This is a genomic window from Nostoc sp. FACHB-133 (assembly GCF_014698055.1).
Lineage (GTDB): Bacteria > Cyanobacteriota > Cyanobacteriia > Cyanobacteriales > Nostocaceae > Nostoc.
Genome location: NZ_JACJSH010000025.1, coordinates 1 through 113583, shown reverse-complemented (window position 1 = coordinate 113583; position 113583 = coordinate 1). Strand labels below are relative to the sequence as shown.

98 protein-coding genes and 1 riboswitch are annotated in these 113583 nt (G+C 40.6%); of the genes, 37 read left to right on the top strand and 61 right to left on the bottom strand.

Annotated features, from left to right (window positions below):
• Positions 1 to 933 precede the first annotated feature (933 nt).
• From H6G86_RS20875 to H6G86_RS20865, 3 genes are all read right to left on the bottom strand, one after another.
• Complete coding sequence (locus H6G86_RS20875; protein WP_190935915.1) at positions 934 to 1386, bottom strand: acyl-CoA thioesterase; 453 nt, start codon at positions 1384 to 1386, stop codon at positions 934 to 936.
• Positions 1387 to 1494: 108 nt separating this feature from the next.
• Positions 1495 to 1884: a tautomerase family protein gene (locus tag H6G86_RS20870; protein WP_190935914.1), complete on the bottom strand. Its 390-nt coding sequence runs from the start codon at positions 1882 to 1884 to the stop codon at positions 1495 to 1497.
• Between the two features lie 4 nt (positions 1885 to 1888).
• Entirely contained in the window at positions 1889 to 2476 is a 588-nt protein-coding gene (locus H6G86_RS20865; protein WP_190935913.1) for a TetR family transcriptional regulator C-terminal domain-containing protein, read from the bottom strand.
• A 1046-nt stretch (positions 2477 to 3522) separates the two neighbouring features.
• Here H6G86_RS20865 and H6G86_RS20860 point away from each other — a divergent pair.
• Entirely contained in the window at positions 3523 to 4320 is a 798-nt protein-coding gene (locus H6G86_RS20860; RefSeq protein ID WP_190935912.1) for a sulfite exporter TauE/SafE family protein, read from the top strand.
• A 58-nt stretch (positions 4321 to 4378) separates the two neighbouring features.
• On the opposite strand, the gene H6G86_RS20855 is transcribed toward H6G86_RS20860, so the two are convergent.
• A complete protein-coding gene (locus tag H6G86_RS20855; protein ID WP_190935911.1) occupies positions 4379 to 5032 on the bottom strand; it encodes a cadmium resistance transporter in 654 nt (217 codons plus the stop codon).
• A gap of 126 nt (positions 5033 to 5158) precedes the next feature.
• Here H6G86_RS20855 and H6G86_RS20850 point away from each other — a divergent pair, with 126 nt between their 5' ends.
• Positions 5159 to 5866 carry a cadmium resistance transporter gene (locus H6G86_RS20850; protein WP_190935910.1) on the top strand — a complete coding sequence of 236 codons (708 nt, stop codon included), beginning with the start codon at positions 5159 to 5161 and terminating at the stop codon, positions 5864 to 5866.
• A gap of 191 nt (positions 5867 to 6057) precedes the next feature.
• On the opposite strand, the gene cysK is transcribed toward H6G86_RS20850, so the two are convergent.
• Together cysK and H6G86_RS20840 are read right to left on the bottom strand one after the other, a co-directional pair.
• Entirely contained in the window at positions 6058 to 7020 is a 963-nt protein-coding gene (gene cysK, locus H6G86_RS20845; protein WP_190935909.1) for a cysteine synthase A, read from the bottom strand.
• An 18-nt stretch (positions 7021 to 7038) separates the two neighbouring features.
• A complete protein-coding gene (locus tag H6G86_RS20840; protein ID WP_190935908.1) occupies positions 7039 to 7509 on the bottom strand; it encodes an RrF2 family transcriptional regulator in 471 nt (156 codons plus the stop codon).
• A 225-nt stretch (positions 7510 to 7734) separates the two neighbouring features.
• On the opposite strand from H6G86_RS20840, the gene cysE reads away from it, so the two are divergent.
• Both cysE and H6G86_RS20830 read left to right on the top strand, forming a co-directional pair.
• The gene (cysE, locus tag H6G86_RS20835; protein WP_242064895.1) at positions 7735 to 8463 is read left to right on the top strand and encodes a serine O-acetyltransferase; all 729 of its coding nucleotides are present in this window, start codon (positions 7735 to 7737) and stop codon (positions 8461 to 8463) included.
• A gap of 278 nt (positions 8464 to 8741) precedes the next feature.
• Entirely contained in the window at positions 8742 to 9332 is a 591-nt protein-coding gene (locus H6G86_RS20830) for a Crp/Fnr family transcriptional regulator (RefSeq protein ID WP_190935906.1), read from the top strand.
• A 1-nt stretch (position 9333) separates the two neighbouring features.
• Here the strand turns inward: H6G86_RS20830 and H6G86_RS20825 are convergent, their stop codons facing one another.
• Entirely contained in the window at positions 9334 to 9672 is a 339-nt protein-coding gene (locus H6G86_RS20825) for an NIL domain-containing protein (protein WP_190935905.1), read from the bottom strand.
• 22 nt (positions 9673 to 9694) lie between these two features.
• Positions 9695 to 10360, bottom strand: a complete 666-nt coding sequence (locus H6G86_RS20820) for an NIL domain-containing protein (protein WP_190935904.1) — start codon at positions 10358 to 10360, stop codon at positions 9695 to 9697.
• Between the two features lie 20 nt (positions 10361 to 10380).
• Between H6G86_RS20820 and H6G86_RS39605 the strand changes: the two genes are divergently transcribed.
• Positions 10381 to 10509, top strand: a complete 129-nt coding sequence (locus tag H6G86_RS39605; RefSeq protein ID WP_277883652.1) for a hypothetical protein — start codon at positions 10381 to 10383, stop codon at positions 10507 to 10509.
• Between the two features lie 311 nt (positions 10510 to 10820).
• Complete coding sequence (locus H6G86_RS20815) at positions 10821 to 11072, top strand: hypothetical protein (RefSeq protein WP_190935903.1); 252 nt, start codon at positions 10821 to 10823, stop codon at positions 11070 to 11072.
• A gap of 131 nt (positions 11073 to 11203) precedes the next feature.
• On the opposite strand, the gene H6G86_RS20810 is transcribed toward H6G86_RS20815, so the two are convergent.
• The 4 genes from H6G86_RS20810 to H6G86_RS20795 form a co-directional block, all read right to left on the bottom strand.
• The gene (locus tag H6G86_RS20810; protein ID WP_185586513.1) at positions 11204 to 11470 is read right to left on the bottom strand and encodes an NIL domain-containing protein; all 267 of its coding nucleotides are present in this window, start codon (positions 11468 to 11470) and stop codon (positions 11204 to 11206) included.
• A gap of 92 nt (positions 11471 to 11562) precedes the next feature.
• Positions 11563 to 12438: a sulfate ABC transporter permease subunit CysW gene (gene cysW / locus H6G86_RS20805; RefSeq protein ID WP_190935902.1), complete on the bottom strand. Its 876-nt coding sequence runs from the start codon at positions 12436 to 12438 to the stop codon at positions 11563 to 11565.
• Positions 12425 to 13285 (bottom strand): sulfate ABC transporter permease subunit CysT, encoded by an 861-nt coding sequence (gene cysT, locus H6G86_RS20800; protein ID WP_190935901.1) that lies wholly within the window; start codon positions 13283 to 13285, stop codon positions 12425 to 12427. Before cysT ends, cysW begins: the two co-directional genes overlap by 14 nt.
• Before the next feature lie 166 nt (positions 13286 to 13451).
• Positions 13452 to 14597, bottom strand: coding sequence for a sulfate ABC transporter substrate-binding protein (locus H6G86_RS20795; RefSeq protein WP_190935900.1), 1146 nt, complete (start codon positions 14595 to 14597; stop codon positions 13452 to 13454).
• Positions 14598 to 15047: 450 nt separating this feature from the next.
• Here H6G86_RS20795 and H6G86_RS20790 point away from each other — a divergent pair, with 450 nt between their 5' ends.
• Complete coding sequence (locus H6G86_RS20790; protein ID WP_179075549.1) at positions 15048 to 16187, top strand: sulfate ABC transporter substrate-binding protein; 1140 nt, start codon at positions 15048 to 15050, stop codon at positions 16185 to 16187.
• Positions 16188 to 16351: 164 nt separating this feature from the next.
• Here H6G86_RS20790 and apcB read toward each other — a convergent pair whose 3' ends face one another.
• Complete coding sequence (apcB, locus tag H6G86_RS20785) at positions 16352 to 16861, bottom strand: allophycocyanin subunit beta (RefSeq protein ID WP_012411651.1); 510 nt, start codon at positions 16859 to 16861, stop codon at positions 16352 to 16354.
• Positions 16862 to 17218: 357 nt separating this feature from the next.
• Between apcB and glnA the strand changes: the two genes are divergently transcribed.
• On the top strand, positions 17219 to 18640 hold the full coding sequence (glnA, locus tag H6G86_RS20780) for a type I glutamate--ammonia ligase (protein ID WP_190935899.1): 1422 nt from the start codon (positions 17219 to 17221) through the stop codon (positions 18638 to 18640).
• A 131-nt stretch (positions 18641 to 18771) separates the two neighbouring features.
• Here the strand turns inward: glnA and gifA are convergent, their stop codons facing one another.
• Positions 18772 to 18972, bottom strand: coding sequence for a glutamine synthetase inactivation factor IF7A (gene gifA / locus H6G86_RS20775; RefSeq protein ID WP_012411649.1), 201 nt, complete (start codon positions 18970 to 18972; stop codon positions 18772 to 18774).
• A 290-nt stretch (positions 18973 to 19262) separates the two neighbouring features.
• Here gifA and H6G86_RS20770 point away from each other — a divergent pair, with 290 nt between their 5' ends.
• On the top strand, positions 19263 to 20321 hold the full coding sequence (locus tag H6G86_RS20770; RefSeq protein ID WP_190935898.1) for a class I SAM-dependent methyltransferase: 1059 nt from the start codon (positions 19263 to 19265) through the stop codon (positions 20319 to 20321).
• Positions 20322 to 21114: 793 nt separating this feature from the next.
• Here H6G86_RS20770 and patX read toward each other — a convergent pair.
• The 3 genes from patX to H6G86_RS20755 form a co-directional block, all read right to left on the bottom strand.
• Positions 21115 to 21342 (bottom strand): heterocyst-inhibiting protein PatX, encoded by a 228-nt coding sequence (patX, locus tag H6G86_RS20765; RefSeq protein ID WP_179073657.1) that lies wholly within the window; start codon positions 21340 to 21342, stop codon positions 21115 to 21117.
• Between the two features lie 107 nt (positions 21343 to 21449).
• A complete protein-coding gene (locus tag H6G86_RS20760) occupies positions 21450 to 23219 on the bottom strand; it encodes an FAD-dependent oxidoreductase (protein WP_190935897.1) in 1770 nt (589 codons plus the stop codon).
• Positions 23220 to 23522: 303 nt separating this feature from the next.
• A complete protein-coding gene (locus H6G86_RS20755) occupies positions 23523 to 24968 on the bottom strand; it encodes a sensor histidine kinase (RefSeq protein WP_190935896.1) in 1446 nt (481 codons plus the stop codon).
• A gap of 922 nt (positions 24969 to 25890) precedes the next feature.
• On the opposite strand from H6G86_RS20755, the gene H6G86_RS20750 reads away from it, so the two are divergent.
• Positions 25891 to 26847, top strand: coding sequence for a hypothetical protein (locus tag H6G86_RS20750; protein ID WP_190935895.1), 957 nt, complete (start codon positions 25891 to 25893; stop codon positions 26845 to 26847).
• 71 nt (positions 26848 to 26918) lie between these two features.
• On the opposite strand, the gene H6G86_RS20745 is transcribed toward H6G86_RS20750, so the two are convergent.
• Both H6G86_RS20745 and H6G86_RS20740 read right to left on the bottom strand, forming a co-directional pair.
• Complete coding sequence (locus H6G86_RS20745; RefSeq protein ID WP_190935894.1) at positions 26919 to 28589, bottom strand: dipeptide ABC transporter ATP-binding protein; 1671 nt, start codon at positions 28587 to 28589, stop codon at positions 26919 to 26921.
• Positions 28590 to 28774: 185 nt separating this feature from the next.
• Positions 28775 to 29068, bottom strand: a complete 294-nt coding sequence (locus H6G86_RS20740; RefSeq protein ID WP_190935893.1) for a hypothetical protein — start codon at positions 29066 to 29068, stop codon at positions 28775 to 28777.
• Positions 29069 to 29712: 644 nt separating this feature from the next.
• Between H6G86_RS20740 and H6G86_RS20735 the strand changes: the two genes are divergently transcribed.
• Positions 29713 to 30021, top strand: a complete 309-nt coding sequence (locus H6G86_RS20735) for a hypothetical protein (RefSeq protein WP_190935892.1) — start codon at positions 29713 to 29715, stop codon at positions 30019 to 30021.
• Between the two features lie 285 nt (positions 30022 to 30306).
• Here H6G86_RS20735 and H6G86_RS20730 read toward each other — a convergent pair whose 3' ends face one another.
• The gene (locus tag H6G86_RS20730) at positions 30307 to 30516 is read right to left on the bottom strand and encodes a hypothetical protein (protein ID WP_114080571.1); all 210 of its coding nucleotides are present in this window, start codon (positions 30514 to 30516) and stop codon (positions 30307 to 30309) included.
• Positions 30517 to 30971: 455 nt separating this feature from the next.
• Between H6G86_RS20730 and H6G86_RS20725 the strand changes: the two genes are divergently transcribed.
• A complete protein-coding gene (locus H6G86_RS20725) occupies positions 30972 to 31298 on the top strand; it encodes a hypothetical protein (protein WP_190935891.1) in 327 nt (108 codons plus the stop codon).
• 361 nt (positions 31299 to 31659) lie between these two features.
• A complete protein-coding gene (gene trxA / locus H6G86_RS20720) occupies positions 31660 to 32007 on the top strand; it encodes a thioredoxin (protein WP_012411639.1) in 348 nt (115 codons plus the stop codon).
• 137 nt (positions 32008 to 32144) lie between these two features.
• On the opposite strand, the gene H6G86_RS20715 is transcribed toward trxA, so the two are convergent.
• The 4 genes from H6G86_RS20715 to H6G86_RS20700 form a co-directional block, all read right to left on the bottom strand.
• The gene (locus tag H6G86_RS20715) at positions 32145 to 32678 is read right to left on the bottom strand and encodes a dihydrofolate reductase family protein (RefSeq protein WP_190935890.1); all 534 of its coding nucleotides are present in this window, start codon (positions 32676 to 32678) and stop codon (positions 32145 to 32147) included.
• A gap of 163 nt (positions 32679 to 32841) precedes the next feature.
• Positions 32842 to 34212 (bottom strand): DUF3370 domain-containing protein, encoded by a 1371-nt coding sequence (locus H6G86_RS20710; protein ID WP_190935889.1) that lies wholly within the window; start codon positions 34210 to 34212, stop codon positions 32842 to 32844.
• 241 nt (positions 34213 to 34453) lie between these two features.
• Positions 34454 to 34888 carry an HmpF-related protein gene (locus H6G86_RS20705; protein ID WP_012410997.1) on the bottom strand — a complete coding sequence of 145 codons (435 nt, stop codon included), beginning with the start codon at positions 34886 to 34888 and terminating at the stop codon, positions 34454 to 34456.
• Between the two features lie 186 nt (positions 34889 to 35074).
• Positions 35075 to 38059 carry a valine--tRNA ligase gene (locus H6G86_RS20700; protein WP_190935888.1) on the bottom strand — a complete coding sequence of 995 codons (2985 nt, stop codon included), beginning with the start codon at positions 38057 to 38059 and terminating at the stop codon, positions 35075 to 35077.
• 112 nt (positions 38060 to 38171) lie between these two features.
• On the opposite strand from H6G86_RS20700, the gene H6G86_RS20695 reads away from it, so the two are divergent.
• From H6G86_RS20695 to H6G86_RS20685, 3 genes are all read left to right on the top strand, one after another.
• Positions 38172 to 38561: a GxxExxY protein gene (locus tag H6G86_RS20695; protein ID WP_190935887.1), complete on the top strand. Its 390-nt coding sequence runs from the start codon at positions 38172 to 38174 to the stop codon at positions 38559 to 38561.
• 55 nt (positions 38562 to 38616) lie between these two features.
• Positions 38617 to 39888 carry an MFS transporter gene (locus H6G86_RS20690; protein ID WP_190935886.1) on the top strand — a complete coding sequence of 424 codons (1272 nt, stop codon included), beginning with the start codon at positions 38617 to 38619 and terminating at the stop codon, positions 39886 to 39888.
• A gap of 99 nt (positions 39889 to 39987) precedes the next feature.
• On the top strand, positions 39988 to 40944 hold the full coding sequence (locus H6G86_RS20685; RefSeq protein WP_190935885.1) for an N-acetylglucosamine kinase: 957 nt from the start codon (positions 39988 to 39990) through the stop codon (positions 40942 to 40944).
• A 26-nt stretch (positions 40945 to 40970) separates the two neighbouring features.
• Here the strand turns inward: H6G86_RS20685 and H6G86_RS20680 are convergent, their stop codons facing one another.
• From H6G86_RS20680 to H6G86_RS20600, 18 genes are all read right to left on the bottom strand, one after another.
• Complete coding sequence (locus H6G86_RS20680; RefSeq protein ID WP_190935884.1) at positions 40971 to 41711, bottom strand: dienelactone hydrolase family protein; 741 nt, start codon at positions 41709 to 41711, stop codon at positions 40971 to 40973.
• Positions 41712 to 42066: 355 nt separating this feature from the next.
• Positions 42067 to 43581, bottom strand: coding sequence for a GH3 family acyl-acid amido synthetase (locus H6G86_RS20675; protein ID WP_190935883.1), 1515 nt, complete (start codon positions 43579 to 43581; stop codon positions 42067 to 42069).
• Positions 43581 to 44189, bottom strand: a complete 609-nt coding sequence (locus tag H6G86_RS20670) for an acyl transferase (RefSeq protein ID WP_190935882.1) — start codon at positions 44187 to 44189, stop codon at positions 43581 to 43583. The genes H6G86_RS20675 and H6G86_RS20670 overlap by 1 nt, the downstream gene beginning before the upstream one ends.
• Positions 44189 to 44938 carry a sterol desaturase family protein gene (locus H6G86_RS20665; RefSeq protein ID WP_190935881.1) on the bottom strand — a complete coding sequence of 250 codons (750 nt, stop codon included), beginning with the start codon at positions 44936 to 44938 and terminating at the stop codon, positions 44189 to 44191. Before H6G86_RS20665 ends, H6G86_RS20670 begins: the two co-directional genes overlap by 1 nt.
• A 135-nt stretch (positions 44939 to 45073) precedes the next feature.
• Positions 45074 to 46108, bottom strand: coding sequence for an aromatic ring-hydroxylating dioxygenase subunit alpha (locus tag H6G86_RS20660; protein ID WP_190935880.1), 1035 nt, complete (start codon positions 46106 to 46108; stop codon positions 45074 to 45076).
• A 279-nt stretch (positions 46109 to 46387) separates the two neighbouring features.
• Positions 46388 to 47083, bottom strand: coding sequence for a pentapeptide repeat-containing protein (locus tag H6G86_RS20655; RefSeq protein ID WP_190935879.1), 696 nt, complete (start codon positions 47081 to 47083; stop codon positions 46388 to 46390).
• A 145-nt stretch (positions 47084 to 47228) separates the two neighbouring features.
• Positions 47229 to 47444 (bottom strand): hypervirulence associated TUDOR domain-containing protein, encoded by a 216-nt coding sequence (locus H6G86_RS20650; RefSeq protein WP_190935878.1) that lies wholly within the window; start codon positions 47442 to 47444, stop codon positions 47229 to 47231.
• A gap of 326 nt (positions 47445 to 47770) precedes the next feature.
• Positions 47771 to 48055, bottom strand: coding sequence for a 2Fe-2S iron-sulfur cluster-binding protein (locus H6G86_RS20645; protein ID WP_190935877.1), 285 nt, complete (start codon positions 48053 to 48055; stop codon positions 47771 to 47773).
• Positions 48056 to 48073: 18 nt separating this feature from the next.
• On the bottom strand, positions 48074 to 49279 hold the full coding sequence (locus H6G86_RS20640; protein WP_190935876.1) for a P-aminobenzoate N-oxygenase AurF: 1206 nt from the start codon (positions 49277 to 49279) through the stop codon (positions 48074 to 48076).
• A gap of 38 nt (positions 49280 to 49317) precedes the next feature.
• Entirely contained in the window at positions 49318 to 50223 is a 906-nt protein-coding gene (locus tag H6G86_RS20635) for a ferritin-like domain-containing protein (RefSeq protein WP_190935875.1), read from the bottom strand.
• Entirely contained in the window at positions 50207 to 51268 is a 1062-nt protein-coding gene (locus H6G86_RS20630) for an aromatic ring-hydroxylating dioxygenase subunit alpha (protein ID WP_190935874.1), read from the bottom strand. Before H6G86_RS20630 ends, H6G86_RS20635 begins: the two co-directional genes overlap by 17 nt.
• A 5-nt stretch (positions 51269 to 51273) precedes the next feature.
• Positions 51274 to 52014, bottom strand: a complete 741-nt coding sequence (locus tag H6G86_RS20625; RefSeq protein ID WP_190935873.1) for a hypothetical protein — start codon at positions 52012 to 52014, stop codon at positions 51274 to 51276.
• A 240-nt stretch (positions 52015 to 52254) separates the two neighbouring features.
• The gene (locus H6G86_RS20620) at positions 52255 to 53259 is read right to left on the bottom strand and encodes a Rieske 2Fe-2S domain-containing protein (RefSeq protein ID WP_190935872.1); all 1005 of its coding nucleotides are present in this window, start codon (positions 53257 to 53259) and stop codon (positions 52255 to 52257) included.
• Positions 53243 to 53656, bottom strand: a complete 414-nt coding sequence (locus tag H6G86_RS20615) for an Mpo1-like protein (protein ID WP_190935871.1) — start codon at positions 53654 to 53656, stop codon at positions 53243 to 53245. Before H6G86_RS20615 ends, H6G86_RS20620 begins: the two co-directional genes overlap by 17 nt.
• A 41-nt stretch (positions 53657 to 53697) precedes the next feature.
• Complete coding sequence (locus tag H6G86_RS20610) at positions 53698 to 53925, bottom strand: ribbon-helix-helix domain-containing protein (protein WP_190935870.1); 228 nt, start codon at positions 53923 to 53925, stop codon at positions 53698 to 53700.
• Between the two features lie 84 nt (positions 53926 to 54009).
• Entirely contained in the window at positions 54010 to 54174 is a 165-nt protein-coding gene (locus tag H6G86_RS40190; RefSeq protein WP_520449445.1) for a DUF8639 family protein, read from the bottom strand.
• Between the two features lie 138 nt (positions 54175 to 54312).
• Positions 54313 to 55980, bottom strand: a complete 1668-nt coding sequence (locus H6G86_RS20605) for a DUF262 domain-containing protein (RefSeq protein ID WP_190935869.1) — start codon at positions 55978 to 55980, stop codon at positions 54313 to 54315.
• 18 nt (positions 55981 to 55998) lie between these two features.
• Entirely contained in the window at positions 55999 to 56145 is a 147-nt protein-coding gene (locus H6G86_RS20600; RefSeq protein WP_190935868.1) for a hypothetical protein, read from the bottom strand.
• A gap of 100 nt (positions 56146 to 56245) precedes the next feature.
• On the opposite strand from H6G86_RS20600, the gene H6G86_RS20595 reads away from it, so the two are divergent.
• Positions 56246 to 56587 (top strand): type II toxin-antitoxin system RelE/ParE family toxin, encoded by a 342-nt coding sequence (locus H6G86_RS20595; RefSeq protein ID WP_190935867.1) that lies wholly within the window; start codon positions 56246 to 56248, stop codon positions 56585 to 56587.
• Positions 56588 to 56591: 4 nt separating this feature from the next.
• A complete protein-coding gene (locus H6G86_RS20590) occupies positions 56592 to 56906 on the top strand; it encodes a helix-turn-helix domain-containing protein (protein WP_190935866.1) in 315 nt (104 codons plus the stop codon).
• A gap of 55 nt (positions 56907 to 56961) precedes the next feature.
• Here the strand turns inward: H6G86_RS20590 and H6G86_RS20585 are convergent, their stop codons facing one another.
• Genes H6G86_RS20585 through H6G86_RS20570 form a run of 4 tightly spaced genes read right to left on the bottom strand, consistent with a single transcriptional unit; the run spans position 56962 to position 61569 of the window.
• Positions 56962 to 58668 (bottom strand): N-acyl-D-amino-acid deacylase family protein, encoded by a 1707-nt coding sequence (locus H6G86_RS20585; RefSeq protein ID WP_190935865.1) that lies wholly within the window; start codon positions 58666 to 58668, stop codon positions 56962 to 56964.
• A 20-nt stretch (positions 58669 to 58688) separates the two neighbouring features.
• Entirely contained in the window at positions 58689 to 59618 is a 930-nt protein-coding gene (locus H6G86_RS20580; RefSeq protein WP_190935864.1) for an OST-HTH/LOTUS domain-containing protein, read from the bottom strand.
• Complete coding sequence (locus tag H6G86_RS20575) at positions 59611 to 60900, bottom strand: glycosyltransferase family 2 protein (RefSeq protein WP_190935863.1); 1290 nt, start codon at positions 60898 to 60900, stop codon at positions 59611 to 59613. Before H6G86_RS20575 ends, H6G86_RS20580 begins: the two co-directional genes overlap by 8 nt.
• 30 nt (positions 60901 to 60930) lie before the next feature.
• A complete protein-coding gene (locus tag H6G86_RS20570) occupies positions 60931 to 61569 on the bottom strand; it encodes a YybH family protein (protein ID WP_199338366.1) in 639 nt (212 codons plus the stop codon).
• Between the two features lie 838 nt (positions 61570 to 62407).
• Here H6G86_RS20570 and H6G86_RS20565 point away from each other — a divergent pair.
• Together H6G86_RS20565 and H6G86_RS20560 are read left to right on the top strand one after the other, a co-directional pair.
• Positions 62408 to 64597 (top strand): galactose oxidase early set domain-containing protein, encoded by a 2190-nt coding sequence (locus H6G86_RS20565; RefSeq protein ID WP_190935862.1) that lies wholly within the window; start codon positions 62408 to 62410, stop codon positions 64595 to 64597.
• A 130-nt stretch (positions 64598 to 64727) separates the two neighbouring features.
• A complete protein-coding gene (locus H6G86_RS20560; RefSeq protein WP_199338365.1) occupies positions 64728 to 66743 on the top strand; it encodes a Dyp-type peroxidase in 2016 nt (671 codons plus the stop codon).
• Positions 66744 to 66880: 137 nt separating this feature from the next.
• Here H6G86_RS20560 and glgX read toward each other — a convergent pair whose 3' ends face one another.
• A complete protein-coding gene (glgX, locus tag H6G86_RS20555) occupies positions 66881 to 69010 on the bottom strand; it encodes a glycogen debranching protein GlgX (RefSeq protein ID WP_190935861.1) in 2130 nt (709 codons plus the stop codon).
• 897 nt (positions 69011 to 69907) lie between these two features.
• Between glgX and H6G86_RS20550 the strand changes: the two genes are divergently transcribed.
• Complete coding sequence (locus tag H6G86_RS20550) at positions 69908 to 71440, top strand: glycosyltransferase (protein ID WP_190935860.1); 1533 nt, start codon at positions 69908 to 69910, stop codon at positions 71438 to 71440.
• Between the two features lie 171 nt (positions 71441 to 71611).
• Here H6G86_RS20550 and H6G86_RS20545 read toward each other — a convergent pair whose 3' ends face one another.
• The 3 genes from H6G86_RS20545 to H6G86_RS20535 all read right to left on the bottom strand — a co-directional run bounded on the left by H6G86_RS20545 (position 71612) and on the right by H6G86_RS20535 (position 79923).
• Positions 71612 to 77029, bottom strand: a complete 5418-nt coding sequence (locus H6G86_RS20545) for a trifunctional serine/threonine-protein kinase/ATP-binding protein/sensor histidine kinase (RefSeq protein ID WP_190935859.1) — start codon at positions 77027 to 77029, stop codon at positions 71612 to 71614.
• A gap of 148 nt (positions 77030 to 77177) precedes the next feature.
• Positions 77178 to 78392, bottom strand: a complete 1215-nt coding sequence (locus tag H6G86_RS20540; protein WP_190935858.1) for a DUF790 family protein — start codon at positions 78390 to 78392, stop codon at positions 77178 to 77180.
• The gene (locus tag H6G86_RS20535; protein WP_190935857.1) at positions 78322 to 79923 is read right to left on the bottom strand and encodes a DEAD/DEAH box helicase; all 1602 of its coding nucleotides are present in this window, start codon (positions 79921 to 79923) and stop codon (positions 78322 to 78324) included. The genes H6G86_RS20540 and H6G86_RS20535 overlap by 71 nt, the downstream gene beginning before the upstream one ends.
• A 150-nt stretch (positions 79924 to 80073) precedes the next feature.
• On the opposite strand from H6G86_RS20535, the gene H6G86_RS20530 reads away from it, so the two are divergent.
• Together H6G86_RS20530 and H6G86_RS20525 are read left to right on the top strand one after the other, a co-directional pair.
• Complete coding sequence (locus H6G86_RS20530; protein ID WP_190935856.1) at positions 80074 to 81354, top strand: adenylate/guanylate cyclase domain-containing protein; 1281 nt, start codon at positions 80074 to 80076, stop codon at positions 81352 to 81354.
• 314 nt (positions 81355 to 81668) lie between these two features.
• Complete coding sequence (locus H6G86_RS20525; protein WP_190935855.1) at positions 81669 to 84788, top strand: hybrid sensor histidine kinase/response regulator; 3120 nt, start codon at positions 81669 to 81671, stop codon at positions 84786 to 84788.
• 536 nt (positions 84789 to 85324) lie between these two features.
• On the opposite strand, the gene H6G86_RS20520 is transcribed toward H6G86_RS20525, so the two are convergent.
• The 3 genes from H6G86_RS20520 to H6G86_RS20510 form a co-directional block, all read right to left on the bottom strand.
• Positions 85325 to 86143, bottom strand: a complete 819-nt coding sequence (locus H6G86_RS20520) for a type 1 glutamine amidotransferase (protein WP_190935854.1) — start codon at positions 86141 to 86143, stop codon at positions 85325 to 85327.
• A gap of 60 nt (positions 86144 to 86203) precedes the next feature.
• Complete coding sequence (locus H6G86_RS20515) at positions 86204 to 87541, bottom strand: MurT ligase domain-containing protein (protein WP_190935853.1); 1338 nt, start codon at positions 87539 to 87541, stop codon at positions 86204 to 86206.
• 144 nt (positions 87542 to 87685) lie between these two features.
• Positions 87686 to 87991 (bottom strand): hypothetical protein, encoded by a 306-nt coding sequence (locus H6G86_RS20510; RefSeq protein WP_190935852.1) that lies wholly within the window; start codon positions 87989 to 87991, stop codon positions 87686 to 87688.
• A 191-nt stretch (positions 87992 to 88182) separates the two neighbouring features.
• Here H6G86_RS20510 and H6G86_RS20505 point away from each other — a divergent pair, with 191 nt between their 5' ends.
• A complete protein-coding gene (locus tag H6G86_RS20505) occupies positions 88183 to 88461 on the top strand; it encodes a hypothetical protein (RefSeq protein ID WP_012411093.1) in 279 nt (92 codons plus the stop codon).
• 366 nt (positions 88462 to 88827) lie between these two features.
• On the opposite strand, the gene H6G86_RS20500 is transcribed toward H6G86_RS20505, so the two are convergent.
• Positions 88828 to 89289 carry a hypothetical protein gene (locus H6G86_RS20500; protein WP_190935851.1) on the bottom strand — a complete coding sequence of 154 codons (462 nt, stop codon included), beginning with the start codon at positions 89287 to 89289 and terminating at the stop codon, positions 88828 to 88830.
• 581 nt (positions 89290 to 89870) lie between these two features.
• Here H6G86_RS20500 and H6G86_RS20495 point away from each other — a divergent pair.
• The gene (locus H6G86_RS20495; RefSeq protein WP_190935850.1) at positions 89871 to 93500 is read left to right on the top strand and encodes a WD40 domain-containing protein; all 3630 of its coding nucleotides are present in this window, start codon (positions 89871 to 89873) and stop codon (positions 93498 to 93500) included.
• A 389-nt stretch (positions 93501 to 93889) separates the two neighbouring features.
• Here the strand turns inward: H6G86_RS20495 and H6G86_RS20490 are convergent, their stop codons facing one another.
• The 3 genes from H6G86_RS20490 to H6G86_RS38785 form a co-directional block, all read right to left on the bottom strand.
• Positions 93890 to 94633: a cobalt-precorrin-6A reductase gene (locus tag H6G86_RS20490; RefSeq protein ID WP_190935849.1), complete on the bottom strand. Its 744-nt coding sequence runs from the start codon at positions 94631 to 94633 to the stop codon at positions 93890 to 93892.
• The gene (locus H6G86_RS20485; RefSeq protein WP_190935848.1) at positions 94633 to 95052 is read right to left on the bottom strand and encodes a DUF1636 family protein; all 420 of its coding nucleotides are present in this window, start codon (positions 95050 to 95052) and stop codon (positions 94633 to 94635) included. Before H6G86_RS20485 ends, H6G86_RS20490 begins: the two co-directional genes overlap by 1 nt.
• Before the next feature lie 22 nt (positions 95053 to 95074).
• Positions 95075 to 95238, bottom strand: a riboswitch (cobalamin riboswitch).
• 266 nt (positions 95239 to 95504) lie between these two features.
• Positions 95505 to 95696, bottom strand: a complete 192-nt coding sequence (locus tag H6G86_RS38785) for a hypothetical protein (RefSeq protein WP_242064897.1) — start codon at positions 95694 to 95696, stop codon at positions 95505 to 95507.
• On the opposite strand from H6G86_RS38785, the gene H6G86_RS20480 reads away from it, so the two are divergent.
• The 4 genes from H6G86_RS20480 to H6G86_RS20465 all read left to right on the top strand — a co-directional run bounded on the left by H6G86_RS20480 (position 95623) and on the right by H6G86_RS20465 (position 98353).
• Positions 95623 to 95820 (top strand): SemiSWEET transporter, encoded by a 198-nt coding sequence (locus H6G86_RS20480; RefSeq protein WP_228038468.1) that lies wholly within the window; start codon positions 95623 to 95625, stop codon positions 95818 to 95820. The two genes, H6G86_RS38785 and H6G86_RS20480, sit on opposite strands and share 74 nt — an antisense overlap.
• A 143-nt stretch (positions 95821 to 95963) precedes the next feature.
• A complete protein-coding gene (locus H6G86_RS20475) occupies positions 95964 to 97619 on the top strand; it encodes a B12-binding domain-containing radical SAM protein (protein ID WP_190935847.1) in 1656 nt (551 codons plus the stop codon).
• Between the two features lie 76 nt (positions 97620 to 97695).
• Positions 97696 to 97884 (top strand): CPXCG motif-containing cysteine-rich protein, encoded by a 189-nt coding sequence (locus H6G86_RS20470; protein ID WP_012411100.1) that lies wholly within the window; start codon positions 97696 to 97698, stop codon positions 97882 to 97884.
• Between the two features lie 19 nt (positions 97885 to 97903).
• A complete protein-coding gene (locus H6G86_RS20465) occupies positions 97904 to 98353 on the top strand; it encodes an SRPBCC family protein (protein WP_190935846.1) in 450 nt (149 codons plus the stop codon).
• 6 nt (positions 98354 to 98359) lie between these two features.
• Here H6G86_RS20465 and H6G86_RS20460 read toward each other — a convergent pair whose 3' ends face one another.
• A complete protein-coding gene (locus H6G86_RS20460) occupies positions 98360 to 99178 on the bottom strand; it encodes an SDR family NAD(P)-dependent oxidoreductase (RefSeq protein ID WP_190935845.1) in 819 nt (272 codons plus the stop codon).
• 329 nt (positions 99179 to 99507) lie between these two features.
• Here H6G86_RS20460 and H6G86_RS20455 point away from each other — a divergent pair, with 329 nt between their 5' ends.
• From H6G86_RS20455 to gshB, 7 genes are all read left to right on the top strand, one after another.
• Entirely contained in the window at positions 99508 to 99711 is a 204-nt protein-coding gene (locus tag H6G86_RS20455) for a hypothetical protein (RefSeq protein ID WP_199338364.1), read from the top strand.
• A 301-nt stretch (positions 99712 to 100012) separates the two neighbouring features.
• Positions 100013 to 100774: a beta-carotene ketolase CrtW gene (gene crtW / locus H6G86_RS20450; protein WP_190935844.1), complete on the top strand. Its 762-nt coding sequence runs from the start codon at positions 100013 to 100015 to the stop codon at positions 100772 to 100774.
• A gap of 199 nt (positions 100775 to 100973) precedes the next feature.
• Positions 100974 to 101945, top strand: a complete 972-nt coding sequence (cofG, locus tag H6G86_RS20445) for a 7,8-didemethyl-8-hydroxy-5-deazariboflavin synthase subunit CofG (RefSeq protein WP_190935843.1) — start codon at positions 100974 to 100976, stop codon at positions 101943 to 101945.
• A 156-nt stretch (positions 101946 to 102101) separates the two neighbouring features.
• Positions 102102 to 103847, top strand: a complete 1746-nt coding sequence (gene hflX, locus H6G86_RS20440; RefSeq protein ID WP_190935917.1) for a GTPase HflX — start codon at positions 102102 to 102104, stop codon at positions 103845 to 103847.
• A 1004-nt stretch (positions 103848 to 104851) separates the two neighbouring features.
• Complete coding sequence (locus tag H6G86_RS20435; protein ID WP_313931254.1) at positions 104852 to 105670, top strand: XDD4 family exosortase-dependent surface protein; 819 nt, start codon at positions 104852 to 104854, stop codon at positions 105668 to 105670.
• Between the two features lie 373 nt (positions 105671 to 106043).
• Entirely contained in the window at positions 106044 to 106307 is a 264-nt protein-coding gene (gene grxC / locus H6G86_RS20430) for a glutaredoxin 3 (protein WP_114086110.1), read from the top strand.
• A 211-nt stretch (positions 106308 to 106518) separates the two neighbouring features.
• A complete protein-coding gene (gene gshB / locus H6G86_RS20425) occupies positions 106519 to 107484 on the top strand; it encodes a glutathione synthase (protein WP_190935842.1) in 966 nt (321 codons plus the stop codon).
• A 717-nt stretch (positions 107485 to 108201) separates the two neighbouring features.
• On the opposite strand, the gene ftsZ is transcribed toward gshB, so the two are convergent.
• From ftsZ to H6G86_RS20410, 3 genes are all read right to left on the bottom strand, one after another.
• Entirely contained in the window at positions 108202 to 109518 is a 1317-nt protein-coding gene (ftsZ, locus tag H6G86_RS20420; RefSeq protein ID WP_163934380.1) for a cell division protein FtsZ, read from the bottom strand.
• A gap of 54 nt (positions 109519 to 109572) precedes the next feature.
• Positions 109573 to 109863: a hypothetical protein gene (locus H6G86_RS20415; RefSeq protein ID WP_242064894.1), complete on the bottom strand. Its 291-nt coding sequence runs from the start codon at positions 109861 to 109863 to the stop codon at positions 109573 to 109575.
• A gap of 553 nt (positions 109864 to 110416) precedes the next feature.
• Positions 110417 to 111271, bottom strand: coding sequence for a cell division protein FtsQ/DivIB (locus H6G86_RS20410; RefSeq protein ID WP_190935841.1), 855 nt, complete (start codon positions 111269 to 111271; stop codon positions 110417 to 110419).
• 702 nt (positions 111272 to 111973) lie between these two features.
• Between H6G86_RS20410 and H6G86_RS20405 the strand changes: the two genes are divergently transcribed.
• A complete protein-coding gene (locus H6G86_RS20405) occupies positions 111974 to 113305 on the top strand; it encodes a P-loop NTPase fold protein (RefSeq protein ID WP_114086114.1) in 1332 nt (443 codons plus the stop codon).
• Positions 113306 to 113583: the final 278 nt, after the last annotated feature.

Sequence of the window (113583 nt, the reverse complement as noted above, 5' to 3'; positions counted from 1 at the left end):
CGAGTTCTGTCAAAGAGATTGTTGTAGTGACCCATGCTACGAAGCGGTCTTTCTTGACCAAGGTTGGGACGGTCTACTACTATTTCTAAGATACAAGGTTGGGTGAAGCGGAGCGCAACCCAACATATATCAGAATGTTGGGTTACGCAAAGCCTCCACCCAACCTACAATTTTTTGCAACTAAGTAAATGAGTTTGTTTGAAAATAACCTGTCACTGTTTAAGTAACTAAGTTACGACTTACGCAAAACTACACACAGTAGGGGCAATTCATGAATTGCCCCTACCTGAGAATCAGGGTTTTGACTATTGTGTCCTAATAAGTGTAAATAAATTCAAGTTTGTAGTAATGGCTGTAGTCCTGATAAACCTTTCTATGAATGATTCATTGCTTACTACAAACTAGGATTTTATTATATTTTTAATTATGATGCTGATAAATATCAATAAGCTTGATCAAGATATAAGACTCATATTTGATTTTTGAAAAAACCCCGTACAACTCAAAAAGCCTTCTTTCCTCTTGCCTCTTGCCTCTTGCCTATTGCCTACCCACGTAAATATGGCTACGCCACGCTGTGCGAACAAAAATCAAAGCAGATTAATATATACTGTGTAAGGATTGTATCTCCATAGTATTTGTTTAGATAGATACTTTTTTATTTAACAATAAAGTGCATCTTTAGTTAGAGGTTTCATACAACAGTTTAGTGATGTACTTGAGGCAAGTGTAAGGAGTAGCTGATGAGGAGTGATGAGAAGAAATTTTCTTCACTCCTCATGTTCTTAAATATATGGTAACTTAAAGCTTCCTTTAAGATTAGGCAAGTCAGAAAACCTGCTGCGCCTAGACTCACCTTAAAAAGGCTTCCTCTAGTTCCTTTCTTTTTAAGGAAGGTTAGGGAGAATAAAGTCTTAACCCAAGGATATTACTTTATGATGAATAGTCTTTCAGATTTCCTTTTTGATGCTCTAAATATTTATTCTTTAATTCCTCTGGAATAGGAATAGGACGACTATTTTGTAAACTGACAAAAGCACCCTTTTGACTAGCTACTGCTGCTAACTCATTATTAGATAAAATTTCAGCTTGTACAGTCCACTTCAATCGTCCTAAATTACTTAGCCATAAACGTCCAATTACTTGGTCAATAATTTTTATCGGACGTTTATATTCAATTTCAGTTCCAGCTAGAACAGGTGCATATCCTCGATCAATTTGTTGATTGAGGTGCCAATGTTCATCTAAAAACTTTAAACGTAAATCCTCTAACCATCTGATATATACAATATTGCTTACGATTCCCATAAAGTCAATGTCGTATGTTCTTACAGGAATTTCTAATACTACTTCTAATGGTCTGGGCAAACTGTTATTTACTAGCATTATTTCTCTTGATATTTTAAAACCGATCGGTCTGTAAAATTAGAAAAAATTTTACTTTTTTCAAGTAGTGGGTAATTATTGCCTAATAACCCATTACTCACAATAATTTCAAACTTCTACTTTGTAGTTTAAGGTTAACTCGTCGCCAGGTAAACCTCTAATACCCCAGTTCGATTTGGGCGTTTCAAAAATTGTGATTTCAATATCGTATATAGGAATATTGAATTTTTCATTGATATTTTTAATTAGCAGGCGAATCAACTCTTTTTTTGTTTCCACTGAGCGTCCCTCAAACATACTAATTTCGATAACCAGATAATTGTTTGTTCTATCAGATGGATAGTAAAAATCTGATTTATCCAGTGGGAAAAATCGGTGAAATCTTTTTTCAGGGGTAATCTGTAAAACCTCTATGAGGGAGGTATGGATTACATTTGATAGCTCCGTTTTAATAGGATTTAATTTGTCTGCTAAAGAATATACTTTGATTTGTACCATACATTTAAAGGTGAGTTTCTAAGTATTGATTCAAGTAATTAATTACCCTGTGCATGTGAATTGAATCTCCATAAAGCTTACTCATCATTATGGCCCCTTCCAACGTTGCAATCATAACGGTGGCAATTTCATCAGCACTTACTTCAGAGCGAATTTCACCCTTGGCAATTCCCGTTTCAATAATTCGACGAATTAGATGCAGCCAAGAATTCATCGCTTCTTGAGCGCGTTCCCGCAACGCCGGATGAGCATCATCGCTTTCCACAGCAGTATTCAGCAGTGGACATCCTCCTTTGATAGGTGGATTTTCTGCGAAGCTACTAAATACCCCAATGATTGCTTGCAGACGTTCTACTGCATGGCGTTTGCTTCGCAATGCAAATCTAGTATGCTGTTTAATGCGAGCGATCGCAAAATCAAAAGCCTGTAATGCGAGATCGTCTTTGCCTTGAAAGTGGTTGTAAATTCCTCCTTTTTGCAATCCAGTAACACGCATAATGTCTGACATTGATGAGCCTGCATACCCCTGTTGGTTAAACAGTTCGGCTGCTTGATGGAGAATTCTACTTTTTGTTTCTTCGCCTTTGGACATTACAGCGATTTATTAGAGTAGGGAGTCGTATAGTTTATTGAATTAAAAATTACAGACCATTTGGTCTGTTTATTTTTATCATTATACATGCTTGTGAGTCAAGTGTTTTTTGTAGTCCAGACAACGCAGACTTCATTCGGTTATAAACGCCCTTAGTTTTGATGCTACCTCTACTCTAGGTAATGATATGTTTTGGCATCAACACGCGATACTTATTCTTAAAACCCCACTTCCATTCCTCTCCCCGAAACGGAGAGAGGCTTTGATTATTGCTCCCCTTCCCTTGTAGGGCTATCCATTAGTCACATCTTTCTTTACAATCTTGAAACGCTTATTTTGTAGGCATCTTAAACACTGAGGTGTAAGGCATACTTGACAAGTTACCTTCTAATCTTCTCGCTAAAAGTAGGTTTTTATTGAGAATTGATGACGAACGAATCAGGGTTGTAAAAAACGTGAGTGAATACTCTCGCAAATGTTGAGAAAGATCCGGGTAATGGATAGTGTAGGGAAGGGGTTGGGGGTTAGGTCGTTATCAACAGAAATTTCAGCAGCAATATTGGCGATTTGAGCTTTGCCAAACAGGATTTTGACGGGGTTGTGAAAAACAAAATTTCCATGAGTCATTAGACTTGCGGTGTATTATCCAGAGAATATAGCGATATACAAAACGAATACGCTGGACGTTTGATCGTGTTTACAAGTAAAATACGGTAAGTACATAGCTTTACCGGCTTTTACATGTAAAACCGCAGAAAAACCAGTAAGAAGTTGATTTAGTAAAACAACTGACCCATAAGCAGTTATAACAGTCTGTTTCAGCTAAATGTCAGTTGTCATACTTCTAAAAACTTTCAGACAGGTTTTTAAGTTGTCTAGTAATCCTCTGCCCTAATTTTTAGCTAGATAAACCTTTCTTTGTGTCACTCATCCTTTGAGAAACACAATAATTTGCCATGACTAGCTCTATCACTGGGCTGTAATTCGGCTGAGTTATTGCTCTCTAGTAGTGAAGTTCTAGCTGACTTTCTCAAACCCCCAAAGGTATGCACTATTTATCACTACCATTCTTAAGCTTCTTCGTTGGCATCATAGTTGGTTTGACGGGAATTGGCGGAGCCTCTCTCATTACCCCAATGTTGATTTTTGTTTTTCAGGTTCCGCCTTCCATCGCAGTGAGTTCTGATGTTGTAGCTGCCACATTGATGAAGATTGTTGGTAGCGTCAAGCATTGGGAACAGAAAACTCTGGATACAGAAGTTGTCAAATGGCTGGCATTCGGAAGTGTTCCAGGCTCACTGTTTGGGGTGGGAATTTTGCACATTCTTAAACGTACAGGTGAGTATAATCTGGATAACATCTTGCTCCGTTTGCTTGGTGTGATGATTTTGCTCGTCACAGCATTAGCACTAGTGCAATTGTTGTTATTGACTTTTTTACCCAAATTCAATTTACCCGAACTACCAAAGTTAGACTTAGAAACTAACTTTGGCCGCTTCCTAACCATCACTTTAGGGGCCATTTTAGGCTGTTTGGTTGGTCTAACTAGCGTCTCATCAGGTTCAATGTTTGCCCTAGTGCTGATTGGGTTTTTCCGTTTAGATGCACGGAAGCTAGTGGGTACTGATATCTCACACGCAGCAATTTTACTGCTGTTTACAGCCCTTGGTCATCTCAGCCTGGGAACGGTTGATTGGAATTTGGTAATACCTATCTGGCTAGGCTCTGTACCAGGAGTTCTACTAGGTGCTAAAATCTGCCAAGTAGCTCCCCAGCGTCCACTACGGTTTATTATTTACGCCATTTTGATGATGGTAAGTTGGAAATTAGTTCATCAAGTCTAACCAAATTGAGATTTTAGATTCCAAATCCAGCATTCAACATCCAACATTGATTAACTTCTTACCCAAAGAGTAGAGTGAAGGTACCGCGCTCATACATAATGAACAGACCCAAGCCGATTAACACAAAAGGTACAGCAGCTTTACCGTAGCGACTTAAAATATAAGCAATGGTAGGTTGACGACTTAAAAAATAAGCGATCGCACACCAAACCCCTACCATGATAAAAAATATACCTAAAATTACTCCCAAACTGGCAAGATCCTGACCAGCGAACAAAGGGATATATATACTAATATTGTCACCACCATTAGCGATCGTTACTGCTGCCACTTTATAGGTTTGGGGGTGCAAAACACTCAAAATAAAAGACAATACCGGGTTAGTAGGCGTAGGTTGATTAAAATCACTACTGACTGTCTGAACTGTTATAGTTTCTTCTTTTCTATATATTAATTGTTGAATACCAATAGCAATTGGTAGCAGTCCTAGCAATCCTATCCATTCTCGCTGTACGACCAATCCCCCAAAAAATCCTGGTAAACTAGCGATGATAATGGCTGAAAAACCCAGATATTGACCGAGTAAGATATGCCGCCGCCGAAAATTAACATCTATCTGTGAAAAAAATATTAACAAGATAATGATGTCATCTATGTTAGTGGCGATGAAGGCAATTATCCCTTCACTGAAGACTGTCCCTAACTTACTCATGCTGGATTTTTAGAACCTACGATTTTTCACCACACCAAATTAACATTTCAAGTAATTGAACTACACTACTTTTTAATACCCATTCCCTATCTTATCAGTCTCAAGACCTGAAAACTGCTGTAAAATATGAACGAATTAGTTACTGCAATTACTACAGGGGCAATTGCGTTCATTGCCACTAATATTGATGATATTGTCATTTTATTATTGTTTTTTTCTCAAATAAATACTAGCCTTCGTCCTCGGCATATAGTTGCTGGTCAATTTCTAGGTTTTACAGTTCTGCTAATCCTTAGTCTTCCTGGTTTATTTGGTGGGTTAGTATTATCCAAAAACTGGATTGGATTACTTGGTTTATTACCAATGTCCATAGGTATCAGTAGTTTGGTGAATCGGGAAGAAGATTCATCAAAAGAAGTTGCTGCTACGACAGAAGAGGCTGAAGCATCAACAATTACAAGTTTTTTTTCTCCTCAAGCTTATAGTGTGGCAGCCGTTACACTTGCCAATGGTAGCGATAACATTAGTGTCTACGTGCCTTTATTTGCTAGCAGCAACCTAGAGAGTTTTGTGGTAATTATTGGATTATTTTTTATATTGTTAGGAATTTGGTGCTATGGGGCATACAAATTAACTCACTACAGAGTAATAGCTGATATATTGACTCGCTATATTAATAATTTTGTGCCTTTTATTCTTATAGGATTAGGCGCTTTTATTGTAATAAAAAGTGAAGCTTTGAGCTTAATAAAGCTAGCTGCTAGTTGTTTCTGTTTGATTATTTTGGTTAAAAATAATGAAAGTGTAGATGAAATTGGCGAAAATTCTAAGTAAGTGGGCGTGAATAATAAAAGGTTTGTAGTGAGGGCTTTAGCCCTATTTTAAGGGCTGTTCGCGTTGGCGTAGCCTCTCGTAGAGAAGCGTTCCCACAGGGTAGCCCTCACTACGAGCCAATTTAATTAATTTTCTATTAGTAAGATAGTTTGACTTATTCTTTCCTACTTACTTAAAATTGTTATACAGAATCAAACTTTACTCAACCACTCATTCTCTTCTGGATCTTTGAATAGTGAGGTGCTGAGGTAGCGTTCGCCAAAGCTAGGCTGGATCATCACGATTAGACGACCTGCATTTTCTGGACGTTGTGCTACTTGAATAGCCGCATATAAAGCAGCGCCAGTAGAAATGCCCGATAACAATCCTTCTTCTTTTGCTAGGCGACGGCTGTAAGCGATCGCTTGCTCATCCGCTACCTGAATCACTTCATCCACTAATTCTGGACGGTAAATTGCTGGGACAAATCCCGCGCCGATACCCTGGATTTTGTGAGGCCCTGATTTCCCACCCGTTAATACCGGACTGCTGCTTGGTTCAACCGCGATCGCTTGAAAACTTGGCTTCCGTCCTTTAATAACTTCTGCAACTCCTGTAATCGTCCCACCAGTACCCACTCCCGCCACTAGAATATCCACCTCTCCATCAGTATCATTCCAGATTTCTTCTGCTGTGGTTTCGGCGTGAACTTTCGGGTTGGCGGGGTTGCGGAACTGCTGCAACATATAAGCATTGGGCGTTTGAGCTAAAATCTGCTCTGCACGACTGATCGCTCCTCGCATCCCTTCTATACCTGGCGTTAACTCTAATTGAGCGCCATAAGCTTTGAGCATTGATCGTCTTTCGTGGCTCATTGTGTCAGGCATCGTTAGAATGAGATGGTACCCCTTAGCGGCCGCCACCATCGCTAGCGCAATTCCTGTATTCCCAGAAGTCGGCTCTACTAAAATAGTTTTTCCGGGGTGAATCAAGCCTGCTTCTTCCGCCGTTTCCACCATACTCGCGCCAATCCGATCTTTCACAGAAGATGCTGGATTCATGCTTTCTAGCTTCACCACAATCCGAGCAACCGCTCCTGAAGCTTGGGGAATTTTGTTTAATTGAACTAGAGGAGTTCGTCCGATTAACTCTGTGATATCTTTCGCTATTCGCATGTCAATACTCCGTCGTGTCTAAATATAATACATCGGGCTTTGCTGGGCGCGAGTCTCTCTTTCCTCGCACAAGTCTTGGAGTGTATAGCGACCCAATACTTCAATTGCGGCAGCGTTAGCTTGCTCCCAAACTTCATAAACCAGAGTCTTTTCTAGAGTCGGAGAGTCAGATGTATCTTTCTCTTTCCGATCACCTTCGACTAAAGTCACAATTTCCAGCAGTGTAATCTGCCAAGGTTCACGAGCTAAAACAAAACCTCCTTTAGAGCCGCGTTGACTCTGCACCACACCAGAACGCCGGAGGTTGGTCAAAATTTGTTCCAAATAGCGTTCAGGTATAGGTTGTTTGGTAGTGATCTCGCTCATGGTTAGAGGAAGTTTTTTTCCATGGTGGCTTGCCAGTTCTAAGAGTGCTAGCAATGCATATTCCACTTTGGAAGACAGATCCAAGAGAGCGTAGTTTTGGCTATTCAAGACTGTACTCAACATACTACGGTGAATTGGGGGACTTATCGCAGTTTATCCGAAATTAATTTTTTCAAAGTGTGGAATGTGATAGTATCCCACTTACTAACCATAAAAACACTATATTCTATCGACTTACCGTAGATTATTATCTTACATAATTCCCATAAATGACTCGATCTTTTTGTGGGAATTATCCTGAGTTTCTGTTTTCAGAGCCTCACTTACCAACGAAAATCTCAACAGAGTATGCTAATAACTGATTTGCGAACCATTTTTGAGCGTGACCCAGCAGCCCGTAACTGGCTAGAAGTATTGTTCTGTTATCCTGGACTCCAAGCCCTAATATTCCATCGATTGGCACACTGGCTCTATAAAATTGGAATTCCCTTCATACCTCGGTTTATCTCTCATATTAGTCGGTTTTTAACCGGGATTGAAATCCATCCTGGGGCATTTATTGGACAGGGAGTGTTTATTGACCACGGTATGGGAGTTGTGATTGGTGAAACTGCGATCGTGGGCGACTATGCCCTGATTTATCAAGGTGTGACTTTAGGCGGGACTGGGAAACAAACCGGCAAACGTCATCCAACTTTAGGCTCCCATGTGGTTGTGGGAGCCGGTGCAAAGGTATTGGGAAATATTCAAATTGGCGATCGCGTCCGTATTGGAGCTGGTTCTGTGGTGCTGCGAGATGTACCCAGTAACACAACTGTAGTTGGGATTCCAGGGCGCGTAACTCGTCAGAACAACTTGTCTACCAATGTTTTGGATCATGATAAAGTCCGCGACGTAGAAGCTGAAGTTATCCGCGCTTTATTTGAACGTGTCAAAGCTCTAGAGAAACAGTTCGAGGAGTTGCAAGATCAATCAAATTTGTCCCCAAATGAGCTTGGCGACGAACAAACATACAACCCTAAGAACAATAAGTCTGATGGGATGATTGAAGATTTTCTTGATGGTGCAGGAATTTAGGGAATGGAGGGGAGAGGTGACAGGTGATAGGGAATTATCTGTACCCTGTAACCTGTACGAATACTTCTCGCTTTGTGCATTTTTAATTCGGAATCGGATTTTGGGTAAAGGGAAAAGGGTAAGGGTTAAAGGTTTTTTCTTTCCCCTTCCCCTTTTCCCCTTAACCGAGAAGTATTGTAACCTGTACCCTATTCCCTTTTTTAAAATACCCATAGGTTCTTATAACCTGATATAAATATAATACTACGGTTAATTTATCGGAGAATAGTGTTATAGTCATGGTATCTTTATATGCAAATTTAACTAACTTAAACAGTAATAATACTAAAGAAATTTTTGCCCGGAGGTCATTTTTACCAGAGCATCCAAACGGACTTTGGAAGATTGAAACGGGTTTTGTCAGGACTTTTACCTATTTGGAAGATGGTACAACCGTCGCTCTGGGATTGTGGGGCCCTGGAGATATTGTTGGTAAGTCTTTGTCAAAATTAGAACCTTATCAGATGGAATGCCTAACTAAAGTAGAGGCGACAGTCTTACCTGTTGAGGAATGGACTCAACTAACAGAAACTCTACTTGCCCATATCCAACAGGCTCAAGAATTGATGGTTATTCGTAGCCATAAAAAAGTTGATACCATGCTAATCAAGCTGCTGGCATGGTTATCTAAAAAGTTTGGTTCGGAAGTTGAGAAGGGACGTTTAATAGATATGCGTCTGACTCACGAAGACTTGGCGGAAATGCTAGGTTCAACTCGTGTGACTATCACTCGTGTTCTTGGACAGTTTGAGCATGAGGGCTTGATTGATCGTCTTTCTCTGCATCGAATTGTAGTCCGAGAAGAAGAGATTTGGTACTACGAAATTTAGCTCAACAAAACCAGCTATCGCCATCTGCATTCGGCTTGCCCACAATTCTAAGATTCAGGGATTCCAAATAAGCCAAACCGTTAGAGATTTGTGGTACTGTTCCTCTTAGTTCAATATCAAAGCACCCTTCTTCGTCTGTATTTGGTTGTAGCATAGCCTTAGTAATATTAACTACCAAGCCGTAAGCAGAAATTAACTGTGAAATCACAGGCGCTTGCAGATAGGATTTGGGAATATATATCCGCAGGCGAATCTGAGTGACTTGGCTTTTGTTAGAAACTGAAGAAACCAGTGATAAGCTGGTTTGGGAATTGGTTTGACGTTTATTTAATGCTGCCATTGGATAGTGACGATTTTATTACTTAGCGTAGGCGTAGCCCGTCGTAGAAATCGCTATAAACGCTAGATAAATCCAGCCAAATAGGTAGCCCCAGTTTTTCTAAATAACTCAGGCTAGAGTAAAGTTGTTTGGTTCTCCCCCACAAATCTAAGTCAAACCAGCCGTCATCTTCTGTATCGGGTTGAAGTGTAGCGCTGGTAATATTTACAGTTAATCCATAACGAGAAACTAACTCAGAAATCACCGGCTCTTTGTAATAAGATTTTAAGACACACAATTGCAAGCGCAATCGATTAGTTTGACCCAGAGAAATCCATTGCTGGAATTGCTCTTGCCATTGATTTGTCAGGAATGCAGAGTCTTTGAGACTCAGTTTGCTAGCTAGATTTGGGAAAGGTAAAAAGTGCTGGTTAGATTGAATGTGGTTAGCGATCGCTAATTCCAGTAGATTCACTCCCAATCCTTGCAAGTAAGATAGGCTATTTGTCAGTTTTTGGGGATTTCCCGAAAGTTCCAAATCAAACCAGCCATCGCTGTCACTATCGGATGTCAGGGATGCTGCTTTGATGTTGACAGTTAAACCATAACGAGACACCAGCCGGGAAATTACAGGTTGCCTGTTATACCTCTGAGGTACGAGAATGCGGCTGTGGACTGAAGCAGGTTCTACAGATTTACACTGAGACATCAAATTAATTCCCAATAGCGATGCCTAGGCAATTTTTTGGTTCGACAGAGAGTCTTGCTGATGCCGCGCCCCTAGAACTCAACTTTGCCTGGTTGAATGTCAGCCTTATAAAAATTTTCATCTTTTTGGCTCTTATTAAACTACGGTAGTCCTATCGATTTAACGCATTTTTGTTATGTAAAGGAGAATCCCACGAAGAATGTAAAAAAGCAATGGGTAAATTCACGTAAAATATGCTGGATTGATGTTAAGCGCGTTGTCTGGCGATCGCATCTTAATAAGGCAACTGCTAGTTTTGGCTTGATGAGGATCGGTGCGATCGCATACGCCTAAAATGTCGATCTGATGGTGCGAGCGATCGCCTTAATCAATATCGTTAATGGTCAATTGCCGAATCAGTCAATACTGTTACAAATACTATGTCTAATGGTTTGAATAGAATTAAATCCCTCTTTGGCTGGTGGGTAAATTCAAATATAGGAGGTTTTTATCTGTAGTGCCGTTCCCCAACATCCTGGAACAAAGCGCCAACGAAATTGCCCCTTATTTAGTTATTCAGCATTTAGAGACTATTAGTGCAACCTGTCATCAATGGTTAGACTCTCTGAGCCTAATACCGCCAGATTATGCTCTGTTATTAGCTACTAAGCAAACTATTTTTGACCTGCTGGTTAATATTCTGAATGTAACAGCACCAGAACCTAGTAATTAAAGTGCGATCGCACTTTTTCAGAGGTGGTTTTTTAGAGCGATCGCTTATGTGGATGTCTGCCACTCAACTCCAGAGATATTGCCAACTCTAGGTTATAGGTTGAAAAATTAGGGAATAGCAATCAAACTACTTTACCAATCGGTTGCTTTAGTATCATCCCAGACTTCTAATTCTAAATCATGGAGATAGGTTAGTCCGCTCTGAATTTGTGCATCTGTTCCTTGTAATTCAAGGTCAAACCAACCATCCCCGACAGCATTAGCTCCCAGAATGGCTGCTGTGATATTCACAGTCAGATTGTAGTCAGACACCAGGCGAGAAATCACAGGTTCCTGGTGATAGTCCTTGGGAATTCTGAGTCGAATCCGTTTATTGGTAGGTGTGTTATTAGACATAATTAGTTAATAGCCGTAGAGGGAAGTGGGGGCAGAGGGGTGGAGGGAAACAAGGATGAATAACCAATGCCCAATGCCCCATGCCCAAAACCTAACTATTCAACATCTTTGATGCGGGTTTTCCGTTCTAAAATCTCTTTCAGCACCAAAGTTACTACTGCTAGCAATGCTAACAATACAGCCGCAGAGAAGGCAGCTTCGGTTTCATACTGTTTGTAAGCATCTTCTACAAACAGTGGTAAGCTCTGGGTTTGGTCAGCAATGTTGCCAGATACCACCGAAACTGCCCCGAATTCGCCCATTGCTCTGGCATTGGTTAAAATTAAACCATAGAGCAAGCCCCAACGGATGCTAGGTAAGGTGACACGCCAAAATATTTGCCAATCTTTCGCACCGAGAGTTCTAGCAGCTTCTTCTTGATCCTTACCAAATTCCTCTAAAACGGGAATCACTTCCCGCGCCACAAAGGGCATACTCACGAAGGCTGTAGCCAGCACCATACCTGGAAAGGCAAAGATTATTTTGATATCATGTGCCTGGAGCCAAGGGCCAAACCACCCATTGCGTCCGTAAAGTAGCACAATCATCAATCCTGCAACTACGGGCGAGATGGAAAAGGGCAGGTCAATAATGCTTAAAACTATGGCGCGTCCAGGAAATTTATGACGAGCGATCGCCCAAGCTGCACATAACCCAAATATTGTATTCAAGGGCAGAGAAATTACAGCCAGCAACAGTGTCAGCCAAGCTGCATGGAGAAAAGCTGGTCGTGTCAGGTTGGATAGAAATGGCCCAACTCCCTTGCTGAAGGCTTGAACAAAAACGTTGATTGCAGGGATGTATTGAACTAAAGCTAAATAAGCGATCGCTATACCAATTAAAACTATTGGCACCCAACTCTTCTGTTCTTTCGGCTTGGCTGTATGTGTATCAGATACAGATGAATGAAAACTTGGCTTATCTAGTGTCATATCTCCTTGCCCATGCTTGTAAGAAATTAATTGCCAATAGCAATACCAACGAAATTGATAGTAAAACTATGCCAATTACTGTTGCACCAGAATAGTCATACTGCTCTAACCGTTGGAAAATCAGTACAGGTGCGATCAAATCTTGATAGGGCGTATTAGAAGAGATAATTACAGTTGACCCATATTCGCCAACCGCACGGGAGAAACCCAAGGCAACACCAGTTAAAATCGTCGGAAATAAAGGTGGCAAAATTACTTTCCAGAAGGTCTGCCATTGAGAAGCGCCCAAACACCAAGAAGCTTCTTCAATTTCATGTTCCATTTCCTGAAGTACGGGTTGCACAGTTCTCACAATAAATGGTAGTGAGATAAATATCATTGCCACCGCTACTCCTGTGCGAGTAAAAGCTACCTTAATTCCCAGTGGTGCTAGTAGCGAACCTATCCAGCCATTATCACTGTAAACAGTTGCTAGGGTTAACCCTGCTACCGAAGTTGGCAGGGCAAAGGGTAAATCTACTGTGGCATCAATCAAGCGTTTGAAGGGAAAGTCGTAGCGCACCAGAACCCAAGCAATTAGGGTACCAAATACGCCATTGAGTAAGGCAGCAAAGAGCGCTGTCACAAAAGTAACGTTGTATGTAGCTAATGCGATGTCACTGGTGGCGATCGCCCAAAATCTCGCCGGAGGTTCCGTACTCGCTTTCAGGAACATGGCAATTATGGGGATAAACAACATCACTGTCAGGTATGCTATGGTGATTCGCCAAGTCCAGGGAACCCGCCGCAATTTCTTCCAGAATGGTGTTTTGCGCTCAACTTCCAAAGAAGAAGATACAGTCGTCATAGTCAAGAATTCAAAATTTAAATTTCACAAGAAGCTTTTTGCCAGTATTCGTAACTGCTAATTCGTAATTCAAAGACATTCCAACAAATTTTAATTTTCGATAAAAAAGTTGCATGGTCATCACTACGAATTACGAATTACGAATTACGAATTACTTAATTACCGTTTATTTTTGGGATTGAATCTTATCAAACACGCCCCCATCTGCAAAGAACTTCTTATCGATTGCTTCCCAACCGCCCAAGTCTGCAACTGTACCCAAAGTTTTCACCTTGGGAAATTTGTCTTTGACTTCCTTCGTTTGAGCTAAACTCTCATCCACAGGACGGAATCCTAATTTGACAAACTCTTGCTGTGCTTCTGGAGTATAGAGGTATTTCACAAAACCTTCAGCAACTTCGCGGTTTCCATGCTTATCGACATTCTTATCTACCACTGCGATCGGATTGTCGATGGATATGTTTACATCGGGAATGACATAATCAACTTTTTCGCCCTTTTGCTGTGCCAAAATCACTTCGTTTTCGTAGTTGATTAAGACATCTCCCTGCCCTTGCTTGGCAAATGTATCAGTAGCTTCCCGTGCATCTTTAGGCAATATTGGTACATTTTTGTACACTTTAGTCACAAATTCAGTAGCTTTAGCCTCATCGCCACCTGTTTTAATCACAGAATCCCATAGCGCTAAGAAATTCCACTTAGCAACACCTGAAGTTTTGGGGTTAGCAGTAATTAGTTTTACACCGTCTTTAGCTAAATCTTGCCAGTTTTTGATGTCTTTAGGATTGCCGGAACGAGTTACTAATGCTGCAACTGATTTGGAGACAATACCGTTGTTGGGAACTTCTTTCTCCCATCCTGGCTGAATCAATCCAGCCTTCTCAATCTTTGAAGTGTCTCCAGCTAGTGCCAAGTGGACGACATCTGCTTCCAAGCCATCGATAACAGCGCGAGTTTGAGAACCAGAGCCGCCATAGCTTTGCTTGAAGACGACAGTTTGGTTATGATCTTTCTTCCACTGTTCTACAAATTTAGGAATAATTGCTTCGTGAGCCGCTTTGGTGACAGCAAAGGAAACCAGAGTTAGTTCAACACTATCTTTGTTTGCAGCCACAGGAGTAGCGCTAGCATTAGGGGTTTCAGAAGAAGTATTCCCAGTTCCTCCACCAGAGCAGGCGGCAAGCGCCACACTCAATACAGTCCCTACTAAAAAGAGTGATACAAAACCTTTAAGCGAATTTAGTCTGAACCGATATGTTCCATGTTCAGCGAGCGCTTGTAATCTTTTCAGTGGGTGTTGCCACAAACTCATTCCATTTCCTCCGCTAAATCTACAGATAACTGATGGGAATACAGTTATATAGTGTTTATCATACCGGATGATTACATCTAACTAGTTGCAAACACCAATAAACCTCACATTCTTCATCAAGAATATGGTGATTCTACCAATTATGTAAGGAATTACAATACTTTTATTTTCAAGTATCAAGTTGCGATTGCAATTCGCTAGCCGATGTATCAAGCAATTTGCTTGGGAATTGAGAATTAGGCATTAATTATTTTTCTCCCTCATTTGAAATAGTAGTCGGATATTTTACGTATCTTCACTACGAGTTTCCCCAGGAAAAATCAAAATTTTTAGTATAAAAAATAGTTGAATTTTGAGAATTAATCTGATAATCTCTTCCTAAAGACAAACAACGGTAATCCGGTCAAATTACCGTTGTTTGATCAAGCAACTACACAACATCCAGCTTCTATGACACATCTGCAAGCCAAAAAGTTACAAGTTTTCCGCCCAGCCAGACAACTATTTCTGCAATTAAAGCCTGCCTCAACTAAAACCTCTGCATTCTTATTAGCAACTGGCTTGAGCTTAAGTGTCCTTATTCCTGCTTATGCTGCGGGGACTGCTAATAAAACTATTTCTATTAACCAGAAGCCTCAATTGATTAGTCAAGGTGGTAAGACAGTTGAAATAACTTTGGTTTCCTACGCAGTCACCAAAGCCGCTTACCAGAAAATCATTCCTGAATTTGTAGCGAAATGGAAACGCGAAAAAGGTCAAGATGTAGTGATTCGGGAAAGCTATGGTGGCTCTGGCTCTCAAACCCGTGCAGTAATTGACGGATTAGAAGCAGATGTTGTAGCCTTGGCGCTGGCATTAGATACCAAAAAAATTGAAAAAGCCGGACTGATTCAACCAGGTTGGGAGAAGGAAGCATCAAATAACTCAATTGTTACCCACTCAGTAGTCGCTCTAGAAACTCGTGAAGGTAATCCGAAAAAGATCCAGAATTGGAGTGATTTAACTAAACCAGGGGTCAAGGTGATTACAGCAAACCCCAAAACTTCAGGAGGTGCGCGGTGGAATTTCCTGGCTTTGTGGGGTGCAATCACCAAAAATGGTGGAAGTGAAGCTCAAGCTCTTAACTATGTTACCCAAGTCTTTCGCAATGTCCCTGTGTTACCTAAAGATGCGCGCGAATCGAGCGATGTCTTTTACAAGAAAGGTCAAGGGGATGTTCTGCTTAACTACGAAAACGAGATTATCTTAGCAGCACAACAAGGAAAAACTTCACCTTCTTATGTGGTTCCGCAGGTGAACATTTCTATAGATGGGCCAGTAGCAGTTGTGGATAAGAATGTTGACAAGCACGGTACCCGCAAGGTTTCAGAAGGTTTCGTAAAGTTTCTTTTTACCCCGGAAGCTCAACGTGAATTTGCCAAAGTTGGTTTTCGACCTGTTAACTCCACTGTAATCAAGGAAGTACAGAATAAATTTCCCAAGATTTCTAAGCTTTACAACGTTCAGAGTTTGGGAGGCTGGGATACTGTTCAGAAGAAGTTTTTCGATGACGGCGCAATCTTCGACAAAATACAAAGTGGACAACGCTAACATAGTCTTTTTGAACTAGATTTAGAGAGGCGTGATATTGCCCTTTAGCGGCAAAAACTTGGATTAAAAAAGCGATCGCTCTTTCCCAACAAAGACAAAAGTGCGATCGCTATTTATATTTATGTCGTAATTATGTCGTGGCAGACATCCCGCCCACCTAAAATCTAAATATCCTGTTCGCTCAATTCGCGTGTGATGTGATCAAATGGTTCATCCACAAAAGCAGTATTAACCACACCTGCTGCTGCTACTTGCTCCTTAATCAGATCCTTGAGAATCTGGATACCGCGAACCGTAGGCCCAATAGGCACGCCTAGAGAATTGTAAGTTTCCCGTAGCCCTTGTAGCACTCGTTCATCCAATACATTTGTGTTCCCAGCAACTAGCGCATAGGTAGCGTAGCGCAAGTAGTAATCAAGGTCGCGCAGACAAGCTGCATAACGACGAGTTGTATAGGAATTTCCACCGGGACGAATCAATTCTGGCAGTTCTTCATATAACTTCAAACCCGCCTGCTTGACAAGTGCAGCCGCATTAGAATTAATCGCTGCCGCCGCTTGGACTCGCACTGTACCACTGTCAAAGTAAGACTTTAGGCTATCGATCGCATTCCGGTCAAAATACCGACCAGCTAAGTCATAATTCTTAATTAAACTTGTTACCGCATCGCGCATTCTTTTTTCTCCCAATCCTTGCTATTTATGGTTTGATATTTATTTGGCTGCACTTACGCACCAGTAAATTTTTGTGCTATTTAAAATAGATTCGGCACAAAAACAATCTATCCACTATTTAAGGATTCTATGCCAAAGTTGACCCCTATATGATGAACTTTCCAGTTTTGTACAGATGAGCGCTGAAAGGTTAATATAACCTGATAATCCAGATATCTGTAACATAAACTACAAAATCAGCTAATGTCTACTATTTAAGATATTTCTGGTGTGTCACGGTCTGATTGAGATCAGCAGGGTTAGGATGCAATGTAAGATTCTGGTTGACTTTAGGAAATTGGTAGAGAAGGAGTAACAATGACTACACCACAAGAACTCTTGAAGAGAATTCAAGATGAAAAAATTCAACTGATTGATCTCAAATTCATCGACACAGTAGGGACTTGGCAGCACCTCACACTGTACCAAAACCAAATCGATGAGACTGCGTTCACTGATGGCGTAGCCTTTGACGGTTCCAGCATTCGGGGTTGGAAAGCGATCAACGAATCGGACATGACGATGGTACTCGACCCCAACACTGCTTGGATCGACCCATTCATGGAAGTGCCAACACTAAGTATAATTTGTAGTATTAAAGACCCCCGCACGGGTGAACCATACAACCGTTGCCCACGGGTTATTGCCCAAAAAGCAATAGATTACTTGGTTGCCAGTGGCATTGGTGATACAGCCTTCTTTGGCCCTGAAGCTGAGTTCTTTATCTTTGATAGTGCTAGGTTTGCCCAAACTGCTAACGAAGGCTATTACTTCTTAGACTCCGAAGAAGGTGCTTGGAATTCTGGTAAAGCCGGTACAGATGCAAAACCCAACTTGGGTTACAAACCACGCTTCAAAGAAGGTTACTTCCCAGTCGCACCGACGGATTCTTTCCAAGACATCCGTACAGAGATGCTGTTGACAATGGCAGAATTAGGTGTGCCCATTGAAAAGCATCACCACGAAGTTGCTACTGGTGGTCAGTGCGAACTAGGTTTCAAGTTTGGGAAGTTGATCGAAGCGGCTGACTGGTTGATGATTTACAAATATGTCATCAAGAACGTTGCCAATAAATACGGCAAAACTGTCACCTTCATGCCAAAACCGATTTTTGGCGATAACGGTTCGGGAATGCACTGTCACCAGTCTATCTGGAGAGACGGCCAACCTCTGTTTGCAGGTGATAAGTATGCTGGTTTGAGTGATATGGCGTTGTACTACATTGGTGGTCTTCTCAAACACGCACCAGCGCTGTTAGCAATTACCAACCCCAGTACCAACTCATACAAGCGCCTAGTACCTGGTTATGAAGCTCCTGTAAACTTGGCTTATTCTGAAGGGAACCGTTCTGCTTCTATCCGTATTCCTCTATCTGGTAAAAACCCCAAAGCCAAGCGTTTAGAATTCCGTTGTCCAGATGCTACATCTAACCCCTACTTGGCATTTGCTGCAATGCTTTGTGCTGGTATCGACGGCATCAAGAACAAAATACATCCTGGTGAACCCTTAGATAAGAATATCTATGAACTCTCTCCAGAAGAGCTTGCAAAGGTTCCCTCAACTCCAAGTTCTTTAGAACTGGCATTGCAAGCACTAGAAAACGACCACGCTTTCTTGACAGAATCAGGCGTATTCACGGAAGACTTTATCGAAAATTGGATTGACTACAAGCTTAACGAAGCCAAGCAGTTACAGCTACGTCCTCATCCCTATGAGTTTTACCTCTACTACGATGCTTAATTAATTAAATTAAGAATCGTATCTAACTAAAATTAATAAGTTTAGCCACCCTAGAGTACAGGGTGGCTTTTTTTTCCAGAATTGCCAGTTGAGATATTCACTCAAAAAATCTAGCTTCAAACTCTTGAAACTTAACTCATGGAAGCGTGGCTTGGGCCATAAATCATCCGACTACTAGCATCTACCTTGCCTTGAATTGGGTTCCAGTAGTGAGATACTTCTTCAGGAAGACCAAGTTCTTGTGCAGCCCGCATCAGCATTGATTGTTGGCGATTCTTGACTTGCTGATGTTCACGCACCATCAACGCACGAGATTTATCTGCGATAGACATAACCATAGTCCTCTCTATTTTGTGAATATATAATTTTTGTTTTCCTACAAGACTAATATAACAAAAATTCTGTAACATAAGCTACTTTTTACATAACTTTATGTTTTGTTTTGCTGACAATCTTAGCCATTTGTCCCCAAAGCTGGAAAAATCTTCCTAAATCTATCTCTGATGGCTAAAATCATCTGGCTTCAGGTTTGTCTTGCCTGGGAGCTTTTACTTTTCCAACAGTAGGTAATTTTTTCGTTACAATTATTTACATAGAAGCAATCAAAACTTAAGCTATTTTTATGCCTGAGAGTTTAACTAAGCTGACTTATCAGACCTTTCAGCAGGGTAAAAATTACTTTGGTCTGGCTCACAAGATATTAAGTTCACAGTTGAGGAACTTGGTGTATCCGACACTTCAACAAAAGACCAAACCCATCCCAAATGAGCTTTTAGTCAAGCTTCAACAGAGATTGAACCAGCTGCTCGAAACAGACTGGCAAGATGCCCAAAAAGGTGTCTATCCGGAAAGTTTATTGTTTGATAACCCCTGGCAAGACTTTTTTTCCTACTATCCTCTAGTGTGGCTAGATTCTCCTCAAATCTGGAAGCGGGTTAAACAACAAAATTATCAAGATTTTTCGCCCGAAATTGACACAGATGGTTATCCCAGCTACTACGTGCAGAACTTCCATCACCAAAGCAATGGCTATTTAAGTGACTTGTCAGCCAATTTATATGACTTACAAGTAGAAATTCTTTTTGGTGGGGCAGCTGATGCGATGCGGCGGCGAATTCTTGCTCCTCTCAAGCAAGGGCTGAAAGCTTTTGATTCGTTTACACCAAAGCAAGTCCGTATTTTGGATGTAGCTTGTGGAACTGGGCGGACTTTAAAGTTAATTCGGGCAGCCTTGCCTCAAGCATCTCTGTTTGGCACAGATTTGTCACCAGCTTATTTGCGGAAAGCAAATGAACTACTATCGCAAATCCCAGGAGAACTACCGCAACTTTTGCAAGGGAATGCCGAAGAGTTACCTTATGTAGATGATTATTTTCATGCTGTAACTTCTGTTTTTCTCTTTCATGAGTTACCAGCATCTGTACGTCAGACAGTTATTGAGCAATGCTTCCGGGTGACAAAACCAGGCGGAGTCTTTATTCTCTGTGACTCCATTCAGTTGAGTGATTCACCTGAGTTGGAACATATAATGGATTCTTTTCCCGAAACTTTCCATGAACCCTATTACAGGCATTACACCACTGATAACTTGCTAGAACGTTTACAGAGAGTAGGCTTTGAGAATATTGAGATACAAGACCATTTTATGAGCAAGTATTTAATTGCTCATAAGCCAGCTTGAAACAATACCTTTTCATTGCCTTTTCTTTAAGGAAACTTTACCTAAAAAGGACAGATGCAAAATTTTGCATCTGTCATTGGGTGTAGAATAATTAAGATGAGTGAGATTATCTAGCAAATTCTTCTTAATATTTATTTCGTTGAACACCATCTACGAGGAGAACGAACCAGGGTGCAAGAGTAGCTCATAAATAGTAATATTTATTGCCAAATGCAATAAATCTATACTACTTGTGCGAATCCATGTCCTAGATAAGCTCAAATGGAACGAAAGGGATTTTATGCTTAGGTAAAGGACGCTAAACACGCGTCGAAGTGAAGATCCATTAGTTGCTCATATAGAAACCAGCTACTCAATGTATGAGAAGAAAAGATATTGGGGAATAAAGTGAATGAAGTTGCCTTAAGACTATTTCCTTAACAAGCAAAATGTTTGAATTAGACGTGCTTTAGATTAACTGATAGTCTAAATAACATCTATTTCTAGAGCCGTTAAGGATTAAGACGCAGAGCTTCCCACCGAATATAAGCAACAGTTATGTAGCTTTTGGGAGTTGTTAATGCTGCTGATCAAGACACTTAATTTTATTTGCGTTTTGATCGCCAGGATTAAAAGACCAACTAATGATATACAAAGCTTGCAGTTGAAATACTAAGCGATTGCTGAAGATTTTCGTGTGTCAACTGTATATATCTCTGTCACAAAAGCTGTGTCAAATATGTTGGCACAACATCGTGTTTTCTGGAACTTTAGTTTTGGTTCTTTTGGAAGAACAGGCATTATCCTACGGTGGTTAAACCACAACATAGGTATTTTTGAATTTTTGTGTAACTTCCCTACGCCCACTACCGCGATGACGTGGCGCATCATCTGGATTTTGTTCAGATGCTGCCGAGAGCCACTGTTCCGAAGTAGGCGTGGAAAGTAGCCCAGTTGATAAGTGATTGACCATTGCTTGGCAGTTAGAAGCTAAGGGGCCGAACACCAGACTCGATACTAAAAGTGAAATGGCAGCACGCATAGCAAATGTCTATTTTGGAACTCTCCACTTCACTGATACTTAGCTTTTTGATTAATATCCGGACAATTAATCAAAAAGTATTCTGTTTTACTGAAAATAAACTCTTCTTATCCTCCGTTTAAATGTTCGACTAATAACCAATTACCAAAGTGATTATGACGACCCCACAATGTAACTAATTGTTCGTGGGGGTAAGCGCGTAATTGCTCGTCGATATGCGATCGCAAAGTCACAAGCTGCCAATTTTGCCCTTGATATGCGGCTGGCGCTGTGACAGCAAATCTGTATTCCTGCTGTTCCAAGCGGGAGAAAATGCCTTTGAAACAGTTACTTTCCCCAATTAATGCCTTATCAAAAGCAGAGTCAGGGTACTCATTCTCCGATGGGCAAGGGCAATAACCACTAACTGGATAGGCTTGTGGGTTATTTAAGTAATACAGTTGCCAGTACAGCCAATCCGAACGATTGGGTGGAAGATTAAATAAAGGAATAATTGCTGTTTTTGAACGATTATCCTCTAATAAAGCTGTTTGCAGTGATCTAACAGGTAAATGCCTCGGCTGACAGTTTAACTCAACACACATCGCCGCCGCCATACCTGCTGCTTGACCGATGCCCATAACCACAGGTTGTAATCTGGTAGCGCCATTGGCAATGTGAGAAACAGAAATGTTCTTTTCACAAACCAAGAAACCATCTGTTGTGGCTGGAATTAGGGAACTGTAGGGAATTGTAAAGGGTGTCCCAGTCCAACGCCCGCCCCAACGGATAGATTTTGGTTGCAGTGAGAATTGAACACCAGGATAATGATGGTCATTGGCGTAGTTACCAACTGCGATTGCATCATTAAATATAGATGCAACTCTTCCCCCGGCAATCGGCAAAATATCCTGTTCTCGGACAGTAGTTAGTCCCAATAAGCGGCGGCTTTCCCGATAATAGGGATGCAGTGCAAAAGCTGTAGAGGCGTGAGGAAATACTTTTTCTGCTAAACCATAGCGACGACCAAGCTGATTTTGGATAAAATGGGCAAAATTTTGGCTATGCCAGCGAGATTCTTGGATGAATTCACCTCTGGACACATCTGACTCTATCAGCCGCCCTACTCCTTGGCCGTAGTCATTGCCACAGATTGGCCAATTAATCATGAATCGATTACCAGGCAAACGCCCATAATTCAAAAATGTCTCTGCTCCATAGCCATCCCAAGCATCTGCAAACTGGGATGGATTATAGTTAGGGACAGCCGGAATTTCTGGTGCAATTGCATCACCAAAGTCTTGCATAATCACTACATAAGTAGGTGCTTGCACAGGATATTTCTGGGTGAAAGAGTTAAAATCCACTGGGGCGCTTGGTTCTCCCCACTCAGATTGCAATTCCCAACCCCAACGGTAAGGTATCTCAGCTAAAGCTAATAAATCTCCTAATTCTGTACCATCGAGAATAATTTTGGCTGTGACAGCAAAATCACCAAAGCGCACACCAGTAATAGAATCACCTTGGCGAAATACCTCTATTGGTACTTGTCCAGAAATCCAGTGCAGATTTGGCAATTCCTGCACCCAGTTTGCAAAAATCTCTGCCCCAATTTGAGGATCGTAACTAAAAAAGCTTACCCAGCTGTTATCTAATCCTCCGGGCTGCCGTTGCCGCAATTCCTGCAAAAACGCACCCCATAAACCCGTTTGAAAGGCTTCTAATTCGTTGCCATCGGGTACAGACACCCCAGCCGAAGTTAGCATTCCCCCTAACCAAGAAAATTCACTCACCAGAATCGTTTTAGCTCCCCGTCGCGCCGCTTGGATAGCAGCCGCAGTACCTCCGGTTCCTCCACCGACAACTAAGACATCAACTGTGTATGTCTGATTAACCATTGCTTAACCTCACTGGAGTTTCGTTATATTCCCCCAGATAGCTTGGCATCAAATAGATAAATTATTTTATTTTTCAGATACTGAGCATTAAAGGTTTTCAGGCGAAACTTGGTTCTAACTAAAACAGAATAAATTCTTATTCCTGATTCGATTTATCAACTTTATATTTTTTTAACTGCAAATTGCGATCTTCGCAGCGTTAGCGACGAAAGAGCGTCATTGCAAATTGTGAATTGTAGTTGACCAATCCCCCAAATCCTCGCTATGTTCCAGATACCTGCAATCACACATTTTGAATCCAAATTACTGTTTGGGTTGTGCAACTGGAATTGTAATAATAAGTTCTGCTCCCCCTTCAAGAGAAGAAACACACTCTAACGAACCACCATGCCGCTCGGTAATAATCTGATAGCTAATTGATAAACCTAAACCAGTACCTTTCCCTACATCTTTGGTAGTAAAAAAAGGATCAAATAACTTTTGTCTAACTTGTTCGGGAATACCAGGGCCATTATCGATGATCCGAATAACTATTTTTTGAGGATTCAGTTGTTGAGTACAAATGCGAATTTGTGGCTGGTTATGCGAGAGTTTACCTTGAATTAATGGCTCTTCTAAAGCATCGATTGCATTGGACAAAATATTCATAAATACTTGATTTAGCTGGCCAGCATAGCACTCAACTAAAGGTAAATTGTCATAATCTTTAAGAACCTGAATTTGGACATGATTGGCTCTAGTTTTCAAACGATGCTCCAAAATACTCAGTGTACTGTCAATACCCTGATGAATATCCACTGCTTTTAACTCGGCTTCATCTAGCCGCGAAAAGGTACGAAGAGAAACCACAATTTGCTGTATGCGTTCAGCACCGACTTCCATTGAAGAGAGTAATTTCAGCAAATCTTCGACTAAAAAATCTAATTCCATCTCTTGAATTGTCGTTTGAATTTCAAGAGCAGGATTGGGATAGTTGATGCGGTAAAGATAAAGTAGATTCAGTAGTTGTTGGATATATTGGTTAGCATAAGTTAAATTGCCATAGATAAAATTTACTGGATTATTGATTTCATGGGCAACTCCAGCAACTAATTGACCCAGAGACGACATTTTCTCACTTTGGATAAGTTGAGCTTGAGTACTTTGTAATTCTTTGAGAGTTTGCTCTAGTTCTATTGCTTGCTGTTTGAGTTGAGCTTCTGCTTGTTTATCTTCTGTAATGTCGTCTCGAACCACTAGTAAATATTTAGGCTGACCTTGAGAATCAAGAATCGGAGCTTTTTTAATCTGTAAAATACGGGTTTCGCCGCTTTTTTTCCGAATTATTTCTTCAGGAATCTCTAATAATGTTTTGCTATTAAGTGCTTCGTGATCTCGCTGGGTAAAAAAATCGGCCTCTTCTTTGGGAAATAGGTCGTAGTCGTTCTTCCCTAGAATTTCATCAGCACTGACACCAGCTAACTTTTCTGCGGCTTGATTACATAAGACAATTCGCAGATCAGCCGCATCTTTGACAAAAACTGCTACAGGCATGGTTTGAATCACAGAATACAGAAACTGTTGAGCAGTTTGCAGTTGTTCTTCTATCCGTTGGCGCTCATGCAGTGCAGCTTGCTGTTCGCTCTTGTGTTGCTTTAATTGAGTAGTATATTCTAGAACTGCATGGCGTAGTTCAGCATTATCTGTTGTTAGTTGCTGAAGGCATTGACGTAATCTGGTTAACTCTTGATTTAACTCTTCAATAGACATACTGATTCACTATTTTTTAGTTTTAAACATTGAGAAAACTATCCATATCTCAATGCAGTGAATTGATTTGTCTATTACCAGAGTAAAGTAACTTGAAAATGCGATAGCCATGCAGAGATTTTGTTTTGATACAGTTGCTCATATCTATGAATTTACTGGTGAAGAAGTTATCATTAGAGAATTTGGCCAAATCTACTGTCATAGAAAGAGCCTGAGATCATTTTGCCCAAATCAATATCAAATATTAACTACTAGTTACATTTAAATCCCCTGGCTTTTCATAACAGCAAGAGCTTTATATCACCGCGGTTCTGCCGTTCTGACTTTTCACGCTAAGTCCTCAAGTCCCGAAAAACCCTGAAAATGACCTTTTTCACATTCAGATCCACAGTTCTGGGCTTTTACATAATTTTGTCTTTCTGACTAGTTAGAAATACTCTTTTGATATACAAGCACCTATATCTCTGTTACCTCAATAGATAGAGCAATCCTATTTATTTATATTTAAATAGGTTGATTTTTTAACACCGCACTACTTAGATAAGTTTCTTATGTCAGGAAAAATAAACTTTTTATCTATATACCACTTTGGTAAAAGTGAGATAGTTTAATGTTTTGTACTCAGCTAGTAGAAAGATTTTAGCAAATTTGTTCCTTTTAATTTATACATAAATCCGAGAATACAAGATTAAATGCTTTAAGAGCAAGACTTACAAGGAATTTAGATATGCGTAGAATTTAGTATTACATCTAATCAGGGATCGAATTTTTAGCCATACTCATAAGAACTTTTTTTAAATAGATAGAAATAAATACAACTTGTATATACAGCTAAAGATAGAGGTTATGGCTGTAGATTGGTATTTAAGATTAATATAAATAGATTTTATAGATTACTAAAACTACGTGTATTAGAAATATTATGTTTGGTAATTGTCTAAAAAATGATGATAAATTAAGTGTAAATCAAGTAAGTGTAAATCAAGGTAAAAATGTCTCAAATGTTGAAATAGCACTTTTTATAGATCAACTTAAAAGTAATATCTGGATATTTGGTATTCCATCTTGGCTTTTCGGTATAACCGATAGAAGTATAGCTGCATTTGCTGATGGCTATTTATCTTATATAGAAATATTCCAGCTATTTACAGCTTCTTTCTTTTTTGTGAGTTGGCTATATCTCAAGCCTAACGAAAGCTTTAACAGTAATGATTTAGGTGCCAGCCAATATCAAGAATATCTCGCTCGTACTCAAGCTAATAAGCTTCAAGTAAAAAAGCTCCACATGATTAGCCAGGAGTATATTTTACCGTTTCCTTATCTTTGCCAAATTTATCATCTATTGAACTTAAAGCATTTAGAAACAGTTCATAATTTTAGCCTTAATAACCTGAAAATTTTCCAAATTAGCCACTTTCAGCCCACTAACACTGGTGGAATAATCAAATTCCAAACAATATTAGACTCGCCAGCTAATCCGTTGAGAATTTGGCGGCAACCGATTGTGGAGGTAGATTTAATATTACATACTCCATATACTGTTGAATTGAGTATTCCCGTTTACAATAACAAAAGGATAATTGTTTTATTTAATGCTTTTCCGTTAAATGACTCAGAACATCAGTTCTTTATAGATATATATAGTGACCTAGAGTGGCCAAAACCATTATTACAAATAATATTGCATTTTGCTTCTTGTTTGACACTATTTGAAGATTTACCCTATTTAAGAGCTTTAGCGGATAAAAATATAGGGCGTTTATTCAAATTAAGCAGAGCTTCAAATCACGAGACTGCATTGCTATTTAAAAGGTTCGTTGAACTATATGCTTCGAGTGGAGAAGCAACTAAATTACTTAAGGGGAGGGAAGAGAATTAGGAGTTAGAGACGCGATTAATCGCGTCTGTACAGGAGTTAGTAATTCATAACTCCTCACTCACTTTGTTGAGTTAGGCGCGTGCTAGTAAAGGGGCAGCAGCTAGTAGTGTTTTGGTATAAGGGTGCTGAGGATTGGCAAAAATAGTTTTTGTCAGACCGAGTTCGACAATTTTGCCACCATTCATCACGGCAATACGATCGCACAAAAATCTAGCTAACCAGAGATCGTGAGTGATGAACAGATAAGTTAACTCAAATTCTTCTTTTAATTGCAACATCAAATCTAGCACTTGCGACTGCACACTAGCGTCTAACATACTCACAGGTTCATCGCAAATCAAAAGTTTAGGGTGAGTAATCAAAGCACGAGCGATCGCAACTCTTTGCTGTTGCCCTCCAGATAAATCTGATGGATAACGCTCATAATATACTTCTGAGGGTGTTAACCCAACTTTCTCTAGCATCCACAAAACCTGTTCTTTTGCCTTAACAGGAGCGGCTAAATTGTGGATAAATAAAGGATCGGCGATACTTTGTCCCACAGTCATCGCTGGATTGAGACAAGCATGGGGATCTTGAAAAACCATTTGGATTTGTCGCCGTGAGGAGCGAATTTCTTGAGGTGACAGTGTAGTTAAATCTTGTCCTAAAAATTTAACTTTGCCACTGGTGGGACGAATTAGTTGCAGGATTGTTCGTGATAGTGTGCTTTTACCGCAACCTGATTCACCGACTAAGCCGAGAATTTCTCCTGGATAAATATCCAGGTTGATACCATCTACTGCTTTAATTGTCTGCGCTTGTGTGTTAAACAGTCGTTCGATAAAGTTAGGTTCTATGGTGTAGTATTGCTTGAGTTCTGTAATACTCAAAATTGGAGATTGCTTATTAATAATCGGTAATTGCTTTTCTGAGTCGTTGGCAATTATCAATTCTCCATCATCATTTACTGCTTGAATGTGTAAAGCTGCTTTTAAGAGCGATCGCGTGTATTCATGTTGAGGTTGTCTAAAGACGGTTTCTGTAGAACCCATTTCGACCATTTTGCCCTGGTACATCACACCAATGCGATCGCAATACTCAGCCACCATTGCTAAATCGTGAGAAATCAGCAACAATCCCATGTTTTCTTCACCGCACAGGCGAGTTAATTCTTGCAATATCTGCGCGGAGACGGTGACATCTAAACTAGTGGTGGGTTCATCGGCAACAATTAACTTGGGGTTGAGGAGTAAAGCTAAAGCGATCGCAACCCGTTGGCGCATTCCACCGCTAAATTCGTGGGGATACTGATTCCAGCGACTAGCGGGGATATTCACCTTCGCCAAAGTAGCAAGTGCTTTTTCTTTGGCTTCCCGCGTTGATAATTCTGGTGAGTGCGCCTGAAGGGTTTCGATACAATGCTTACCAATCGTCATCAACGGATCGAGGCGTGTCATGGGATCTTGAAAAATTAAGGCGATCGCCTCTCCTCGAAATTTCCGCAACTGGTTAGGCATCAAGTCAAGCACCGACTGTCCTTGAAATGTCACTTTTCCCTCAACGCAACTAGAGGCTGGTAGTAAACGCATTACTGCCCGCCCGATAGTTGACTTACCACAACCTGACTCTCCTACCAATCCCATTCTTTCACCTGGTTGCAAGGTGAAAGATACATCATCAACCGCCCAGCTTGCCTCTTCTCCACTCCGTTGAGGATAGGCAACTCGCAGATTTTCGATACAGAATAAGGCTTCACTCATAATTTAGTTATCAGCCCTGGGCTACCAGCTTTTATAATTTCAAATTTAAGATAGTCTATCAGATTATTATTAAACCTCCGTTGTGCGAATATCTTTATTCTCTTAGCTTACTGATTTATACCGCTTGTCTCAAGTTTTATCAGTTAATGTTAGGAGACAAGCAAGTATTTTTACTATTAAGCTAATTAATGTTCATGATCTTGATGATGATCGTTTATGCCTTGCTCAGTTTCTAGTAGCCGTGAAATCAGCACGTCTGGTTTTCTACTAATAACAGACCTAACTTTATCAATAGCAACTACTTCACTTATTTTTACAACCATTTCCCAGAGAGTATCCTCTTCTGTATCTTTGTTGTAAGTTCTATGTTTAAACCACAACAAATCATCCCAAACTCCAATAATTGTGGCGAAATACCACTTCTCTCGTACTAATATCCAAATTTCTTGTTCTAAGTAAGTCTGTAGAAGAGATTTCACAATGACTAAGATAAAGAGAAAGATTGTGCTACATATTAAGTAAGTATTAACAGGTAAGACAACAGTTAAAATACTGATATATTTTAGTGTAAATTAAATTTATATATTTAACGATTAGCAAGCATAAAACCTAGAATAACTATGTTTCAGGCAATATCTCAGTTGATATTGTCTAAATTTGACCAACAATACCTGTATAAAATACAATTTCATGATTTAGTATTAGCTGTTACAGACAAGAAGTATATAATACAGCACTATCACTGAGGTATATCGAGACTATTGCCCAAGTAGTATTATTCCCAAGAGTGCGACCCAATCTAACATAACTGTTTCCTATTTAGAACCTTGGATGATATAAAACTCATATTTGATTTTTGAAAAAACTCCGTACAACTCAAAAAGCCTTCTTTCCTATTGCCTCTTACCTACCCACGCAAGTAAGTATAGCTACACCACGCTGCGCGAATAAAAATTAAAGTATATTCCTATATCAGCTAGTTCCAGATATTTAATAAGGTAGTTTAACTGATTAATTCACCCATTTGCGGGAGGTAATTCACAAGCCAATAAGTGTAGCTTGCTTATAGTAAGACCAACAGAAGATGGTTTGAAGCAGCAGTTACACAACAGATGTATCAATCATGGTAAACCTAATATTAACCACATGTATAAAAAGCCAACTCTTGCTGATTTCAGCAGCTTTTTTGCTGGCTGTGCAAACTTCTGCCAATGCCGAACAACCCCTTCCTAGTTTGACTCCTGCACAAGCTCAAAGTTTGTCCCGTGACTTAGTTCCATATAATTCTCAAGACTTTTTTAGACAAGGAAAAGATTCGATTGAGAGAGAAATTCAAATTCTTAGGCAAAGGCAGCTGCGCTCAATTAAACCTGTTCTAAAGATTGAGTCAGTACAGCAGATTAAAAGACCACCTACGCAGCAAAAACCCTAATATAGCAGTCAGCTTTGATTTCTATTTGCACGGTGTGGATAGGCAAGAGGCAATAGGCAACAGAAAAAAAGCTTCTTTGAGTTCTACCTAGCTTCGTAAAAATCAAATCTGAGTTCTGTATGTTATCTAAGTCGGAAGTATTGTGATTTTATGATACTGATACCTTAGATAGCTTTGAGCTATAGCACATAAATCGCACTTTCAGGCATCACAATAACAAGGCTCTGCTTTCCATAAACAGAGTTTTTGTGTTTTAAATAACCTTTGTAACAAAAAGGTACAATTTTAATCGTCTAGCAAACTCATCAATGCTTGAACTTCAACGTCTTGCGGCTCTGATAATTGACACTGCAACTTTAATAACTGACTCTGTAGTGCTTCTACTACATGGATCATATTAGATTCTTGGGCAATTCTTAACTGATTTTCTTTAATTTGGATTTGTTGAAGCAAGTCGTTTTCAACGTGAATTGAGTTGTAATGTTGAGCAATCATAGGTTTACATTTTTTATCAATATCTAGAGGGGGATTGAAGAAGAATTCAGAAGTCAAGGCGGAGACGTTTAGCCTATTCTGGCTCCTGACTTATGACTCTTATTGCGACTAAATTTATTACCAATGCATTATTCCACACTTTTATCATTTTTTAAATGTCTGGTAAATTAATTTTCATTACTCATAGTGTTTATTGGTATGGCAGACTTAATACACCATGTCCATTTTTTTAGGGGCTTTTACAAAAATGTAAATCATGATATAAGATTGGTTGACTTAAGGTGAATTTTAGATGACACACATAAGATTTACCCATTGGTAACAGAAAAGCTAGGCACAGAAAACACCGAGAAATAAGAGTTTGAGATATTTTTTGCGTAGATTATCACAGATAAACTTATCTGTTACTTCATCGAGTATTGTAGAGAATTTTCAACTATTGTTTTGTGAATGGCATGAACTTAAAACTTATAAAGAGAAAAGTTTTTACACTGGTAAAAATTATATCTACGCTTCTTATATCCAGCGCAATTGGATTAGAATCATGGAATATTTATGCATTAATAACTAATAGTAATATTCCCAGCAGCTTTAATCCAATTTTTTGGATTGAGCGTTTTGCCATGACGTGCCATTTTATAGAAGCTATTATAGCAGCTTTTTATGCACCTTCAAGAAAAAAGATGCCAATACAATATGCCACTTATACTTTTTTTGTAGGCACCATTGGGTTGTTAGAACTGTTTGATCGAGATGATGCTTCTACATCTTCTACATCCTGAAGGTGTGAGGTTTTTGGATTAGGTAGGTTGGTAGGTGCGATGTCAATACTTCTCGGTTAAAGGTTAAAGGGGAAGGGGCAAAGGGAAAGAAAAAACCTTTAACCCTTCCCCTTTAACCTTTTCCCAAAACCTGATTCTGAATTAAAAATGCTTAACCGAGAAGTATTGGGTGCGATGTCTACGACGGGCTACACCTACGCACCAGATGTAAGATTATTAAATCCCTGCTACTGACTTTTGCTCAGTAGCGGGGATTTGCCAATACAGGTGGCTGGTGAACCTGACGGACAGAAGAAGGTATAGTTTGTATAGTGAGTGAGATTTTTGCTGCAATTTTAGTTTGATACTAAGGAATTAAAAAATGTCTGCTGATACTCAGATAGTTGCTTATCTTGAAGAAAGTGAATTTGATGTTGTTTTAAATGGAAGTGAAGAGAAAGTTGTTGTTGTTGATTTTACTGCTACTTGGTGTGGCCCCTGTCGGCTGGTCAGTCCTTTGATGGAGCAACTTGCTGAAGAATACAAAGGCCGTGCCAAAGTTGTTAAGGTAGACGTTGATAGGAATAAGCCGATTTTCAAAAAATTCGGTCTTCGCAGTATTCCAGCAGTTTTAATTTTCAAAGATGGCATTTTAGCAGAAACCATTGTGGGAGTTTCTCCTTACGAGCAGTTTAGCGAAGCTGTTCAGAAGCTTCTTGAGGTTGTTTAAATCTTAATTCGTAATTAACAAGGCTTTTTACTGGATATCTAATAACGGCATTGACGTTTCAGGTGGTGTTTAAATTTCCCGAAGTTTTGAGTATCGGCCTTATCACCACTTGAAGCATAATTATGAATTGTACATTTTTAAAGCTTCCCTTTTCGCCTATAATGTGATTGCAGTAAACCACTAGAATATTGTTTTGAGTTAATCAGTTCCAATTTTTCTTCAGGGGTAGGTGGTGGGAAAAGGTATATACCGCTACCTAAGATAGTTGGAATAGTTGAAATAATATATTCATCAATCAAGCTGTGCTGAAGAAATGAATTGATTAATGCTCCGCCACCAACTAGCCAGATATTTTTAAAACCTTGAGCCTCTATATTTGCCAAGGCGTTTTTGACTGTATCAGAAACAAATACAACGTCCTCGCGGTCAGATTGGAGATGGCGTTTGGTGAAAACAAATGATTTCTTCCCCGGATAAGGCCATTCATCAAAACCCAGCCCTACTTCATAAGTATTGCTGCCCAAAACAATAGCATCAATGGATTTGTAGAAAGCACCATAACCGTAGTCTTCTCCCTCTATATCAAGGATTGATAGCCAATCAATTCCGCCATCGTTGCGAGCAATATAACCATCCAAACTAGCTGCAATATAGAGTGTAACTTTCGTCATTTGCCTCTCCAAAATTTCACTGCTAATTAAAGTCTTAATCGCAAATTGGTAAATCTCTGATTGTATCACAAAAAACTTTTGCAAGAGTTCTAAAGCACGAGCAACTTATACTTTGATAAAGATGGATTGGAAGGAATGCAAGTCCTGCCTTCTTTGCTTTGCCTTATTTTTGGTCTAAAGTTTGAATTGTCAGCATTTGAGGGGGCGTAGCATCTGGTGGGTAGAGAAAATCTACTTTTACCATTCGCAGCTGACCTGGAGACATTTTTAATTGAGCAAGCGGTTCTCCCATCTGTCCCCGTTGTTGAACTAAATGCCAATATTGGGTTCTGGGTAAGCCATTATCGTCATTGTAGCGAATACGAACTGTGCCTCGAAAAAAGACGGATGGTTGGGGTGGTGAAAAAAAGCGAAGCCCAGGTTTACTTAAGTCGTCTTCTTTAATAGGTGTTTGAAAAAGCACATTTACAGTTTGTGGTTTGGCGGTATTGTTGATTAATGGTAGCGAGATGTTATATTCAATACCGTAGTTGCCGTGAGCCTCGTAAGCAGTACCAGGATAACGCACCGCAAGTTTGGCAGTTTGGTTTTGTCCAGTACCCATTTTGCCTGCTAAAAGGGTACTTAAACCGTATGAAAAAGCTTGTCCTGAAGCAGGAATTGTCAGGTATGAACTATTGGAGTCGGTAACTTGTGCTTGCCAACGAGAGCCGACAGCTACCGCCGCTACCCGACCGTAAATTTCTGCTGTCGCTGTCAGATTATTTGGAGGACTAGGGGCAGGTTCACGCGGCCCCGCAAAATCACCATTTTCTAACAAGTTTTCCCATTCTTTTAAAGTGGGCGCTCGTTCAGTAGCATCTGGATTGGGTTTGGCAAACATAGCTAGGTTCGCCATATAAACTGGACTATCACTGTACAAACGCAACAAAGTAGAACGTCCATTTAATGGCGGTTTTAAAGGACGCACTGGAATTGGATGATTCATTAACATCCGGCTTTGTTTTGGTGGAATTACCAACTGGGCTGGCCATCCTGACTGCCGTTTTCCTCGTAGCACATCATTCATGACGCGATCGCCAGGTCCAGCATAAATTTTTCCCGAATTATTTGACTGTATGGGGGGAAGTTTGAGAAAAGGTGCATCAGGTTGACTAACATAACTGGCTGCTTGCAATATGTTTATAGTTGCAGGGCGATCGCTTGGATTGTAAACAATTACCCCCAAATAAAGAGTCTGCAAATCATTTGGAGTCTCAATGGCTCGAGCAATATGATGAGAAAACAAATCAAAGCGTCCCTTCCATAGAAAGTTCAGGTGTGCGCTTGGCACTTTTTTGCCTTGAGGAGGAAATGTAGACAGGAGAATACCTTCACTCTGAACTACTTCTGGGTTATTACTGTTAAATACTGGTATTGCATCAAGATGCCCAGGTAAAGGTCTTGTTTGTTGCGGAATTAAGATTTCCTGGGGTTCAGATGCTGGAGAAGGTGCTGCTTGAGCCAAAAGCAAATAGGAAATAAAATTAAGCATTTATTCGAAAAGCAATTTATCAGTGAAGTTAAGAATACAGCATACTTGTACTAATTCTGTATGATTTGCGCTTTATTCACTTATGCCGTATAGGTGAAAATTTTTATGTTGATATTCACTTAAATCCAATACCCGTGAATGAAATTCTCAAGTTGTCTTTAAGGAAAGAATTTCTAATTTTTCTTGAATGTTACCCGGAGGATAATTTGTCCGGGTCTGGAGGCTCTCAAAAGGATTGCTTTTAACTTTCCTGTTGGGGATAACCATTTTTCTCGCGTTTGAGGCTTTCTTCTAAGGCTTGAATTTGTTCACGACGAGCTTCCAATTCTAAGGAACGCCTCGCTAAATCTTGGTTTTGCAACGTCAAGGATTGTCGCCAATGTTCTGCTCGCTCGGCTTCGTGCTGCAAAAACTCTGGGGTAATGCCGATAGTGAGGTAGTTTTGTACCAAATGGAGTACCCAGTTGGTAGCGTCTTCTATTCTTTCAATGTCGCCTGTTGAGGAAAGTTCTACTAAAACAAGCAAGTTTTCACTCATGTTCTTTCCCTTTCCTAGCAGAATGAAAGCCTCTTCTGGAATTATCGCCCACAAGTTATCAGCTTCTTGACGCGCCAACAAGCGTAACTGGTGCTGGTCTAAAAAATCGTTTTTACGCACCTGGGCTAGATATAGCATGAGGGTCGCTTCGCTCCAATTAAAAATTAAAAATTAAAAAAATTCAATAAAATAATAAGTCCCAGAATTGATATTTGGATCTTGTTAATTGGTAATGGGTAATTGGAATTATTAACACTCCCATTACCCATTACAGTTATCCTAGGCCACGCAGGCTATGCCTACATTAACCCCTTAAGGCGATGCCTACGGCAACGCCTTAAGGCGTACGCGCAAAATCTCAGCTTGTTTTTGTGCTTCTGCTAAGGCATCCCGCGCTCCCTGTACCACGTCGGCTCTGGCTCTATCCACAAAACTAGGATTGTTTAATCTGGTACTGAGGGATTGAACTTCGGCTTCAGCTTTACTTAGGCTTTTCTCTAGTTTGGCACGCACAGCTTCAATATCTACTACCCCATTAAGAGGAATTAGCACTTGTATTGTACCAATTACACCAGCGATCGCATTTTCTGGTTCTTGTGGTTGCTCTAATTCTGTCTGCGGGAAAAATCGGCTCCATAACCTAAGTCTCGCTTGAGCAGTTAGCAAATTTTGGCTAACAAACCACGCTGTGTAACTAAAACCAACTAATTCAAAGAAAGTTCCGACGATGGGAATGTCATCAATGGCATTTCCCGCAGCTAAACCCAATCGACCAAAGACAATGGCCACAAGAGTTAAGCCAATTATCTTCAAACCCCTCTGAGGTTTATTAGCAGTAACAGTTTGGCTTTTTTCTTTGTCAGTAATGGTTAAAATCTCAACTTTCGCCAAATCTTTAATATAAGACTGTCCAGCAGTGAGAATTTCCCGCTCCTTTTCACTTTCAGTTTGCAAATTCGCTGTCACTTTTACCCCTGGCTTAATATCCGCTTCTGCGCGCAAATTCCGAATTGTGCGGATAGTAGCAATCAGTAATTCAAACTGTTCTTCTAAAGCTGGATCAATTAGGTTTGCATCTACCTGGGGATATATTTGCAATGGTAAAGTTTGCGGGGAATCTGCTGGTTGTTGGGTGAGAGTTTGCCAAATTTCTTCGGTAATATGAGGCATCAAAGGATGAAGCAGTTTTAAAATTCCTTCCAATATGTAGCCGAGGGTTTGCTGTGCTACTCGCCGCGATACTGGATCGGCATCTGCTTGTAATCTGGATTTCACCAGTTCAATATACTGATCGCAGAAATCACCCCAAATAAACTCATAGAGTCCTTTTGCTGCTTCCCCTAAACCGTAATTATCGATGTAATTGGTGGTTTGTTTGATAACTTGATGATACCGCGATATAATCCAGCGATCGCTCAATTCTGTAGCGACTGGATTCCCCAGTTGTTGCGGCGTTTGTCCATCCAAATTCATCATCACAAACCGGGCAGCATTCCACAACTTATTTGCAAAGTTGCGGGATGCCTCAACTGATGCCGATTCATCCTTTTTGCGATCGTATTCCAAGCGGATATCTTGACCCGCGCCAGCCACTTCTCTAATTAGGGTATAGCGCAGGGCATCAGTACCATATTTGTCAATTAATAACAATGGGTCAATACCATTACCTTTGGTCTTTGACATCTTCTGACCTTTTTCATCCAGCACCAAGCCGTGGATGTAAACCGTTTGGAAAGGCATTTGACCAGTAAAATGCCCAGCCATCATTGTCATTCTGGCTACCCAGAAAAAGATGATGTCAAAGCCTGTCACCAAAGTGGTAGTCGGGTAGTAAGTCGCCAAATCCTGAGTTTGTTCCGGCCAGCCTAAAGTCGAAAATGGCCAAAGTCCAGAAGAAAACCAAGTATCTAGCACATCTGGGTCTTGTTCTAGCTTGACATTTTCACCAAATTGTGATTTTGCTTTTTCCCAAGCTTCAGTTTCCGATTTCGCTACTACAAAGGGCGTGTTATCGGTAATTTGCCCATCAGTTTCACTGACAGCGTACCAAGCCGGAATTTGGTGTCCCCACCATAATTGGCGAGAAATACACCAATCTTTGAGTTTTACTAGCCAATCACGATAGACCTTAGTCCAGCGTTGGGGGACAAACTCTGGGGAAGTTTGCTGGTCGAGGAATTCGAGAGTGTTGTCAGCTAGGGGGCGAATTTTGACGAACCACTGAGTCGAGAGTAGGGGTTCAATGGGTACTTTACCGCGATCGCTGTAGGGAACGGTATGCTTATAATCTTCTATCTTCACCAAAAAGCCATCTGCTTCTAGGCGAGAAACCACATTTTTTCTAGCAACAAAGCGGTCTTGTCCTTGAAACTCCCCAGCATTGGCGTTGAGAGTGCCGTCTTTATTCATAATGTTGATTAACGGCAGATTGTGACGCTTACCCATGTCAAAATCGTTCGGGTCATGGGCGGGAGTCACCTTTACGCAGCCTGTGCCGAAGGTAGGATCAACAAATTCATCGCCAATGATGGGAATTTCTCGTTGTAGAATTGGCAGAGTTAAAGTTTTGCCAATGAGATGTTTGTAGCGATCGTCATTGGGATTAACTGCTACTGCCGTATCACCCAGCATCGTTTCTGGTCGAGTTGTCGCCACCTCTACAAAACCAGAACCATCGGTGAGAGGATAGCGGAAGTGCCAGAGATTTCCATTCACCTCTTGATTTTCTACTTCCACATCAGACACAGCCGACTGAGAAGCTGGACACCAGTTAACTAAATATTCACCACGATAAATTAAGCCTTCCTCGTAGAGGCGATTAAACGCCTCGACAACAGCTTTGGATAAACCCTCATCCAGGGTAAACCTTTCCCGTGACCAGTCCACCGAGACACCCAAGCGTCGTAGCTGATTCAGAATCGTTCCCTCAGACTCCGCTTTCCATTGCCAAGCGCGTTCTAGGAATTTTTCGCGCCCCAATTCGTAGCGAGTCTTACCCTCTGTCTTGAGTTGCTTTTCCAGCATACTATGCACAGCGATACTGGCGTGGTCAGTTCCGGGTAGCCATAGGGTATTGCGTCCCTGCATCCGGTGGTAGCGCACGAGGGTATCAATCAACGCACTTTCAAAGGCGTGACCCATGTGTAAGCTGCCGGTGACATTGGGGGGGGGAATGACGATGCAGTAGGGTTCGCCGCCTTTGTTGTGGTCAGCTTTGTAGACTTGGTTGTCTTCCCAGAATTTTTGCCACTTGGCTTCAGTGGAAAAGGGGTCGTAGAGACTGGGGAGATTGGGAATGGTTGCGGTCATGCGGGAAAACTAAGGAAGGACTCTAATAAATTTTGCCACAGGGTTGGAGAGGGATTGATGGAAACGAACCGCAAAGGACGCAAAGGACACAAAGGAAGAGGAGGAAGGTAAGATGAGGCAACCAAGTGTTCAGTTAGAAAATCTAGCTTATAGGGTGATTGGAGCGGCGATTGAGGTACATCAGGTATTAGGAGCGGGGTTTTTAGAGGAGGTTTATCACAAGGCGTTGAGAGAAGAATTTCTGATTCGCGGAATACCTTATGAGTTTGAGCATCCAGTAAAAGTACACTACAAAGGTCGTTCAGTAGGCGAGGGCAAATTAGATTTTTTGGTTGGAGGCTCTCTAATTATTGAATTGAAAGCTGTCCAAAACTTAATCCCCATTCATGAAGCCCAAGTCCTCTCCTACCTTAAAATGACTCATTATCCTCTAGCCCTTCTCATCAACTTTAACGTTCCTCTCCTCAAAGACGGCATCAAACGCATCATACTCTCTTCTTAATTTTCTTTATCTTCTTTGCACTCTTTGCGTCCTTCGCGGTTCGTCCCCTAAACCCATGAAACACCAAACAACCTCCCCTTGGAAATTCATCCCTACCCTCTATTTCACCTCCGGCATCCCTTACATTATCATCAACACAGTTTCTGTAATCTTTTACAAAAAACTCGGAATCGATAACGCCCAAATCGCCCTTTGGACAAGCTTCCTCTATCTACCTTGGGTCATCAAAATGTTTTGGGGCCCAATTGTTGATACTTACTCTACCAAACGTAAATGGATACTTTATACTCAATTTGCCATGTTCTGCTGCTTGGGTTTGATAGCCTTCTCCTTACAACTGCCAAATTTCTTTTTCATCTCCCTCACAACATTAACAATAGGAGCATTTATTTCTGCAACTTATGACATTGCCACAGATGGTTTCTACCTCCTCGCTTTATCTCCAGAACAACAAGCCTTCTTTGTCGGCATTCGCTCACTATTTTATAGAATGGCTGTTATCTTCGGTTCTGGAATATTAGTAGTCTTAGCGGGTCAGCTTGAAGTATCTCTCAACAACATTCCTTTAAGCTGGACTATTGCTATTGGGTTCTCAGCTTTAATTTTAGCAATCCTATTTATTTCCCATCGCCTAATTTTACCATTACCGGAATCAGATAACCAACGGCAAATACAAGTTAGAGAAAAGATCCCTTTTTGGTCAATTATTAGCTCATATTTTGCTCAAGATAAAATTATCAGTATTTTAGCCTTTATCTTGCTCTACAGATTTGGCGAAGCGATGCTTGTCAAGATAGCCTCTTTGTTTTTATTGGATAAATCAGAAGTAGGTGGCTTAGGGCTATCAACGTCAGATGTCGGGCTAGTATATGGTACTTTTGGGGTAATATCACTGATTTGTGGAGGAATTTTAGGAGGCTTGCTAATTTCAAAATATGGATTAAAAAAGTGTCTCTTTCCTATGGCTTTGGCATTAAACTTGCCTGATATATTTTATGTATATATGGCTTATGCTAAACCTTCGTTAAAATTAATATATCCTTTGGTTTCATTAGAGCAATTTGGCTATGGTTTTGGATTTACGGCTTTTAGTGTTTATCTAATGTATATTTCCCAAGGTGAATATAAAACTTCTCATTTTGCCATATCCACTGGCATTATGGCTTTAGGAATGATGCTACCTGGATTAGTTAGCGGTTATCTTCAAAAATCTTTTGGCTATCCATTATTTTTTGTCTTGGTCTGTTTGTTTACTATTCCTGGGATGATTGCTATCTTTTTTATTCCTTTGAAGGAAGAATTGAAGCGTCAAAATCAGCAATCCTAAATGAGTTATGAAAAATAGAATTTTAATCGAACCACAGAGGCACAGAGAACACGGAGAGATAAGAAATGGGGATTTTACAAGATGATTTAGGACTGCTATATGACTTATGTTTTGGGGGTAGATGGCGGTGGTAGCAAGACTGTTTGTGTCTTGATGGATGATTTGCGTCAAGTGCTAGGTTACGGTGAAGCAGGTCCATCTAATTATCAAAGTATAGGTCTAGAAGCAACTTTACAATCTATTCAATCTGCAATTAAAAATGCGGTTGAGGCAGCAATAATTACAAATTCTGTGAATATTGATGCGATATGTTTAGGTTTAGCAGGTGTAGGTCGTGCAACAGATATCGAAGTAGTGAAAGGTTTAGTTAAAGAGTTACTGAATAATAAATTGCCTATTACTTGGGCATTACAGCCAACTAATATTGTAATTTGTAATGATGCTTTAATTGCTTTAGTTGGTGGAATTGGTCAGCCTGTAGGAATTGTAGTTGCAGCAGGTACTGGTTCGATAGTTTTTGGTCGAAATCATGAAGGACATACTAAGCGAGTCGGCGGCTGGGGGTATATTTTAGGAGATGAAGGTAGCGCCTATAAAATTGCGATCGCAGGCATGAATGCAGCATTAAAATCTTATGATGGACGGGAAAGCTCAACGAGTTTGGTAGAGGGTTTCAAACAGCATCTTGATTTGGAAAGTATAGAAGATTTAATAGATGTAGTATATCGGCGAGAATGGGGAGTTAAACAGATTGCGGCTTTAGCACCAGTTGTAGATTTGGCAGCAGCTTCAGGTGATATTGTAGCGAATATCATAATTGATGATGCTGTAAAAGAGTTAGTGAAAGCTACATCTACAGTAATTGATGCAATTTTTAGTGCTGACTCAATTTTAGAAGTAGTCACAACAGGAAGTGTGTGGCGCGGTAGATGCAAGATCCATGAAAGATTTGCAGCGTCTCTTGTTAAGAAGTTTCCTAATGTAAACGTGATTTTTCCGAGGTACGAACCTGCTTATGGTGCTGGGTTATTAGCTTTGCAGACAACTCAAATTTGATGCGAAGAAAGCAATAATAGAAGTTTTCAGTTTGCAAATATGCGTCCCAAAAAAGTTATTATTTCAGACCAAGCTGCGGTGGTAGCACTAGAATCATAACGATAACCGTCGTCGCGCATGAATGTATGTTCTGCTTCATACAAGAAAACTTGGTGAGGTATGTTAGCATTCTCAATTGCTTTGATTATGGTTTGGCGATCGCTATCTGGTATATGAGGGTCAAGAGTACCAAACACCATTAGCATCTCGCCTTTGATTTCACTTACTCTCTGGATTGTATCGGCTACCTCTTTACCCAGTTTACCACTGGGAATACCAGTAGGGTAACAGCAAACGGCAGCCCGAATTTCGCTTTGAAATGCTGCGCGGAATGCTAAATGTCCACCAATACAAAAGCCTAAAGTGCCTATTTGATTTGGAGAAACTGCACTCTCTCCTTTTAGAAATTCAATCACAGCAAGGCAATCGGCATCATAATCAGCTACGGAGGTTCGACGCGCATCGTCATTTCCCCGCATCCTTCCTAGATCATCCGGCTCTATTACTAAACCAACTGGCTCTATTCGATGAAAAATTTCTGGTGCTGCTACTACATAGCCATATCCTGCTAAGTAGTTAGCTAGACGAATCATTGGATCGCCTAGCTGATAAATATCACTGTAGAAGACAATACCAGGGTATTTTCCTGCTGCTTTAGGAGCCGCAACATAAACACGCATTAAACTGCCATCGACTCTTAACTCAATGTTGCGCTTAGTAATTTGCACTTTTTTGTCTCCGTGTATATCAATATGGCATCTAGCGATCGCCTTATCGCAATAATCTGCTTAGAGATGCGTTATCGCTGCGAGGCCAGTGCCATTTTGCATCTCTAATATTGAACTGCTTGTAGTATTCTTCTACATTTTTCAAAATTTACAGAACGAAATTACATTAATTTATTGATAATAAAAAATATTCTATCTCCGGTATGCACATCTGTGTGTCCATATAAATGTACTTTTTAAGACTTAAGTATTTCCAGTAAATCAACTTACCACAGAGGCGATCGCAGATGATGACTATTGGGAAATTACTAAATAAACAAGGACAGCAAGGAAATCATCAAAATCCAGAGGTTAGCTATTTCTGGCCAATTTCCAACTTCAACTCTTGTAGAAATTCAGTGCTAATGGGTGATGTTGCCAGAATTGGATGTTTAATACCTCCCCAAATACTTCCAGTGCGGATACGATGGGAAACTAATATTTCAGGAATTTGACTAGAGATTAAGACGTTTGCTGGTGCAAGTTGACCGATGGCTCTAGCTCTCTTGTAATGATATGATTCTGATAAAGCTAGATCCAATTGTTCGGCAATAATTTCTGGGCTTTCTTCTGCTGAATCTAGTAATAAAATATAGTGTGGAGGATCGGCAGTGGGCATCAAACTTTTAAAATTAGTTTCTTGCAAGTTCAACATAGTCAGAGCATTATTTACAAAGGTTTCTTGCAACTTTTCGCCCACCAAATCACTAACAGCTTGATGTCGTCCGAGAAACTCTAAACAGGGAGTGTGGCGATAGTAATGAGTTACCCGGATGCGATCGCCAATTCGATAACGATACAAACCTCCTTTCTGGGATAAAATAATCGTGTATTCCTTGCCAATCTCGAGTTCGTGTAAACCATGCAAGGAACCAGTCTCATCCTCGAACTCGAAAAAAACTTCATCGAGAACCGGCACATATCCCCCAGCTACAATCAAGGGAATCGTTATTGGGGCTTCCGTTGCTAGTAGTCCTTTACCTTGAATTAATACACCTGGAAATTGCAATCTTAATCCCTGAGCTTGATCTGCTGCATTGGCACTATCCCAGCAGGAAATCAGCTTCAAATGTGGCCAGAGTTGCATCCAGGGAATATTACTTTCGCTAAGGAGTTGCAAGCGATGATGTGAAATACGGTTGTGTAATTCTTCTCGCAATAAATCCTGATTTTTTTGAATATATTTTAAATGTACTTGTAGAAAACTAGGACTCCAAATAGAGATAATTTCTAGTTTTTTAGCCTCTAATAATGCTAAAGCCAGTTGATGCTTAAATAAGTTCGCGTCATGCAGCCGATTAAGTTTATTTGGCATGACCAACCAAGGACGCAAAAACCAACGCAACCAGCCATCTAAGTAATCTAAATCATCCTGTAAAGTTTGGCTATCAGCTACATTTAATTGCGGCGAGATACAAGCATAAAGCTTGCCTGCGGAAAATTTTGGGCCATGTACAATCAAATCATGCGCCCATACGCAGAACATCTGATTAAACGATCGCCGCAAAGATTGAGTATAAGGAATCCATTTTATTGCCCCGCTACTACCAGAGGTTTTTTCATAGAACAAAATGGGTTCTGATGTGAGGGAAATTTGCTGCTGTTTTTGATTTAAGTAGGGTTCGAGTGCATCATAATCTACAATTGGCACACGCTGCCAATCATCTACAGAATGAATCCCCAAAGTTTTACCATACTCACTCTTGATTAAGCGATCGCAAATTTCCCTCTGTACAGATGTCTGCATTAACTCTGGGTTATCCAAAGCTTGATGAAATCGCCTCGCAGTTGACGCAAGGATTTGCCCAAAAAGCTGAATAATCGGACGCATTATTGCACCTTTTGATTAGGATAAAGGTTACTGACTGCTGGTACATAAGAACCATCAGCAATGACTACACCAGCAGCAAGATTAGATCCGGCTCCCACAAAAACATTGCTGCCAATCTTGACTTTTTTGACATACAACATTAAATTTTGCTTGCGGGGTTTAATGATGTGAGAATAGATACCAACACCATGCCCGATAACGACGCGATCGCCAATTTCTAATAAACTGCGATCGGCAATCTCCAATCTTGTTGTCCAGTATACATCTCGCCCCACTTTAGCACCCCACAATCGCAACCAACAAGAAAACACCCCCGGAATCAATCGCAGCACTGCTTCCAACACCGGAATTGCAATATAAATTACCTGGATTTGATGACTACCCCACCAGGGACTATATTCTTTACCTTGTAGATAACTAATCCCCTCCCGCACAGGATAAACCCATTCATGTAAGCGGTAAACTAGCACTGGTAGCCCATAAATAGAAAGGAACACCGCCAGAATGCTGAAAATATTGGGTGAATAAGCGAGGTAGACTATTGCTGCCCCAGTTAGCAATAATATAAAGGTGGGAAAAAACGAAAGAATTTTACTTAGAACTGTCATTAAAATGGGAATAAAAGTTTTTGAAACAAGTTTAATGAGCTGGGAATTCCGATTATAGATGGCAAGTTTTTGCTTTCATAATATGTTCCATGTAATTTATCCCAAATTTTCAGATTAGCCCCATAGTTATAATTGGGGACTTCGCGGCAATGATGCCAAGCATGATCCTGTGGCAAGATTAGCCAAGAAGATAAAAATTGATAGAGTTTGGTATTTGGAGAAATTATCAAGTCGCTATGTCGCCATAAATCTAAGGCAGAAGTTAGACTTACTCCAAGTAAATAACCTGTAGGATCAGCTAATAGATACAAAAATAAAGTGTGTATCCATAAATAAACAATTAATAAACTTGTCCAAACTGTGTTGCGAGAAGTTCCTAATACATCCATCTGAGTAATGGTATGATGGACTTTATGAACATTCCACAACAATTTAGTATGTAATAAACGATGATTCCAATAATATAAATAATCAACCACAACAAAACTGGTAATAAAAGCCGGAATTAATGATATTTTTAAATATCCTTGTTGAATGGGTAGTAAATATTGATAAAGCCAATAAACTAAAGTCGCTTGTAGTAAGGGAATTAAAATTCCTTGAATAGTTAATCCGGCAACATCTATTAGCCAATCTTCACGAGTTTTAACTTTAAGTTGAGTTCGCCCAACCTGATTGATAATAGTCCAACCAACTAATCCGAGAAAAGAACCAAAAATTAGTAGTTGTGAAAAGTTTTGTATTTCCACTTTTGATTGCTCACGCTGATTTTAAACATGGGTTTTACCCCACCCTAACCCTCCCCTTATAAAGGAGAGGGAACTGGGTTTTCCGATCTTCCCCCTTTACAAGGGGGGATTAAGGGGGGTAATTACGAATTATTTTCAAACCCAAAATGTAACTTTTAGAGATTGATTTGGCAATAAACGCGGATCTTCTCCACGAGATATAGCTGCGATAATTGACTCGACAAATATATGAATTGTGTCCGCAGGCGTATTATAAAATTGTGTCCCGTATTTAGCGATCGCTTCCCCCTGAATACCCAAAATTTCCACGTCTTGGCAGATAATGTGTTGAGCAGTCCACCGCACAAAAGGACGTGCTAACTTATTCCAAATACCATAGTTGTAGGTGACATCGGTGTAAACCAGAGTTGAATTATCAGTTTCTGGAACAGATTGACTGGTAATAAACAAATGGCGATTATGTGCCATCTTATACTCTACAGAGGTAATATTTGGCATATAAAAGCGATCGCTATGTTTAATCTCTGCACCCTGCAAATTCAGAAAACGGCTGTACCATCCCAAATTCCTGTTTTCGTTGCGATACTCCACCAAAACCGAACCATTCCAGCGTTCTACAGTCATCTCTAACTTTTGTTGGCGGGAAGTACGAAAAACGCCAGGATGAACAAAAGCCGTATGGGGAATATCAATAAAGTTCTCCGCACAATTAGTAACATTGTTAGCAAAACGGTTAATTACCCGCACCGTTTCCCATCCCGTTTTCCCGTAGTGAGGCATAGAAAAGGGTTCAAGATTAAGACTTGGGGCAACGCTTGGGGTATCGGCTAACCGCACATAAACATAGCCATCCTGTTCTTTGGTAGCGTAACACTTGGCTCGACGCTGTGGGGAAGTTTTGAAGTCATCTCCTTCGGCTGGAACAGCAATGACATTACCAACCGCGTCGTATACCCAACCATGATAGGGACATTGTAAAGCACCGTTACAGATTTTACCTGATGATAGACGGCTATTGCGGTGTAAACAGCGATCGCGCAAAGCTACGGGTTGTCCATCTTCACCGCGAAATATCGCTAACCATTCTCCTAAAACGGTGCGTGATAATACCTTGTTAGGTTGTAACTGTTCGCTGAGTGCGACAATGTACCAGAAATCTGCAAATTGCATGATGGGTGGGAGCGATCGTATTTAAATTATGGCAATGTCTTGAGTAGAACTCCATTGCTGGATCTATCGAATTCCAAAAGAGGTAATTTCCAATTAAAATGGAGTCGCTACAGCAAGAAATTAGTTCTGAATTCAAAAAGGGTAACTTGTCTCGACTGCGAGGGATTGCAAAAGGTACAGAAATAGCAAGTAAAGATATGGAAGTGGATTAGATTAACTATATGACTGAAAAATATCAATAATTTTTAAAACAACACCTGCAATTGCCTTTAGCCGAGGTCATTGTCTAGCAAAAGCCAAGTCACTTTCGATTAACTTAGCACCTGTTAGGTTAACCCCACTCAAATTGCAAAAGTGAAATTTTGCCCCTCTTAGGTCTGCTAATGATAGATTAGCTCCAGTTAAATCTGCATCAGTGAGATTAACTTCACTTAAGTTCGCCCTACTTAGGTTAGCCCCCCGCAGTGAAGTTTGTTGCAAGTTTGCTCTATTTAGATTTGTCCTCATTAGATATGCCTTATTCAAGTCGGCTCCACTTAAATTAGCTTCACTTAAGTCTGCCGCTGTTAAATCCGCTTTACTTAGATTGGCTTGACTTAGGTCTGCCCAACTCAATGACGCATAACTTAGGTTAATTTCACTTAGCTTCACTGATGCAAGTACTGCACACTTCAAGTTAGCATTAATAAAATTTCTTTCTCCCATTGCATAACAGCGTAAAATTTCATTCGTTGTTACTCTGTGTAAAACAGCTTTTTCATCACCTTGATAACACCATGTAGTTTCTAATAGTTTGGCAGCTGTGTTAAAAGCTATCTCATCACATTTAGCAATTGTCACACCATTGCAGCCATCCCACTGACCATTAAGCATAAGGGCAATCTCACTAGCGGCAGCAATTGAGTCAAATAGTAAAACAGATTCTTTGTGCCGTTTCAACCACCTATTCCAACCAATCGAGATAATCTTTTCCATTTCTATAAGTTTTGGCGCGTTAAATGACGATTACAGTTCTAACTTCCAAATGTTAATCAATGCTTACTCTATTTTTGTCTTGAGTTATTTGTTCAGGGTTAGTTTTAGCAACACATAAAACTAGGCTTAGTTTTTCAAGATTACCTCATTCTTCAATTTTCTCAAGAGCATCGAACTTATGAGCAGCTTCTTTTCCAGTTTTGTCGCTTTTCACCAGATATTGTGGATTATCCTTTGAGGCAGCAACATGATGTCCACCAATATCTATGGGTGAAGTTAATTTTTTTTCTACTTTGCCAGTAGTTTCACCCTGTGCCGTATTCCACTTCACCTTATCGCCTTTCTGAAATTCTTCAGTCATAAGTTTTGTTCTTGGCTATTTTATACTTACTTATGATGTTAGAGTTGTCAGAAAAATAAACCAGCCGAACGATATAAAAAGAGTTAAAAGAGGCTATCAATAGTCTGAAATCTGTTCAAATAGGAGAGATTGGCAGTGGCAACTTGCCGATAGCAACTTTTATACCTATTTCCCAAATACTGCCAACTGATAGTCATAATTCATTGTTTTCATCGGCAATGTGTGCGTAGGCGTAGCCCGTCGTAGACATAGCTTCCTCATTCAAAGCTCTGGTTGGGCAAACCACCATACCATACTTGCTCTTTTAGTTGTTTTTAAATCACCATCTAAATCTTACGAATTTCAACATTACCTGTAACATCAAGTTGACAAGCTAACCGCGCATTAGGATAATTAGCTGCTAATGTCTCTAACATTTCCTGCTCATCATGTTGGGGAGGAGGAATATCACCAATAACCTCAACCAAACAAGTGCCACAAATTCCAGTCCGACAACCAAATAAAACAGGTGAATTCTGAATCGTGAGATGTTCAGACAAACTTTGATGACATTCCAGAGTAATAGGAACAAAATCACTTCCCGGAAAAGATATCTTATAGAAGTCAGCCATAATACGCAATAATTTTACTTAAACAACACTCTTCCATTCCTCTCTGGGCTTCTGCGTCTCTGCGTCAGATAAGAACAAATTCTCTTTATGTTCAAAACCTTGAAAAGCCCTTTGCTGAGTTGCCAAATATCGAGAAATTGAATTAGTAGCCATTAGCGACATATCCCGATTACGTTGCCAAAGATAATCGAGCTTTTCAACATACACTTGATAAGATTTCATCGCCTCCTGATGAGTTGAAAAACTGCGCTGCAATCCTTCCGAATCCTCGGTAAAACAACGCCCCATCATTTCTTTAGCATCTTTGTCACTCATCTCAAAAATACGCGATCGCAACACCTGATAAATCTTGTTATACAGCGCCGGATCGTACCAAAAAATCCCGTTAATTGCCGCCGAAAAATGAAAATGATCGCGCTGACATCCCAGCAATCCTAAATTAGCAACCAGTCGCTCAAAAGCAGTTGGTGGTGCAAGGCAAGTGATAACATCGTGAGATATAATTGTCGAACTATTGAAGTGAAAACTTTCATCCATGAAGTGATAATAGGAGACTTTAGCAGGAATTGGAGCAGCTTCAGGATGGGGATGTTTTTGATAATAATTGCTGAGTTTGTGCTGTACTAACTTGCCGTTTAGCGTCCGCACTCCCCGGACTGTGAAATACTGACAAGCCAAAAAAGTATTATTTGCAGAAATTAGCCCAAAGTATTGAAGTTGAATTTTTTTCCACCAAGTTTTTAGGGCATTGGTGTCAGCATAAACCATCGTTTCTGTAAAGGGGCCGCGCATGGGATAGGTAAAGATAAGTTCACCAAACAACGCTTGTTCAACCTGTTTGGCAATTGTGCGGAAGGCGTTAATGTGCGATCGCTCTTGGGCGGATTCCAAATCTAATGTATCGCAGATTAAGCGAAAATCTTCTTGAGCGTAAAGTCCGGCTGCACTGGTTTGATTGAAAAAGATAGTTGCAATTTCCGCAGAAACAATTTGTGAGTAGTAAGCTACCCAGTAAAGTTGGTTCAAAATTATCCGCTGATGTTGGCTGGACTGTTCCCATAAAGGTGTACCATATAGCAGGGAAAATTCCTCTGGGTTCCAATACTCGTTTTGACAATCTTCATAGCGAAACTTGGTGACAGCTTCATCCATTAAAGCAGTATGATCTTGCTGTTTGTTCCGGGTGTGATTAATTTGTAATTTGCGATGAATAGTTTTTTCCATATCCGTTTTATTTCACGCAGAGATAAGATTGATATTTATTACACACATTGATGGGCGGGGAGTGGTTCAAAGGCTCCGCGTTCTTCTAAATTGTGCAGGATAGACTGGGCTGATGTTCCCCCCATGAGCGATCGCAATATTTGTAATCGCGTTCCGCTATGAGTCTCTGTATCTAGTTCTTCTAAGATTTGGATTTTTTGCGATCGCGTCAGATGTCCTTTCACTTGTTCGATTGCTGTTAGTACACTTTGTGGCCCCACCTGTACCATAAACAAAAACTGTGCCAATACATCGAGAATTGTTGTTTGACTTAATGCTGAAACAGTAATTTGATTAAACAAGGTGGTTCCTGTAGCGTGATGACGGGATTCAGATTGTAAAAAACTGGAAAAAAGTTCTGTTAAAACTGGATAGCGGCATTCCTTTGCTAAACGCCGATAATGGCTTAAACCCCATCCTTCTAAAACGACTTGCAGCACAAACAACAAAACTGTTTTATCTGCACTTTCAACCACTTTTGATAGTAAGCGCAAAAACGGATCGTCCGTGCTAGTTACTTCCATTTCTGGCAAAAAATGGCTAATTTGGTGAAGGTGGGTAGCTTCATCAGCCGTAAACAATCCATAAAGCATTCGCTCTTCAACTGTTTCTGCTAACAGTACCATTTTTGCCATGTAGCCAACGCCTGCTTTCTCAATGAAATATGATTCTTTTAACAGGCTGTGGTTGGCAAGTTCTAGAATCGCAGATTGTTCAGTAATATTAGATTGTTGGAAAATCTTGACTTGATGTAAGTTAAAAAATTCAGCATCCCAATAATTTAATTGTGGATAATTATCATAATTATTCTGATTAGGTAAGGCTGCTGTTAATATCCGTAGTAAACGGTCATTACAATCTGTGTGTGGTAGATCAAAACCGACAATGTTATATTTTGAATCCATGTTCAGGGCTAGGTGTTGATAGGGTTTGAATATTTGGATAATTAACAGTGTCCCAAGTTGCCCAGGTTAAAGCTTTTTGCTGATTAACATGCTGAATAAATTCCAGAATAGATTGATCTGCTTTAGTAGGAGTTTTTAAATCAAACTGAATTGTTTGAAATACCTGTGTATCCCCTTTGGCGAAGTAATTACCAACCTGCTGAGTTAACCATAACAAACCACGATTTAAAACCCATCCCCAAAATCCCGGACGTTTTGGAGTGACAAGAATTGTTTGCCCTTCAGTTTTCCCACCTTCGATCATTCGCAGCGTAAATATAATGTAGAAGTGCAAGAAATCTGGGCCTAGCGTCACAGTGCCAGTGCTACCATACCAATAACACATACTATAAGTAACTTCGTTGCGATATAGAGGACGAATCAGGCGAATTAACCAAGAATCATCCCCTCCTCGTGTAGTATTACTGAAGGTAATAGCGTTGAGGTTGAGGTTTTGAGAATCAAACACAATTTCTAAAGGCAGATTGTGTACTGTATTGAAATGGTGAGCATCAATCGCATTAATTAGTAAGACATTGGGATGGCAGTTTTTGACAAATCTAGTCCCCAATATATAATCACAATCTGTCTGTTCTAATTCTGGTACAAAAGGTAGCGAGCTTGGCTTTTCTTCTCCTACCCAAACCCAAATCATGCCGTATTTTTCTGCTGTGTGCCAAGTTTTAATACACACAGGTAGCGGTTTTCCCAGAGAAGGAACATCTACACAAATTCCGCGACTGTCATACTTCCAATTATGAAAAAAGCAGCGAATTCCATCACCTTCTACCTTACCTTCTGCTAAATGTGCGCCCATGTGTGGACAATAAGCATCTATAGCTACTACCTGACCACTAACTCCCCGATAAATTGCCAGATTTCTACCTAGCAAAGTTATAGCTTTTACCTGGCCAAGCTTTAATTTTTTTGATGCTAATGCCCAGTACCATCCCTCTATAAATTGCGTCGGATTATTAAAGTTTGATTGTGGGTTTGTAGATACCATAAAAATTAAATAAGAACACAATCTTGCACAAATTGTAACGATGATTCTGACTCCCACATCCGTTTTCCAGCACGAGTGAGATTGTCATAGTTAATTTCAGTTAAACAAACTAATTCATCCCCTAATCGATAGCCGGGGTTTTTTTCTTCAAAAAATTGGATATGGGGATTAGTCTGTCTTCCTGTGGGGATTTCAATTAACCCCTCACAGAGAATTTGGGGATGCGGAAAATTGACGATACCAGTTAATTCTTGGTATAAACTACCATAGTATTCGCGTGCTAAACTCACCATCAGATTTGTAACATCGGCAGGTGTTGTAACATCATAACGCGGATAGAAATCTTGCCAAAAAGTAGGCAAAAAACGATAAGTGCGAAAACCAGAGCAAATTAGCAGCCAGTAAAGTTTATTTTCTGCATAGTGTTGACGCAGAAAATTGATGGCGGCAATCCAACTACGTGGTAGTGTTGTACTCGACCAAGCACTAGGATCAACAATAGTGTCGCCAGAATACACCACACTAATTTTTTCTCCCAAAAAAGTTGTTTGGCATAACATCAGAGTTGAAAATCCTTTCAGTGTGTTGGATGTTTCATCTCTCAACAACAAAACCCAGTTTTTGCGCTCTAGATCAATTTGAAACCCATCCCAGGTTATACCTTGGAAGTGATTTTGCAACAACGCATACATGGCAATGCGATCGCTTGATTGCAACTTTTGAACAGGAATCAGCAAACTCTTCATTACTCGGAAATTACCTAAGATTGATTGGTAAGATGTATTTATTTAAAACTTTATCGACCAATTTGGTAAATTTACGGTGTAATGTGACAGATTGCAAAATGGTTATCTACGCTACAATCTCATATTCACATCTTGCACCTTCTCAGCAAGGGTTGGTAGGCATTTCACACTCTACAAAGAATTAAGAAACCCAAGATTACCAAAGTTCTTGTTAATTTAAGCTGTATTTAACCCAATGTATTATTTTACACCTCTTGTTTTTGACCATCGAGACGGTTTTAGCTGATTTACATACTCCATATATTCAGCTAATGGCTGATCAATACTAAGGAGCAACTTCGGATTAAAGCGAATATTGTCGTAAATCTTACCATCTTCATCCCTGAGCATATAGTAAGCCAAGCGAGTACAGAATAGCAAAAATTGACTTAGCAAATATCCCACAATACCTTGACGTTTTTCAGTTACATAAATAGCTTGAATTCGCGTTCTTCCAGGTGCAATTGGAGTATAAGCATATATCATAAACAGTGGTGGAAAAAGCCTGACATCCTTCATCATTGTTAACAAGCCAATGCAACCATGAGCATAACGCATTGAATATTGATATGTAGAACCAAGAAATCTTTGACCTAACTTTTCTCTAAATGTAGTTTTAGGGAATTGTCCCCGCATTGTAAAGTCAATTTGCGTCCCTAATTCGCTGCGATGTAGAGACAGATCCATTTTGATGTCTAAATGATGAATTGTTTTTAAATGTTGAGCATCAATCCCATTCATCATACAAATATGATGATGGCAACTTCTTTCAAATGCAATATCAGCTTGTGCAACAATTTCTTTTCCCTTCAATTCATCAAAATCAACTACTCCCTCTGGTGCTTTAGCATCTGGATAAATCCAGATAAATCCATACTTTTCCTCTGTTGCATAAGCTTGCAATTTAGCTTGACTAGGAATTTCTGATTGACAGGGAATATTTTGACAAATTCCTGTTTCATCAAATGCCCAATGATGAAATGCACAACGAATCCAATTACCGTCAACCTTCCCAATTCCTAAATCTGTTCCCAAATGAGGGCAGTAAGCATCTAAAGCCCGTACTTGCCCATCTTCACCTCTAAAAAGAGCAATTTTATGACCGCATACTTCTACAGATTCAGCTGTTTTTTTAGGGATTTCATGACTAGGACAGGCAATATACCAACCCTTAGCAATTACATTCCAATTATTGAATATTTGCATAATTGTTTGATAGATAATTATTTAATATTTCTTGTCGTTGGCGAATATCATCTCGATATTTACCCGTCAAAATTCTAAATAACATTTTACCTAAACAATAAGAAGCCCGCCAAGAAAATACAGCATCTTGTAAATCAATATGGCTACGCTCAAATAAAAAATGTCCAGTTAATCCCACCAATTGAGTTAACGGTAAGCCCAAGAGCAACCAAAAGTTTTGCAATTTCCAAGTATAAAAGAGTAAACTGTAAAAAAAGAATATTCCTAGAATGTGGAGAGTAATATTAATTGGATGTTGATGTTTAAGAATAAAAATATCCCAATAGTCTGTAAAAGGATGATCTATAATTTGATTATTAATCCGATTTCTCAAATTGTGTTGAGGATTAGAATTCATATCAAAACCTTAGCAAATTTCACCTCGCTACATCATAAATTTTACTCAGAGATAGTATGAGCTTGTAGCTTTATAAACAATAGATCAAGACTACTGTCTTCATCAGCATATACGGCATCTAACTGTTGAGTAATTTGATCCGGTTTATGCGATCGCAAATATTCTTGAAGTGCTACAGCATAAAGCTGACTACGGGATAACCCCATGCGTTTTGCAAATTCTTCAGCAGCCTCAAAGAGAGGATCGGGGATGGAAATAGCTGTTTTCATAGATTGGTATAACCTTAGTTATACCCTCATGCTACCGATTTTTTGTAATGACGGCAATGGTTCAATAACGATAGATTTTATACCTTAATAGTCATTATCAGCCACACAAATACCTTTACATTTAATACCGTTTGTAGCAGTGCGCTGACAATGAGGACATAGAACTTTTTCGTTTTCTATTTCTTTATTTATGTTTATACTAGTGCTTGCCTGTAGCTTGTCTTTTTCGGTCTGGAGCTTTTCACTCATAAGAATCGAGGAATTATTCGCTGTTTAAATTTTACAAGTTATTGAGAAGTTATTATCTGTGAGGCACAATTGCTGAATAAAGCGATCGCTCCACCCGCCGTAGGTATTACTCTCATAAAAATGGTGCGTTAATTATATTTAATCCAAGGGACTTAGCCAAATATTATTGGCCATAAGTAACAAACTCTTTGCTCGTTCCTCAATTTCTGATGTTCCCCAACTAGTCTGCTGAAGAATCCAACGGTTTAACTCGATATGAGTATTTTCGAGTTTAGCTTTCTTCTCTGGAAATGGGAGGTTGCTCAACTCGGAGTTATAACTCGTCAGAGTCAAGTTGCCGAATGTATTAACCAGGGTGTTGTGAACTGTCTCTGGTTCTGAACCCAGCTCATTTCTCCATTCCTGAGTCAGAGTTTGAGGTAGAATATGCTCTATTGTTGCCGTTGAAAGATCCACAGTTTCTTTATGTTTAAAGGATTTTTCAAGACGGCAAAGGAGAAAACGAGTACTTTCACGTCCATACTGTGGTTGATTCATAAAGGATGGGGCGAATTCAGTATCTTTCGGAAAACGACTCTTACCACCACCTGATGACAAAGAACCGTGTAACCATTTGACATAATTCGTGTTGGGAAAGTTCTTAGCCCATTGAATAAACAGTTTGTTTAGAGGGCTAGTTGGCACTCCACAAACAGCGCGCCGAACTACGAAAGACTCGATTAATCCAAGGCATTTTTCCAATTCAGCATCGCTAAGATACCCATTCTGGCGAGCATCAAACAGACGGAGCAAGAGCGGATAAGAAGTCCTTACTTTAAGTTCTTTAATATTCTCCAAGCAGTCACGAATGCTTGCTGTTTCTTCTTGATCTGGCGAGAGAAATCTAGCATAAAACTCTCCAAACTTTTGCATAGACTGAACTTCTGCTTCGACTTCTTCCGTTGATTCCATACTTTTCAACTTCGCTCTGGTAGCCGCATAAATGCCATTTTGCTTGATATCATACCCATCCTTCATTATGTAATGGCGAAGAAATTCAGTGAGGTTGGATTTAAGCATACTCTCAAGTGGAATCCAATATTTTGAGTAAACCCGTTCCTGCTCTCCACCAGCAGAAATTGAGTGACGGAAGCGCATCAGGAGATAATTCCTCACTAAGTCAGCTTGAGTGAGTGGCTCGCCCTTGAAATTCAGGCTCTCAAAAATTAGATACGGATCGTCATCATCACCAAGGTTGATCATCACAATTTGGAGACATTGCTCCAAGGTAATTAGGACTTTATTAGCATCTATGGGATCGTCGTTAAGATCAGTACTCTTGGTCAGTTTGTCTTTAAAAAAGTGATAGGCAGCAACTATCCGAACATCCTTACTTTTTGACGGAGGCTCACGGTCAAGGGCAATAGTACGGTACAAATCCCGGTCTGCCTGGGTTGGCACAAACTTTAAGGTGTCCTCCGGATCACGAAAGCGATTGGTTAGGAAAACCTCCTGAATTCGTGAGGCTGAATTTGAATCAAGGCTATCACGCAGGGCGCACAGAAGTAACGACAAGGTTGTGAGGCGTTGCTGTCCATCAATGATGAGATACTTACTAACTCCCACAGGCACGCTGCGGGCTGGGACAGAGACAATCGCCCCCATAAAGTGGGTTCCAGTATTGCCCATTTCATACTGCACCATCAGATCATCCCAGAGGATTTGCCAATTGTTCTCAGTCCAGCTATACGGGCGCTGAAAGAGAGGAATTAGATTTTGCTTTTCACCGTTGAAATACTGAATAACTTTAGCGGGTGAGGCTTCCATTGAATTTGCTTTGTCCTATTAATCTACGAAACTTACATACTTCAGATGATATTCCGAACCACGCTTAACCATCCGAGGTTCACCATCTAAAACTGAATCTGATATCTGCACCTGTGGGCTAATTGGCTGACTTAAAGCATTGGAATCAAATAAAACTATATCCATTTAGTGCGAAGAGTGCGCTCGCTGTAGATATCGCTCTAAAGATAAAGTTCCCTTTAATCGGTATATTATATCGATATATCAGATATGATATAAATAGAGCATGGGAGATCAAAGCAAACCTTTAGTTTGGTTACATGGTGAAGTTAAAACCCCACCTTTCACCCAAGAAGCACGAATAGAAGCGGGTGTTCTGCTCAGACAATTACAGGAAGGTGAATCCCTTGGGTTGCCACATTCACGCCCTATGCCAAGTATAGGAATTCACTGTCATGAATTACGTATTCGAGATACAGATAAAAACTGGAGAATCATTTATCGAATTGATGACGATGCAATTTTGATTGTCGAAGTTTTTAATAAAACAACGAGAACAACATCCAAGAAGATAATTGAGGTTTGCAAAAAGCGTCTGAGCAAATACGATACTGATCAACAGGAGTAATGTAATGGATCAAGCCAAGAGAGAACGTTTGGAATCTAAAGGCTGGAAAATTGGCACAGTTTCAGATTTTTTGGAGTTAACACCCGAAGAAACTATCTTTGTTGAAATTAAGCTAGCTCTCAGCCAAAACTTGAAAGAGCGTCGGCAAAAACTGATGACTCAAAGTGAACTCGCTACTAAGATTAGTTCTAGCCAACCTCGGATTGCTAAAGCTGAAAATGGCGATGCTTCAGTATCAATTGAATTGTTGATTCGGGCAATGTTAGCAACAGGTGCAACTCCTCAAGATATTGGACAGGTGATTGCTGGTGTGGGGTAAAAGCAATTTAGTGCGAAAATCTCAAACTTATCTTTGCGCTTCTGTGTAAGATAATTCAACAAGGAAACAAAACAGTTCCCAACTTTTCACGCCCCAAGCGATCGCTCACCTTACCCCTACAAACAACCCGAACTCCATTAATATAAACCCCTTGCACAATCTCATCCGAACCGCGCTTAACCATCCGAGGTTCACCATCTAAAACGGGATCTGATATCTGCACTTGCGGGCTAATTGGCTGATTTAAAGCATTGGGATCGAGTAAAACTATATCCGCTTTCGCACCAACTCTCAGAACTCCCGTATCAAGACGAAACCAACCAGCAGGTTCTCCGGTAACGCGGCAAATTGCAGCTTCAGGTGAAAGAAACTTCGTTGCAACTGCTTGTTTGAGCAAAGACAAAGCTCCATCATAGTAGCCCAGGTTACGCACGTGAGCGCCAGCATCGGTAAAACCAGGCAAAATATGAGGATGCTGCATCATCGCTAAACGGGGTTTTAGGCGATCATTCGCTCCTGTCGCCACCCAGCGTAAATCTGTATCGTATTTTTGTAATGCGTGGATAAATAAATCTACTGGTTCTTGTTGCTTTTGACGAGCAATTTCCGCAAAACTTAACCCTTGCCAACTTGCTTCGGGACAGTGAATAACTTCCATTAAATCTAACTGACGATGGAATGATTTACGCCGTTTACTGAGCCATTCTTGGCGAAACTGACGACGAAAAATTTCCGATGCCCATAATTTTTGCCTTTCTTCTCGTGATTGACAACCATTGAGTTGTGCGCCTGTGGAAAATTCTTCAAATAAGGGAGTCACAGATCCATCAGAGTAAATGGTGAAAGGTTCAGTTAGGGTTTGAAAGCGCACATTACCATTTAGAAGCCGATTCCAAATAAAAAGTAGGGGAGAAAATATTCGCCATAGTTTGCGATCGTGTACGGCATCTAAGGCTGAGAGGACTGTTAGCCGCAGTGGTTTTTGTCCAATCCCTGAACCCATCCGCAGAATATCCACAAAGGAAGCAAGTCTTTGTAAATTGGGTGTGACTTGAAAAACGCGATCGCACCGCCGACATAAATCCGCCAACATTGCATATTCTTTAAATTTGGCGTGTTGAGAGGGAATTGTACAGCCTTGCCATTCTCCACTCATCCGATGCCAGGGAAACATATCAATAGAAATACCAATAAAGCCAGCGTCTAAAGCATCTCTAGCTATGCGCTGCATAAGTTTTAGTTCAAATTTTGTCGGCTGAACAGTTAAACTACGTTCTAATCCCATCACATGAGCGCGTAAGGCACTGTGTCCAAACATTGGGGCAACATTGGGGCCGAGAGGTAACTGTTGCAAATGCTGTAAATATTCTGCTGGTGTCTGCCAGGAAACTGACTTTTTCAACCATTTTGCAATCAGCCGATGGGAAAGTGTCTCTACTCTCTGAAAAATATCAGCCAGGATTTGGGGTTGGGCGATCGCAACAGACAAGCTACAGTTACCAATAACCACGCTAGTAACACCATGACGAACTGATTCACTCAATCCTGGTGCAATTTCTAACTCTAAATCGTAATGAGTATGAATATCTATAAATCCCGGTGTTACCCATAACCCAGAAGCATCAACCACTTCATGCGCTGGGGTAGTTGAGGAGGGTGCAAGGGTGACAATGCAGCCGTTTTGAATGCCAATATCTCCGCGAACAGGTGGAGAGCCTAAGCCATCGAAAATTAACCCGTTTTGAATCAGCAAATCTAACATGATTCTCTATTTTGATAATTTCAGCTAATTTCATTTGTTTCTTGATAAAACCGAAAATAAATTTTATATTTATTATGTTTTTTGGATTTTGTTTTTTTTAATTCAAACAAATTAGATATTTTGATTATTTCCAGAATATTATTAAACCCATAATCATTAGGCTTTATTTCTGGGTACTCTGTTTTTAGCCGTTGTTCACAAATAAATAAAGAAATCCATCCATCTTGATTTGCTATCTCTGCTCCAATACGACTCAATGCACGAACTATTTTAGTATTTTGCCATAATTTCTTTTTTTCTGCTTGCGGGTTAAATGTAGAAGAATTGTTTTTATTAAAATTACTTTTTGTCTGGTAATCAAAACGTTCATCAAGGTTATTGTGAATCTCTATTTCAAGAGAGCCACCCGCTCTTGTTAAGGATTCATTCAAGAGTGAATACAAATTATTTAAACTATTTTGATACTTATCCATGTCATCTATATTATCGACGTTTTCGTATAATAATATATGTGCATAAATAAAAGTTGGATCAAAAATATCATTTATATCTTTTATTGCTTTTCTATATTCCTCTAAAAACTGTATTCCTCGATCTATACCTTCTTCTGTATTCAGATTAAAGCCTGGTAATTTTATAAGGTGATGAATAATAGTATTTCTATAATTTACAAACCTATTAACTAAAAATTCTGCATCATCATTTAATAAAGATTTATTTTGCTTTAAATAGTTGAAAATAAACCCTAGTGTTTTTCTTTCTAAAATCTTCTCTCTCGCCAAAAAATCTTCTTTGGTAATTTCAGGCAATGCATCGTCAATATTAGGATGAATAAATTTACTAAGCTTTTTCAGCTTATATTCAATTGCTTGACCTTCATAAACACTTACTCCAATTAACATAAAGTATTTTTTCTGCTTTTCTATCAGATTATCTGATTCTTCAACCATAATTTTTTCCACCCCGATGCTCAGTTTTCACCCAGCGCGATCGCTCTTTTTGCACACACATTTTTAAAGTTGTCACAATCATCACAGGAATCCAATGCACCATGTATAATGACCCTTGAATTGTTGCCCACAACAAAGACCATCCCCGTAAATTTTGAAATTGGTAAAGTCCAGCAATAAAGGCAATTGTCAAAATTATGCTGAGTAGTGTCTGGAGTGGAAACAGAACTGGATTATGGCTATAAAATATTGTCCAAAGTAAGTCTGGGATTAGTCCAATTGGCAAAATAAATTGCAATAGAAAAAACAATAGTAAATCAGTTTCTTTCGCCCAACCTAAAGTCAGAATTTGCGGAAAATAATCTAGATAACGCTGATAGCCACCTTCAGCCCAACGACAGCGTTGATTCCAAAGTTTTTCCCAAGTAGTTACACCTTCTTCCTGAATTGATGGAACTGTAACAAACTCAATTTCTGTACCTGCTAAATAGAGTTTGAAGCAAAGATCCAAATCATCGGTGACAGTGTTCTCATTCCAACCTTGACACTTTTCTAACAATTTCCGACGAACTAACATCCCATTACCCCGCAGTTCAGACATTCCACCAATAGCAATGCGATGGGTTTGCAGAAAGCTATCACAGCACATTTCCATCTGCTGGCAACGGGTTAAAAAATTGGTATTAGCATTAGAAATCGCTTTTCGTACTTGCACTGCACCGATCGTTTGCTTCTGAAATAGAGGTACTGTTTGCTGGAGAAAATTAGCAGGTAATTGAGCATCTGCATCGCAGACTAAGATAATCTCCCCTTGGGTAAAGGGAAACACCGCATTTAACGCCCCTGATTTACCACCTTTTGATTCCCGTCGATGAACTTGCAAAGATGGAAATTGAGTTTGTAATTCCCTCAAAACCTGGGGGGTTTCATCGGTACTACCGTCATCAACAACCCAGATATCTACAGAATCGCTGGGATAATTCAATTGGCATAAGCTGTAAACTAGATTAGCCAAGACTGAACTTTCATTTTTAGCCGGAACTAAAATCGAGACTGGCGGTAAATAAATCTCATTCTCCATCACCGCCGCTACTGGTTTTGCTAACAGCATCCGTAACGTTTGCACAGTCAGGATTGCCGTTAATCCCAGCATCAACCATTGTGTTTCTGGTAGCCAGTGCAGCAAACTCACGCCACCCCAAACTAACAAAACTATTATGGTTGCTTTGAGACGGCGATGAAAGCTAATATTTTTACTGGGCTGATAAGTACTTCTTCCCACTTTATTTGCTATATCCTTTCGGTTCGTGGCTTAGTTCTGCGACGTAATAATAGCATCGTCAATGCTCCCAGAAGGAAACCGCAATGCTCCCAGAAGGAAACCGCCCACTCCGGCTGCAACTGCTAGAATCCGTCCCAATTGTTGAGCAGCATTTAGCACTGGGTTATTCAGCAGATTTGAGGAAAAATGCAGCGATTGAATCGTCCATTTATCTTGGAGTTTTTGCAGCACTGCTGTCCATCGCAACGCCATATCAGCCGCTTTGCCATCTTTGAAAGAAAAAGATGCGATCGCTTCTCCAGAGGCAACATCTATTTCTGGAGTGAGAAATGTTCTAAGAGTATCTCCCTTCAGTTGCATTTTGATATCTTTGATGGAACTGGAAAACTGCTGATTCCAGTACTTTTCAAACTCAGGAACTTTGTGAAAAATCTGGTTATCAACTGTTGTGATTGTGAAGTTTGGGTGCAAGTAAGGCTGTATTTTGGCAAAATCGCGGGTGTTTAGGGCTTGCAGGGCAATGTCCCGTGTGCGAATAATTGCATTTATCTCCTGTGGGTTGACATCTGCCAGAGCGTATTGGGGTTGATTCCAAATTACTAACACTAACAAAACACTCCAAAGTAGCTGAGTGTATTTGTATATGCTTGCCTGTCTCTGTTTCATCATCTAAAAACCTGTAGATTAAGTGACACTTAGCGAGAATTTTTTAATGTTACTACCCACATTCAGCACTTCTTTTTGTTGGACATAAAGAAATACAAAAAGAAGTGCTGATGAAGTCAATCAGTTTTCTCTAACCCTGATTTTAGGTTAGGTATTTTCATTAATCTATGATTGTTGAGAATCAGCCTGTGTAAAAGCCAGGTTGTTTGAGAACTTACCGTGAAAAATTAGATAGATTAACTAGTCAACTTTATTACACCTTGGGTCACTAGATATTTGCAAGTAAGTGAGGCACAAATGCAGCACTCACATATTAGATAGATGTTTCTATCTCCTGCCTTACCCTCAAGAATTTTCCCTTGTCAATTCGCTACGAACTTATGCAAGGTTGGATTTAAGTATTTTTACTAGTAGTATATTTATCGATAAAATATTGAGTTTATACTTGTTTTTCTGGCTTTTCATCAAAAAAGCGCACCATACTTTATAAAGTAATGTGTAATTACGTATTTTTCAGTAATAATACTGATCCATTAAGCAAGTAACTAGCTTTAATGTGGTTAGTTGACAGCTAAAAACGGTGACGACCCTCTTGAATTAACAGAATTGGTATTAACTAATAAGTACTAATGCACCAATTTGTTGGTTTTGGGATTTAACCAAAACTTACCTAACTGCACTTCAAAGCCTTTTCCAACAAGAGGTTATTCTTCATGCTGTCGAGTAACCGAATCTCCAAAGTCTGTGTTGGTGGGTCAAGTACCCATTTTTTGAGATATCTGGGGATAAAGAATTCTGCTGTCTTTGTTGTACCTTCAGACCACCACTGTTACAAGGATTTATGACTCAAGAACAATTGACAATGACGACGCGGAACAAACTCCTGAAAATCTTGGCGATCTTTGTTTTGGCAGTGGCAGTTACCTTTTATGGGGGTCGTTATGCGATCGCTGATGAACCGCCACCCAGTGCCTCGATTATCTGTGCAGAAACTAGTACTTTAGAAAAGAACTTGCGAGGCAAACTGGGCAATAAACTGCTCACATACGAAGGTTGTCCGCAAGAAATGGGCGCTTGGTATATGCTACCAATGGCCAAAAACGAAAGCGATCGGATGCAAGCTGTTCACGCAGCGCTATTACCCAACAATAAAGTTCTCATTGTCAATGGCAGCAGCAACCGCAACCGTGTCACAACAGAAGGCAAGATCGAAGACGGTGTTAATACTAAAAATTATGATGTCGTCAATAATACCTCTCTCTTCGATCCCTCCCTTTCCGATTCGTTAATCGAGAATGCAAAGCTAGATTTCAACATCTCTCCTTTCCAGCGCATTGACTCACCCCTAGCAGAGATAAACGGCGAAAGCAATGACCCTTTCTGTTCCGGTCATTTACAGCTGCCCAACGGAGATGTACTATTTATCGGTGGTAGTCGAGTATATTACCCAGGTGTACGCTTCGCTGGTTCAAAACAAGCCAATATTTATCACTGGCAAGAAAAAGATTGGCAAAAACAAGACCAAAATATAAAGAGGTGGGAAAACCTGGGTTTAACCAAGGATGGTCACTGGTATCCTACCCTCATTCCTCTAGCAGACGGGGCGATCGCTTCTTTCTCAGGATTCACAGCCGATCCCTCTCAGATTGTTAGCACTCTGGTAGAAATCTACGATCCTAACTTGAAGACTTGGCAGTCTATCGATGTCAAGAATCTTCCCAACAATCCATTTCTAACTCAAATGAATGACGAGAGCTTCGGCTCTGACATCATAGACCTCTATGCCCGCATACTACCCACCAAAGAGAAAAACCGATTCATAATCACTGGTGATGGCGGTGGTAAAAATGAACCGAAGATTGCACACGCAAGTACCCACAGCTATTTTGTAACGTTCAATAAAGATCAGGATGGAAAATATTCCATTAGCTTCGAGCCAGGCCCCAACAGACTGGCAATCAACAAAGTCTATGGCACTGCTGTTCTCGACCCTAGTTCTCCTAACGGCGATGTTTTGTTATTGGGTGGCATCATGGGTACCAATAACATTGGTATTGGCCCTGGAAAAGACGTTATTAAGGGAGCAAGTATCACTGCTAGCCTAGAGCGTTGGAAAGCGCCACAAGACGCTAGCACTAAAGGTTCATGGGAGATCGATAATGACTTCTTGGCCAAAATCGATGAAGACATCCTGCTGAATACTGAGGATATTGTCGATGGCAAGGTGAAGAAATTTCCACTGAATTATAAGTATGTGAAACAGTCTTCAAAATTGGGTCGCTATGGCAAACGAGCTATGGAACAGGCGGTTATTCTACCCACCAAAGAAATTTTGGTCGTCAATGGAGGTAACTACGCCGAAACTCGTCCGGCTTACAACCCTACTTTGTTGATTCCCGATGCGACTAAAACCGGACACCAAGGCTTCCGTACCAAGCTGATGAACCCGGATGTTGAACCCAGACTTTATCACAATACCGCTTTGCTGTTGCCAGATGCACGGGTGTTAGTCATGGGTGGTAATAACTCTCGTGCTGCCAGATTTGATAAAGATGGAACAGTTCGTCTGGATACCAAGAACGATTTTGCCTTTGTTAATAAAGGCACTGATGGCAATAGCGGTGAGATATGGCAACATGCCATCTTTTACCCACCTTATCTCTTCGGAGAGAGCGATCGCCCAGAAATTGCGATCGCTCCTGAAAAACTCCAATACGGTGCGTCTCAAACTATTTCTGTGAGCAATGCCTCTACAGATCAACCAGGTTCTATAGTGCTTGTAAAATTGGGATCTGTCACCCACTCCTTTGACAATGGTCAACGATTGGTAGATATCCAGATCGACAAAAAACAGATTAAATACTTGAGCGCACAAGAGCAACAACTAGGTGGCTTGAAATACAACGCTAGCATTCCCTTCACTGCTCCCACCAACGACCACTTTACTCCACCCGGCTACTACATGCTGTTCTACATCAATAGTGCCGGAAAGCCTTCTCACGCCAAGATTGTGCAATTAGTAAATAGCTAATTTCCTCCTCATTAATTCTTCCACAAGGGAGATATTTGTAGTAGTTTTTTAGACTGACTACTTATCAAATATCTCCCAGTCCGGCTCTCAACCAGACAAGTTTAGATAAATCTGAAGTCAGGAGTTATTTATGACAAGCGAAATCAAGGAAATTGACATCAATCAAATCGTCGAAATTGTTACCCCTTTTGATGAATTTCAACATGAAGCACTATTGGATGAGATACAGGGCAACATCCTCAAATCACACGGACGCAACCATGCTGTTTATTTGTTCTTAAAATTCGAGAACGACATTGAAGCCGCCAAGCAATGGATTGGCAGTTTTACTCACAGGTATGTCACCTCAGCACTGGAGCAAGCCGAGCAGGGAAAACTGTATCGGCAGAAGAAAGACGTACCAGGTAAACTATTTGCCAACTTCTTCTTGACAAGGGCTGGTTATATGCACTTAGGTTATGGCTACCAGAATCTACCCAATGAAGACGCATTTCGGCAAGGGATGAAAGATCCTAATATGCAGAATGAACTCGGCGATGATTCTAATCAATGGGAAGATGGGTTTAAAAATAATGAAATTCATGCTCTCGTTTTACTCGCAGCTGATAAGATAGTCGGCCCGAGAACCGAGGAAGCCAAGCTTGAAGAGCGGAGGGATCAGAGTAAGCTGTGTCAGCAACCTGCTCTCTTGAAATACAAAGTAGAGGCAATAAAAGGAGAGTTGGATGCGATCGCCTCTATTGTCCACGAGCAAATAGGTTACGTCCTCAGAGATGAAAATTCTGGAGAAGAGATCGAACACTTCGGATTTCGAGATGGAGTCAGTCAACCGTTGTTTCTGAAACGCGATGTTGACAAAGAAAAAGAACATAGCGACTTTACCAAATGGGACCCCCGCGCACCCCTAAGCTTGGTTTTGTTCAAAGATCCCTTGGGTAAAAAACAGGAAAGTTACGGTAGCTTCTTGGTGTTCCGTAAACTGGAGCAGAACGTTAAAGCCTGGAATCAAGATGTTGTCAAAAACCTGGCCGAGAAGCTGAAAGGTTCAGGAGAACTAAATGCACCTTTAGCAGGAGCATACACTATGGGACGCTTCCAGAATGGAACACCAGTAGCGATCGCTCAGGCACCAAGCGAGGATAAAAAGCCTGAAACTAACAACTTTAATTATCAAGATGATCCGCAAGGTTTCAAGTGTCCTTTCCATGCCCACACTCGCAAGGTCAATCCCCGTGGGGATACATTAGCCCTTGTATCAATCCCTCTAGAAGAGGAGAAGATGCATCGCATTGCCCGTCGCGCAATTAACTATGGTACTCTCCCCAGCAAAGAGCCAGAAAACAACGCTGGATTGCTGTTTATGAGCTTCCAAGCCAGTTTAATGAACCAGTTCAACTTCATGCAGAAGGCATGGGCTAAAGAAAGGAACTTTATCAAGCGAGATGTGGGAACAGATGTAGTTATTGGTGTAGAAAAGAAAGGAGACGACAACACAGCCGTCACGGAGACATACAGTTGGCCAACTAAGTGGGGCGGTGAAGAACAGACTGAAGCTGACTTTAGCCATTGGGTAACTATGAAAGGCGGAGAATTTTTCTTTACCCCTTGTATGAGTTTCCTCAAGTCGCTTGCTCCTGAACCCAGTCGCCATATAGAATTTCGCGGAGTCCCTAAAAAAGAGATCGAAGCGGCGCAAGGCATAATCAATGAACTTCAGAATTATAAGCAGAGGAACTGGGCAATTGGTCTAAACGGAGATACCGTTGAGCCGGACGGATTCCTCACCTTCTTCAACCAGCGAAAGCTCTCATTTAAATTTTATTTGCAAAATCAAGTTGGATTGGGTGAATACTCAGCTTACGATGAGAATATCAAAACCCTAAATCGGTATATCGCAGATGTAATCGATCAAGAGAGCGATGCTAGCGAATATAAGATCGCTGAATTAGAGGAATACAAAGACCTGAAGTGGGGAATTGGTCTCAATGGAGATACCAGTGAGCCGGACGGATTTGTTAATTTCTTTGGCGAACGAGAGCTACCATTCAAGTTCTTTGTGCAAAATCAACGTGTTTCATTGGGTGATTACTCTGCCTACGATAATAATATCAATACGCTGAATAACTACATTGGTTCCCTCAAATAGTAAGTAGGTTTTAACGGAGTTTACTTTATCCTTCAAATGACCGTTGTGAAGTGCGATCGCTTTCCTGATCGCACTTCACCCTGTATCACTCAATTTTTTATTTTGTCATAGACGCGATCGCTCATAAGATTTTTGTCTTATAAAGCAAGACGACGTAACACCATAAGAGAGCGGTCTGTAACTGGCACAGTTTGCTCACCCATAACCAACTTTCCTGGGCTAAGGAAGCGAGATTCATTGGTGTCAATAACTATTTCCCATTCCCTATCCCGGAAAACATTAGGTAAAGCAAACTCAATCGTTTCGTAGTGAGCATTAAAGAATAGCAGAAAGCTCTCATCAATAATCCGTTCACCACGGCGGCCAGGAGTAACAATGCCCTCGCCATTCAAGAAAATTTCCATAGCTTTGGCATAACTAACTAGCCACTGCTTTTCAGTCATTTCGCTGCCATCGTCATTAAACCAACCAATATCACTGATCCCAAAACCGTGAATAGGACGGCCTTGAAACCACTTACGCCGCCGAAATACTGGATGCTGATGACGAAAATAAATCAGTTCGCGGGCAAAATCTAGTAGTTCGGAATTAGACTTTTGTAAACTCCAATCACGCCAGGCAATTTCATTATCTTGGCAGTATACATTGTTGTTACCCTTCTGAGTGCAACCAATTTCATCTCCTCCTAATAGCATGGGTATGCCTTGAGACAGCATTAGAGTTGCTAAAAAGTTGCGTCGCTGACGTTGCCGTAAGCGGATTACATCTGGGTCATTGGTTTCTCCTTCTACACCGCAATTCCAAGAGCGGTTATGGCTTTCCCCATCGCGGCTATCTTCGCCGTTGTCCTGATTATGCTTTTCGTTGTAGCTGACCAAATCATTGAGCGTGAAGCCATCATGAGCAGTGATGAAATTAATACTGGCACTGGGATTACGCCCGTTTGCTTGGTAAAGGTCAGGGCTGCCGGTAAAACAGTAAGCAAATTGTCCGAGGCTATCATCCTCACCACGCCAAAAATCCCGTACAGTATCACGATATCTGCCATTCCATTCAGACCAACGTAAAGGAAAATTGCCAACTTGATAACCGCCTTCTCCTAAATCCCAAGGTTCAGCAATCAGCTTTACATCTGCCAGAATTGGATCTTGATGAATAATATCAAAAAAAGCTGCGAGATTATCTACTTCATATAGTTCTCGCGCTAATGCTGAGGCTAAATCAAAGCGAAAGCCATCAATATGCATTTCTGTTACCCAATAGCGCAGACTATCCATGATTAACTTCAGAACTTGGGCATGACGCACATTGAGAGAGTTGCCGCAGCCTGTGAAGTCCATATAGTAACGGGAATTATCTTTGACCAAGCGGTAGTACACAGCATTATCGATGCCTCGTAGCGATAATGTTGGCCCTAAATGATTGCCTTCGCCAGTGTGGTTATAAACTACATCTAAAATTACTTCAATGCCAGCAGAGTGTAAGTCCTTGACCATCTGCTTAAATTCGGTCACTTGTTGTCCGACTGAGCCACTAGCACTGTAACCAGAGTAGGGGGTGAAATAATTAATAGAATCATAACCCCAATAGTTTTTGAGTCCTTTATTTACCAGAAATCCTGGAGAAGATAAAAAGTGATGTACAGGCATCAATTCCACAGATGTAATGCCTAGTTGTTGGAGATATTGAATTGCAACTGGATGTGCCAGCCCTGCATAGGTACCACGTAATTCTTCTGGAATTTCTGGGTGTAATTTAGTAAAACCTTTAACGTGAGTTTCATAAATAATAGTTTCGTGCCACGGTATAGAAAGTAGTTTGTCATCTCCCCAATCAAAGGATTGATCGACAACAATACACTTCGGCATCGTTTCGGCATTATCTAAATCAGAAAAAGCTAGGTCTTGTTCTGGCGCATCTAAAGAGTAGCCAAAAATGGCTGCGGTATCACTAATTTCCCCATCAATTGCCTTGGCATAGGGATCAATTAATAGTTTATTAGGATTAAAGCGATGACCAAGTTCTGGGGCCCAAGGGCCATGTACTCTAAATCCATAGCGTTGCCCAGGCCCTACTCCTGGTAGATAAGCGTGCCAAACAAAATTATTTTTTTCTGTTAAAGGCAAGCGAATTTCATGATTATCAGCATCAAATAAACAAAGTTCTACACCTGTTGCATTTTCGGAAAACAAAGCAAAATTCGTACCTTTTCCATCCCAACTAGCACCCAAGGGATATACGTTCCCAGGCCATACAGCTACATACATAAGCGAATTACCAAGAACTAATTTTACTGTTAATAAAAAACTTGAAGATGTGTTTAATAGTAATTAATACAAGTAATTTTAAGGTTAAATCTAATAAGTTTAAATTAGCAAAGAATTACTATTTTATTGCAATTTCATCCTTAAAAAGTCTTAAAATTTGATGATAACAAGGATCGCCTTACGTTTGATTGAAAATATAATTTTTCACCGTTAATTAATAATATTGGCAACATCCTTGTTACTTTTGAAGTCATAAATATACTAACAAGTTTATCTGCAAATTTTTTCAGCTTCATAAATTTACGAAAAATAGCAAATACCGACATCTACCAAAATGAATAAATTTATTTATGTCAGCGTGTAGATTTACTTAAAATCTCTTTTGTGAGACCATCGTATAGATTTTGGGATTTACTTCTTTTTGTAATATTTGTATCTGATAGCAAGCATCATCTTGAGTGATAGAATTGCCCAATAAACATAGTTTTCCTTTAGCCAATGCGTTGTTGTGGAAGAAATAAATTTACTATTTAGTAAGTGTATTGATATATTTTGGGCAACAAAAGATGCAGATAAAAGTAAACTACGGAATAAGAGCAAGAATACGTTGAATTTTAAAGAGAAATATCACCTTACCATTTATGCCATCCGGTATATGTGCGCGAACCGCAATAGCGATTAACTTGAATATTAGGAAAATGCGCGAATTGGCTGGGTTTAAGCTAAAGGGAATCAATAAAAGCCCTTTGGCTTACTTTTTGAGCAATGGTATTTACGTAAAGTCCCACTGCCTGCGTTTTTCAGCCTTGGGAGTTTTTAACAAGCTCACTAAGCTTTTATGCTGCCGTGTTCAGGCAAAATCTCTAGTAGAAATCAACCTGTATTAGGAAGTGGGCGATGCACATTGGATTTCTCAACCCTCAAGGCAATTTTGATTCAAACAATAGTCACATAACCAAACACCCAGATTTTGGGGGTCAACTGATCTACGTTAAGCAAGTCGCCATAGCCTTAGCCGAAAAGGGACACAAAGTTGATATTCTCACCCGTCAAATTATTGACCCGGAATGGCCAGAGTTTGCCCAAACGTTTGACACTTATCCCGGAATCGATAACGTCCGCATTATCCGCTTACCAGCTGGGCCAAAAGAATTTCTCCCCAAAGAGTTGTTATGGACTCATTTGATTAGTGATTGGGTACCCAACATCTTGAAATTTTATCAACAGCAAAGTGGCTTACCCGATGCTATGACTGCTCACTATGCCGATGGAGGGCTGTGTGGCGTTCTAATTGAAGAGGATACAGGCATACCTTTTACCTTTACTGCTCATTCTCTCGGTGCCCAAAAGATGGACAAGCTGGAAGTCACTTCAGAGAACTTGTTAGAAATAGATGAGCAATTCCATTTTAAATATCGCATCCTAGCCGAACGCTTGAGCATGAATCGCTCGGTCGTTAATATCACCAGTACACGACAAGAACGCTTTCAACAGTATTCTCATCGAGTCTATGGGGGTGCAGTGGATGTAGACAACGACAACCGCTTTGCAGTGATTCCACCGGGAGCAGATTTCTCGATTTTCGGTGCAAAGGCACGTTCCGAAAATGAGAAGGCGACTGAAGAGTTCATTCAGGAGCGATTAGCACGGGACATTGCAGAAGCCCGTCGAGATTTACCCGTTATCGTAGCATCCAGTCGATTAGAGCCTAAAAAAAACATATTAGGGCTAGTGCAAGCCTTTGCAATCAGTCCAACACTTCAGGAACGAGCTAACTTGATGTTACTTACAGGGGGACTGGACGATCCCTTACGAGAAGAGGCTAGTGACAGCATAGCTGAAGAGGTATTAGCCCCCATTCGAGAGGTGGTCAAGGAAAACGACTTGTGGGGCAAGATTAGTGCATTTGGCTTGTTAGATCAGTCTCAAGAGTCACTAGCAGCAGCCTATCGGTTTATGGTTAAACGTCGCTCGGTATTCGCGCTGACAGCACTTTACGAACCCTTTGGACTTGCTCCTTTAGAAGCAGCAGTTGCTGGTTTACCAGTGGTAGCAACCAAGAATGGTGGCCCTAGCGAAAGCTTGCGACAGGGAAATAAGCAATATGGCATACTCGTAGACCCAGAAGATCCTGCTGATATTGCACGAGGCTTGGAGCGGGTGCTATGTGATGCTCAGGAGTGGGAGTATTTTGCCCAAGCTGGTCAGCAACGGGTTCTGAAGACGTACAGTTGGGAATCCACTGCTGAAAACTACCTGACTTTGCTTGAGCAGATTCTGTCTTTACCGGAAAACCGCCCTCGCGCTGAACTTCTGCCCATCCATCCCTACTTTCGTAATCCAGAATCACAGACCGATGTTTCTTTGGAAGAATTAAGCGACCTCTACTTTGGAACCAATCAAAAGGTACTAAGCACACCTAGCACTTGAAAAAGTTTAGTAGTTCTGAACCCTATACTTCTCGCTTTGTGCATTTTTAACTCGGAATCGGGTTTGGGGTAAAGATTTTCCCTTTTCCCCAAAACCCGAAAAGTATTGCAACCTACACAGGTTAAGGTTTTTATGCCTAACCCAAGCGTATTGGTTCATATCTGCAACAAGTTAACTTTGAGTTTCAGCCAGAATTGGTAAGCTAATGACAAATTCTGTTCCTTCACCTGGAGTAGAATTTACATTTAGAGTGCCACTGTGTTTTTCTACAACAATAGAATGAGCGATCGCTAATCCTAATCCCGTTCCTTTACCAACACCTTTAGTAGTAAACAAATGCTCAAATATTTTTTCTTTGACTGACTCGCTCATTCCCACCCCATTATCAGCAATCTTTACTTCGACCTGTTGATATTTTAAGGAGGTGGTAATTGTAATTTGATTCGGATTAGCTTTAATATCCTCAAATGTCCGATCTGTATTTGATTCATCCAAGGCATCAATAGAATTCGCTAGGATATTCATAAACACTTGATTTAATTGTCCCGGAAAGCATTCAACTGGTGGCAAGTTACTGTAGTTAGTCACTACCTCAATTGCGGGACGGTGATCATTAGCTTTGAGACGATGTTTTAAAATTAGAATTGTACTATCAATCCCTTCGTGAATGTTAAATGGAACTTTGTAATCTCTATCGGCACGAGAAAAAGTTCGGAGGCTCGTACTAATATTTTCTAGCCTCTCACAGGCCATAGTCATCGAATCAATTATCTTGGGGAAGTCTTCTAATGTATAATCTAAATCAATTTCTTCAGCATGTTTGATGATTTCATCTCCCGGCTCGGAAAACTTTTCTTGATACAGTTTTAAGTGTTCAAAAATATCAAAAAAGGTGGGTTTAGCTTGTTTGAGACTGGCAGCAATAAAGCCCAAAGGATTATTCATTTCGTGAGCCACCCCAGCCACTAAGTTACCCAATGCAGACATTTTTTCGCTTTGGACAATTTGTAATTGAGCTTGTTGCAAATCTTGTAACGCTTGGCCGGCTTGCTGATAAAGTTGGGCATTTTCTAAGGCAATTGCTGCTTGGGAAGATAGTAGGTTAATCACCTGTAAACGATTAGTAGTAAATACCCCTTGATTCAGTTGATTTTCTAGGTAGAGAATCCCCACCAAATGACCTTGATTAATAATGGGCGTACATAATACGCTTTGAGGTTGATGTAAGAGCATATATTCCCCAATGATACCGGGAATATTTGTTTTGCAATTATCTATGATGACAGTTTCTTGAGTATTTTTAACGTAATTGATCAGTTTTATCGGAATATCTTGACAAGCGTCTAGTAGTTGTGAATCAAGAATGGTTTTGACATCAGTCCGAGAATTTGACTGTTGATCGATAAAGGTAATTGCCCGCACTTGCCAAACATCTTCTTGAGGAAGAATTAATACAGATGTTTTTGCACCTGAATTTTCTAGGATAATGCGGGTGAGGCTGCTGATTAGTACGTCTAATTCGATACAACTAGAGATAGTTTGAGCGGCTTTGAGAATGCAGGTCAAATCTAGAGTATCAAAAATATTAGTACTGCTGGTAGCGAAAGTAGATGTACCGACAATAGTGGCTATGCTTTCTAAGGGATTAAAGTTGAATTCTTGCTGTTGCAAAATGGGTTTGAGTAATTTGGGATAGCGTTTTTCCAAGTCATCAGTTTTGGCTTTTGCTCCCCAACGGGCATAGCAGTAATATGCCTGTTGCAGATATCCTTCTGCGGCTTTTTCTTTACTCCATTCTAGGTAAAATTTAGCAGCAAGCTCGTTAGCGATCGCTGTTTCCTGAACATAGTCATTGGCGATCGCTTCTTGGATAGCTATTTCATAGTAATCTGCGGCTTGTACGCGATCGCCAGTTACACGAGCTTGTTCAGCCAAAACTAAATTGTACTTATGCTGATAATTGACTGGCGCATGATTTGCCCATTCTTGCATTTTTACTTGGTTTTCAGCTACTTTCTGGAGATAAAGCTGTTGCTGTGCTTCATTTGCCTGAGAACAAAGAGCTAATAAACTCAAAGATTGATAGAAATTTCGCAAAGGAACAATTAATAAGCCTGCTGCTCCCTGCTCATACTGCTCAAATTTTTGGGAATATTCCCAAGCAGACTCGTATTCGCCAAAAAGATAAGCTAGGAGAGTTTTTGCTAGATAGACATAACAAATACCATTAATATTGTTAGTTGCAATCAAAGTTGGTAACATCTCTTCTTCGTGAAAATGTTTACCAATTAAATAGCAGGGATTAACCGCTTCTCCTTGTAAATTTAAAACTGTCTGCCGCCAGATATTTCCCCAAACTAGAGATACCTCTTGTTTAATTTGCTGCATTAGGTCGCAATATTTATCTGCCTCCAGCACCACATTTTCTAAATTTTCTCCACTCCAAAAGAGAAACTGACTATAGCAATTAGCACAATAACCAACATATTCTAAATTTCCAGTTTCTAACCCACTTTGCAAACCATCTAAAAATAAACCTAATGTGGATTTAATTGAATCTTTCCAGTGTTTAATAAATAGGCTGAATGTGAGGTAAACTCTACTTTTAAGTTCTTTAGTTTGAAAATTATCTAAAAGTTGTATTGCCAGTTTACCAAAGCTATATCCATCTTCAATTGCACCAATACTGCACAAAAATAATCCATAGAGACTGTAAGCTACAGCAGCCTGTGGTGAGTTGCCAGATTGAATACAAATTTTGATCATTGTAAAAATCTTGAGTGGCAGCAACATCGGTTTGGCTATATAAACCGGAGCAAATAAACCCGATAAAATGCGAAGTGCAACTAATTTTTTGGGATCGGTTATTTCTGGCATATCTGCCAATGCTGCAATTGATTGATGAACCAACATTTGTTGCAACTGGTCATATTCATCAAAAATCATTTGAGTATTACCATCTTCAGGTAAGGTCAAATCTAGTAATTGGAGTGCTTCTCTACCTGTAGCTATTGCTTCAATGAATTTATTTTGTGCCGTATAAGACTGGATTTGAATCTCATAAGTACGAACTTTTTCTAATGGAGATTTGGCGTTTTTGAGGATAATCTCTACTAATGATTTTGATGACTCAAAGTTTGTATTCAGATATTCTGCTTCAGCCGCAGATTCGTAAACCGCAAGGGCCAAATCGTAGCTACTTTGCCAAGCATTTATTGGTAATAAAAGCATTGCAACTTTTAAATACTCAACTGCTGTTGCATAAGCAGTTGAGTTTTTGGCTTTACAACCAGCTATTAGATTTAATCGGGCCAGATGTTCTCGTTCGCCAGGTTCTTCCAACAACTCCAATCCGTAATTGAATTGGTTAACGATCGCAAAAATCCCTTCCTCTTGCTGATGCAAAGGTGTATTTTCCAACAACAATCGCCCAATTTGCAGGTGTGTTGACTGTTTTTGTGCTTCTGGAATAAGTGAATAAGCAGCTTGCTGGACGCGATCGTGTAAAAATTTATATACAACCATCTCAGAATGTTCTTGAGTAGTTGCTTGATTTTCTGAATCAACAAAAAACTTATAAACTTCACTTTGCGGCAAAATCAACCCTTCTTGCAAAGCCTTCCACAAACAATCTGCGGTTTCTATCTCCGATTGTTTGGAAACAATCGCTAATGTTTTTAAATCGAATTGATTCCCAATACAAGCAGCTAGCTTCAATTGTTGTTGAGTTGCTTCTGGTAGTCTTCGTAATTGGAAGACCATAAACTCAACAACATCATCTGCTAAAGTTTGCTGATTTATTTGGGAAATATCGCATTGCCAACATCCCTCCACAAAATTGAATTGAATTAGTCGGTCTTGATGTAATGATTTGAGAATCTGAGTTGCAAAAAATGGATTGCCTTGAGCTTTTCGATCAACCAATTGCGAAATAGATAATACCACATTCTCTGTACAATTTAACGTATCTGCTACAAGTTGATTCAATTGTAATTGGTTTAGTGGTTTTAGGGTAAGGCTATTTACAGTTACACTTGTTTTGCGAATTTCATCCAACATCACCATCAACGGATGTGCTGGAAATACTTCATTGTCTCGATACGCACCAATTAACAACAAATATCCCTGATTAGCTTCATTCGTTAATAATTGTATTAGTTTTAATGAAGCCGAATCTACCCACTGTAAGTCATCTAAAAATATTACTAAAGGATGGTCTTTAGTTGTAAATACTTGGAGAAATTTCTGAAATAATAAATTAAATCGGTTTTGGGCGGCGTTACCTGATAACTCTGGTGCAGGGGGCTGTTTGCCAATAATTCTTTCTAATTCAGGAATTACTTCAATGATTACTTGACTATCTTCACCTAATGCTTGAACAATTTTATTTTTCCATTCTTGTATTTTAATACTGCTTTCTGCTAGTAACTGCTCCATAAAATTACGGAAAGCTTGAACAAATGCCGAGAAAGGAATATTCCGATTAAATTGGTCAAATTTGCCTTTGATAAAATAACCGCGTTGACGAACAATAGGTTTATGGACTTCGTTAACAATCGCAGTTTTACCAATTCCAGAAAAACCAGCTACCAATGTTATTTCTGTTGCACCCAGGCTGACATTTTCAAATGCTTTTAGTAGGATTTTTATTTCTAATTCCCGTCCATAGAGTTTATCAGGGATAATAAATCTATCGCACACATCCCGTTGGGCAATTTTGAAATTTTCAATTTTACCTGTTTTATTTAGTTGACCCAAACTCATTTCTAAATCATACTTTAATCCTAATACGCTTTGATAGCGGTCTTCAGCATTTTTTGCCATCAACTTGCTAACTATCTCCGAGATGACAATCGGAATTTGTAAGTTAATTTTATGTACTGAAGAGGCTATTTTAGCAATATGAGAATGTACCAACTCCATTGGGTCATTTGATTGAAAAGGTAACTCACCTGTGAGTAACTCGTAGAAAGTTACACCAAGTGAATAAAAATCTGTTCGGTAGTCAATTCCTCGATTCATTCTCCCTGTTTGTTCTGGAGAAATATAAGCTAGTGTTCCTTCTAATACGTTGGGACTAATTAGGGTTAGTGTTTCCCTTGGTAATAGAGAGGCAATACTAAAGTCGATTAATTTAACTTCTTTGGAATGAGGATTAATTAAAATATTGCTCGGTTTGATGTCTTTATGAATGATGCGCTCAGTATAGAGTATCTCTAAGGTATTGCACAGTGCGATCGCTATTTGTAAAAACTCTTGCAAAGACCCAAAGTTCCGCGTCTGGTTACGAGTAAAATAATCTTTTAGAGAAATGCCACCAAAATCTTCCATCACCAACACATAGCCATTTTGATATGCTTCCAGGCTGTAAGTTTGGACGATCAGGGATGAGTTGAGATTTTTGCCAATGGTGTACTGATTGCGAAACTGTACCAGTTCATTAAAGGTGGGATATGAATTTTTCAGCAGTTTGATCGCTACAGGTAATGAGTCACTTTCTCGATACCCACGATAAACAATGGTTCTCAAACCATTGTAGATTTCTTCAATGACTTGATATTTGGGAATACTAACCTGAGTGCTGAACATACTGCTAAATCCTAGTGATTTCTCAGTTTATTGTTCCCAAATTAGTAACGTTACACTAAGGTTAATTGCTAAAGATTACAGTTTCATAGTCTGACTAGTAGTTCATGTCATTAGTTTTGATGGGTTGCGAGATCCCCAACTTCTTTAATCAATCCATTACAGCTAAGACAGCTTTCGGCAACAACTTATCTTTAAACCAAACAATTCTGGCGGGAACATCATTTAATTTTACTCCCGCCTTTTCTAAATTAAGTCGTTCAGAAATTGCCAAAATTAGGTCATCACGTCCAGCCCGCCGCACCTGAGAAAATTTCTTTTGTAAATATTCTGGCCGCCAATAACCAACAATTTCTAATAAGAAAGTGCGTCCATCAGAATGCACTAAGCGAAAATCGGGAATCATCACACTACCGGGAATTGGGATCAAATCAACTTCTCGCTCTAATGCCCAACCGCTTTTCAAAGCATCCCACTTATCAGCAAAGGATGCTTCTAACATACTATCGTAAGGCTTGCCGGGCGGATAGTGGGATACTAAACCACATTCAGAATTGAGGGTAAAACGTCCAGTTTTCCAAGTATTTGTATAAGCGTCGCGGGTTTGGAGAATAGAAGAAAGACTCCATTTAGTAACGTGAAGTAAAGCCGGAATTAGTTTAGCGATCGCTAACCCATATCGTGTACTAGGATTAAACAAACTCGTCGGCCCGTCAATGGTAATGGTAAACCCGTGGTCAGCATCACCTTCAATATAAGCCATCAATTGAAACAACTTCAGATAGCGAAATAACAGCTTATATTCACCCGGAACATTCCGATGAGCATTTAACACCAGTTTACTGGCCTTATAAAATACACCCTGCACCTGAGATAAGTTATATCGATTTAACAAATCTGGCGCTGTTGGTGCATCAAAAACTGTCAAAATTTTATTTTCAGATAAATCAGCATATAGTCCATTCCGAACCTGTTCTAGTAAAACTTCCCGTTTAAGTTCTTGAGTTAACTCATCAGCAATTTTACTCAGAGTAGCTTGGGTTGATTCTCGACTAGAAACAGACTTTGCAGCCAACGAAAACACCCGTTCTCTTAACATCTGTGGTTCCAAAGGACTAACCACCTCAAAAGTGCAAAAACTGCTTTTGAGAATATAAGCTAACCCTCGCTTCACCCGATAATCTGTAGAATCTCCTTCAAAATCAGTCAGTTGTCGCTCAAGCACACCCTGAGTCTTCCCCACTGCTGATTGAAAATAATTAATTAACTCAATCGCCAACTCCGAAGTTTTTTGATCAATCTTCAGTCTCTTCGGGATGATCTCCTCCCCGTTTTGGCGATGCATCAGTAAGTCTGTCGGTAACATCTGAATTTTGGATTTTAGATTTAGAACTTCCCGTTGAATAATTAATTTCTAACTGTTCCGCAGCCTTCAAACTCCTTTCCTTCTCACTCCCATACACAACCTCTAACTTCCCCTTCTTCTCCTCTTCCTCTCTGCGTCCTCCGCGCCTCTGCGGTTCGTCTTTTCTCTCCCCTCTCCGCCTAGCCGAAGTCCCCTCCTCACTCGTATCCTCCGCCACCACCTCATACAAAATCGCCTGCTTATTCTCAATATTCCCCTTCCGTAAAATCCTCCCCAATCGCTGAGTATACTCCCTAGCCGAACCTGTTCCCGATAAAATAATTGCAACAGTTGCCGCCGGTACATCAACCCCTTCATTCAAAACATGAGAAGCAACCAAAGTATTATATTTACCCTCTCGAAACTTAGTTAATATCTCATGCCGTTCCTTCACAGGAGTTTGATGAGTAATAGCCGGAATTAGCAACTCTTGAGAAATGCGGTAAACCGTTGCATTATCAGCAGTAAAAATCAAAATTCTTGCCGGATAATGTTCTGCCAATAAATTAATCAGAATTCGCAACTTCCCATCAGTCCCTAAAGCAATATCTTTCGCTTCTCGGTGCGCTAACATCGCTCTCCGTCCAGATTGCGATCTAGCACTCATTTGCACGAACATTTGCCAACCTTGTAGACTCCCCAAAGAAATCTTCGATTGCTTCAAAAAGTCATTGCGGGTTTGAATTAACTGGTTGTATCTTTCCCGCTCAAGTTGCGATAACTTTACCTTAATTTGGACAATTTCATGCTCTGCTAATGCCTTCCCCGCCAAATCTTCAGCGCGTTTGCGATATACTTCTTGGCCAATCAGAATATTTAACTCAGCGTGTTTACCATCGGTGCGTTCTGGTGTAGCAGAGAGTCCCAGACGATAAGGTGCGATCGCATATTCAGCGATAACCCGATTAAAATCTGTCGGTAAATGATGGCATTCATCAAAAACAATCAGCGCATATTGATTTCCCAACGTCTCAGCGTGAATTGCTGCACTATCATAAGTTGCAACTAAGATAGCTGTTCTATCCCGCGAACCACCTCCCAGCAATCCCACCTCAGCATCGGGGAAAGCCGCTACCAAATGTGCATACCACTGATGCATTAAATCTAGAGTTGGCACCACAATTAGCGTCGTGCGCGGCGTTGATTGCATCGCCATTTGTGCTAAATAAGTCTTTCCCGCCGCCGTGGGAAGCACAACCACCCCTTGTCTACCCGCCAGTTTCCAAGCCGCTAACGCCTCAGTCTGGTGGGGATAGGGTTCCATTTCCAAAGTGGGAACCAAATCTACAGGATAAAATTGCTTGGCCTCATCGATAAAATTCACATCTTCCGCTTGTAGTGCTTCTACTAGCGATCGGTATCTAATTGCTGGAATGCGGAATTTTTCAACTCTATCATCCCACGTAGCATAATCCATCCAACCTTTGCCGCGTGGTGGTGGATGCAAAATTAATGTGCCACGATCAAAATTTAGTGTAGGGGTACGAGCCATTTATGGGAATTGGGGATTGGGGATTGGGGATTGGGAATTGGGATTAGGTTACAGGTGACAGGTGATAGGGAATAATCTGTACCCTGTAACCTGTACCCTATTCCCTTCTTTACTCCCTAGTCCCTTGATTACTAATAACGCAAAAAGTGCATGATTCATCCAAGTCACTCAGATAAAACCCAACTAGATGCGCTCATTAGTCACGGAATGTCCAATCGGCAAACCAACAATAACCTTGCCGAATCCTATAAAGAACAGCGACAGAGCTTTCTATTGAAACGGCTGCAATTGCAGGCGCAGATTATGCTGGTAGCTGGCTTGACTTTAATCGCTTTTTTCCTTTGGGCAAATTCATATCTAGAAGCCAAGATATACGCTTTTAAAATTGGGATTGTAGTAGAATTATTCACTCTTATTTGTTGGGGTTTATGTAAAACTCCTATCGGTCGTCGCCATCCTGATTTAATTTTTTTGAGTTTATGCTGGGCTGTAACTTGTGTTGTCCAAATTGATATAGCTTTACTGTTTAATAATCTGGAACCTAAAAGCAATATTTGGACTCTGATGTTTCTCACTCAGGCGACAATTATACCAGTTCAATGGTGGATGCATTTAATATCTCAATCCGGAACAATAATTTGCTATTTAACCTTATATTTATTATATAATCCTATCTTGAAGAATCCATCAGCCTTTTATGCTGAACAAGGATTATATTTCTTTTGGACTTGCCTCATTTGTGTATTTTCTGTATTTTTATACGAACGCTTGCGAAAAAAAGAATTTTATGCACGTAAAGCAATGGAACTGGCGCAGCAAAAATCGGAACGGCTGCTACTAAATATTCTGCCAGGTATGATTGCAGAACAATTAAAACAACAGCCTACAACTATTGCTGATAGTTTTATGGAAGTTACGGTATTATTTGCCGATATTGTTGGTTTTACAGAGCTTTCAGCTCGTACATCTCCTACGGAATTAGTTGAGTTCTTAAATACAATATTCTGTTTGTTTGACCAGTTAGCAGAACTTCATGGAGTAGAGAAAATCAAGACTATTGGCGACGCATATATGGCTGTTGCCGGATTGCCTCAGTCTAACGATCATGCTTCAGCAATAGCTAATATGGCGTTAGATATGCTAAATGATATAGCTATCTTTAATGCAGAAAATAATCAATTATTTAGCATCCGTATTGGCATTAGTACAGGGCCAGTTGTAGCGGGAGTGATTGGTCTGAAAAAGTTTGCTTACGATCTCTGGGGAGATACAGTAAATACTGTTAGTAGAATGGAATCACATGAAATAGTCGGTAGTATCCAGGTCTGTGAAGCAACTTCTCAGCTTTTAAAAGATAAATACTTATTCGATAAACGAGGTTTGATTCAGGTTAAAGGCAAAGGAGAAATGATGACTTATATCCTAAAATAAGTTAATTTTTAAAATTAATTATAGCTATGCTGTTTGACGGATATAGAGAAATATAAAATATATAATTAGAGCGATAAATCTTAGCTATTTAACCTCTGCTAAAACTAAGCTTTAATCCTTTAGATAGATTCACAGCAAATAACTGCTTTAATGTATATTATTTCGATGCATAATAAATATTGAGCGATGTCTACGACGGGCTGTGACGCTCTCTACGAGACGCTAGAAGCGAACGCAGACTGGCTAACGCATCGCATTCTCTAGCTGATTTTGGGAATAATCCTTTAGCTAGCTGCATAAAAGGAGAAGCCACATTGAAAGGAACACGTTCCCTTCTAGCACCCTATGCTGTTGCACTATTGGCTGTTGGTAGCGCATTGCTACTAACACTATTGCTACAGCCACTACTAAAACCAACTATTTTCCTACTGTTTTTTGCTGCCGTGGCGGTTAGTGCTTGGTATGGTGGTATGGAAGCAGGTTTGCTGGCTACTGCTTTGTCTACTTTAGCCGTTAGCTATTTTTTCTTAGAGCCAGTGTTTTCGCTCTTGGTTGCAAGTCTAGACAACATAAGACGGTTAGGCTTGTTTGTCTTGGTGACAACATTTATCAGCTTGCTCAACTCAGAGTTACGCACTGCCAAACAACATCTTCAAATGAGTTTGCAGAAGTTAAAAGTGAGTGAGGCAAAGTTTAGAAGGTTGGTAGAGTCCAACATTATTGGGGTAATTGTAGCCAATATGGACGGAGCGATCGCAGAAGCTAATGATGCTTTTTTACGAATGGTAGGTTATTCGCAAGAAGATTTACTTGCAGGGCGGGTTCGATGGCGCGACATGATCCCACCAAAATATATTGAAGCAAACAACAGTGCGATCGCAGAACTCAAAGCCAAAGGTGTGTGTCAGCCCTTTGAGAACGAATACATCCGCAAAGATCAAAGCTGCGTTTCCATCCTGCTAGGTTCTGCTTTGTTAGAAAATAATTCTAACGATATTATCTCTTTTGTCCTTGATTTAAGCGAACGCAAACAGGTAGAGCTTGCCCTATGCCAAAGCGAAGAACGCTACCGCGCTTTTTTAGAGCAGAGTTCAGAAGGTATTTGGTGCATTGAACTAGAAGTACCAATTTCAGAGGACTGTCCAGAAGATGAACAAATTCAACATTTTTATCAATATGTTTACTTAGCCGAATGCAACAATGTGATGGCACAGATGTATGGCTGTTCTCGTGCCGAAGAAATTATCAACGCCAGACTAGGAGATTTTCTCATTGCCTCCGATCCACATAATATTGCATACCTGCGTAATTTTATCCGTTCTAACTACCGATTAATCGATGCAGAGTCTCACGAAATAGATAAGCAAGGTAATTCCAAATATTTTTTGAATAATCTAGTGGGAATTGTCGAAAATGGGCTTTTAGTCAGAGCGTGGGGAACTCAACGCGATATCACAGAACGCAAACGAGCAGAAGCAGCACTACATCAACGAGAAGATCAACTGCGGCTAATTACAAATGCTGTGCCCGTCCAGATTTCTTATGTTGATTCCCAGCAGAGTTATCGCTTTAATAACAAGGGATATGAAGACTGGTTTGGGCTTCCCGCTTCCGAAATTTATGGTAAACACATTAGAGAAATTCTGGGAGAGTCGGTTTATCAGTCAATTCTTCCTTATGTAGAAGCAGTACTTTCTGGAGAGGAAGTCACTTATGAAACCCAATTACCTCATAAAGATGGCACAAACCATTACATAAATGTAAGTTACGTTCCCCAGTTTAGTGAGCAAGGAAAAGTTGAAGGATTTGTTGCCCTAATCACAGATATTACACTTCACAAGTTAGCAGAATTCGCTCTAAAACAGAGCGAGAAACGGTTAAAGACACTCACCGAAAAAGTCCGCATAATTCCTTGGGAGGTGAATGCCACTAACGGAAATTTTACTTATGTAGGACCGCAAACCGTTGAGATTCTTGGCTATCCATTATCAGACTGGTACATCGATGATTTCTGGGCAAAACATATACATCCAGAAGATCGCGAGTGGGTTATTCAATATTGCCAAGAATCTTCGCTGTCACTGAATAATTACGAATTTGAATACAGAATGTTGGCTGCTGATGGCAGAGTTGTGTGGCTGTATGACATTGTTAATGTTGTGCGGGATGAGAATGGGCCACAGCTACTACATGGATTTATGCTCGATATTACCGATCGCAAGCAAGCAGAGCAAGAACGCGAACAACTGCTTGAACGCGAACAAGCAGCACGCGCTGATGCAGAAGCAGCAAACCGAATGAAGGATGAGTTTCTCGCCACCCTCTCCCACGAACTCCGCACACCCTTAAACGCCATATTGGGTTGGACGCAGCTACTAAGAAATCGCAAGTTTGATGAGGCTACTACTGCGCGGGCGCTAGAAACAATTGAGCGTAACACTAAATCCCTGACGCAACTAATCGAAGATGTCCTAGATGTGTCACGGATTATTAGAGGTACACTTCATCTCAGTATCCATCGGATAAAACTTGTACCACTTGTAGAGGCGGCAATTGATACTGTGCGCCCAGCAGCTGAGGCTAAAGAGATTAACATCAAGTGTAGATTTGATCCTGAAATTGGGGTAGTTGTGGGTGATACCAACCGCTTGCAACAGGTTGTGTGGAACTTGCTCTCAAACGCCGTCAAGTTTACACCCAAGGGCGGAAGAGTTGATGTGCAATTAGAGCGGATTGAATCTTCCGTGCAAATTCGAGTGAGTGATACGGGAGCGGGAATTGCTGCCGAATTCCTCCCCCATGTATTTGAACGCTTTCGTCAAGCTGACAGTTCCAGCACGCGATCGCATGGCGGACTAGGATTAGGGTTAGCGATCGTCCGTCACTTGGTAGAATTACACGGTGGCACAGTCTCTGTGGAAAGTCTAGGAATTGGACATGGAGCGACATTCATTGTCAATCTGCCGATGAAAGCCGTTTATGTAGAGGCTAATACAGCAGAGCAGCTTTCATCTCTGGTGGATGTCCCAAAGGCTAATAATTACCTGCCCAGGCTAGATGACTTGCGAGTGCTAATTGTCGATGATGAAGCAGACGCGCGTCATTTACTCACCACCATTCTGGGACAGTATGGGGCGCAAGTCATAGCAGCAGCATCTGCTTGTGAAGCCCTGCTTGCTTTGCAACAATTTCACCCCCATATAATGGTGAGCGATATCGGTATGCCACAACAAGATGGCTACGCACTAATTCGTCAAGTGAGGGCGCTACCAACAGATCAAGGAGGGCGGATTCCAGCAGTAGCGCTGACAGCCTATGCTAGGGCAGAAGATCGCACGCAAGCGTTGTTAGCAGGCTTTCAACTCCACGTCCCCAAGCCAGTAAATCCCGCCGAGTTAGCAGTTGTAGTTGCCAACCTCACCGGACGCACTTGAAGAATTAAAAATTAAAAATTAAAAAGTAAAAATTCAAGATGAATTTAATATTTCTTTTGCTTTTTACTTTTGCCTTGTTTAATGAATTTTTATAATGGTTTACGAGTATTAAAGGCTTATGAATGAGCCTTTAATACTCGTAAACGGAGTTCAAAGGTGGATTCATCCGGTTCAAATACTCGGCGACGGAGTTTTCCTGATTATCCTGCGATCGTAAATAGACCATACTGTAGGGGTACAGCCAATACAGTTCGGATAAGCATTTTTCACTTTCCTTGTGTCTGGATAAAGGGTAAGGGGTAAAGGGGAAAGGATGTATTCAAAACCTTTTCCCTTTCCCCTTTACCCTTTAACCGAACCGTATTGGGGGTACAGCAATGCTCATTGGTGTCAACTTAAGTTCTAACGCTTATCCCACAAGCGTTTTACCCCTCCCTAACCCTCCCCTTGTAAAGTGGAGGGTTAGAGGGGGTGAGAAGGACTTGTGTGTACACCCTAGCCCCGACACGGAGAGAGGCTTAATCAGCGAACTGAGGTTAAACTTTCGCTGCCGTAGCACCTGGTAAACTGACTTTCAACCGCTTAAACATCGCTTCTCTTGCTTGTGCAGCGAGGCTATCGTCAAAAGGTTTTAAGGTAATTTCCTGCTGATACTTTAGCCGTAATGCTGTTTGAATTAACCAATCGGCGACAAAGGGATTTTTCGGTAACAAAGGGCCGTGGGAATAAGTAGCGATCGCATTCTGATAAAATGCACCTTCTGTCCCATCTTCACCATTATTTCCCAAACCGTATACCACGCGCCCTAAAGCTTCCACTTTTCCCAGTTTGGTACGTCCGCCGTGATTTTCAAAGCCTACCAAATACGGTGTAGTACCAGTCATCTCTTTTAAATCTTGCGCTAGGCGTGAAGCTGTCACTTCAATTACCAAGTTACCAATACAGCGCTTAGTATTTTCACCAGGATGAACCGAGACTAAATCGAGTATTCCCAAACCATCAATCCGTTGTCCTAAGCCTGGTTCATAATAATGTCCCAGTAATTGGGGAGAACCACAGGTAAATACTCCCGGTGTTCCATTTTCGATTTTCTCGCGCATTGCATCAGCTTTCGCACCTTGCAAATCACGCATGACAATTTCTTGCTGACGATCTTGTGCGCCACCACCAACTATGACATCTACAGTTTTAATATCTGCGGCTGTGGCATTTTGATCTAGAGGTAACACTTTAACATCGTATCCCCGCCACTCGGCGCGACGTTCTATAGTAATTACATTACCGCGATCGCCATAGGTACTCATCAGCGTCGGATAAAGCCAACCTATTGTTAATTCCAAATTTTGAGAACTCATAAATTTTGGGAATGGGGAATTGGGACGAGAATAACTACTAACGAATGACGAATGACAAATTTAAAGAATTTTACGCCCAGTAAGAACTTCTCGTACTTCTAGCATGGCTGAGTAGGTGGGCAGAATATGCAGAGTTTCATTCTCTGGTGTATGCTCTAATGCAATTGCGATTGCTTGTCGCAAATCTTCTTCCACAATTAAATTTAAGTTACTCTCAAGGGACTTTTGGCTGTAACGTAAACGTAGTGCCATATCGTAGACGCGATCGCCACTCACTACTAAAGTCCCGCCGCGTTCGACTAATTTCTCGGTATCTACGTCCCAAATCCAGGATACATCAGTGCCATCGGGTGTACGATCGTTCAATACCAGCAGTGTGGTTTTATCTGTGCTTTGAGTTACTACGCGAATGGTTTCATTCGTCCCTACGGGATTTTTTGATAACAATATTCGCACTCGTTTACTGTTAATTACTAAATCTTCTGCACGACCAAAGGCAGCTTGGAAGTTGTTAATAGTGTCTCTGATTGTTACTTCATCAACTCCTAGCTCAATAGCCGCAGTAACAGCAGCTAAAGTATTATATTTGTTGTACAAACCAACCAGAATTTGTGACCATTCACTACTTTCTAGAGTCGGTTTACTTTTAGTGAAACCACACTTGGGACAAGTGAAATCTCCCAAATGAGACAAATAGACACCCTTGTAATCTAGAGAATGTCCACATTTGGGGCAATAGATAGAATCAACAGCATGAGGAATAGCTTCTAGATAGTGTTCTGGTTCATTTAAGCCAAAGAATAACACTCGTTGCGGTAACTGCTGACCAAGGTTAGATAAAGTTGGGTCATCAGCATTAGGAATTACCACCGTTTCTGTTGGTAGGGTAGAAATAACTTTTGTCCAACGTTTACTAATTGTATCTACTTCGCCGTACCTATCAAGCTGGTCGCGGAACAAGTTTAAACAGAGAATAATTCGCGGCTGGAGTGGCTTTAATACTCTTGGTACAATATTTTCATCCACTTCCAAAATGGCGTAATCAGTATTTAGCGTGCCTAGTAAGTTGGTGCTTTCTAACAGCGCTGTCATCAAGCCATTTTCTAGATTTGCACCTGTAGAATTATGAGTGACGCGAAAACCCTTGCGCTCTAGGATTGTGCATAAAAGCAGGGCTGTAGTGGTTTTGCCGTTAGTACCAGCAATTAAAATCACTCCATTTTTAACTTGCTGACTCAATAATTGTAAAAGTCGGGGTTCAATGCGACGAGCAATCGAGCCTGGTAATACACTAGCAGCACCCAGACGGAGCGATCGCACTATAAACGTCACACTTTTTGCCACTGACACTGCGAAACCCAATCGCAGCCTATCTATGAATTGAATTTTGTTTCCCACATCTGTACCCTAGTCTTCTGGCGTTGCTAATTGAAAGTATTTAATTGCAAATTTAATATGCGTGAGTTTAGCGAATCCTGACTGAAAAAGCCAGCTTCTTAATTTTGAGGTAGGGGGAAGGGGCAGGCTTTCAAGAGCAGGTTTTTATTTTTTAGGCAGAAGAGAAGTAGAGATTAGTAGTCCAAGGTTGAGGGAAAAAGTGACCAAAAGGAGAGGCTGACCCAATAACAAAGCAACGATAACTTTGATGAAACCACGACGGAAACAACTCAAAAGGCGTGTGGGTTGGAGAGCAGGCGGTAAATTATGTGCCACATAATTTGCTGCTTCGTCATCATTCCCAGATTCAAAACTCCACATTGCCAGTACCTTCGCCTGTGGCTGACTTAAGTGTGGTAGCTTTGCGCTAACGATCGCTATCCAGCTGTTTAAACCTGAATACTCGTTCATGACCTGCTTTATGTCACGATGTTTTATTCTATCTTCTACCCTTTTCTAAAAACCTGCCCTTGAAAGCTCATCCCCCCACTCTGTCTACTATTACAAGAGGTAAAGATTAAGTAGCAACTTTAGCAACTGCGGAGACAATGTAGAGTATCTCCTAGTAATTTAGCAAAGTTATAAGCATTGGAGCAAAGCAAATGAATGCTAAACTGATCGCTTTCTCTGGCTTTGTGACGGTATTTTTGGGTGCAGGAATTGGTTTTATTGCTGCTAATTTACTTCCTTGCCCCTACACGAGTCAAATGTATCAAGATTTGGAGCAAAAATACGTCCTTGTAGGTGCAGTTGCTGGTTTGCTAATTGGTTCTAGTCAGGAAATGATTAGAGAACTCAAGCAAGAGCGGGATGCGGAAGAAGACTTGCTCCAGGATTTAAATAAAGCTATTCACTCAAGTAAAAACCCAAAAAATTATTGAGATGTTAGAGGTTGTTTGAAAAGTGTTTTGCTGTAACTTTGAGATAAACCAGAAAGCCCTCATGTAGAGACGTGATTTATCGCGTCTAAAAGACTGATACGTTAGAGAGACGCGATTTACCGCCGTCTCTACAGAGAATGTACTCGTCAATCCTTATTTACATAGGTAGAATACCCTCCGGCTACTCCGTTGGAGAACTTGTAGAGTAGCCGCTTTACGTCAATTGCCCAATTGCCCCTACAATGAGATATTTTTTTGTTGGAATGTCCCTAAATAAGAGTCTGAAACTCTCTTCAATTCTCTAAAAGAGGCTGCGCGAACAATTTTAAATTAGTTAATAGTTTTGTTAAATTAGCGGTAGCAGAGTTATAAATTAAAAGCTTTCTTCAAATTTTCTGGCTGCGTTACTGCCAAATATTGAGCCGACATTTCCGGTGTGAGTAGTTCTATCATGACTGTATTTTCCAGCCAGAACTCAATAACATCAAAAAAAGAATTGCGGTTACAACGTAACACTTTCCAACCTTCACGTTTACCAATCAACTCAATTTTTTCTTGACTAGAAGAAACTGAAATTGCTGCATGAGTAGCTGTGAACCCAGAAGAAGTAGGATTTTCTGCAAATGTACACTGCTTATCTCCTTCACCAGGCATTAGCTGAGTTTTTAACGGGTACACTTCAATCCCTGTTCCATATTCGTCAAGTGGAAAAACCATATAGCTGCCTGGGTGAGGGAAAAAGGGAAAAGCTTGGCCATTCAAGACTTCAGCTAAAACCTCGGCAACGTGCTGGGGGTTTTTAACAGAAATAGATATGTGATGAATCATACTTAATTACCTCGTAACCCTTAATCATAATGAGGCTTATAAATTTTTTGTTTTGTGGAGTGCTTATCTTCCACGAGCAGCTTAATTATCTTTCATTCCATTTTAATTAATTTATGCAGAGAATAAAACAAATTTCCTTTTGATTGAATTTGGAAAACCTTGCTTATATTCCTCTATCCTAGTAAGTGATGGCTTACACATGAGTCTTGTAGAGTTATCACAGACGCTTTTATATCCTCTCAACTCACGCTGCGTTACAATCTATCACTATCATTTATGGTAATACTCGATCAAACTACTAAAAAATCCTAACCTGGCAAAGATATACACGACATGTAGGCACAATTCATGTAGACGCAAAGCGTCTTTTCGTAGGGTATTGCCCCTATCTGAAAGTCTTTCTTTTCAGCTATTGTTTACGTAAGTAAGTTGGCACAATAAAATCAAAATATGTAAAAAAAATGAACTAAGCTAAAACCTTTGTATCTATTGACTGTAGCAAGATTGCCTTTTGCCTTATCCCAACGACAATTATTTCCGCCCACTTACTTAAACTCTGTATTTGATAATTACACTTCAATATGAGATACCAAGTAGGAGGTAGTCTCCGCAGTGACGATCCCACGTATGTTATCCGTGACGCAGACGAAAAACTTTATACTAGCCTGAAAGCTGGGGATTTTTGTTACGTTTTCAACTCTCGCCAGATGGGTAAGTCATCCTTACTACAGCGCACCAGTTATCGTCTTAGAGAAGAAGGCTATAGCTGTGTTTATTTGGATATGACCATCTTAGGTATTGAGGATACTACACCAGAACAGTGGTACAAAGGCATCATTATCAGCTTGTTCTACAGCTTAAATTTAGCAGAACAGATCAACTTTAAACGTTGGTGGGAGACGCAAAAAGGTATTTCCTCAGTACAAAAACTACACTCTTTTGTTGAAGAAGTTTTACTACCAAACGCCAAAGCCGAACGCATTTTCATCTTTATTGATGAGATTGATAGCCTACTTAGTTTAAGTTTCCCAATTAACGACTTTTTTGCTTGGATTCGTCAATGCTATAATCAGCGACCAGAGAATTCAAACTTTAATCGCTTGGGATTTGCACTATTTGGTGTAGCTAGTCCTTCCGACCTCATCGCTGATAAAGGCCGCACACCCTTTAACCTTGGTAAAGCAATTGAGTTACACGGCTTTCAACTCTATGAAGCTACTCCTCTGCTTCAAGGAGTAAAGGAAGTAGTTAGTCAACCACAAGTAATACTGCAAGAAATTATTCATTGGACAGAGGGACAACCGTTTCTCACACAAAAACTTTGTAACTTAGTTATTCAAATTGCTGCTGAAAATGCTACAGGAATGATTAGCCTCATTCCAGGTACAGAAGCATTTTGGATTGAGCAATTAGTGAAAACGCATATTATTCAAAATTGGCAATCACAAGACGAACCAGAACATCTACGTACTATAAGAGATCGCCTATTATTCAACGACCAACGAGCAGGGCGGTTATTAGGTATTTATCAGAAGGTGTTGCAAGCAGAGGAGCAGTCTAGTAGTGGAGGCTTTCCCCAGAAGGAAATGTCATCAAGTACGAGAGAAGAGTTTTTCTCTCTGCCTGATCTTCCTGTTCCGATTGATGATAGTCGAGAACAAGCAGAACTTTTGTTATCTGGTTTGGTAGAGAAACACAACGGCTATCTCAAAATTAAAAATCCTATCTATCGGAGTGTTTTCAATGCTGAATGGGTGTTAAAACAATTAGACAATCTCCGCCCTTATTCGCAGACATTCAATGCTTGGGTAGCATCAGGGTATAAAGATGAATCGCGTTTATTGCGAGGACAGGCTCTCAAAGATACTCAAAATTGGATACAGGGCAAAAGTCTAAGCGATTGGGATTATCAATTTTTAGCTGCAAGTCAAGAATGCGAACAGCGCGAAGTACAAACAGCATTAGAGGCAGCACGGGCGAAAGAGGTAGAAGCACGACTAGCACAAGAGCAAAAAACTGCTAAATTTCAAAGGTTCTTGCTAGTTGCAGTGTGTATTGGTTTGCTCGTCTCCAGCATTTTGGGGGTGGGAAGTTTCATTATGTATCGTCAAACCAAAAAAAGCGAAAATCAAGCTAAGAGCAGCGAAATTCGAGCGCTTGTATCTTCTTCTGCTGGACTGTTTGCTTCCCAACGGAGATTGGATGCAGTTGTAGAAGCAATCAAAGCCAAAGACAGACTGCACAAGCTAGGAACAGCTAACTCAAATCTTGCACCTCTAGTTGAAAACGCACTCAGACAAGCAGTTTATGGAGTAGATGAATACAATCGATTTTCCGGCCATACAGCAAGTGTTATGGCTGTAGATGTTAGTCCTGATAGTTCTTTAATTGCCTCAGCCAGTATAGATAATACAGTTAAGCTTTGGCGACGTGATGGTACGGAAGTTGCAACTCTCAAAGGTCATAAGGGAGCAGTTAGGGCAGTAGATTTTAGTTCTGACGGTCAAATACTGGCCTCGGTGGGTGAAGATGGCACTATTAAACTCTGGAAGCTAGATGGTACTCTGCTCAAAACTTTTAAAGGTCACACCGCTTCAGTCTGGGGAGTAGCATTTAGTCCTGATGGCCAGTTCCTCGCCTCTGCTAGTTGGGACGCAACAGTGAAACTCTGGAAGCGAGATGGTACTTTGCTCAAGACATTCCAAGGTTCTAAAGGTGCGTTTTGGGGAGTCGCTTTTAGTCCTGATGGCCAGACTATTGCTGCCACTAGTTTAGACAGGACAGTAAAACTCTGGAAACGAGATAATTCAGGCTGGCAAAACGCCAAGCCTGTACAAACTCTCCAAGGTCACACTGCTTGGGTTGTAGGAATAGCTTTCAGCCCTGACGGACAGACTATTGCTTCAGCGAGTGAAGACAGAACTGTGAAACTTTGGCGGCGAGACAGCATAAGTAAAAGCTACCGCCTTGATAAAACTCTGCAAGGGCATGATGCCGGAATTTCGGGGGTAGCATTTAGTCCCGATGGCCAGACTATTGCAAGTGCGAGTCTCGACAAAACGATTAGACTTTGGAATATTGATGGTACAGAACTGAGGACACTTAGAGGGCACAGTGCATCAGTTTGGGGTGTAACTTTTAGTCCAGATGGTAGCTTTATTGCTTCGGCAGGTGCAGAAAACGTTGTCAGGCTCTGGCAAAGTCAAAATCCATTTCAAAAGTCTATCATTGCACATAAGGCGGGGATTTGGTCAATAGCGATCGCCTCTGACAGTTCAACTATCGCTACCACCAGCCACGAAAATATGGTGAAATTTTGGAGTCGTCAAGGCAAATTGCTCAAAACTATCACTGAATCCAAGGGCGAAGTCTCCGAAGTTTCATTCAGTGGCGATGACAAGTTAATCGCGCTTTTCACTTCCGATGATTCGGTAAAAATCAAGAAGCGAGATGGCACTTTAATTGCTAGTTACAAATATCTTCACAGCAAAGTGACATCAGGGGTGTTGAGTCCTGACGGGCAAACAATTGCAATGGCGGGTGTTGACAAAAATGTTCAGATATGGAGACGTGATCGCCTCTGGCGGGGCGTAGCCCATCGCGCCGCGACTTTGCAGATCTTCAAAGGACATCAGGCGGAAGTTTGGCACGTCGTATTTAGTCCAGACAGTCGGCTCGTTGGTTCAGCTAGCGGTGACACTACTGCTAAGTTGTGGACGCTTGACGGCAATTTGTTTAGAACCCTTGTAGGACACTCGGCGGCAGTATGGAGAGTTGTTTTTAGCCAAGATAATAAAATGCTAGCTACTGGAAGTGCTGACAACACCGTTAAGTTGTGGACGTTAGACGGCAAGTTATTGAATACACTCAAAGGTCATAAAGCTGGGATTTGGGGAATTGCATTTACTCCTGATGGAAAAATTGTTGCTTCTGGCAGCGTCGATGCCAGCATCAAACTTTGGAAGCTAGATGGTACGGAAGTAACAACCCTCACCGGACATACCGCAGCGATTAGGGTGGTTGCGATCAGCCCTGATGGAACTTTGCTTGTTTCAGGAGGTGATGACAACACACTCATTCTGTGGAATTTGCCGCGAATTCTTAATCTAGATGTACTGAATTATGGTTGCACTCTGGTGCAGGATTATTTGAAAACTAACACCGCAGTGGAAGAGGGCGATCGCTCCCTTTGTAATATGCCAAATAAATAATTTCTCTCGTTGGGGTGGATTTTTATTGATGCGGTCGCGTTTCTTCTACAACATTCTTTTGTATTGGGGACTTCCAAGAAATAAATTACCCAAATAAACGTAGACGCTTCTCTACGAGACGCTACGCGAACGGCTTGCCGCAGGCTACCACAGAGGCACAGAGAACACAGAGGAATGAGGAGGAGAGAGTTTTTTCGCCAGTTTTTTGGATATTTTTTTATTTGGAAGTCCCTTATATAGCAATACGGTTCAGTTAAGACTAAAACTTTGTTATCTAAGTCAATTTTTTAACGAACCGCCAAGGCGCAGAGGACGCAGAGAGAAGAAAGAGAAGGAAAAAATTGCTTAACTGAACTGTATTGCCTTATATAGAAAATTTTTACTATCCACTAATTATGCAATTTGTCAAGTAGCCATGCCAAAGCACCTTCAACATCACTAACTTGCTCTCCTGGCGGTATGGCTGGACGATTTACCATCACAACCTTCACGCCCAGTTCTCGCGCTGCAATAATCTTGGGCTTTGTGGCTTCGCCACCGCTATTTTTACTGACTATGGTATCAATCTTGTTATCAATCAGGATTTGCCTTTCATTATTGAGGGTAAAGGGCCCGCGATCGCACAATACCATCCCCGGTGGTACTAAGGCATCCTCAACAGGAGGGTCAATCATCCGCATCAAGAACCAAATTTCCTCTAAGTGAGCAAAGGCGGCGAGTTCTTGTCTACCAACCGTCAAAAATACCCGATGTGCTTGGTTTTGCAGTGATGCGGCGGCGGCTTCAACGCTATCAACTTCCATCCAGCGATCGCCACTTTCTTTTTCCCAAGGCGGGCGTATTAACATCAGACGGGGTACTCCGACTTCATTTGCAGCATCTGCCGCATTAAAAGAAATTTGACTAGCAAAAGGATGCGTTGCATCAATTAATAAGTCGATTTGCATTACTCGCAGATAGCTAGCCAATCCAGCCACACCACCAAAGCCTCCAACCCGTAAATCGCCCAACGGAACTGATGGTTCACGGGTGCGACCTGCTAAAGACGTAATTGCATCTAATCCTTGGATAGTTGCAACTCTAGCAGCCAGTTCTGCGGCATCTCCTGTACCACCCAGAATCAAAACGCGCATTAGTAAGATAAAGGTGGAATCTTTGCTAAAATGCCCTTCTTCAGGGCTTCTGGACGCTCTGACCAAGGCAGCAAACCATCTGCTTTGACATAGTATTGACTAGCGCATTTTAGTATCGCAGATGCACTATCATCAACGGCTAAATCACCAAACAAATATGTCAATTTACCTTTGGCAGCAAAGGCAACCACACAGGAACGATTACAAGCACTCATACATTCAACTTCTTGAATTGGGAATTCATCTCGTAACTCCCAATCTTGTGCAATTTGCTGAAGTTGGTGTAGAAGTTTTTCACCACCACTTTCACCTAAGCGTTTTCCCTCTTGCCAAACGCTAGCACAAGTTTTGCAAACAAATAAAGTATGGTCAGCAACACCCAAGGGATTCGCTGGGGAAATATTCACAGTAGTAGTCATCTGTACCTCGCAGATATATGGAACTAGTAAATCTATTTCGGCGGGCATCCTGACTCACGCAATTTGAGATTTTAGATTACATCTCAAATTGGTTTACAGTTGCGGGACAGCGCCGGATTTGCACCGAACTTTCCCCGTTACCTCTGGTAGCTGCTCCCCACCAGAACCGAATAACCTTATCGATCATACACTAGGGTTATCTAAGAAAAGGATATAGACTCATATTTGATTCTTAAAAAAATTCAGTATAGCTCAAAGACCCTTCTTTCCTATTGCCTCTTGCCTTCCCAGGCAAGTAAGCCACGCTGTGCGAACAAAAATCAAATCGGATTGCTATATAACCTATGCAACAAAATTACAAAAATCAGCTTCTAAATTTTTCAAACACTAAAAACTTTATCGAAACAGAATTCAGAATGAATTTTGTGCGACTAGTGGATGAATCCACTGATTCATTCTGACTTCTGAATTGTGACTTCTGAATTCTTCTTCAATTTATAGGTTTGTATTGCAATGGATTTTTTGACAATTCTAGGATTAGCTGCTGCCACAATAACCACAATCTCTTTTTTGCCACAAATGTTTAAAACATGGCAAACAAAATCAGCAAAAGATGTTTCTTTCTTAACGCTAATTACATTCATAGCTGGTATTTTTTTGTGGTTAATTTATGGAATATATCTTCAATCTTTACCAATTATTCTTGCTAATAGCGTGACATTGCTTTTTAACTTGATAATTCTATGGCTTAAAATTAAATATAGATAACCCTGCTCATAACTAAAACCTCTGACAGGATAAAAAGGATATATTCTGTGAATAGCAGGAAGAAAAACAATTAATGCTGCCTGTATATAACCTGACTCTAACTGTATTAATTACGAATTACGAATTACGAATTACGAATTATCATGACATCATCTGTATTTGACTCTGAACGCCTCCTTTTCACCCCCACTACCCCAGACACCAACGCTATCCCCATAATTTTCGCCTTTCCCAATGAATATAGCGTAGGTATCACTAGCCTTGGCTATCAGGTAGTTTGGGCAACCTTGGCAATGCGTGATGATGTGCAGGTGAGTCGCCTGTTTACAGATACTCACGAACAACTCCCCAGAACGCCAGAAATTGTGGGATTTTCGATTTCCTGGGAACTGGATTATGTGAATATTTTAAATTTGCTGGAATCTTTAGAAATTCCTATTCAAGCAACTTCTCGTGATGATTCTCATCCGATAATTTTTGGTGGTGGCCCCGTTCTCACAGCTAACCCAGAACCTTTTGCAGAGTTTTTTGATGTAATTTTACTGGGAGATGGTGAAAACCTACTGGGAAATTTCATTGAGGCGTACAAAGAAGTAAGAAATGCTTCTAGACAAACTCAACTCAAAAGACTTGCACAAATCCCAGGAATTTATATTCCCAGTTTGTACGAAGTCGAATATCACACAAAAGATGGTGCAATAAAATCAATTAAACCAATTTCTCCAGAAATTCCCGCAGTGGTGCAAAAGCAGACTTATCGAGGAAATACTCTATCTGCTTCGACTGTAGTCACCGAAAAAGCCGCATGGGAAAATATTTACATGGTGGAAGTGGTGAGAAGTTGTCCAGAAATGTGCCGCTTTTGTTTGGCAAGTTATCTCACACTGCCTTTTAGAACAGCCAGTCTGGAAGATTCTTTAATTCCTGCGATCGCAAAAGGCTTAGAAGTCACAAATCGGCTAGGATTATTGGGGGCTTCTGTAACTCAGCATCCAGAGTTTGAAGCTTTGCTAGATTATATAAGTCAGCCAAAGTACGATGATGTCCGTCTCAGTATTGCCTCAGTGCGAACTAATACTGTAACAGTCCAGTTAGCAGAAACTTTGGCAAAACGAGACACGCGATCGCTTACCATTGCAATAGAAAGTGGTTCTGAGAAAATTCGGCAAATTGTCAACAAAAAGCTGCATAACGACGAAATTATCCAAGCTGCGATAAATGCCAAAGCTGGCGGATTAAAAAGCTTGAAACTCTATGGAATGGCAGGAATTCCTGGTGAAGAAGCAGAGGATTTAGAGCAAACGGTGACGATGATGCGTACTATCAAAAAAGCTGCACCAGGATTACGCCTAACATTTGGATGCAGCACCTTTGTACCCAAAGCGCACACGCCATTTCAATGGTTTGGGGTAAATCGTCAAGCAGAAAAGCGGTTACAGTTTTTGCAAAAACAGTTAAAACCGCAGGGAATAGAGTTTCGCCCAGAAAGCTATAATTGGTCGATTATACAAGCTTTGTTATCGAGAGGCGATCGCAGACTATCCCAACTTCTTCAGCTGACTCGTGACTTTGGCGACTCCTTGGGTAGCTACAAACGTGCTTTCAAACAACTTAAAGGACAAATTCCTGACTTAGATTTTTACGTCCACGCCGAATGGTCAACAGAACAAGTATTACCTTGGAACCACTTGCAAGGGCCTCTGCCACAGTCTACACTACTAAAGCATTTGGCTGATGCTAAGAGTTATATCAACCCATCTCCAAAAGAACTACAGCCAGTACTGGGGATTAGAGACTAGGAACTGGGGACTGAGGACTAGGAATGAAAATTTAGTATCCAATGCCCAATGCCCAATTCCCAATCCTAAAAACTTGATGCAAAACACAGCTGAGTATTACTGCGCCTATTGCGGCGAACCGAACTTAACTTTTATTGATTTGAGTGCTGGAGGACAGCAATCTTATGTTGAAGATTGTCAAGTTTGTTGTAACCCAAATATTTTGTATGTAAGGGTTGACGAAGATACCCTAGATATCGAGATTGATACAGAATCAGAAAGTTGAATTTTAGGTTTTTCTTTCCATGCTGCACTTTAAACATTCCTCAATCATTAATGCCTCGCCAGAAGTAGTTTGGAAATTTCATGAAAGGCCAGATATTTTGCAACTGTTAAATCCACCTTGGCAGCCAGTCCAAGTGGTTCGTCGTGAAGGGGGACTCAACGTCGGCGCTATCACAGAATTTCGCCTGTTTCTCGGCCCATTACCATTAACTTGGCTAGCGCGTCATACTGAATGCGATAAATATCGCCTGTTTACCGACGAACAGATATCTGGCCCCTTTGAGTCTTGGATACATCGACATGAATTTGAACCGGAAGCTGGCAAAACTAGGTTGACTGATGCTATTTCCTTCTCCATGCCTGGTGGAGAAACAGTTGAATTTGTTAGTGGTTGGTTAGTGCAAGTGCAACTAGAAGCAATGTTTCGCTATCGCCATTATGTAACCAAACGAGAATGTGAATCACGATAGCAAAAATTAATTATCTTGATTCTTCAACCCTTGCCGCGAAACCCACTTTATCAACCCAGGAAACAAGCGATACAAAGCTTGCGAGAATTTCGCCGAACCAACCATCACTTGTAACTTCTTATTCTTGACTGCATCCCAGATAGCATTTGCTACATCTTCAGGCTTCTCCACCACTGGATTTTTCAGCACATTCTCAAGCTGTCCACGACGACTATGAGTATCTTGCTCATCCTTGCCTCGAAAAACTGCCCGTTCCATTAAAGTACTCTTAATTAAATTCGGATAAATCCCACAAACATGGATACCTTTTGGCTGTAGTTCTATTTGTAGCGATTCCGTCAACCCTGTCACGCCAAACTTACTAGTACAATAGGGAACCAAGTAAGCACTTGGCACTTTACCACCGATGGAACTTAAATTAACTATAGTTCCACTTCGACGCTGGAGGAAATGAGGCAGAAGGGCATTAATTGTGTGGATATATCCCCATAAATTAGTGTCTATAATTTGATGCCAATCACCTAGAGAAAACTGCTCTACTGGCCCCGATGCAAATATGCCCGCATTGTTTATTAGCACGTCGATATAGCCATAATTTTCTAATGCCTTTTGCACTAATGCGTTTACCTGAGATGAGTCAGTGACATCGCAAGTAAATGTTAATGGTGCAGGACAGCCAATGCTTTGCACTTCCTGCGCTAAGGCTTCCAAGCGGTCAGCATGACGAGCTGCAAGTACCAAGTCATATCCTTGCCGCGCAAATAAAAGAGCTGTTGCTTTACCAATGCCTTCAGAAGCACCTGTAATTAGTACCGTAGGAGCCATACTTTAAGTTTAAAAAACCTATTTACTATTTATTAGTCTGGATAAGAACACTCCATAAACCTTCTAACTTTCGTTGGATTTTTGATTGTATCCAAAATAGGTTTTTAGTGAGATTACAAGTTTTCAATAGCAGTTTTTGGTAAAAATACCTCTGAACTATAGGCTAACAAAAGCTATTATTGCTCTTTTGTTAGATAAATATTTTCTCAACCTCCTTAAAATCTCATTCTTTAGAGTTGCATCTACTTTGAAACTAGAGACAGATAGCGTCAACTGGATAAGTTAAGTAATATGAAGAATATCATTAGCTCCTTAAGGTAACTTAATAATTGCACTTTATCTTACTGATAAAACTAAAACCTCATATCAATAGCAAAAACCGCAATGCTGCTGAACTTGTGCTGACTCCTCACCCTGAAATTTGGAATGACCGCTTAAGTACTATTCGTTTTCTACCTTACCTACTTTGGGAACAGCTACAGCCGAATGCAGTATGCATCGGTACTGATTTTCTCTCCTCCCCATTAATCTGACTGTTTTTGTTACAGACTGATTGCAAAGGAGCAAAGAGAAGACCCTGGTTATTGCAGATACCAGGTTGAACACTGTCGTCGCTTATATCACCCAACCTTTTAAGCGAAAACAGTTTTTAGAATAGCAGTTGCTTGTGTAATAATAGTTAAAGTATCTTAATGTTTGTACATATTATTAGAGTATTGGCACTGTCCAATTTAAAACACTGACCACTAATAGAGTTTTCTTGATGGTAGTTAGTGCTTTTTATCATGACTATATTTTAGGAATTTTCATCTGAATACTAGGCAGAGTAAAAACGTGATTCAATTAGAACAACCACCCAATCATCAAACAAAACTGACCCCAGCAGTGAAAAATAAATCTCAGTTTAAGGGAATTTTCATTGCTACGATCATTGTTGCTGTATGGGTCATTAGCCTGAGTTTATTACTTTCCCTTGACATCTCTCAATTAACATTTTGGATACTATTTCCTAGCATACTTTGGCAAACATTTTTATATACAGGATTATTTATTACATCTCATGATGCTATGCATGGGGTAGTGTTTCCCCAGAACACCAAAATTAATCATTTTATTGGGACATTAACCTTATCTTTATATGGTCTTTTACCATACAAAAAATTATTAAAAAAACATTGGATACACCACCACCATCCAGCAAGTCAAATAGACCCAGATTTTCATAATGGTAAACACAAAAATTTCTTCGCGTGGTATTTTCATTTTATGAAGGGTTACTGGAGTTGGGGACAAATAATTGCCTTGACTATTATCTATCACTTTAATAATCACGTTCTCCATATACCCACTGCTAATTTAACTTACTTTTGGGTGATCCCTTCACTTTTAAGTTCATTCCAATTATTTTATTTTGGTACTTTTCTACCCCATAGTGAACCCATAGGAGGTTATATTGAGCCTCATCATTCACAAACAATTGACCGTCCAATTTGGTGGTCATTTATCACGTGCTATCATTTTGGCTATCACGAGGAACATCACGAGTATCCCCATGTCCCTTGGTGGCAGTTACCAGAAATTTACAAAACAAAATAGTTCTCGTTTATCTAAATATCTTGGCAGCAAGAATAACAAGATAATATTTAGCATTACCAAATCATTTTTTTAAATCTCTATTGATTCTTCTCTCTGTGTTCTCTGCGTCTCTGTGGTTCATTAAAAAAGGAATTATCACAACTCAGATAGAATTACTACATATAGCTTGAACAAGGGATTCTTTGAGATTATCCTAATAATGCCAATTAATAATTCTCGTTTTGTCACCTATAGCCCTGCTTATACAATAGTTCCGACTTACGAATGCTTTAATCGGTGTAGTTACTGCAACTTTCGTAGTGAACCTGGTAAAAGTCCCTGGATGAGTATTTCAGATGCAGAAAATAGTTTAAAATCACTTCAAAACGAAAAAGTCTGCGAAATCCTCATACTCAGTGGTGAAGTGCATCCCCATTCGTCAAGGCGTGAGGCGTGGTTCGAGCGAATTTATGATTTGTGCAAGTTAGCACTTTCAATGGAGTTTTTACCACACACCAATGTAGGGCCATTGAGTTTTGATGAAATGCAAAAACTCAAGCGTGTTAATGTTTCGATGGGGTTGATGTTAGAACAGTTAACGCCAACATTATTAAATAGTGTACATCGACACGCACCGAGTAAATTGCCAGAAGTTCGTTTACAACAATTACAATGGGCAGGAGAGTTGAAAATTCCCTTTACAACTGGCTTACTGTTAGGAATTGGAGAAACCTCTGATGATTGGTGGGAAACTTTAGAAGCTATATCTAACTTGCACCAACGTTACCATCACATTCAAGAAGTTATCCTGCAACCTCATAGTCCAGGAAATCAGCAAACTTTTGATGCACCTCCTTTTAATCCCCATCAATTACCAGAAGTAATTGCTAAAGCACGTAAGATTTTATCCCCAGATATTACTATTCAAATTCCGCCGAATTTAGTTAAGGATAACTCCTGGCTACTCGCTTGTATCGAAGCAGGTGCGCGAGATTTAGGCGGAATTGGGCCAAAAGATGAAGTGAATCCTGATTATCCCCATATTCAGGAACAGGCTTTGAGAAATATTTTACAACCTGCTGGGTGGGAGTTAGTGCCGCGATCGCCAGTTTATCCACAATTTGACAGCTGGTTGTCTGAGGAATTACAAACAGCAGTGAAGCGATCGCGGAATGCTATGTTATTGATTTAACATTGCTAGACTCACACCACCAAAATAGGTTCAAATCAAGACTATAAGCGACAAATTCCCAATGCATCCCTCAGAAGATATAGATAACAGCCTAAACCCTGTTGTAAAATAGACATAAGAAGGATTTGGGGGGCCATTTACTGGTCATAAACGCCTATAGAAACTATCTACGGAAATCTCCAAGGTTTAAAGTCCAGCCAGCTGAAGCAACTACAGCGGCTGTATCACCAGCGTATACCAGGCGATCGCATCACCACGCCTGAGTTTTCCCAGCGTCTGGCAGCAATTAGCACAGAAGTCAATCAGCCTGTGTGCGCCTACATCAACCGTCGCGGACAAGTGATTCGCGTCGGGGTAGGCACACCGCGTCAAACGCAAATACCACCGATGGAATTGCCCCGTTACGGTGCAGAACGACTCAGTGGTATTCGTTGTATTGCCACCCATCTGAAGCCAGAACCGCCAAATGAAGCGGCGCTCACGGCGATGGCACTGCAACGCTTAGATGCCCTAGTTGTCCTAAACATTACCGGAACCGGATTTACACGGCGGGGAGGCGGTGCAACTGGGTATGTCAAAGAAGCTTATCTAGCTCATCTAATACCCCAAGAGTCTCGCACCCTGATTACTAGTCCTGCTGCTTTCAAAGTAGAAGAGAGCAAAACTCAAACCCCAAGTTGGAATATATCGCCACCTATGGGTTTGGATGATTTGGCAGACCAGGATTTAGTAGACTTGGTAGAAAATCTGGAAGCAGAATTCCAGCGCGAATTTATTGCCCAGGAAGTACATGCTGACCATGATCGCGTGCTAATTGTGGGGCTGATGACCAGTGAGACAACTCCCCTACAATTCCAAGATACTCTAGCAGAATTGGCGCGTTTAGTTGATACTGCTGGAGGAGATGTATTACAGACAATACAACAAAAGCGATCACGCGTTCATCCCCAAACAGTAGTTGGCGAAGGTAAAGTGCAAGAAATTGCCCTAACTGCCCAAACACTAGGAGTTAATCTTGTCGTCTTCGACCGCGACCTCTCACCCTCCCAAGTCCGCAACTTAGAATTGCAAATTGGCATCCGGGTGGTTGACCGCACCGAAGTAATTTTGGATATCTTTGCTCAACGCGCTCAATCCCGTGCCGGTAAATTGCAAGTAGAACTAGCACAGTTAGAATACATGCAACCGCGACTGGCTGGTAGAGGTCGCACCATGTCCAGATTAGGTGGTGGTATTGGGACTCGTGGCCCTGGTGAAACCAAACTGGAAACTGAACGCCGTGCCATTGGGCAGCGCATTTCCCGACTCCAAAAAGAAGTAACTCAGTTGCAAGCCCATCGTTCACGGTTACGGCAACGAAGGCAGCATCGAGAAATTCCCTCAGTAGCTTTGGTTGGATATACTAACGCTGGTAAGTCTACCCTGTTGAACGCTCTCACAAATGCAGAAGTTTATACAGCCGACCAACTATTCGCCACTCTCGATCCTACCACCCGCCGCCTGGTAATTCCTTATGGCGAAACCAATGAACATCAGGAAATTCTGATTACAGATACGGTAGGGTTCATACACGAACTGCCTGCATCATTAATGGATGCCTTCCGCGCCACCTTAGAGGAAGTCACAGAAGCTGATGCCCTACTGCATTTAGTGGATTTGTCTCACCCAGCTTGGTTGCGTCATATTCGCTCAGTCAGAGAAATCTTAGCGCAAATGCCTATAACTCCTGGCCCGGCGCTAGTTATTTTTAACAAGATCGATCAAGCAAATAGTGAGACACTAGCTTTAGCTAGAGAAGAATTTCCCCTAGCGGTATTTATTTCAGCGAGTCAGCGCTTGGGATTAGAAACCCTACGTCACCGCCTTGCTCAACTAATTGAATATGCAGTTGATAGTAGGTAAATGTTGAGTAACTAATTCAGTGTTCGCACTTTATATTAGTGTCGTGAATATTTAACTTTGGGGAAGGCGATAAATTGCCTTCCCTTATTTATTGCATTTTTATAAGGAAGAGTAGAAAAGTTGAATTATGCTTTTAAACTTTAATTCTCTAGATATTTTTAAAGCATCATTTTAGCATTGCCACACCAGTACCAATACGGCTCAGTTAGCGCCAAAAAACTTAAACGGCGTAGGTTGAGTGGAGGAACGAAACCCAACATTTCCGGGCATTTGTTGGGTTGCTCTTTGCTTAACGCAAGCGTATTGACACCAGTACAATGGTTTTATGACTCCTGTCTGATTTTCGTTCGCGCAGCGTGGCGTAGCCATACTTACTTGCGTGGTGCGCGTAGCGCAAGCGAGCTAGGCAGGGAGTGGGGAGTAGCAAGTAGGGAAAAAGCCTTTTTGAGTTCTAGTGAGTTTTTTCAAAAATCAAATCTGATTTTGAATAATATTTTAAATAAAACCCTGATAAAGCTGGCTTTTCATCCTCAGTATGTTTTCAAGCATCAAATAGGAGTCCTATATTTAATTTAGCTCATATACTTAGTGAAAGATTAAAACATCTACTTGTGTAGATTGGCGTGAGATACCTAGTGCAGGCTGGTTTTCTACAGGGCAACACTGCGCTCTATCCAACCTACAAATCTTCCTCATAGAATAATCAATATCTCCTAAAAATCTGTTGATTAAGTAATAACATCGAGAAACCAAATATTGATTATTCAGTGTGAATATAGACAATTCTAATTTAAAAAAATATATTAAGTGTAAATACTGAAAATCTCCATAAATTCATAAAAACTATATTGATAATTCCAAATTTAAATTTTTAGCTAACCTCGACAAATAACGTAGACAGTTGGTATTTGTTTGTGTAAATTTAGACTTTGGTAACTTCCATAAAAGAGTTATTTTGAGAGGTCTTAAATATCCTCAATAAAAAGAAAAGGAGTTTCAATCGAGTGTCTCAACCATATTCCAAGAAAATAGCGGGTTATGCAGTCTGTTGTATATCAGCATTAGCTGTGGTGACAGTTTCACAGATGTCTCAAGCAGATGCAGCCTCTATGACTTTCTCAGTCACAGGAACTAACTCAGCATCAAAGAATGCTCTGGCATCATCAGTTGTTTTTGATGACTTACTCAATCCAGGTAAGTTGACAGTGACTCTGACGAACATGAAAAATGTTTCAGTCCCTTCTGATGTTCTGACATCAGTCTTTTGGGACTATGCTGGATCTCCCTTAAACTTATCGTTAATTTCAGCAACAGCTGCAACGGTCACTCAAAACAACCCCTCTACCACTACAAATAATGTAAATCTTCTCAATACTCCTAATGGCAAAGAATGGGCATTTGCATCTACTACTAATTCCGCAGGACTTACTAATGGAGTAACCCAAGACTATGGTTTAGGTACTGCCGGCTTAGGTATTTTTCAAGGCATTGGTGGACAGCAGCAAGTGAATTACGGCATTATTGACGGCTACAATGCTAATGCAAATTCACCAATCAAAGGGGGAAGTTTTGTTGACAATTCGGCCACGTTCGTTTTGTCAGGACTGCCCACTAACTTTGATATAAGCAAAATTGGTAGTGTTCGCTTCCAATATGGCACCGCTTTAAGTGAGCCTAGCATTATAAAAGCACAAGGGAATTATTATAGTCCTCCACCTCCTCCACCAAAAAAAGTACCTGAACCTGGGACGACAGCCGCCCTTGGTTTATTTGCAGTGGGTGCATTGAAAGTGGTGAGGAAAAAATCTTTAGTAGTAGCATAAATGACAGTTTTCTAGCAGTTAGCACTGAGAAACACCAGATACTTCCATAAAAGGAAATACTGTTTTTTTAGAAAGTCAAGTGTGCATACCCTATATTCTGTAAAAATTGATTAAGTACAACATGGTGTAAATAGGCTAATAATTATAAATCGTTGCAAAGCTTGCATTCTTTTTAGGCTTTTCAACGATTTTTCGTTTTGCATAATTCTGCACAAAAAGCTGGCTAAGTGTAGCGGATCTCGAAGGAACTCAGCGAAACCAATAACTGAATTTAGTTAGACACTTCTGAAAGTAAAGTCAAAACGGCATAGAACACCTACAGCCAGTTGCAACGTTCTAAAATTAAAAAGTATTAAATCAAGTTGAGGACATTATGGCTGCAAAAGTAGAAATTTACACTTGGAGGACTTGCCCGTTTTGTATCCGTGCCAAAAGTTTGCTGAAGAGTAAGGGTGTTGAATTTACAGAATACAGCATTGACGGAGACGAAGCAGCCAGAAATAAAATGGCTCAAAGAGCAAATGGACGGCGCTCGTTACCGCAAATTTTCATCAATGATGACCATATTGGTGGTTGTGATGACATCCACGCTTTAGACAGTCAAGGCAAGCTAGATGAGCTACTAACTTCCGTGTAAGTCTAGAAGATATTGCACTAGGACAAGCCACTGCAAATAACACGGCAGTCGCTACAACTCTGTTGACGAAATTTTTCTCGCAAAAGTATCTGTCCACAAGATTTTACCCTCCAGTTCCTACTCAGCAGTACAGATGTACATCAATTAGTAAGATCATCAAGAGATAATAATTGAACAACCATTTAATTTCTTGGTGATTGAGGTATAAAGGGTGAAACTGGCTTTTATCATTGATCCGATCCATCTGCTTGACCCGTGTCATGATACCAGCATTGCCCTGATCGAAGCAGCGCAAATCCTGGGACACGAAGTTTGGGTAACTCAAGCAAATCTGCTGAGTGTGGTGGAGGGCAAAGCTTGGGCTGTCCTACAGCGAGTTGAACTTGTACCAGTACAGTTGGTGGAGAGACGCTGGATAGCGGCGAATCCTTGGTATAAATTAAGTGATTCCTCCTTAAGTTCTTTAGAGACAATGGATGCCGTATTTATGCGGAAAGATCCACCTGTCAATGATTCCTACCTCTATGCCACCTACATTCTGGATTATGTTGACCAAAATAAAACTCTGCTGATTAACAGTCCTAGCGGTATTCGAGGGGCAAATGAAAAAATGTATGCCCTCCAGTTTACCAAAGCGATTCCAGAAACGATTGTCAGTGCTGATAAGCAGTTTATTCGGCAATTTGTTGAAGCAAAGGGGGCAGCTGTTCTCAAACCACTGGGAAACAAAGCCGGGGAAGGAATTTTATTTTTGCAATCGAGCGATCGCAATTTTAACTCCATTGTCGAACTCAGTACCCTACAAGGTCGAGTGCCAGTAATGGTACAAACCTATCTACCGGAGGCAAAAGAAGGAGATAAACGCATTATCCTGCTCAATGGCGAACCGATTGGTGCGCTCAATCGCCTCTCTAGCGGAAGTGATTTTCGTAATAATATGGCAACTGGTGGTACAGTCGCTCAAACTGAAATTACCCCAAGAGAACATGAAATTTGTACCCAAGTAGCCGAACGGTTACGTCAAGACGGTTTAATTTTTGTGGGTATAGATGTTATTGGTGGCTACTTAACTGAAGTTAACGTCACCAGTCCTACGGGAATTCGTGAAATTGATCGTCTAGATGGTACTCACCTTGGTTATCAGGTTATTCAATGGATTGAACAGTCATTGAATTGAAGGAGGCACGAAGAATAAATCAGCAGTGGTCAAATCCCCTGCTGATTTGAAGCCACTGAACTAGAGTTCAGTCAAGGTCTGATCTACTACTGGTGAAGGCAGTTCTAAACCTGGATTTCTCACAAGTGAGAAATGAGCGTGAGTGTGGGGAGTGTGGGGAGAAAGAGGAGGAATTGAATAACTGCACATCAATGAACGCTGCATTGCCTCCCACACCTCCCACACCTCCCACCCGAACCACACAATACGTGAGAAATTCGGGTAAAGTACAGGCGGTTTTCATTCTGCCTCTTGCCTTCATTGATAAATGTAAATTATTTTTACTTGGTGTCCTATTTTCTAAAAAATAGAATTACTTCGAGTGCTTGCGTGGGCAACTCACCCACGCAGCTTTGTTTATACAGAATATAAGTTTAATGAATCGCGGAGGTAGATGTAGCAATGTCTACGACGGGCTACCTTTAAGCATTCCTAGTTGGCCAGGTTTTCTGATTTATTTGTTCCCAAAGCAAAGCTAGACATGGGAGCTAGCAGAACCCTGCCCAAGTTAATTTTATAAGTAGCTTTAACAAATTTCTTTACCAATTAGCAAAATTAGGGATGGCAACGGATTGCTTATCCCTGCTTTTGGTAAACCCTGAAACTAACAGATTTTATACAGCACTCAGCCTAACCTGAGACTGCTAATTTAATCTAAAATCTCAAATCCAAAATCTTTTAATTCCGTGGTCTTTGTCGGTTTCTCAAGAAGTCAGGTATATCCAATCCAGGTTTTTCTTTTGGTTCTGGAGTTGGAGTTGGAGTTGGAGTTGAACTTGGAGTTGAGGTTGGGGGATTAACTGCGGGTTGTTGTGTTGTTGGTCGCTTGGAGGTATTAGGTGCTACTCGAACGCTAGCTACGCTTTGTTGTACCGCAGCTTGCACTTCACCTGTAAACCCGGTGGCAATTACAGTAATTCTGACCTCACCTTGGAGTCTGTCATCAATTACAGCCCCAAAAATAATATTGGCGTTGGGATCAACTACTTCATAGATTGCTTCTGCGGCTGCATTCACTTCATGTAAAGTAAGATCAGTACCACCTGTAATATTAAAGACAACTCCTCTAGCACCTTCAATAGAACATTCTAGTAATGGTGAAGAAATAGCCGCGATCGCAGCTTCTCTGGCTCTAGATTTTCCAGAACTAACGCCAATACCCATCAATGCCGATCCTGCATCTGCCATCACAGCCCGGACATCAGCAAAGTCAACATTTACCAAACCGGGAATCGTTATGATATCAGAAATACCTTGTACCCCTTGACGCAGCACATCATCTGCATAGCGAAAAGCTTCTTGCACAGGTGTTTGTTCGGGGATCACTTCCAGCAATTTGTTGTTGGGAATAATGATCAGTGTATCTACTCTACTTTTTAGTCCTTCAATCCCTTGTTCCGCTTGGCTGGTGCGGCGGCGACCCTCAAAAACGAATGGACGTGTGACTACCCCAACAGTGAGAGCGCCCATTTCTTTGGCTACTTCTGCCACTATTGGGGCTGCACCTGTTCCAGTACCACCGCCCATACCAGCGGTGATAAATACTAGGTCTGCACCCTCTAAAGCCGTAGCAATTTCGTCTCGTGATTCCTCAGCTGCCTTTTGACCAATCGCAGGATTACCACCTGCTCCTAAGCCCCGCGTTAGCTTTTGTCCAATTTGCAATCTACTGGGAGCGCCTGCCAGAGTTAAAGCTTGGGCATCAGTATTTATTGACCAAAACTCTACACCAGAGACATCAGATTCGATCATGCGGTTAACGGCATTGCCACCGCCGCCACCGACACCAATCACTTTGATGTTGGCAACCCGACCAGGAACAATTTCCCCAATGCGGCTATTTTCCGTAAAAATCTTCTTATTATCGTGATTTTGTCCGAAGTTCATCCCAGAGTTATTAAAGGGATTGGTCGAGTTAACTGCCAGAGAAAACCCAGGCTGTCCCGGAGATTGGGAATTTTTATAGGTGAGTCCTTGGTTATTATCAAGTGTCATTGGATTTGTGAGAGGGTAGATAAACGACTTTTCCAGGTGCTATTCACTTAAGAGTCAACTATAGTTTGACACTGCCACAATACTATGGCACTGTTCTTTATTGTTTTCACTACTGCCAAGCCTAACAGAATTGGCGGTATGAAAATTTGCTATGAGATCAGCTTTTAATGCAGCCGATCGCACAGCCAATTCTAGAGAAGTATACCTATATTTATCCAAAAGTGACCTGTATAACTTCAACCAGACATTAATCTCTTCATTCTTCTCATCGGAGAACATAACTTCTAAAGACACACTACAGTGCATCTTAGCTGCCTCAATAATATTGTTAATAGGTTTCACCATTGGGGATAATTGCAACTTTAGACACAAAATTTACCTGATACTTACTTATTCTTAAGGTTGAAGTAAGCAAGAATTTACTTGTCAGACTATACCTGATTAATTTGTTGTTTGGGGAGTCTTAATGGACACTTTGTTGGAGCAATAGTCTATCTTACGAGAACCCTCACTAGTGTGGTCAACAAATCAAGATTTTCCTAGAGGATTCGTAACCCAATTAAGAAATATGGTACAGAATAGTCCAAACTGATTACCGAAAAGTAGCCTTTACGCAACCTTTTGTAGTACTTTAATTTACAGATTTTGGCTTCAGTAAACTGTCTTTGGAAGTATCCTCAACAGACCAAAGTTAGATTGTCAGACATCTTGCACCCTAATGTTAGGGTAACAATTTGAGAGTGTTTTACTCACAAGAGAGATTTCATGATTGATCTTCTCATTTTAATTAGAAGTTAATGCCGATTTTCGCGCAGTTGCTGGAAAACTGAAAATAATAAATATATTTATCAGCATAAAGCTTCTTAATTTACTAAGAGCTATCAATACATTAAACACGCTAGATATTTTTAGGGTTTTTGGGAGTTAATTTTTGGTCTTTTTGGTTCATTTGTACTAAGGGAAAATCGGGATTTTTCAGATCAATATACTCTATTTGACCAGAATCGAGTTTCGCTGATAAATGGCGCATTTGGGCAAGTACCTTAATTTGTTCAGACAACAGAGTACCTGGAACGCCAAGATGCACATTTCCTAGTTCTGTTTTCAAAATTAAATTCGCTGGATTTTGGCAATCAATTTCCACTACTTTCACAGTACTTTGGCTGATAGCTTGATGAATTTGAGTCCAGTTGAGGCAGTATTGTTTGGGCGATCCAATTACTCTGAGATTGGGTAATTTCCTAGTAGGATTCAGTGATGTGTATTTTTCTAAAGGTATCCAGGCCCCACTTGCATCTAGTAAGCCGAGTGTGACTTTTTTATTGCCAGTGCCCTGATTTGCCCCACTTGCTGTTTGAGTCATTGCGACAGGGACTCGTTCTTGGATTTCGATGTTTAATCCGGGAGGAAACAGGCGACGTCTCACGATCGCTTGGGCAATAGTTGGTTGTTTTTTCAAAGAGTTTGCGATCGCTGCTGGTTCAATCCGCCACAAAGATTGGGGGTAAGATAGCACTAATAGGGATTGAGTTGTCTCATCTGAGAGTAATTGATTGCCTGATTTCATCACTACTTGTTTGGGAGTTTTTAACACCCATACCGGTTGAACTGCTACCCACAGCAATCCACCCGCCAAACCGATAATGGCAAAGGTTCGCCAAATAGCTTGAATAATTCTCATCTGCCGTCGCCGACGTAATTTTTTACGACGCTGGGCAAGATCCGTGCGGGAAACTGATATTATGCCAGCCATTCAAACCCCTTTCTGGTTACAATCCAAATTCCTTGACGCGCTTGTATCATTATTAATTTCAGTAAACACTGTCGGCATCTGTTAGCCGCTCTCCTCAAGACTTTTTTTATTTTTAGTAACACTTTACAGTAAGTACACAACGAACGTAGTCTCTAGTCATCCTTCCTATTAAAGTTTCCGGTGTCCATTCTTAACTCACTGTTGTCTTTTTGACAAGGGACATAAAGCATTTTTTCTTTAAAGATTACAAAATCTTAATTTAAATATTTCTGATTTTGTTTTATTGACAAATAGAATGTGAAGTGATAAATAAGTCTTCCTTAATCTCTGTATAGATTGCTATAATTCATACTAGTCATGTCTCATCAACTATACAAACAGGGAATAATATAATCGAGTAGCTTTTTTTACTGATTAACTCCTTCATCAAGGTTTGTGTCAGGTTAAAGAAAAGCTATGAGATTGTCAAAACCTCAATAGTAGGTGTAAAAAGGACAGATATGTTTAAGGTTATTAGGGTCAATTAAATCTCTATCCTACTACTGACAGATACTGACAGTGATCCTGTAATAAGTGCTGTCTTTTGCAAGACACTACCAACTTGCGAATTAATTGTGTGCCTACATCAAAGTTAGAGATTGTTTGTATAAAAAATACGAGTTAACTGCATCTACACACGCGTCTACATACACCTATACATACATGAAAACGACATTCAATTTGTCACGTTTTTATAAAGCATGTAACCCAAGCTACACGCTTAATATAAGCAACGTGTTAGATCGCCAGTATTACATAGATTTTGCTGATGTCCGTGGTTGTAAGATTGTCGAAGAATTGCAACGGACTATAGTTCGGATTTCTCCTGATGAGCCAACCTGTCAGTTATTTACGGGTCACATTGGCTGCGGTAAATCAACGGAATTGCAGCGCCTCAAAACAGAACTAGAATTGGCAGGATTTCATGTGGTTTATTTTGAGTCCAGTCAAGACTTAGACATGGCGGATATTGATATCAGCGATATTTTGCTGAGTGTAGCCCGTCAAGTCAGTGCCAGTTTAGAAGGCATTAACATCAAACTCAAAGGTGGTTACTTTACCAATTTATTTAAAGAAGTAGGCGATTTTCTACAAAGCCCCATAGAGCTTTCTGGACAAGCAGAATTATCCTTGGGTATTGCCAAAATTACCGCCAAAACCAAAGATAGCACTCAGATGCGGAATCAACTGAGGCAATATTTGGAACCACGTACCAATAGTATTTTGCAAGCGATTAACGAAGAAATTTTAGAAAGGGCTATTGAACAGTTAAAGCTGCGGGGTCAAAAAGGACTGGTAGTGATCGTAGATAATTTGGATCGAGTCGATATGCGTCCCTTAGCATCAGGGCGATCGCAACCAGAATATCTCTTTATCGACCGAGGCGAACAGCTACGCCGGCTCAAATGCCACCTAGTTTACACAATTCCCCTAACACTAATTTTCTCCAATGAGTACGAAACACTAAAAAATCGCTTGGGGGGAGGGATTGCGCCAAAAGTACTGCCGATGGTATTAGTGCGGCAAAGAGATGGCAGTGACTACGAACCAGGGATGTCACTAGTACGCCAGTTAGTCTTAGCAAGAGCTTTTCCCGAAGTTTCTTTGAATGAAAGGCTTTTATTAATTACAGAATTATTCGATCATTCCCAAACCTTGGATCGGATATGTCGCGTTAGCGGTGGCCACATTCGCAACTTATTGGGTTTACTTTATAGCTGCCTGCAACGACAAGATCCACCTTTTTCTAGAGAATGCTTAGAAGCTGTGATTAAAGACTACCGAGACGATCTGCTATTAGCTATTGATGAATCCCAGTGGGAATTATTGTTTGAAGTAGTGCAACAACAGAGAGTTAAAGGTGAGTCTGATTATCAAAGCTTACTACGAAGTATGTATTTGTTCGAATATCGTGACCCTCTGGGGCGCTGGTTTGGCATCAGTCCAGCCCTAGCAGAAACAGAAAAAGTTTTAGCTTGGCAACAAAACAAGTAATAGTGCTGGGTAAGTTAATAGTCATTAGTCCTTTGTCCTTGGCCATTGGACTAATAACTAATGCCCAATGCCTAATGCCCAATGCCCAATACCCAATGCCCAATGCCCAATGCCCAATGCCCAACAACAAATGACTACTGACAAGCAGCTACACATCTACACAAAAGAAAATCAGTATAAGTAAGCCGTGGGAAAAATTTATAAGTATGTAACAAAAAATTAAGCAGAAGAATTGGAGTTAAATCTTATACGCTGTGTACTATATTTTCCCTTCTCTG

Excerpts from the sequence above, each read along its gene's own strand:
- H6G86_RS20820 (WP_190935904.1), bottom strand. The coding sequence starts at position 10,360 with ATGTCTCAGTGTAAATCTGTAGAACCTGCTTCAGTCCACAGCCGCATT.
- cysE (WP_242064895.1), top strand. The coding sequence starts at position 7,735 with ATGCTAATAACTGATTTGCGAACCATTTTTGAGCGTGACCCAGCAGCC.
- H6G86_RS20715 (WP_190935890.1), bottom strand. The coding sequence starts at position 32,678 with ATGACGAAAGTTACACTCTATATTGCAGCTAGTTTGGATGGTTATATT.
- H6G86_RS20600 (WP_190935868.1), bottom strand. The coding sequence starts at position 56,145 with ATGGATATAGTTTTATTTGATTCCAATGCTTTAAGTCAGCCAATTAGC.
- H6G86_RS20875 (WP_190935915.1), bottom strand. The coding sequence starts at position 1,386 with ATGCTAGTAAATAACAGTTTGCCCAGACCATTAGAAGTAGTATTAGAA.
- H6G86_RS20410 (WP_190935841.1), bottom strand. The coding sequence starts at position 111,271 with ATGGCTGGCATAATATCAGTTTCCCGCACGGATCTTGCCCAGCGTCGT.
- H6G86_RS20460 (WP_190935845.1), bottom strand. The coding sequence starts at position 99,178 with ATGGCTCCTACGGTACTAATTACAGGTGCTTCTGAAGGCATTGGTAAA.
- H6G86_RS20770 (WP_190935898.1), top strand. The coding sequence starts at position 19,263 with ATGCCTGAGAGTTTAACTAAGCTGACTTATCAGACCTTTCAGCAGGGT.
- H6G86_RS20750 (WP_190935895.1), top strand. The coding sequence starts at position 25,891 with ATGTTTGGTAATTGTCTAAAAAATGATGATAAATTAAGTGTAAATCAA.
- glgX (WP_190935861.1), bottom strand. The coding sequence starts at position 69,010 with ATGTATGTAGCTGTATGGCCTGGGAACGTATATCCCTTGGGTGCTAGT.
- H6G86_RS20470 (WP_012411100.1), top strand. The coding sequence starts at position 97,696 with ATGCAAAACACAGCTGAGTATTACTGCGCCTATTGCGGCGAACCGAAC.
- H6G86_RS20475 (WP_190935847.1), top strand. The coding sequence starts at position 95,964 with ATGACATCATCTGTATTTGACTCTGAACGCCTCCTTTTCACCCCCACT.
- H6G86_RS20570 (WP_199338366.1), bottom strand. The coding sequence starts at position 61,569 with ATGATGAAACAGAGACAGGCAAGCATATACAAATACACTCAGCTACTT.
- gifA (WP_012411649.1), bottom strand. The coding sequence starts at position 18,972 with ATGTCTATCGCAGATAAATCTCGTGCGTTGATGGTGCGTGAACATCAG.
- H6G86_RS20465 (WP_190935846.1), top strand. The coding sequence starts at position 97,904 with ATGCTGCACTTTAAACATTCCTCAATCATTAATGCCTCGCCAGAAGTA.
- cofG (WP_190935843.1), top strand. The coding sequence starts at position 100,974 with ATGCCAATTAATAATTCTCGTTTTGTCACCTATAGCCCTGCTTATACA.
- H6G86_RS20865 (WP_190935913.1), bottom strand. The coding sequence starts at position 2,476 with ATGTCCAAAGGCGAAGAAACAAAAAGTAGAATTCTCCATCAAGCAGCC.
- H6G86_RS20725 (WP_190935891.1), top strand. The coding sequence starts at position 30,972 with ATGAACTTAAAACTTATAAAGAGAAAAGTTTTTACACTGGTAAAAATT.
- H6G86_RS20615 (WP_190935871.1), bottom strand. The coding sequence starts at position 53,656 with ATGAATTCTAATCCTCAACACAATTTGAGAAATCGGATTAATAATCAA.
- H6G86_RS20560 (WP_199338365.1), top strand. The coding sequence starts at position 64,728 with ATGACAAGCGAAATCAAGGAAATTGACATCAATCAAATCGTCGAAATT.
- H6G86_RS20795 (WP_190935900.1), bottom strand. The coding sequence starts at position 14,597 with ATGAGTTTGTGGCAACACCCACTGAAAAGATTACAAGCGCTCGCTGAA.
- H6G86_RS20655 (WP_190935879.1), bottom strand. The coding sequence starts at position 47,083 with ATGGAAAAGATTATCTCGATTGGTTGGAATAGGTGGTTGAAACGGCAC.
- H6G86_RS20685 (WP_190935885.1), top strand. The coding sequence starts at position 39,988 with ATGACTTATGTTTTGGGGGTAGATGGCGGTGGTAGCAAGACTGTTTGT.
- H6G86_RS20840 (WP_190935908.1), bottom strand. The coding sequence starts at position 7,509 with ATGTTGAGTACAGTCTTGAATAGCCAAAACTACGCTCTCTTGGATCTG.
- H6G86_RS20830 (WP_190935906.1), top strand. The coding sequence starts at position 8,742 with ATGGTATCTTTATATGCAAATTTAACTAACTTAAACAGTAATAATACT.
- H6G86_RS20625 (WP_190935873.1), bottom strand. The coding sequence starts at position 52,014 with ATGAAGAGTTTGCTGATTCCTGTTCAAAAGTTGCAATCAAGCGATCGC.
- H6G86_RS20755 (WP_190935896.1), bottom strand. The coding sequence starts at position 24,968 with ATGTCTATTGAAGAGTTAAATCAAGAGTTAACCAGATTACGTCAATGC.
- cysK (WP_190935909.1), bottom strand. The coding sequence starts at position 7,020 with ATGCGAATAGCGAAAGATATCACAGAGTTAATCGGACGAACTCCTCTA.
- H6G86_RS20505 (WP_012411093.1), top strand. The coding sequence starts at position 88,183 with ATGAATGCTAAACTGATCGCTTTCTCTGGCTTTGTGACGGTATTTTTG.
- H6G86_RS20530 (WP_190935856.1), top strand. The coding sequence starts at position 80,074 with ATGATTCATCCAAGTCACTCAGATAAAACCCAACTAGATGCGCTCATT.
- H6G86_RS20870 (WP_190935914.1), bottom strand. The coding sequence starts at position 1,884 with ATGGTACAAATCAAAGTATATTCTTTAGCAGACAAATTAAATCCTATT.
- H6G86_RS20595 (WP_190935867.1), top strand. The coding sequence starts at position 56,246 with ATGGGAGATCAAAGCAAACCTTTAGTTTGGTTACATGGTGAAGTTAAA.
- H6G86_RS20405 (WP_114086114.1), top strand. The coding sequence starts at position 111,974 with ATGAAAACGACATTCAATTTGTCACGTTTTTATAAAGCATGTAACCCA.
- glnA (WP_190935899.1), top strand. The coding sequence starts at position 17,219 with ATGACTACACCACAAGAACTCTTGAAGAGAATTCAAGATGAAAAAATT.
- apcB (WP_012411651.1), bottom strand. The coding sequence starts at position 16,861 with ATGCGCGATGCGGTAACAAGTTTAATTAAGAATTATGACTTAGCTGGT.
- H6G86_RS20645 (WP_190935877.1), bottom strand. The coding sequence starts at position 48,055 with ATGGCTGACTTCTATAAGATATCTTTTCCGGGAAGTGATTTTGTTCCT.
- H6G86_RS20760 (WP_190935897.1), bottom strand. The coding sequence starts at position 23,219 with ATGGTTAATCAGACATACACAGTTGATGTCTTAGTTGTCGGTGGAGGA.
- H6G86_RS20495 (WP_190935850.1), top strand. The coding sequence starts at position 89,871 with ATGAGATACCAAGTAGGAGGTAGTCTCCGCAGTGACGATCCCACGTAT.
- H6G86_RS20620 (WP_190935872.1), bottom strand. The coding sequence starts at position 53,259 with ATGCAAATATTCAATAATTGGAATGTAATTGCTAAGGGTTGGTATATT.
- H6G86_RS20855 (WP_190935911.1), bottom strand. The coding sequence starts at position 5,032 with ATGAGTAAGTTAGGGACAGTCTTCAGTGAAGGGATAATTGCCTTCATC.
- H6G86_RS40190 (WP_520449445.1), bottom strand. The coding sequence starts at position 54,174 with ATGAGTGAAAAGCTCCAGACCGAAAAAGACAAGCTACAGGCAAGCACT.
- H6G86_RS20860 (WP_190935912.1), top strand. The coding sequence starts at position 3,523 with ATGCACTATTTATCACTACCATTCTTAAGCTTCTTCGTTGGCATCATA.
- H6G86_RS39605 (WP_277883652.1), top strand. The coding sequence starts at position 10,381 with ATGCCTAGGCAATTTTTTGGTTCGACAGAGAGTCTTGCTGATGCCGCG.
- H6G86_RS20695 (WP_190935887.1), top strand. The coding sequence starts at position 38,172 with ATGAGGCAACCAAGTGTTCAGTTAGAAAATCTAGCTTATAGGGTGATT.
- H6G86_RS20485 (WP_190935848.1), bottom strand. The coding sequence starts at position 95,052 with ATGACTACTACTGTGAATATTTCCCCAGCGAATCCCTTGGGTGTTGCT.
- H6G86_RS20535 (WP_190935857.1), bottom strand. The coding sequence starts at position 79,923 with ATGGCTCGTACCCCTACACTAAATTTTGATCGTGGCACATTAATTTTG.
- H6G86_RS20610 (WP_190935870.1), bottom strand. The coding sequence starts at position 53,925 with ATGAAAACAGCTATTTCCATCCCCGATCCTCTCTTTGAGGCTGCTGAA.
- H6G86_RS20500 (WP_190935851.1), bottom strand. The coding sequence starts at position 89,289 with ATGATTCATCACATATCTATTTCTGTTAAAAACCCCCAGCACGTTGCC.
- H6G86_RS20670 (WP_190935882.1), bottom strand. The coding sequence starts at position 44,189 with ATGACAGTTCTAAGTAAAATTCTTTCGTTTTTTCCCACCTTTATATTA.
- H6G86_RS20705 (WP_012410997.1), bottom strand. The coding sequence starts at position 34,888 with ATGCTATATCTAGCCCAGGTGCGTAAAAACGATTTTTTAGACCAGCAC.
- cysT (WP_190935901.1), bottom strand. The coding sequence starts at position 13,285 with ATGACGACTGTATCTTCTTCTTTGGAAGTTGAGCGCAAAACACCATTC.
- H6G86_RS20490 (WP_190935849.1), bottom strand. The coding sequence starts at position 94,633 with ATGCGCGTTTTGATTCTGGGTGGTACAGGAGATGCCGCAGAACTGGCT.
- cysW (WP_190935902.1), bottom strand. The coding sequence starts at position 12,438 with ATGACACTAGATAAGCCAAGTTTTCATTCATCTGTATCTGATACACAT.
- H6G86_RS20675 (WP_190935883.1), bottom strand. The coding sequence starts at position 43,581 with ATGCGTCCGATTATTCAGCTTTTTGGGCAAATCCTTGCGTCAACTGCG.
- ftsZ (WP_163934380.1), bottom strand. The coding sequence starts at position 109,518 with ATGACACTTGATAATAACCAAGGACTCACCTATAAAAATTCCCAATCT.
- H6G86_RS20700 (WP_190935888.1), bottom strand. The coding sequence starts at position 38,059 with ATGACCGCAACCATTCCCAATCTCCCCAGTCTCTACGACCCCTTTTCC.
- H6G86_RS20540 (WP_190935858.1), bottom strand. The coding sequence starts at position 78,392 with ATGTTACCGACAGACTTACTGATGCATCGCCAAAACGGGGAGGAGATC.
- H6G86_RS20850 (WP_190935910.1), top strand. The coding sequence starts at position 5,159 with ATGAACGAATTAGTTACTGCAATTACTACAGGGGCAATTGCGTTCATT.
- H6G86_RS20690 (WP_190935886.1), top strand. The coding sequence starts at position 38,617 with ATGAAACACCAAACAACCTCCCCTTGGAAATTCATCCCTACCCTCTAT.
- H6G86_RS20640 (WP_190935876.1), bottom strand. The coding sequence starts at position 49,279 with ATGGAAAAAACTATTCATCGCAAATTACAAATTAATCACACCCGGAAC.
- H6G86_RS20520 (WP_190935854.1), bottom strand. The coding sequence starts at position 86,143 with ATGAGTTCTCAAAATTTGGAATTAACAATAGGTTGGCTTTATCCGACG.
- H6G86_RS20650 (WP_190935878.1), bottom strand. The coding sequence starts at position 47,444 with ATGACTGAAGAATTTCAGAAAGGCGATAAGGTGAAGTGGAATACGGCA.
- H6G86_RS20735 (WP_190935892.1), top strand. The coding sequence starts at position 29,713 with ATGGTAAACCTAATATTAACCACATGTATAAAAAGCCAACTCTTGCTG.
- H6G86_RS20745 (WP_190935894.1), bottom strand. The coding sequence starts at position 28,589 with ATGAGTGAAGCCTTATTCTGTATCGAAAATCTGCGAGTTGCCTATCCT.
- H6G86_RS20580 (WP_190935864.1), bottom strand. The coding sequence starts at position 59,618 with ATGGTTGAAGAATCAGATAATCTGATAGAAAAGCAGAAAAAATACTTT.
- trxA (WP_012411639.1), top strand. The coding sequence starts at position 31,660 with ATGTCTGCTGATACTCAGATAGTTGCTTATCTTGAAGAAAGTGAATTT.
- H6G86_RS20825 (WP_190935905.1), bottom strand. The coding sequence starts at position 9,672 with ATGGCAGCATTAAATAAACGTCAAACCAATTCCCAAACCAGCTTATCA.
- H6G86_RS20630 (WP_190935874.1), bottom strand. The coding sequence starts at position 51,268 with ATGGTATCTACAAACCCACAATCAAACTTTAATAATCCGACGCAATTT.
- H6G86_RS20590 (WP_190935866.1), top strand. The coding sequence starts at position 56,592 with ATGGATCAAGCCAAGAGAGAACGTTTGGAATCTAAAGGCTGGAAAATT.
- H6G86_RS20660 (WP_190935880.1), bottom strand. The coding sequence starts at position 46,108 with ATGCAATTTGCAGATTTCTGGTACATTGTCGCACTCAGCGAACAGTTA.
- H6G86_RS20550 (WP_190935860.1), top strand. The coding sequence starts at position 69,908 with ATGCACATTGGATTTCTCAACCCTCAAGGCAATTTTGATTCAAACAAT.
- H6G86_RS20635 (WP_190935875.1), bottom strand. The coding sequence starts at position 50,223 with ATGGATTCAAAATATAACATTGTCGGTTTTGATCTACCACACACAGAT.
- H6G86_RS20585 (WP_190935865.1), bottom strand. The coding sequence starts at position 58,668 with ATGTTAGATTTGCTGATTCAAAACGGGTTAATTTTCGATGGCTTAGGC.
- H6G86_RS20415 (WP_242064894.1), bottom strand. The coding sequence starts at position 109,863 with ATGGTGAAACCTATTAACAATATTATTGAGGCAGCTAAGATGCACTGT.
- H6G86_RS20730 (WP_114080571.1), bottom strand. The coding sequence starts at position 30,516 with ATGATTGCTCAACATTACAACTCAATTCACGTTGAAAACGACTTGCTT.
- H6G86_RS20710 (WP_190935889.1), bottom strand. The coding sequence starts at position 34,212 with ATGCTTAATTTTATTTCCTATTTGCTTTTGGCTCAAGCAGCACCTTCT.
- H6G86_RS20545 (WP_190935859.1), bottom strand. The coding sequence starts at position 77,029 with ATGTTCAGCACTCAGGTTAGTATTCCCAAATATCAAGTCATTGAAGAA.
- patX (WP_179073657.1), bottom strand. The coding sequence starts at position 21,342 with ATGCGTGCTGCCATTTCACTTTTAGTATCGAGTCTGGTGTTCGGCCCC.
- H6G86_RS20605 (WP_190935869.1), bottom strand. The coding sequence starts at position 55,980 with ATGGAAGCCTCACCCGCTAAAGTTATTCAGTATTTCAACGGTGAAAAG.
- H6G86_RS20790 (WP_179075549.1), top strand. The coding sequence starts at position 15,048 with ATGACACATCTGCAAGCCAAAAAGTTACAAGTTTTCCGCCCAGCCAGA.
- grxC (WP_114086110.1), top strand. The coding sequence starts at position 106,044 with ATGGCTGCAAAAGTAGAAATTTACACTTGGAGGACTTGCCCGTTTTGT.
- H6G86_RS20565 (WP_190935862.1), top strand. The coding sequence starts at position 62,408 with ATGACTCAAGAACAATTGACAATGACGACGCGGAACAAACTCCTGAAA.
- H6G86_RS20510 (WP_190935852.1), bottom strand. The coding sequence starts at position 87,991 with ATGAACGAGTATTCAGGTTTAAACAGCTGGATAGCGATCGTTAGCGCA.
- H6G86_RS38785 (WP_242064897.1), bottom strand. The coding sequence starts at position 95,696 with ATGAATGTAATTAGCGTTAAGAAAGAAACATCTTTTGCTGATTTTGTT.